The sequence below is a fragment of the Paramagnetospirillum kuznetsovii genome (assembly GCF_003284725.1).
GTDB classification, from domain to species: Bacteria; Pseudomonadota; Alphaproteobacteria; order Rhodospirillales; family Magnetospirillaceae; genus Phaeospirillum; species Phaeospirillum kuznetsovii.
Genome location: NZ_PGTO01000001.1, coordinates 455,373 through 546,444 on the forward strand (window position 1 = coordinate 455,373; position 91,072 = coordinate 546,444).

Below are 91,072 nucleotides of genomic sequence, written 5' to 3' on the forward strand. Positions count from 1 at the left end.
CGATCCCCTTCACCCCCATACCCTGGCCATGGCCAATTACATGCTGTCCAACGGCCCCGCCCTGGTGGCCTCCACCGAGGAACTGGCCCGGGCGTTCCAGGCCATGATGGAGGGCAAGCTGCTGCTGGTCCGGCTTTCGATCGTCGGCATGCTGGCGGGCGGCGCCATGGTCACCGTGTTTGTCCTGCTGCTGCTCGGTCGCACCATCTTGAAGCCGCTGGACCGGACGGTGGCGGGCTTTGCCCGGGTCTCCGCGGGTGATCTTGGCTTTCAGGTGGCAGAGGCCGAGACCGTTGAGTTTGGCCGCATGACCCGGTCCTTCAACGACCTGTCGCAGCGGCTGCATTCCATGTTCGGGCTGATCGACCATATCGGTCGGGGCTGCGACCTGCGCGAGACCATGGAGTTCATCGTCACCGCCTTTCGCCGCTTCGTCTCGGTGGATGGATTGGTGCTGCTGGTGGCAGCGCCCGAGGGCGGCCGGTTCCGGGTGGAAAGCCGCCACGGTGCCCCGGTGGCCGCTTGGCCCGACCTGGCCGATCCTCTGCTGGAGCGCGCGGTGCACGGCAACACCCCGATCATCGCCGGGTCCGAGGCGGGCGAACTGGCCGTGGCCATGGCGAAGAGTGGTCTTAAGACGGCGCTTCTCCTGCCCATGGGCAGCATCCGCGACGGCGGGGCGGTGCTGGCGGTGACATCCCGGCTGGCCGACGCCTATTCCCCCGAGCACCGCCAGTTCCTGGGCAGCATGGCCACCCAGGTGGATGCGGTGCTGTCGCGGACGCTGGCCATGGACGCCCTGGTGGTGGCGGCGGTGCAGGGGCTGGCCAAGCTGGCGGAAAGCCGTGATCCCGAAACCGGCGACCATCTCGTCCGCATGAGCCTCTATTCCTCCTTCATCGCCGAGGAACTGGGCAAGCGACCCGAGCACCGCGACCTGATCGACCCCGGCTATGTCCGTTCCGTTCATCGCTTCGCCCCCATGCACGACATCGGCAAGGTGGGCATCGCCGACCGGGTGCTGCTCAAGCCCGGACGGCTGGACGACGAGGAACGGGTGGAAATGAACCGGCATCCGCTGATCGGCGCCGAGGTGCTGCGCCTGTGCGAGCAGCGCATGAACGAACTGGGGCGCAGCGTCTTTCAAATCGGCATCGAGATCGCCGAAAGCCATCACGAGAAATGGGACGGCACCGGCTATCCCCACGGTCTTAGGGGAAGCGCCATTCCGCTGTCGGCCCGTATCGTCGCGGTCGCCGACGTCTTCGACGCCCTCACGTCCAAGCGCCCCTACAAGGATGCCTTCAGCGTGGAAAAAGCCATGGCGATCATCCACCAGGATTCCGGCCGCCATTTCGACCCGGAAGTGGTTGAGGTGCTCGATCTCGTCATGCCCGCCGTGCTTGACGTTTATGACCGGCTGAAGCACGTATGATTCGCCTTATCCTCCTGCTGTTCGCCTTCCTCCTTTCCGGCGCCGTCGGCGCCGAGGAATACTGGACGCGGCCGCTGAAGCCCCAGGGCAAGGCCCCGGCGGCATGGTCGGATCTGGAAGCCTCGCTGGACCCGCGATCCTGCGGGGCCTGCCACCCCGACAAGCTGGCGGAATGGAGCGGATCGCTGCACGCCAAGGCCTTCTCGCCCGGTCTGGTCGGGCAGTTGCTGACCTTCTCGAAGGAGGAGACCCAGGACTGTCTCGACTGCCACGCGCCCCTGGCCGAGCAGGCGGCGGCCTTCGAGGCGGCCCGGAAGACGGGCAAGGCCCACCTGTCCGAGGCCCAGGGCTTGGCGGCGGCGGGCAATTCCTGCGGCGGCTGTCACCTGCGCGGCCATCAGCGTTTCGGGCCGCCGCAACGGAGCACCGGCGCTCTCGGCCCGATCAAGGGCGACCTGCCCCATGGCGGCTTTACCGGCGACGCCGATTTCGAGCGTTCGGAGTTCTGCGCTGCCTGCCACCAGTTTGCCGCCGATCAGGCCATCAACGGTAAACCGCTGGAGAACACCGTGGCGGAATGGCGGGCCAGCCCCCAGGCCGCCGCCGGGCAGAATTGCCAGTCCTGCCATATGCCCGATCGCCAGCATCTGTGGCGGGGCATCCATGATCCCGTCACCACCGCCGCCGGTCTGACCCCCAAAGTTTCCGCCGACCACGACAAGGCCCGCTTCGCCGTGACCTCGACGGGCGTGGGGCACGCCTTCCCCACCTATGTCACCCCTAAGGTCATCCTGCACGCCGTACTGCTCGACGGGGCAAACAAGCCGAAGCAAGGCACCGAGGCAACTTACGTCATCCAGCGCCGGGTCGAGTTCGACGGCAGCGACTGGCACGAAATTTCCGATACTAGGCTGCTGCCGGGACAGAGCGCGGCGGTGGAGATCAACTGGCGGGACGCGACGCGGGCAAAGGTCTGGCTGGAGGTGCAGCCCGACGACTTCTACCACTCGGTCACCTATGCCCAATTGCGCCGCGACCTGCCCAAGGCGGGCGCGGCGGCCCGGCTGATCGCCGAGGCCGATTCCCGTACCCGGTCCACCATCTATACCCTGTTCGCCGCCGAGATCGCGCGGCCCAGCGCTTCGGGAGATCGCCCATGAACATCGCCCGCTCCCCCGACGAACAGCCCGCCACATCCGAGCGCAAGCAATGGTTCGGCACCATGGGCGATATCCGCGCCGGAATTTCGGTCAGCGTGGCCAATGTGGAGGGCTTCCTGTCGGCCATGCGCCAGGCTTAACGCAGCGGAATGGTCGCCGCGCCCAGCATCCGCCCCTGGCCGGCCCCCTGGACCAGCACGGCGACCATGGTGGCGCTGTCGGGCACCGACGACAGGTCGAGGCTGACGGTCTTGGCCGAACCATCCCAAAGTCCCAGGGGATAGACGACCCGGACAATGGAATAATCCTTCAGAATCCGCCCGGCGTTTTCGCCCCGCGCCACCCTGGTCTCGCTCTCGCCGCCATAGGCGACCACGGTAATCTCGGCCGGAACTCCGGCCCCCAGTTCGACCGCCAGCTTGCCGTCAGCCCGCGACAGATGAATGGGCAGGCCGTCGCGCTTGCTTTCCAAGGCCGCCAGGACGGCGGGACGGTCGAAGCCCACCACGTCGGTGGCGCCCTGGATCACCATCTGGGGGGTATAGATGGTCGGGAGATTCAGACTGTGGGCATAGGCATTCTGCCGCGACGTGGCGGCCTTCAGGCTGAACGGATCCTTCCAGCCGAGGCGGTCCCAATAGTCGATGTGATAGGCCAGGGTGATGAGGCTCGGCCGCTTGGCCAGTTCACCCAGCAGGCGGTCGGCGGGTGGACAGGAGCTGCACCCTTGCGAGGTGAACAGCTCGACCACAACCGGCATGGGCTCGGCGCGGACGGCCGGGCCCAGCAGCAGAGGACCGGCCAAGCTAAACGCCACGCCCATGATCCGCGCCGTCCGTCCCATGGAATCCTCCCAATCGAACCATCCTGGTCCCTATTCGCCACGGGAAAGGGAAAGGTTTCCCGCTCCTTCGGACAATCGCTGACAAAGGCGCGGCCGGGCGAAATCGAGAAAGGCCCGCAGCTTCAGCGGCAGCGGCCCCTGGGCGCCATGGATCAGGTTGACCGGCCAAGGCGGCGGCTCGAAATTCGCCAAGACGACCTGAAGTTCGCCCTCTCGCACGGATTTGGCGGCCTGATAGGACAGCACACGGGTCAGCCCGACACCCGCCCGCGCGGCATCAATGGCCGCCTCGGCGGTATTGACCGTCAGCCGGAAGTGAACGGGGACCGCGATTTCCGACCTTCCCGCCCCGAAGGTCCAGGATTTGCCGACGGCCAGCGCCTGGAAGGAAATGCAGTCGTGGCCGCCAAGCTCGGACGGCGTGGCGGGAACACCCCGTTCAGCCAGATAGGCGGGGCTGGCGCAAACCATCTGGCGGACCGTGCCCAGGCCCATGGCGATCAGGCTGCTATCGGGAAGGTCGCCGATCCGGATCGCCACGTCGACATGATCGTCCAGCAGATGGACCCAGCGGTCCGACAGCACCAAACGGGCGTCGATGTCGGGGTGCAGCCGCAGAAACGCAACCACCACCGGCAAGACATGCAGGCGGCCGAAGACGATGGGGGCGGTGATGACCAGATCGCCCTTCGGCGTGGCGTATTCGCCCGCCGCGGCGCGTTCTGCCTCGCCCACCTGTTCCAGAATGCGGCGGCAGGCCGCCAGATAGGATTGACCGGCCTCGGTCAGGGCCAGCTTTCGCGTCGAGCGATGCAGCAGCCGGGCACCCAAATGGGCCTCAAGCTCGCCGACCTTGCGGCTGACGGTGGCGAGCGGCACTCCCAATTGGCGGGCGGCGGCGGAAAAGCTGCCGCCATCCACCACCGCCACCAGGATCGACATAGCCTCAAGACGGTCGGTCATAGTCTCAAATTTCAAGATAGTGATTCTTAATCATCGCTCATTATGGCCAATTATGGAAGGTGATAGCGTCTGGTCACTCCGTAGCAACCACGACCACGAGGTTTCCCAATGTCCCTGATCGCCACGCCCGCCACCATCGAAGACGCGCCCGCCGCCTCCCAGCCGCTGCTTCGCGCCGTCAAAGCCCAATTGGGTGTCGTGCCCAACCTGTTCCGGCTGGTTTCCAACAGCCCCGCCGCGCTGGAAGGCTATCTCGGCCTGTCGGGCGCCCTGGGCAAGGGGACGCTGTCGGCCCAGACCCGCGAGCGCATCGCCTTGGCGGTGGCCGAGATCAACGGCTGCGACTACTGCCTCGCCGCCCATTCCTATCTGGGCAAGACTCTGGCGAAGTTGGACGACGCCGAGATCGCCGCCAACCGGCACGGCGTTTCCACCGACGCCAAGGCCGACGCGGCGGTACGCTTTGCCGCCAAGATCGTCCATCAACGCGGCCGCACCGACGAGGCCGATCTGAAACTGGTCCGGGCGGCTGGCTATGACGACGCCCAGATCGTCGAGATCGTGCTGCATGTCGCGCTCAACACCTGGACCAATTACATCAATCTGGTGGGCGCCACCGACCTTGATTTCCCCGCCGCCCAGACCCTGAACGCCGCCTGACGCGCCAAGCCGCCGCCCGACACGGCCGGGTGGCGGCTCATCCGTCTTCAGCGAGGACAATCGCCATGAGCCTCCCGCACAAACCGGCCAGCGACATCGCCTTCTCCCCGGCGGTCAAGGCGGTGCAAAGCCGCATGGGATCGCGCGCCGCCTATGCCCGCATGGAAACCGGCGACGGCTGGGAAAGCCGCGTCACGCCGGACCTGGCCCGCTTCATCGCCTTGCAGACCAGCATCTTCATGGCCACCGTCAATGCCGAGGGCCAGCCCTATATTCAGCACCGCGGCGGCCCACCGGGCTTTCTCCATGTGCTCGACGACCGGACCATCGGCTTCGCCGATTTTGCCGGTAACCGGCAATACATCACGCTGGGCAATCTGGCGGACAATCCCAGGGCCCATCTGTTCCTCATGGATTATGCCCAGCGGCAACGCGTCAAGCTGTGGGGGGAGGCGAGGGTGGTCGAGGATGACAAGGACTTGATCACGAGGCTGATGCCGCCGGACTACAAGGCGCGCCCCGAGCGGGCCATCCTGTTTTCCGTCGCCGCCTGGGACGCCAATTGTCCGCAGCATATTCCCCAACGGTTCGAAGCCGCCGAAGTGGCGGCCCTGCTGGACGAGCGCGACCGGCGCATCGCGGCGTTGGAGGCCGCGTTGGCGGCAGCGCGACACTCCCCTGGCGGCGAAAAATAATGCCGTCCGCCATGGGAACGAGGGAACTGGCTGTAACCAATCCGCCAATACCGGCGAATACACTTCAGATTCCCGCTGAAACAAAGGCCATTCCAGCCATGGATATTGCGGCCGAGACCCCGTTCGAGGCATTGTCGGGCTTGATTGGAATAAAGGGTAGCGCTGCCGTGACCAGCGGCGAGCAAAGGGAACCCGGCGCCGTTTGGGGCGCCCTGATGGCGGCCGCCCAGGATGGCGACGGCGCCGCCTATGGCCGTTTGCTGGCGGAAATAACCCCGATGCTGCGCCGTGCCATCGGACGCCGGTGGGGCGGCGCCGATTGCGAGGACATCGTCCAGGAGGTACTGATCTCGCTGCATCGCGTCCGCCACACCTATGATCCCGGTCGGCCGTTCATGCCCTGGCTGATGGCCATCGCGCAGTTCCGCGTCGCCGATGCCGCCCGCAAATCGGCCCGGCGCACCGTGCACGAGCGGCCGGAATGGAGTTTCGAATTCGGCCTGCCCGATGTCGCCGCCGACGAACCCGATGAGCCCCAGGGCGATCCGCAACTCCTGCGTCGCGCCATCGCCAACCTGCCCGAAGGCCAGCGCCGCGCCGTCCAGCTGTTGAAACTGGAGGAATGCTCACTGAAGGAGGCTGCGGCCGAAACCGGCATGAGTGTTGGCGCATTGAAGGTGGCGGTCCATCGCGGATTGAAGGCTCTGCGGGCCGCCATGAAGAAAACGGAGCGATGATGCGGACAGACGACCTGATCCTCTCCCTGAGCGAAGATGCGCGACCGGTCCGGCGCTTGCCGCCGCCCGGCCGCCGCGCGCTGGGCTGGTTCGCCCTGGCGGTTCCGGCGGTGGCCGTCATCGCCCTGGCCATGGGTTTGCGCGCCGATCTGGGTTTGCGCATGGCCGAACCCGCCTTCGTGATCCAATTGACCGCCTGCGGCGTGACCGCGTTCTGCGCCGCCGTCGCGGGCCTCGCGTTGACCATTCCGGGAACGTCCAAGCTGTGGGCATTGCTGCCGGTGCCGACCATGCTGGTATGGCTGGGGGGATTCGGCCGTCAATGTGTCCTGGAATGGCTGGCCCCGGACTCCGGTGAACTGTTGAGCGGTCCCCACCTCCACTGCCTGCCGGACATCGCGGTGATCACCGCCATCCCCACGGCCGTCCTGCTGTTGATGCTGCGGCGTGGCGCCTGTTTCGAGCCCCGGCTGCCGGTGATGCTGGGCGGGCTGGCGGCGGCGGCCCTGGCCCATGGCGGGCTTTCGCTGGCCCATCCCGAGGATGCCGGATTGCTGGTCCTGATCTTTCAATTCATTGCCATTGGAGCCTTGGCGCTCGTCGTCGGAAGCCGCCTGAATACCGTACCGAAGTTACGGTAATAAAATCCCACCAGATTTCCCGGACATCGCCGCTTCCGCCGATCCGAGCAACTGATCGTTCGTCCACAGGGTGCGGCCGAGCACATGGGGGCGGCGGTCGGGCGGGTCGAGATCGCTAGCCAGGACCATGAGGTCCAGCGTCCCACCCCGCAATCCGTCCAGCACCGGACCATGTGAGGTGTCGCGAGCGGGGCAGTCGGGCGTAGTTGACTAGGAAACCTTTGTGGTGTCATTATCTGTCAGCCATTGGAGTAGCGGATGCCTGCTGTTTCCGACCTCACCAGCCACATCGGCTATCTGCTGCGCATGGTGTCGAATGCCGTATCGCAAGAGTTCGCGCGCAAAGTCGCGGATGAAGGTGTGACCGTGGCGGAATGGGCCATGCTGCGCTCGCTCTATGGCGGTGACGGCATCGCCCCTTCGGCTCTGGCCGGGAAGATGGGCATGACCAAAGGGGCGATCAGCAAGTTGGCCGAGCGTCTGTTGGACAAGGGTCTGATCGAACGCACCGGCAACCCAGGGGATATGCGCGGTCATAGCCTGTCGCTTTCGCCCATGGGCGCGAAGAAGGTTCCGGTCCTTGCCGGGCTTGCCGATGAAAATGACGCAACGTTCTTTTCCGTCCTGAGCGGTGAAGAGCAGGATCGATTGCGGGGCTTGCTACACATGCTGATCGACAAGAGCGGGCTGTCGACCATGCCCGTCGACTGACCTTCCGCCCCTCGAAATCATGGTTGAAGGAAGGAACTGCGCATGGACGCGGACCGGATTGCCACTGCCAAGGCCTGCCTCGATGCCGCCCATGACGGGAGCCGGAGCTTCCCCGAAATCATCGGCATGCTCGTCCATGCGGGCTTCGAAGGCTATATGGTCGACTATCGGCGCAACACCCAGACCTTCTATCTGCCGGACGGCGACGCTGTCGAACTCCCTATGCCGCATACCGTCGGCTCGGTCGCGGCGGCGTTCGACATCGCCGGTGTGAAAGCGCTGATACGCTGGGCGCAAGCCAACAGCCCCGACTACAGCTATGCCGCCTTCTGCGCGGAGGTAAAGGCCGCGGGCTGCGCGGGCTATCTCGTCTCGTTCCTGGGCCGCCGCGTGGTCTATTTTGGCCGCACCGCCGAAACCCATGTCGCGATGTTTCCGCGATGAAACGCACGGGCATAGGGAATTCCCGCCGCCCGCCAGGATCTGGGCCGCCGCTGATGGCTTTGGGGACGCGCCAAAGCCATCGTCGATTGGCGGGAAATGGGGCGGCGGATTTGCGCGAAATCCGCCGCCCGACAAATGCCCGTGCATCACGTCGGACGCACGGCGAATCTAGGCCGCTTTCTTGCCCAGCAACGCCACGATATCGCCCATGATGGCGGTGATGTCGTAGTCCTTGGGGGTGTAGATGCGGGCGCAGCCGGCCGCCAGCAGGGTCTTCTCGTCCTCGGGCGGAATGATGCCCCCGGCGATGACGGGAATGTCGCCGAGACCGGCCGCCTTCATGCGTTCCAGCACCTCGGTCACCAGCGGGACATGGCTGCCCGACAAGATGGACAGGCCGACCACGTGGACGCCTTCTTCCAGCGCCGCGTTGACGATCTGGGCGGGGGTGAGGCGGATGCCCTCGTAGACCACTTCCATGCCCGCATCGCGCGCCCTGACGGCGATCTGTTCGGCGCCGTTGGAATGGCCATCGAGGCCGGGCTTGCCCACCAGCATCTTGACCCGACGGCCCAGCTTGGCCGAGACCGCCGCGACGGCATCGCGCACCGTGCTCATCTTCTCGCCCTTGACTTGCGCGGCGGCGCGGGCCACCCCGGTGGGGGCGCGGTATTCGCCGAACACCTCGCGTAGCGTATGGGCCCATTCGCCACCGGTCACCCCGGCATGGGCGGCGGTGATGGAGGGTTCCATGATGTTGCGGCCTTCGCTCGCCGCCGACTTCAGATCGGCGATGGCCTTGGTTACGGCGGCCTGATCGCGCGACGCCCGGAAGGCTTTCAGCCGCTCGATCTGCTCGGCCTCGGACTTGGGATCGACGGTCATGATCGACCCGTCGCCGGTGGTCAGCGGGCTGGGCTCGGTCTCGGTCCATTTGTTGACGCCGACCACGATCTGGTCGCCGGATTCGATGGAGCCGATGCGGCGCGCATTGGATTCCACCAGCTTCTGCTTCATATAGCTGGATTCCACGGCGGCGACGGCGCCGCCCATGTCGTCGATGCGCTTCAACTCCTCGCGGGCCTGGGTCTTCAGGGCCTCGACCTTGGCGGCGATTTCGGTGGAGCCGTCGAAGATGTCGCCGAATTCCAGCAGGTCGGTCTCGTAGGCGACGATCTGCTGCAGGCGCAGCGACCATTGCTGATCCCACGGGCGCGGCAGGCCCAGCGCCTCGTTCCAGGCGGGCAGCTGCACGGCGCGGGCCCGCGCGTTCTTGGACAGCACCACGGCCAGCATTTCCAGGATGATGCGGTAGACGTTGTTTTCCGGCTGCTGCTCGGTCAGGCCCAGGCTGTTCACCTGGACACCGTAGCGGAAGCGCCGCGCCTTCTCGTCCGTGATGCCGTAACGCTCGCGGCAGATTTCGTCCCACAGCTCGGTGAAGGCGCGCATCTTGCACAATTCGGTCACGAAGCGGATGCCCGCGTTGACGAAGAAGCTGATGCGCGAGACCACCTGTTCGAAATCGGCCGTGGGCACCACCGGGCGCACGGTGTCGAGCACGGCGATGGAGGTGGCCAGGGCGAAGGCCAGTTCCTGCTCCGGCGTCGCGCCCGCTTCCTGCAGATGGTAGGAGCAGACATTCATGGGGTTCCACTTGGGAACTTCGCGATAGGTGAAGGCGATGACGTCGCTGGTCAGGCGCAGGCTCGGCTGCGGCGCGAAGATATAGGTGCCGCGCGACAGGTATTCCTTGATGATGTCGTTCTGGGTGGTGCCGTTGAGGCTGGACCGCGCCGCGCCCTGCTTCTCGGCGGCCGCGATATAGAGCGACAGCAGCCAGGCCGCAGGCGCGTTGATGGTCATGGAGGTGTTCATCTTCTCCAGCGGAATGCCGTCGAACAGCGTCATCATGTCGCCGATATGGCAGACGGGAACGCCCACCTTGCCCACTTCGCCCTTGGCCAGCGGATGGTCGCTGTCATAGCCGGTCTGGGTCGGCAGATCGAAGGCGATGGACAACCCGGTCTGACCCTTGGTCAGGTTGGTGCGGTAAAGCTTATTGGATTCCGCCGCCGAGCTGTGCCCGGAATAAGTGCGGATCAGCCAGGGCTTTTCGCGGGCGGTCTTCTCGGTCATCGTCTGCTCCAAATTTGATCGCATTCAAAAAAGTGTCGCGAATCCGAGGGCTTGAGACGTTCGGCGACCTAAAATTTCTCGAAACCCTGACTTCGCGAAACAAACTATCATTTTGTGCATTGCGAAGAAAGCGACAAAACGCTAAAAGGCGGTGTGCCGAGCGCCGCCCTCCGGTCGCGTCGGTGATTTGTCGTCCTAGGGGTCTTAAGGAGTTCTCAGATGAGCGAACAGGTGGTGAAGGATCTCTACGAGCTGGGTGAGATTCCTCCGCTCGGGCATGTGCCGCAGAAGATGTACGCCTGGGCGATCCGGCGCGAGCGTCACGGCAACCCCGATACCGCCATGCAGGTGGAAGTGGTGGAGACCCCCGAGATCGACCCCCATGAAGTCCTGATCATGGTGATGGCGGCGGGCGTCAACTACAATGGCGTCTGGGCCTGCCTGGGCAAGCCGATCTCGCCGTTCGACTATCACAAGGCCGAATACCACATCGCCGGTTCCGACGCCTCGGGCATCATCTATAAGGTGGGTGCCAAGGTGAAGCGCTGGAAGGTCGGCGACGAGGTGGTGGTTCACTGCAACCAGACCGACGGCGACGACGAAGAGTGCAATGGCGGCGATCCCATGAACTCGGCCACCCAGCGCATCTGGGGCTATGAGACCGCCGACGGCTCCTTCGCCCAGTTCTGCCGCGTCCAGGCCCAGCAGGTCATGGCGCGTCCCAAGCATCTGACCTGGGAAGAGAGCGCCTGCTACACCCTCACCCTGGCGACCGCCTACCGCATGCTGTTCGGCCATCGTCCGCATGTGCTGCGTCCCGGTCATAACGTCCTGGTGTGGGGCGCCGCCGGCGGCCTCGGCTCCATGGCCATCCAGCTGATCGCGGTGTCGGGCGGCAACGCCATCGGCGTCGTCTCGGAAGAGGACAAGCGCGAATTCGTCCTCGGCCTCGGCGCCAAGGGCGTCATCAACCGCAAGGACTTCGACTGCTGGGGCCAACTGCCCGACGTGGACGGCGACCCCAAGGTGTTCTCCGACTACATGAAGAAGACCCGCGAGTTCGGCAAGGCCATCTGGGACATCACCGGCAAGGGCAACGACGTCGACTTCGTGTTCGAGCATCCCGGCGAAGCCACCTTCCCGGTGTCGTGCAACGTGGTCAAGCGCGGCGGCATGGTCGTGTTCTGCGCGGGCACCACCGGCTATAACCTGACCTTCGACGCCCGCTTCGTGTGGATGCGCCAGAAGCGTATCCAGGGCAGCCACTTCGCCAACCTGCTGCAGGCCTCCCAGGCCAACCAGCTGGTGATCGAACGCCGCATCGACCCCTGCATGTCCGAGGTCTATTCCTGGGACGACATCCCGCTGGCCCATATGCAGATGCTGAAGAACCTGCACAAGCCCGGCAACATGGCGGTGCTGGTCCAGGCCCACAAGCCCGGTCGCTACACCGTCGAGGACTGCATTGAGGGCTGAAGCCTTCGTTGGACTGATCTGGCCCGCCGATGAGGATACTCTTGTCGGTGGGCTTCGATTTAAGATAATGTCTATTATCTTATTTTTGGCGCGGTCTATCCATGGGCAAAAGCTGGGGTTTCTACGGGCGGGCTCACGAGATCGCCGAAATCAGGGGAGTCCTGGATCGCGGCGCATGGTTCTTTTGCGCGATCACAGGCCGCCGCCGAATTGGCAAGACAGCTCTGATCAACCAAGCCCTCGCCACTGATCAATTGCGCGAATATCTCTACGTTCAAATCCCGGACAGCGACGAGCACGGCGTTCTCCAGGCTTTCAGGGAGGCGATGACCAGCTACGGTTGGCCGGAGGAAGCCGCGACCGAGGTGCGTTCCTTCGTCCATATGGCCCGGGCCATTCGCCAACTGTGCGAGCGTGGATGGATTGTGGTCATCGATGAGTTCCAGTACTTCCATCGACGGCAACTCGCCCCATTCCAGTCATTCCTTCAAGCGGAAGTGGACAAGCTCCGCGATACCAATCGCGGCGGAATATTCGTTCTTGGATCAATCCAGACCGAGATGACCGCTATCCTGGAGAATCGCAACGCCCCTCTCTACAGTCGCGTCAGTGCAAATGTAAGAGTAAACCATTGGGATTTCGAGACACTGTTTGAGGTGTTCTCATCATATGGCATTGACAATGCTTCACAGCAGCTTTTTATGTGGTCTTTGCTTGAAGGTGTTCCTAAGTTTTATCGCGATGCTTTCGATGCGAATGTGCTGATGCCGATGGATGATTATCGCAGAGAGACGCTGCGCCGGTTGTTTTTCGACGGCGTAAGCCCTTTGCGTGATGAAGCGGATACGTGGTTCCTGAGGGAACTCCAGGGCCGAAACGAAACGGTGCTCAAGACCATCGCTCTTCTGGGGCCTTGCTCCAACGCTCAGCTAGCCGAGGCTTTTCAGCGTTCCGGCGGCGACTTGGCGCCAAAGCTCGGCCAGTATCTGAAAGTCTTGTCGGAAAGGTATGGTCTGATTGAACGGCAATTGCCGATCTTCGGCAAAAAGGAAGACCGCAAAGGCCGCTATGTCATGACCGACAATTTTCTGACGTCCTGGCTGGGGGGGCTCAGTCGACAGGTCGCCGCGTCACGGATGATGCCGGTGGATCGCCCGTTGGCTGCTGCCTCGGACGCCCTTGCCACGGTCGAGGGCTTTGCGTTTGAAAAGATGATTCGCCTACTTACCGAAGAATCCTCGCGTAAGGGCTTAGGAGACTTCGCGCTGACCGATTTTGTCCGCGGCTACTGGAACAGCGCCGATATCGAAATCGACCTCGTTGCCGTCAATGAAATCGACCGCGTCATCCGCTTCGGCTCGTGCAAACGCTCGGAAGCGAAGCACGACACGGACTCTTTCGACGGCCATGTGGCGCGTTTCCTCGCGACCAAGGACGGCCGCCGCTTCACCGGTTGGGTTGTGGAAAAGGCGCTGTATTCGCCTGCGTTTTCCAGCGACAATCGCCGCTGCCTTGAATCCGTCGGCTATGTCTGCCGCGACCTGCACGACTTCCGCAATCTTCTTTTTCCCAAGAAGGGTTAGACCATGACCGCCATCCTGCTCCCCGATCTGATCCCCACCTGCGAAAAGGCCCTGGTCGTGGTCGACAAGCTCCGGCTTGCCGCCAAGGACAAAGTCACCGCCATGGTGAGCAAGGATGGCAAGATCAACGCCGCCCTGTTCGACGCCAATCAGACCGCCGCCCATGGCTATGCCTGGCTGGCCGTCTATGTGTCGGCGCTGGAACAGATGCTGGGCTGGGCCAAGCGCATTCAGGCGGCGGGCAAACTGGGCGAGCTGGAAACCCTGATGCTGCAGGCGGCCTTCGGCGAATACACCGCCCAGATCTATGGCGGCATCCCCATGAGCCAGGGCGAGATCATCCGCCCGGCCGATCTGGGGCTCGATTCCAAAGCGGTGCACGGCCTGTCCTCGCCGGAAACCAACCTGCTGCGCCGCGAGGGCTGCACCGCCGCCCTGCGCACCCGCATCGCCGAGCTGATCCGCGACGGCCACCATTTCGGCGAAGCCGGTCTCGACGACGAGACCCTGATCCTGATCCGCGACCAGTTCCGCAGCTTCGCCGACAACGAGGTCATCCCCCATGCCCATGAATGGCACCTGAAGGACGAGCTGATCCCCATCGAGGTGGTTAACCATGTCGCCGAAATGGGCGTGTTCGGCCTGACCCTGCCCGAGGAATACGGCGGGCTCGGCCTCGGCAAGACCGCCATGTGCGTGGTGACCGAAGAGCTGTCGCGGGGCTATATCGGCGTCGGCTCGCTGGGCACCCGCTCCGAGATCGCGGGCGAGCTGATCCGCCTGGGCGGCACCGAGGAGCAGAAGCAGGAATGGCTGCCCAAGATCGCGTCCGGCGAGATTCTGCCCACCGCCGTCTTCACCGAGCCCAATACCGGCTCCGACCTTGGCAGCTTGCGCACCCGCGCCGTCAAGGAGGGTGATTCCTATGTGGTGACCGGCAACAAGACCTGGATCACCCATGCGTCGCGCACCGACGTCATGACGCTCCTGGTGCGCACCGATCCCAACACCAAGGATTGGAAGGGCCTGTCCATGATGCTGGCGCCCAAGCAGCGCGGCACCGAGGACAATCCCTTCCCCACCGAGGGCATGACCGGCGGCGAGATCAAGGTGCTGGGCTATCGCGGCATGAAGGAATACGAGCTGGGCTTCGACGGCTTCAAGGTGCCGGCCGCCAATCTGTTGGGCGGCGTCGAGGGCCAGGGCTTCAAGCAGCTGATGGAAACCTTCGAATCGGCCCGCATCCAGACGGCGGCGCGCGCCGTCGGCGTGGCGCAATGCGCCATGGAAACCGGCTTGAAATACGCCAATGACCGCGTCCAGTTCGGCAAGCCCATCTACGAATTCCCCCGCGTCGGCGGCAAGATCGCCTGGATGGCGGTGGAAACCATGATCGCCCGCCAGCTGACCTATTTCTCGGCGCGCGAGAAGGACGAGGGCCATCGCTGCGACATCGAGGCGGGCATGGCCAAGCTGCTGGCGGCCCGCGTCGCCTGGGCCAATGCCGACAACGCGCTGCAGGTCCATGGCGGCAACGGCTATGCCGAGGAATATCCCATCTCGCGCATCCTGTGCGACGCCCGCATCCTCAATATTTTCGAGGGCGCGGCGGAAATCCAGGCCCAGGTCATCGCCCGCGGTCTGCTGAGCGGGGCGCGGAACTAGGCCGCCCCCGGTGGTGAAGCCCTTCCGCCATCGTCTGCTGACGCTGCGCGAGGCCGAGCACGCGCTCAGGGCCGAACTGGCCCAGTCGGGCGAGGCTCCGGGGGGCTATCACCCTCGCCTGCGCCAGTTGCACGAGGCCAATGCCCGCGAGCTGGAGCTGATCATCGACGATGACGGCTGGCCGACGCCCGAGGTGGCGGGCGAGGACGGCGCCGAGGCGGCCTGGCTGATCGCCATGCATGCGGTCTCGCGCCCCACCTTCATGCGGCGCTGTCTTGTCCAGTTGAAAGGCGAGGCCAACCGGGGCGACGCGCCGCCTCGCCACGCCGCCATGCTGGACGACCGCATCCGGGCGCTGGAAGGCCGCCCCCAGCGCTACGGCACTCAGTTGGATTGGCAAGGCGGCCGCCTGACTCCGTTGCCCATCGAAGACCGTGATGGTGTCGATGCCCGGCGCGCCGCCGTCGGACTCGCCCCCCTGGCCGAGACCATCGCCACCGCCCGCGATGCCGCCAAGTCGGACGGCGCCCCGCCGCCGGAGGAATGGGAAGCGTCCTCCGACGTGCTGGACGCCCTGGCGAAAGAGGTCGGCTGGCGCTAGGGATATGGCCCGCAGGCGGGCGAGACGCCCGCGCTCCACCGTCTTGCAACTCTTGGAGCGCGGCCGTCCCGGCCGCTTACTTCCGCGCCTTGCGGGCGGCGTAGCGGGCGTCGCGGGCGGCCTTGGCTTCGGCCAGTTTGGCAATTCTCGCCGCCTCGGCCTCGACCTTCGCGGCTTCCTGGGCGATCCGGTCGGCCTCGGCCTGGGCCTCGGCGGCCGCCTGGGCCGCCTTGCGATCGGCGATGGCCTGCTGCTTGGCGGCATCCTTCTCGGCTTTGCGGGCGGCGTCGCGTTCGGCGCGGGCGGCGGCGGCGGCCTGGCGGATCGCCTGCTGTTCCAGATAGGCCGGACTGGTGACGTCCGGCTTGTTGGCCAGCCATTGGGCCACTTGCGCCTTCTTGGCGGCAGCGGCGGTGTTCATGCGTTCGCCAAAGCCGGCAACGGCCTTGGATCGGTTCGTCCTGTCGGTTTTTTGCATAAAGTCTCCGAGGTCAGTGAGGCCTGACCGCCATTAAAAAATCGTGCGTGGCGCAAGGTAGCACGCTTGGGGCCGATTCCGTATACTGTGTCGCTCCCTCTCACCCCTTGACGGGCTGTCCGATCATGTCTTCCGCCTCCACCTCGCGTCCGCGTCCCGTTGTCTTGTGCATCCTCGATGGCTGGGGCTGGCGGGAAGACAGCGCCGATAACGCCATCGCCCAGGCCGACACCCCCAACTGGGACCGCTTCCTGGCCGCTTATCCCCATGCGCTTCTGGCCAGTTCAGGCCTGCAGGTGGGACTGCCCGACGGTCAGATGGGCAATTCCGAGGTGGGCCACATGAATCTGGGCGCCGGGCGGGTGGTGATGCAGGATCTTCCGCGCATCGACACCGCCGTGGCCGACGGCTCGCTGGCCCGCAATCCGGCGCTGACCGAGATGATCGCCAAGGTCAAGGCCAAGGGCGGCACCTGCCATCTGATGGGGCTGCTCAGCCCCGGCGGCGTTCATTCCCATCAGGACCATCTGGCCGCCCTGGCGCGCACCATCGCCGATGCCGGGGTGCGGGTGGCGGTGCACGCCTTCCTCGACGGCCGCGACGTGCCGCCGTCCTCGGCCAAGGGCTTCCTCGAACGCTTCGAGGCCGATATCAAGGGCCATGACGCCTTCGTCGCCACCGTGTCGGGCCGCTATTACGCCATGGACCGCGACAAGCGCTGGGACCGGGTGAGTCTGGCCTGGAACGCCCTGGTCCAGGGCCAGGGCGAGACGGCGCCCGATGCCATCGCGGCGGTGACCCGGTCCTACGCGGCGGGCAAGACCGATGAATTCGTGCTGCCCACCGTCATTGCCGGTTATGGCGGCATGAAGGACGGCGATGGGCTGCTGATGGGCAATTTTCGCGCCGACCGGGCGCGTGAGATCCTGGCCTGTCTGGTGGATCCCGCTTTCGACGGCTTTGCCCGCGCCCGCCAGGTGGACTTCGCCGCCCGTCTGGGCCTGACCGAGTATTCCAAGGATCTGAACGCCTTTCTCGGCGCCCTGTTCCCGGCGGAATCCCTGTCCAACATCCTGGGCGAGGTGCTGAGCCGCGCGAATTTGAAGCAGTTGCGCATCGCCGAGACCGAGAAATACGCCCACGTCACCTTCTTCTTCAACGGCGGCCGCGAGATGGTGTTTCCCGGCGAGGAGCGCATCCTGGTGCCCAGCCCCAAGGTCGCCACCTACGATCTTCAGCCGGAGATGTCGGCGGGCGAGGTCACCGACAAGCTGGTGGCCGCCATCGCGGACGGCACGTTCGATGTCGTCGTGGTCAACTACGCCAATGGCGACATGGTCGGCCATACCGGTTTTCTCGACGCCGCCATCACGGCGGCCCAGACGGTGGATGCCTGCCTCGGGCGGTTGGAAGCGGCGGTGAAGGCGGCCGGCGGCACCATGCTGGTCACCGCCGATCACGGCAATGCCGAGCAGATGAAAGACCCCGTCACCGGCGAGCCCCACACCGCCCATACCACCGGCCCGGTCCCGGCGGTGCTGGTCTTGCCGCCGACCGGGATTGCCGCCATCCGCGACGGCCGTCTGGCCGATGTGGCGCCGACCCTACTGGCCTTGCTGGGGCTGGGGCAACCGGCCGAGATGACCGGCAGATCCTTGCTGGTGCCGGATGCCGAGGGAATTCGAGCGGCGGAATGACTCCGATCGGCCGTTTCCAAAAGACCAGGGGCCTGGCCCTGATTCTGGTCCTGCTGCTGGCGGGTGGTGGCACCGCATGGGCCACCTGGGATCAACCGGTGGATGCCGGGCAGCGTCTGAAGGAGCTGGAAAGCCAGCTGGAACGTTCGCGGGCCGAACATGACGAGATCAAGTCCAAGGCCGCCGCCCTGGCCGACGAGACCAGCCGACTGCGGACCGACATGGTCAAGGCCGCCCGCGCCGCCCAGGAAAACGAGGAACTGCTGTCCGAGTTGGAGGTCCAACTGGAGGATCTGCGGGCGCGCGAGATCGATAAATCCAAGGCGCTGAGGCGACGCTCGCAGCAGATGGTCGGCGTGTTGACCGCGCTGCAACGTCTGGCCTGGCGGCCCACCGAGGCGCTGATCGCCCAGCCGCAGAGCCCCGCCGACACCGTGCGCTCCGCCATCTTGCTGCGGGCCGCCGTTCCCCAGATCGAGCAATCGGCCAGGGATCTTAAAGTTGAAATCGATCAGGTCACCCGGCTGCGTTCGGATATCGGCGACCAGCGCCAACGCATCTCCTCGGCGGCCGGGCGGCTGGAAGACGATCATCTGCGCCTGAAGGACATGTTCGAGCGCAAGAGCATGGTCCAGCGCGAGACCGAACAGGAACGTCGCGCCGCCGAACTGCGATTGCAGGAATTGGCGGGACAGGCCGAGGATCTGCGCGATCTGCTGACCCGGCTGGAACAGGAGCGCGAGCGCCGTCTGGCCGAGGCCGCCGCCAAGGCCGCCGCCGAACGGGTGGCCCGCGAGGCCGAGGCCCAGGCGCGCCGCATCGCCCGCGAGGCGGAACTGGCCGCCGAAAAGGCCGCCCGCGAGGCCGAGGCGGCCGCCCAGAAGGCGCAGCAGCAGGCCGCCGCCGCCGCCCGCGAACGGGAACTGGCCCAGGCCCGCGCCGCCCACGAGGCGGAATTGCGGGCCCAGGCCGACGCCAAGGAAAAGCAGATCGCCGCCCAGCAGGCCGCCCAGGACGCCGACCGGGCATCGCGCGAAGCCGCGGCCACAAGGCCGGTACGCGGCGACAAGCCGTTCAGCCAGGCCCACGGCAAGCTGCCCTATCCGGCGCGCGGCCGGGTGGTGGAGGCCTTCGGCCACACCAACGATGTGGGCCACATCGCCAAGGGCATCACCATCCAGACCCGCAAGGGGGCGCAGGTCATCGCGCCGTTCGACGGGCAAGTGGTTTTCGCCGGTCCGTTCCGGGGCTATGGGCTGCTCTTGATCATCGAACACAGCGAAGGCTATCATACGCTTCTCGCGGGGATGGCGCAGGTTGACTGTGCCGTCGGCCAGAGACTCGCAGCGGGAGAGCCCGTGGGCGTGATGGGGCAGGACGATGACGCCAGGCCCGCCCTCTATGTCGAGCTGCGCCACGGTGGCCAGCCGGTCAACCCGTTGCCTTGGCTCACGGCACAAAAAAGTAAGGCTAGTGGATGATTCGCAAGATTTTGATCGCGGCGGGAACCTTCGCCCTGCTGTCGACCTCCGCTTTGATCCCCGCGTCGGCGGTGGCGGCGGAGCGCAAGGAAACCTACAAGCTTCTCGACCTGTTCGCCGAAGTCTTCGACAAGGTGCGCTCGGAATACGTGGAGCCGGTCAATGACGAGGAACTGATCGAGGCGGCGCTCAGCGGCATGCTGACCTCGCTGGATCCCCATTCCAGCTACCTCAATCCGAAGAATTCCAAGGACATGGACATCCAGACCCGCGGCGAATTCGGCGGTCTCGGACTCGAAGTCACCATGGAGAGCGGCTGGGTCAAGGTGGTCTCGCCCATCGACGACACCCCGGCCTATCGCGCCGGAATGCAGCCGGGCGATTTCATCACCCATCTGGACGGCGAGCAGGTCCAGGGCCTGTCCCTGTCCGAGGCGGTGGACCGCATGCGCGGACTGGTCAATACCGACATCAAGCTGACGGTGCGCCGCCAGGGGGTCGAGAACCCCTTCGAGGTCAAGCTGACCCGGGCCATCATCAAGGTGCAGACCGTCAAGGGCCAGACCCAGGGCGATATCGGCTATATCCGCATCTCCCAGTTCAGCGCCACCACCAACGACGATTTGAAGCGGATCATGGCGCAGTTGAAGAAGGATATCGGCAAGGCGCCGACCGGCTTCGTGCTTGATCTGCGCAACAATCCCGGCGGTCTGCTGGATCAGGCGGTGGCGGTATCCGACGCCTTCCTGGACAAGGGCGAGATCGTCTCGACCCGTTCGCGGCGCCCGGAAGACACCCAGCGCTTCAACGCGCGGCCCGGCGACATCGCCGAAGGCCTGCCGCTGGTGGTGCTGATCAACGACGGCTCGGCCTCGGCCTCGGAAATCGTCGCCGGTGCCCTGCAAGATCACAAGCGCGCCGTCATCATGGGCACCCGCTCGTTCGGCAAGGGCTCGGTCCAGACCCTGATCCCGCTGCCGGGCCACGGCTCCATGCGGCTGACCACGGCGCGCTACTACACGCCGTCGGGACGCTCCATCCAGGCGGTGGGCATCGAGCCCGACATCAAGGTGCAGCAGTCCAAGGTCGAGCCCATCGGCGGGCCCGAGCGCGAACGCCGCTCCGAGGCGTCCTTGCGCAAGGCCCTGCCCAATCCCAACGGCACCGCCAAGCCCCAGGACAAGGACTCCGACAAGGACAAGGCGGAGCCCGCCAAGCCAGCGGTCGCCCCCGCGACGCCCGCTCCCACTGGGGCCAAGCCGGAAGCTCCGACTCCCGTCAAGCTGGGCGACCCGGCGCAGGATTACCAGTTGGCCCGTGCCCTGGACCTCTTGCGCGGTCTGTCGGTCTATCGCCCGGCGACCAAGTAGGAACGGCCAGCAATGGCATCGGATAGTCACGACGATCTCGACGAACTGGACGAAGAGCCCTCGTTCGAGATCGTCGTCGACGATCCGGTCCCCAAGAAAGGGTTCAATCTGAACCTCAGGCCGATCCTGATCGGCCTGTTGGTTCTGGTATTGGGCGGCGGCCTTGGTTCCGCAATCTACCTTGCCATGAATTATGAAGCCCGCGACCTGATCGGGCTGCTCGATATTGGCGAATCGCCGCCGCGCCTGTCCCTGGCCCTGCCGGGTTTGGGCGACGTCGGCAAGCTCGCCGACATGGCCAAGCCCACGGATACCGGTCGGGGTGGCGGACTACTGACGCCGCCGGGGGGCGCGGGCGGCGCCTCGCCGGAAATGCTGAAGGCGATTCCCGACGATACGCCGCCGCCGGATGCGCCGCCCATGGCGTCTCCCACCGCCGCGCCCGCTGCTGCTCCAGCAGCCGCGCCCGCCGCCGCGCCGCCGCCCTCGGGCGATGCCGCCGCCGACGAGTTGGCCCGGCTGGAGGCCGGTTCCGCTCCCGCGCCCAAGGCGGCCAAGGTGGCGGCGGTGGATGCCACCGGCATGCCGACCCAGCCGAGCCCGCGCAGCGCCGACAAACAGCCGCCCAGTTTCGAGTCCATGGCCGCGCCAAAGGGCGAGATGAAGCCGCTGCTGGCCGCGCCGGTCCGGGAATTGCAGCGCAAGACCCAGGCGGGCGATCTGCCCTATCCCGGACCCGATGGCCGCCAGCCCTGGCAGGTCTATTCCCGGCCGTGGTCGGGGCCCGCCGACAAGGGCAAGGTGGCGGTGGTGGTGGTGGATCTCGGCCTGGACAAGACCGCCACCGAGGCGGCCATCGCCAAGCTGCCGCCGGAGGTCACCCTGGCCTTCAGCCCTTATGCTCCCAGCCTGGACAAGTGGATCAAGAAGGCCCGCGACTTCGGTCACGAAGTGCTGATGATCCTGCCGGCCGAAGGCCCCGGCTATCCGAGCCGCGATCCCGGCCCCTATGGACTGCTCAGCTCGCTGTCGCCGGAAGCCAATCTGAACCGGCTGGAAACCGTCATGGCCAAGGGCGCCGGTTATGCCGGTCTGGTCTCGCTGGGCTCCACCTACGGGGCCTCGCCGCTGATGGCCGCGACCCTGGCCGCCGTCAAGGAGCACGGCATCTATTTCCTGGGCGACGGCGCCGCTGGCGCCGGGAAGGGACCGCCCCTGGCCCCGGTCACCGCGATCGTGGATTCCGATCCGTTCAAGGAAGCCATCGACATGCGGCTCAATCAGGTCAGCATCCAGGCGCGCACCAAGGGTCAGGCGGTGGCGGTGATCAATGCCCGGCCCTTGTCCTTCATCCGGCTGATGGCGTGGCTGACCGATCTGGACGGCCAGAATCTGGTCCTGACCCCGGCCTCCACCGTCGTCCAGCAATCCTCCGGCCCCGGTAAATCATGAGCAAGAAGCACAAGCTCCCCAAGCTTCCCTACGAGCAACGGCCCTATCGCCCCGGCATCGGGCTGGTGCTGGTCAACGCCCAGGGCAAGGTCTTCGTCGCCCAGCGGGTGGATACCCCCGGCGACGCATGGCAATTCCCTCAGGGCGGCATCGACGAGGGCGAGGATCCGCGCCGCACCGTGCTGCGCGAGATGGAAGAGGAAATCGGCACGCCCAAGGCCGAGATCATCGCCGAATCCAAGGACTGGATCGCCTACGACCTACCCGCCGACATCGCCGACAAGGTGTGGAAGGGCCGCTTTCGCGGCCAGAAGCAGAAATGGTTCCTCGCCCGGTTCACCGGGAAGGATTCCGATATCGACCTCGAGACCGAGCACCCGGAATTCTGCCGCTGGCAATGGATGGATCTGGCCGAAACCCCCGCCATGATCGTCGGCTTCAAGCGCGCCCTCTACGAGCAGGTGGTGGCGGAATTCCTGCCCCTGGTCCGGGCGATGGACAAGGGCTGACCCATATGGAGCGCGGGCGTCCCGCCCGCTGAACGCCCTACGGGTGGGGACGCCCGCGCTCCATCTCCCAGAGTCGGTCAGGGGTTGGTGGAATCGGTTTTCCTTTTCGTCACCCTGGGGCTTGACCCGAGGGTCCATGGACGGCCAGCCCTGGCCCATGGCCGCCGCCGATTCACCACCAAGGCACCAAGGACACCAAGAGAGGGGAGCAAGCGGCCAACCCTTCCTCTTTCGTCATGGCCGGGCATATCCCGGCCGCCCTCGCGGTTCCGCTTCAACGTCTTATGAAGCAAGACGGCGTGGGCAAGACGGAGAGCAAAAAACCGCGTCGGCCTCTAGATGCTCAGCGGCGCGAAGAAGCGGCTGGGCAGGGCGATTTCGTCCTGGGCGGCGATCAACGCCAGTTCGCGGCGGCCTTGCTCGCGGGTCTTGGCCAGGATGCCGTAGAGGCTGGACACCGCCATGGACAGGGCTTCGGGCAAGTCCTCGCCGCGCAGCAGATGTCCCAGCAGCAAGGCCGACAGCACGTCGCCCGCGCCATTGGGCGGGGTGGGGAAGGCGATGGTGGGGGTGCGAACCGCCCAGGCGCCGTCCTTGGTCACCGCCGCGCAGGCCACCATGTTTTCCCCCGTCGGCAGGCTGGTGACCACCACCATGGCGGGGCCGGACTCCATTAAATGGCGCGCCGCCGTCACCGCCTCGGGCAGGTTGCCGACCGGAAGGCCGGTCAAATGGGCCAGTTCGAAGCGATTGGGCGTCACCACGTCGGCGGCGGGCACCAACCGTTCCGCCAGGATTTCCGGAATGCCCGGCTTGACATAAAGACCCGGCCCATCATCGCCCATCACCGGGTCGCACAGGAACAGAGCCTTGGGGTTGGCCATGCGGATTTCCGAGGCGGCGCGCAGCACCGCGTCCCCCGTCTTCGGGCGGCCCAGATAGCCGGACAGGATGCCGTCGCAGGATTTCAGCAGGCCCAGATCTTCCAGGCCGCCGACCACGTCGTTGAGATGGTCGGCGCCCATGACGCCGCCGCTCCACCGTCCGTGGCCGGGGTGGTTGGAAAACTGCACCGTATCCACCGGCCAAACGTCGAAACCCAACCGCTGCAACGGAAACACCGCCGCGGAATTACCCACATGGCCATAAGCGACGGCCGACTGGAAAGAAAGAATCTGCATGTCCAGACCTGTATAAACGACGGATTGTTGCGCTGCAACCTTGCCATCGGCGAGAGGTGTTGTTAGTGTGCCCCGCTTTTTCATATCAGGGAGTTCTCCCCATGGCGACCATCGCGCGGCCGCGCCGCTCCGTCCTTTACATGCCGGGCTCCAATCCCCGCGCCCTCGACAAGGCGCGGACGCTCGCCGCCGACGGCCTGATCCTGGATCTGGAGGACGCCGTCGCCCCCGACGCCAAGGACGCGGCCCGCGCCCAGGTGGTCGAGGCGGTCAAGGCCGGTGGCTATGGACGGCGCGAACTGCTGGTCCGCGTCAACGGCCTCGCCACCCCCTGGTTCCATGCCGACGTGGCCGCCGCCGCCGCCTCGGGCGCCGACGCCATCCTGATCCCCAAGGTGGAAAGCGCCGACGCGGTGCGGCTGACCGAGGCCATCATGGTGGCCAGCGGCGCCCCGGACACCATGGCCATCTGGTGCATGATGGAGACGCCGCGCGGTATCCTGCGCGCCGAGGAGATCGCGACGTCCAGCCCGCGCATGGCCGGTTTCGTCATGGGAACTTCCGATCTGGCCAAGGATCTGCACTGCGCCCATACCCGCGACCGCCTGCCCATGATCACCTCGCTGGGCCTGTGCCTGCTGGCGGCGCGCGCCCATGGCCTGGCGGCGTTGGACGGGGTCTATCTGGATCTGAACGACGACGAGGGTTTCGAATATTCCTGCCGCCAGGGCCTGGAACTGGGCTTCGATGGCAAGACCCTGATCCATCCCAAGACCATCGACATGGCCAATGCCGTCTTCGCCCCGTCGGAGAAGGAGATCGAGTGGTCCAAGAAGATCATCGCCGCCCATGCCGAGGCCGCCAGCGCAGGCAAGGGCGTCGTCGTGGTCGACGGCAAGCTGATCGAGAACCTGCATGTGGAAAATGCCCGGCGCGTGGTCGCCCTGGCCGAACAGATCGCCGCCACGGCCTAACGGAGTCCCCCTCATGACCAAGACCAATTCCGGCAACTTCTTCGAGGATTTCCGCCTCGGCCAGGTGATCAATCACGCCACGCCGCGCACCGTCACCTCGGGCGACGTGGCGCTGTACACCGCGCTCTACGGCTCGCGCTTCGCCGTCAATTCCTCGGCCGAATTCGCCAGGAAGATTGGTCTTCAGTCCGCTCCGGTGGACGATCTGCTGGCCTTCCACGTGGTGTTCGGCAAGACGGTCCCCGATGTCAGCCTCAACGCGGTGGCCAATCTGGGCTATGCCGCCGGGCGCTTCGGCGCGCCGGTCTATCCCGGCGACACCCTGACCACGGTGTCCACCGTCATCGGCCTGAAGGAGAATTCCAACAAGCAGACCGGCGTGGTCTATGTCCGCTCCAGCGGCACCAACCAGCGCGGCGAGATGGTGGTGGAATACGTGCGCTGGGTGATGGTGCGCAAGCGCGACGTCAACGCCGTCGTCGCCGAGGAGAAAGTCCCAGACCTGCCCGCCGCCGTCGCCGCCGCCGATCTGATCATCCCGGAAGGTCTCGGCCTCGGGGGCTATGACGATACCCTGGCCGGCAGCCCCCATCGCTGGGGCGACTACGCGGTGGGCGAGAAGATCGACCATGTGGACGGCATGACCATCGAGGAAGCCGAGCACATGATGGCGACAAGGCTGTGGCAGAACACCGCCAAGGTCCATTTCAACCAGTATACCGAGGGCCAGGGCCGCTTCGGCCGCCGCCTGATCTATGGCGGCCATATCATCAGCCTGGCGCGCGCCCTGTCCTTCAACGGGCTGGGCAACGCCTTCAAGCTGGTGGCCATCAACGGCGGCCGCCACGCCAATCCCACCTTCGCGGGCGATACCATCCACGCCTGGTCGGAAGTGCTGGAAAAGATCGAGGTGCCCGGCCGCTCCAACCTCGGCGCGCTCCGCCTGCGCCTCGTCGCCACCAAGAACCAACCCTGCGCCGCCTTCCCCTTCAAGGCGGAAAACGGCAAGGACTTCGACGCCTCGGTGGTGCTCGATCTCGACTACACGGTGCTGATGCCGCGCTGACCCGGTAGGGCGCCCAACCCCTTCGGGTGGGGTGTCCCGCCGAAAAGTGTGGTTCCTATCGTTGACTCCGAGGCCGCGAGCGGCTAAACACTTGCCGCATCGCCGCATAAGGGCCGCACTTCGGCTCACGTCGTCCGCACTTCAGGGGCTCTCGCCATGACAACGCGCAACCGGCCGCTTTCCCCGCATGTTCAGATCTACAAGATGCCCTTCACGGCCATCTTGTCCATCTCCCACCGCATCACCGGCATCGCGCTGGCTCTCGGCACCGTGGTGCTGGGCTATTGGCTGGCTTCGGCCGCCTACGGCCCCGCCGCCTATGGCCACGCCCAGGCGATCCTCGGTTCCTTGGTGGGAAAACTGGTGTTGTTCGGCTGGACCGGCGCGCTGTTCTATCACCTTTGCAACGGCATCCGTCACCTGTTCTGGGACGTGGGCCACGGCTATGAAAAGGCCGAAGCAGACAAGTCGGGCCGCATGGTCGTCGCGGCAGCCGCCGCGTTGACGCTGCTGGCCTGGATCATCGGTTAAGGGAGGGGCAGGCACATGAGCCTCAAATCCGCAGTCGGCCGCGCGCGCGGCCTCGGTTCCGCCAAGGAAGGCGCCGGCCATTTCTGGGCCCAGCGCGTTTCCGCCATCTTCCTGATCCCGCTGTCGCTGTGGTTCGCGGTTTCGGTGATGGGCCTGTCCCATGCCGATTACGCCACCTTCAAGGGCTGGATGGGTAAGCCGGGCAATGCCACGCTGATGGTCATGACGGTGATCACCGTTCTGTACCACGCCCATCTGGGACTTCAGATCGTGATCGAGGACTATGTCCATTGCGAGGCCAAGAAGCTTGTCTCGCTGATCGCGATGAAGTTCGCTGCTGTCTTCCTCGCCGTCTTCATGACGGTGTCGATCCTCAAAGTCGCGATTGGAGCCTGACGCCATGGCTGCCTACAAGATCATCGACCATACCTACGACGTGGTCGTCGTCGGCGCCGGTGGCGCCGGGCTGCGCGCCACCATGGGCATGGGCCAGGCCGGGTTCAAGACCGCCTGCATCACCAAGGTGTTCCCCACCCGCTCCCACACCGTGGCCGCCCAGGGCGGCATCGGCGCCTCGCTCGGCAACATGGCCGAGGACAATTGGAAGTGGCACATGTACGACACCGTCAAGGGGTCGGACTGGCTGGGCGACCAAGACGCCATCGAATATATGTGCCGCGAGGCGGTGCCCGCCGTGCACGAGCTGGAGCATTTCGGCGTGCCGTTCTCGCGCACCCCGGAAGGCAAGATCTATCAGCGCCCGTTCGGCGGCCACATGTCCAATTTCGGCGAGAAGCCGGTGCAGCGCGCCTGCGCCGCCGCCGACCGCACCGGGCATGCCATCCTGCACACGCTGTACTCCCAGTGCCTGAAGCACCAGTGCGAGTTCTTCATCGAGTATTTCGCCATCGACCTGATCATGGAGAACGGCGTCTGTCGCGGTGTCGTCGCCTGGAACCTGGACGACGGCACCTTGCATCGCTTCCGTGCCCATAAGGTGGTCCTGGCCACCGGCGGTTACGGCCGCGCCTTCTTCTCCTGCACCTCGGCCCATACCTGCACCGGCGACGGTCATGGTCTGGTGGCCCGCGCCGGTCTGCCGTTGCAGGACATGGAATTCGTGCAGTTCCATCCCACCGGCATCTATGGTTCGGGTTGCCTGATCACCGAGGGTGCCCGCGGCGAGGGTGGCTACGTCACCAATTCCGCCGGCGAGCGCTTCATGGAGCGTTATGCCCCGACCGCCAAGGATCTGGCGTCCCGCGACGTGGTGAGCCGCGCCATGACCATGGAAATCCGCGAGGGTCGTGGCGTCGGCAAGGAAAACGACCACATCTACCTGCATCTGGAGCATCTGGGAGCCGAGACCCTGGAACTGCGCCTGCCGGGCATTTCCGAGACGGCGAAGATCTTCGCTGGCGTGGACGTGACCAAGGAGCCGATCCCGGTGCTGCCGACCGTGCACTACAACATGGGCGGTATCCCCACCAATCTGCACGGCGAAGTGCTGTGTCCGACCAAGGACAACAGCGAGGCCACCGTCGAGGGCCTGATGGCCATCGGCGAAGCCGCCTGCGTGTCGGTGCACGGCGCCAACCGCCTGGGCACCAACTCGCTGCTGGACATCGTGGTGTTCGGCCGCGCCGCCGCGCTCCGCGCCGCCGAGACCCTGAAGCCCGGCACCCAGCACAAGCCGCTGCCCAAGGATGCCGGTGATCTGGCGGTGTCGCGCTTCGACCGTCTGCGCAACGCCTCGGGTTCCATGCATACCAGCGAGATCCGTCTGGCCATGCAGAAGACCATGCAGATGGACGCCGCCGTGTTCCGCACCTCCAAGTCGCTGGCCGAAGGTTGCGCCAAGATGGATCAGGTCGCCTCCACCCTGGGGCAGATCAAGATCAACGACCGGTCCACCGTGTGGAACTCGGATCTGGCGGAAGCTCTCGAGCTGGAAAACCTCATGGATTGCGCCCTGGCCACCATCGTGTCGGCGGAAGCCCGTCACGAAAGCCGTGGCGCCCATGCCCACGAGGATTATCCCGATCGCGACGATGTCAATTGGCAGAAGCACTCCCTGGCCGTGGTCGAGAATGGCAAGGTGAAGCTGGACTATCGTCCGGTCCACACCTACACGCTCACCGACGAAGTCGAGTACATCAAGCCGCAAAAGCGCGTGTACTAAGGCAAGGGTAAGGAGATACGCAAAATGGTCGATTTCGCCCTGCCCCCCAATTCCCGCGTTCAGCCCGGCAAGGTCTACAAGGCCGCCGGCGCCAAGCGGGTCAAGGTGTTCAAGATCTATCGCTACGATCCGGATTCGGGGGCCAATCCCCGGCTGGACAGCTACGAGATCGATCTCGACAACTGCGGCCCCATGGTCCTGGACGCCCTTTTGAAGATCAAGAACGAGATCGACTCGACCTTGACCTTCCGCCGGTCCTGCCGCGAGGGCATCTGCGGTTCCTGCGCCATGAACATCGACGGCACCAACACCCTGTCCTGCCTGAAGCCCATCGAGGACATCGCGGGCGAGGCCGCCATCTATCCGCTGCCGCACATGCCGGTGGTCAAGGATCTGATCCCCGACCTGACCATGCCCTATGCCCAGTTGGCCTCGGTCAAGCCGTGGATGCAGACCCAGACCGCTCCGCCGCCGGACGGCGAGCGTCTGCAGTCGCCGGAAGAGCGCGAGAAGCTGGACGGTTTGTGGGAATGCATCCTGTGCTTCTGCTGCCAGACCAGCTGCCCCAGCTACTGGTGGAACGGTGACCGTTATCTCGGCCCGGCCGTGCTGTTGCAGGCCGCCCGCTGGATCCTGGACTCCCGCGACGAGATGACCGGCGAGCGTCTGGATGCGCTTGAAGATCCCTTCAAGCTGTATCGCTGCCACACCATCATGAACTGCACCAAGACCTGCCCCAAGGGCCTTAACCCGGCCAAGGCCATCGGTGCCATCAAGGAAAAGCTGATCGAACGCCGCCTCTGATCGGCACGACCCGGCAAGCGAAAGCGGGGCGGCTCAGGCGAGCCGCCCCGCTTTTCATTTTACTGGTCCTGGTCCCCGTCGTCGGCCTTTTCGGTCTTTTGGCCGCGCACCCATCGATCCACCTGACCCGGCATGAACGGATTAATGTAAGAGCCATTCGCCAACCGCATATTGGGATCGACGCAGGAATAGACGGCGAGGTGGGGCACCGTCAGACGGCACTGCCATTTGTATTCCTGGATCAGGATCGCTTGCAGTCCATAGACCTCGCAGGCCTCCGAGGCCAAGTGGTCGCGTTTCTCGGTCGGCGCGTCGCCGTCATAGCAAACCGTCAGCGTTCCGTTATAGCCGGGCAGCTTCTGCTTCTTGACGGAGCGCACCGTATAGCTCCGATCGACGAAGGCTTCGCCACTGGCGCAGCCGGTCACCGCCGCCGCCACCAGCACTAAAACGGTCATGCGAAGCAAACCCATGAAATTCGACCTCGAAAGCGGCGAAACCCCCAATGTTTAGCGCAAGCCGACGAATTTGGAAACAGGCGCCAATCAGACGGGTGCCATGATCGTGGGAGTCTGCTAAAGGATTTAAAGAGTTGGGGGGCTGTAGGGCGTTGTCTCTGCGCGCGCGGGGGGCTATTCTCGGAACGGTTCGAAGTTCCCCGGGGCGGGAAGGAGGAGAATCTCGATGGCTGATGGTAAGAAATTTCGTCTGGTGACGCGCAGTGATTTCGACGGCTTGGTCTGTGCCGTGCTGCTGAAGCAGTTGGACCTGATCGACGACATCAAGTTCGTGCATCCCAAGGATATGCAAGACGGTGTGATCGAGATCGGCCCCAACGACATCACCACCAACCTGCCCTATGTGGAAGGCGTCCATATCGCCTTCGACCACCATTTGTCCGAGACCATCCGCGTCGGTCGCAAGGATAACCACATCATCGAGTCCGAGGCGCCCTCGGCCGCTCGCGTGGTCTATAACTATTACGGCGGCGCCGCCAAATTCCCCGCCTCGTGGGACAAGATGATGGCGGCGGTGGACCAGGGCGATTCGGCGCAGTACTCGCTGGAAGAAATCCTCAACCCCGACGGTTGGACCCTGCTGAACTACATCATGGACGCCCGCACCGGGCTGGGCCGTTTCCGCGAGTTCCGCATCTCCAATTACCAGTTGATGATGAACCTCATCGACTATTGCCGCGATCACACCATCGAGGACATCCTGAAGCTCCCCGACGTCAAGGAGCGCACCGACCTCTATTTCGAGCACGCGGTGAAGTTCAAGGATCAGATTACCCGCTGTTCCACCCTGCACAAGAATCTGGTGGTGCTGGACCTGCGCGGCGAGGAAACCATCTTCGCGGGCAATCGCTTCATGATCTACGCCATGTTCCCCGAGACCAATGTCTCGATCCATGTGCTGTGGGGCGTGAAGAAGCAGAACACCGTCTTCGCCATCGGCAAGTCCATCGTCAACCGGTCCAGCAAGACCAATGTGGGCGAGCTGTGCCTGAAATACGGCGGCGGCGGCCATATGGCGGCGGGCACCTGTCAGGTGGACAACGCCGTATGCGACAAGGTGCTGGGCGATCTGGTCGCCAAGATCAACGCCGACGGCTGAGGTTCAAGTCCGGGGCGCGGGGCGGCCGATCCGTCCCGCGCCTCGGTTCTTTTCACCGCAAGAGTAGAGTTCCCTATGGGCGAAGGCCCCCTGTTCGCCTACCGCGCCAAGCTTGAAGCGGGCGAGGTCAAGCCCGACCCCGCCCAGGAATTGGCGGTGGAAAAGCTGCAAAGCCTGCATCATGCCCTGGCCAAGTATCGTCCATCCCTGGGCGAGGCCGGCTGGCTGGCCCGCTTTGGCCTGAAGAAGGCCGCGCCTGGGTCCACCTGGACCTGGCATGGCGGCGACGGCGAGCAGGAAACCCCAAAGCACGGCCTCTACATCTTCGGCGAGGTGGGGCGCGGCAAGTCCATGCTCATGGACCTGTTCTTCCACGCCACCACCATCACCGGCAAGAAGCGCGTCCACTTCCACGAGTTCATGCGTGACCTGCACGCCAATATCCACAAGTGGCGGCAAAATCCGACGCCGGGCGAATCCGACCCCATCCCCAAACTGGCCCGCGCCATCTCGTCCCAGGCCTGGCTGCTGTGTCTGGACGAATTGCAGATTACCGATATCGCCGATGCCATGATCGTCGGCCGCCTGTTCCAGTGCCTGCTGGACGACGGCGTGGTGGTGGTGATCACCTCGAACCGGCCGCCAGGCGACCTTTACAAAGACGGATTGCAGCGCGACCGCTTCATCCCCTTCATCCGCCTGATCGAGGCCAAGCTGGACGTGCTGGAACTGAATTCCGAGCGCGATTACCGGCTGGGCCGCAAGCGCGGCCTGCAGGTCTATCACGCGCCGCTCAGCGACGCCGCCGAATCCGCCCTTGAACTGGCCTTCGCCCGCCTGACCGAGGGGGCGCATGCCATGCCCCACAGCTTCGAGGTCAACGGCCGCCAGTTCAAGGTGCCGCTTGCCGCCGTCGGCGTCGCCCGCTTCTCGTTCCAGCAGCTGTGCGGCGCGGCGCTGGGGCCCAGCGACTACCTCGCATTGGCCGAGCGCTACCACACCCTGGTCCTGTCCGACATCCCGCTGCTGTCGCCCGCCAACAAGGACGAAGCGCGGCGCTTCGTCACCCTGATCGACGCGCTGTATGAACGCAAGGTCACCCTGGTCTGCTCGGCCGCCGCCCCGGCGGAAGTCCTCTACCCCGAAGGCGTCGGCGCCTTCGAGTTCCAACGCACCGTCTCCCGCCTGATGGAAATGCAGGCCGAGGATTATGTGCTCAGGGAGCATGTGGAGTAGGGGGGGGGCGGTGCGCGCCCCTGCGAGGGCAAAGCCAAGGCGGAAGCATGAAGAATGAGCAAGGGGGCGAGCCCCCTCGCGCCCCCCCCCCTTTTGTTTAGGCACACAATTCTCATTCCATAGGGGAGTTTTCCGCAGATTGCGGCCACGGCCAAGCCGCCAGAGGCGGCGCCCGGCGAGGGGCATAAAGATAAGCGAGACCATCGTGCGTCACATTTGACGCTCGATGGTCTAATAGTTCCACTCCTTGACACCACCCCTACCGCGAGCATATATTAGTCGCATGCATCCGGCGAGGCGAGCATGGGAAATGTATACAATCAATCAATCGGCAAGAACTCACTGTTTGAGCACCTTTTCATAGAAATAACGAATGACGACATATTTGGCGTCAACTCAAAGCATAGTTTTATAATTACAGACGACCAGGTTCGAGAGTCTGGGTATTGCGGCAGGCCGGCAATCGAAAGTCAGGTGATAAAATATTTTACTAAGGCTTCTGAGTTCTCCGGACTTATTCTTCTTGGATCTGAGGGGTGTGGCAAGTCAACGCTATTTAATTATGTTATAGGTAATCTTGCCAAGTTTAATAAGAAAGCGGATTGCAAAAATCCACGGCTCATCCGAATTAATTGTGGGGAGTGGGTGTCGGCGGAGTCTGTCTCTGGGCGATTTCATTCCGAGATAAAGGACTGCATTAATACGCCGGAATTTCTTGATCTGCGTGAGGGGTATGAGGATTTTAGAATTGCTGCTGAAAAAATAAAATTAATTGTTCCAAGAATGAGCGAGATCTCTAAAAATAAAGATTTTGTTGATAGGTTGCTGGCATTTTCTATGTGCTCCTGCAAAGCTGCAGGAGACTATGGCGCCATATGTCTGATCTTGGATAATCTCGATACGCTTGATTTCGCGCGTCAGCTTTCGGTGTTTCTGGAGGTTCATGATACGATCAACAGCATGCGCCGCCTTCACGAGATATATAAGCAGGCATCGCTGCCGGTAATGTGCAAGTACTTCTCACTTGTAGTTCCCATGCGGCCAGAGACAAGGCAGATCATATCAAATGCAATGGGGCAGACATGGCCATTTGTTGGGCGAACATATCATCTGGTGGATATGAGTGAGGCTCCGCACCCTAATTCTTTTGATTTATCCCTCAAAAGAATCAAGAATCATCGACTTTTTTCTGATGCAAATATTGATGAAATCAAGATTCTTATAAAGGGCATCTATGAAAGTGGTGGGAAATATCAGCCTGAAAGAACATTCCAGCTCACGATAAATGAGCCGAGTGATTTTATTGAAAATTTCATTATTTGGCTCAGGCACAAAACCACTGGTAGTGATCGTGTCGCAAGTTTTACGGGAAGATCTATTAGGAGGCAGCTTCAGTTCACTTTCAAGGTCATTGGTCATCCAACTCCTTTACAGGCTTACGTGGATGCAGAATACATGGGAATGGAAGACCGCGAGGTTGATGCCAAGATATGGGATGCCATGTGGGATTTCTGCCAACCCATAGGGCATGGTAGCCCCGTTGAATTCACGTCATTCATGCTGAACCCGTACAGGCTTATTACGGATCAGATAGTTCGGCATCGCTCTCCGTTGATTGGTTTATTTGCAATCATGCATATGACGGCGGCCTCGAAGGCTGACGGAAACCATGCGCAATATTTTGTCATTGAAGCTGAGAACATTATTAATCACTTGCGGGAGATGTCGTACTCAGACGATGCAATTATACTTGCAATAAAAGGATTTACGCATGCTGGTATATTGATACCTAGAAAGGATCAGATGTATATCGATGGTAGCGGGTGTAACATGCAGTTATACTCAAACTATTTCATTGATGCAAAGTTATTGTCAGAATACCATAAAATCATATTCTTTATCGGGAAGAGTCATTGGAAAAGTGGTATATACTATACGCATTGCTACAGGCATGCGACAAAGGCTGCGTCGTTTCTTCCGTACTACGCCCAAGTTGATCGCCTCGACCTGCAGGAAAAATTTCTGCGAGACATTATTAACGCGGAAAAAAGATTGAAATCCAACATGCTTTCTCTGATGGACATGAAGCGGTGTATCTCGCTCAAGCGTAAATCTGTCGTGGGGCAAATTGGGAAAACTTGGGTTTTGCAGATGCAGACGCTTGCCAACGAATTGAGCGGAAGGGTTTCGGGTGATGCTGAGTATCGTCTGGGCGAGGTGCGTGCGAAATTGCACACTTTGAACAAGGATGTTTCCTCCTTCTCTGATCTCCTTTTTATATAGAAGCCCGCCCTCGACCGCCCCACCCCCTAGGGTAGGCCTAATCCCCCTCCGGGTAGGTAAACTTACAACGACTCCAAAGCTTTAAGTCCTTGGTCATACCGGCCTGGGGCCAGTGTTCGGAAATCACAGGATTTACGGGCAGGGCGGCTTTGCGTGTGCGGCATGCCAATCCGCTTGCCCTTGGGCGCGAATCGGGTTACCAAAGCCGCCCAGGCCTTTTTCGCGCGCATCGCGCGCCCCACCCGTTTGTCTAGAACCATCTCCACGTTCGAGGGAACCCCATCCATGGCACGCAAGAAGATCGCTCTCGTAGGGTCCGGCAATATCGGCGGCACTCTCGCCCACCTGATTGGCCTCAAGGAATTGGGCGATGTCGTTATGTTCGACATCGCCGAGGGTATCCCTCAGGGCAAGAGTCTCGACATTCTCGAATCCACCCCGGTCGAGGGCTGTGATGCCCGCTATTCCGGCGCCAACGACTATTCGGCCATCAAGGATGCCGACGTGGTCATCGTCACCGCCGGTGTCCCGCGCAAGCCGGGCATGAGCCGCGACGATCTGGTCGGCATCAACCTGAAGGTCATGGCCGCCGTTGGCGAAGGCATCAAGAAGAACTGCCCCGGCGCCTTCGTGATCTGCATCACCAACCCGCTGGACGTCATGGTCTGGGCGTTGCAGCATTATTCGGGCGTGCCCGCCAACATGATCGTCGGCATGGCCGGCGTGCTGGATTCGGCTCGTTTCCGCACCTTCCTCTGTGAAGAGTTCAACGTCTCGGTCGAAGACGTCACCGCCTTCGTGCTGGGCGGCCATGGCGACACCATGGTCCCGCTGCCCCGCTACTCCACCGTCGCCGGCATTCCGCTGCCCGATCTGGTGAAGATGGGCTGGACCACCCAGGAGAAGCTGGACAAGATCGTGCAGCGCACCCGTGACGGCGGCGCCGAGATTGTCAATCTGCTGAAGACCGGCTCGGCCTATTACGCTCCGGCCGCCTCGGGCGTCCAGATGGCCGAAGCCTTCCTGAAGGACAAGAAGCGCGTCCTGCCCGTCGCCACCCTGGTCAAGGGCGGCACCTATGGCCAGCCCGACGACGTCTTCGTCGGCGTGCCGGTGGTGATCGGCGAAAAGGGCGTCGAGCGCATTGTCGAGATCGAGCTGAACGCCGCCGAACAGGCCGAGTTCAACAAGTCTGCCGATGCCGTCCGTGGCCTGGTGAAGGTCGCCAAGGGCCTGATGGGCTAAGTCAACGCGAAAGGGGACGTAATCCCATGAATATCCATGAGTATCAGGGCAAGCAGGTGCTGGCCAAGTACGGCGTCGCCGTGCTGAAGGGCGGCGTCGCCTACACCGCCGCCGAAGCCATCCAGGTGGCCAAGGAACTGGGCGGCCCGGTGTGGGTCGTCAAGTCGCAGATCCATGCGGGCGGTCGCGGCAAGGGCAAGTTCAAGGACGACACCTCGGGCAAGGGCGGCGTTCGCGTCGTGAAGTCCGTCGAGGATGTCGGCGCCAATGTGGAACAGATGATCGGCAAGGTTCTCGTCACCGCCCAGACCGGCCCGGCCGGCAAGGAAGTGAAGCGGGTCTATATCGAGCAGGGCTGCGACATCCGTCGCGAACTGTATCTGTCCATGCTGATCGACCGGGCCACCTGCCGCGTCACCATCGTCGCCTCCACCGAGGGCGGCATGGAGATCGAGGAAGTCGCCCACAAGCACCCGGAAAAGATCCTGAAGGCCGCCATCGACCCGGTGGAAGGCTTCCAGCAGTATCACGGCCGCCAGATCGCTTTCGGTCTCGGCCTCGAGGGCAAGCAGGTCAACACCGCCGTCAAGTTCATGGGCGCGCTGTATAAGGCGTTCATGGAGCTGGATTGCTCGGTGGTCGAAATCAACCCGCTGGTGGTCACCGGCGACGATCAGCTGATCGCGCTGGACGCCAAGGTGAACTTCGACGACAACGCCCTGTTCCGTCACAAGGACATCGAAGAGCTGCGCGACGAGTCGGAAGAAGACCCGGCCGAGCTCGAAGCCGCCCGTCATGCCCTGAACTACATCAAGCTGGACGGTCAGATCGGCTGCATGGTCAATGGCGCCGGTCTCGCCATGGCCACCATGGACATCATCAAGCTGTACGGCGCCGAGCCGGCCAACTTCCTCGATGTCGGCGGCGGCGCCACCAAGGAGCGCGTCACCACCGCCTTCAAGCTGATCCTGTCCGACCCGAATGTCGAAGGCATCCTGGTCAACATCTTCGGCGGCATCATGCGCTGCGACGTCATCGCCGAAGGCGTTGTCGCCGCCGCCCGTGAAGTCAGCCTGAACGTCCCGCTGGTCGTTCGTCTGGAAGGTACCAACGTCGAGTTGGGCAAGAAGATCATGGCCCAGAGCGGTCTGCCGATCATTGCCGCCGACAATCTTGCCGATGCCGCCGAGAAGGTGGTGAAGGCCGTGAAGGAGGCTGCATAAAAATGGCCGTTCTCGTTAACAAGGAAACGAAGGTTATCTGCCAGGGCTTTACTGGCGCCCAGGGCACCTTCCACTCCGAACAGGCGATCGCCTACGGCACCAAGATGGTGGGCGGCGTCACCCCCGGTAAGGGCGGCACCACCCATCTCGACCTGCCGGTGTTCAACACCGTCGCCGAGGCCAAGGCCAAGACCGGCTGCAATGCCAGCGTGATCTATGTCCCGCCGCCCTTCGCCGCCGACGCCATCTTGGAAGCCATCGACGCCGAGATCGAACTGGCCGTCTGCATCACCGAAGGTATTCCGGTGGCCGACATGCTGGCGGTCAAGCGCGCCTTGGCCGGCTCCAAGACCCGCCTGATCGGGCCGAATTGCCCCGGCGTCATCACGCCCGGCGAGTGCAAGATCGGCATCATGCCCGGTCACATCCACATGCGTGGCAAGATCGGCATCGTGTCCCGTTCGGGCACCCTGACCTATGAGGCGGTCGCTCAGACCACCGCGACCGGTCTGGGCCAGACCACCTGCATCGGCATCGGCGGCGATCCCATCAACGGCACCAACTTCGTCGACTCGTTGGAGCTGTTCCTGGCCGACCCCGAGACCCAGGCGATCATTATGATCGGCGAAATCGGCGGCGACGCCGAGGTCCAGGGCGCCGAGCTGCTGAAGCGCTCCAAGGTGAAGAAGCCGACCGTCGGCTTCATCGCCGGGCGGACCGCTCCTCCCGGCCGTCGCATGGGTCATGCCGGCGCCGTGATCTCGGGCGGCAACGACACGGCCGATTTCAAGGTCGAGGCTCTGCTGTCGGCCGGTATCGCCGTCGCCGATTCGCCTGCTTCGCTGGGATCGACCATGGTGAAGCTGCTCAGCGGCAAATAAGAAGAAAAGTCGGTCCGACGCACCGCCGGGGCGTCGGACCGATCCCCTTCCAGGGGGGGACGCCAGGAAATCAGGGTTTTGCGCCGTCGGCAAGTCGCGGCGCCCGGCGGCGCCGCTCCGGCCCGAATAGAAAGGGACGCGGGCTAGAACTCGCGTCGACCGACAATGACACAGCAGTTCGAAGAGCCGTCATTCCTGTCCGGCGGCAACGCCGTCTTCATCGCGGAGCTTTATGCCCGCTATCTCGATGACCCCGCCTCGGTCGATCCGTCCTGGGTCGCGTTCTTTCAGGATCTGAAGGACGACGGCGGCGCCGTCGCCCAGGACTTCAAGGGCACCGAAGGCGCCCGGCGCGATCTCAAGATCATCGGCGCCGTCGATCCCGAGGCCGCCGCCGCCGCCGCCGCTGCCGCCAAGAAGGGCGGCAAGCCCGGCGCCGCCGCCGGCCCGACTCCGGCCGAGATCAGGCAGGCGCAGCTGGATTCCATCCGCGCCCTGATGCTGATCCGCTCCTACCGCGTGCGCGGCCATCTTCAGGCCACTCTCGACCCGCTGGGTCTGTCCAAGATCGAGCCGCATCCCGAGCTGGACTACCGCACCTATGGCTTCACAGATGCCGATCTCGACCGCGAGATCTTCATCGACTATGTCCTGGGGCTGGAAACCGCCAAGCTGCGCGACATCATCCGCATCGTTCAGGAGACCTATTGCGGCTCCATCGGCGTGGAATTCATGCACATCCAGTATCCCGACCAGAAGGCCTGGATCCAAAAGCGCATCGAATCCATCCACAACCGCACTGACTTCACCCCCCGGGGTAAGCAGGCCATCCTGGAACGCCTGACCGAGGCCGAGGGCTTCGAGCGCTTCCTGCAACTGAAATACACCGGCACCAAGCGGTTCGGCCTGGAAGGCGGCGAGACCGTGGTTCCCGCGCTGGAACAGATCCTGAAGCGCGGCAGCCAACTGGGCATGGAGGAAGTGGTCCTGGGCATGGCCCATCGCGGGCGACTCAACATCCTGGCCAATTTCATGAAGAAGCCCTATCAGGCCATCTTCTCGGAATTTCAGGGCAACGCCGCCAATCCGGAAGACGTCCAGGGTTCGGGCGACGTGAAGTACCATCTGGGCACCTCCGCCGACCGCGACTTCGACGGCAAGATCGTCCATCTGTCGCTGATGCCCAACCCGTCCCATCTGGAAGTGGTCGGCCCGGTGGTGGTCGGCAAGGTCCGCGCCAAGCAGACCCAGAAGCATGACGAGGACCGCTCCAAGGTCATGGGCATCATCTTGCACGGCGATGCCGCCTTCGCAGGCCAAGGCGTGGTTCCCGAGACGCTACTGCTGTCGCAGTTGAAGGGCTATGCCACCGGCGGCACCATGCATATCATCATCAACAACCAGATCGGCTTCACCACCGCGCCGCAGTATTCGCGCTCGGGGCCGTATTCCTCGGACGTGGCCAAGGGTCATCAGGCTCCGGTGTTCCACGTCAACGCCGACGATCCGGAAGCCGTGGTCCATATCGCGCGCATCGCCACCGAATTCCGCCAGGAGTTCAAGAGCGACGTGGTGATCGACATGGTCTGCTACCGTCGCCACGGCCACAACGAATCCGACGAACCGGCCTTCACCCAGCCGCTGATGTATCGCAAGATCGCCAGCCATCCGACCACGCGGGCCATCTATGCCGAGAAGCTGGTGGCCGAGGGCACGCTGACCCGCGAGCAGGCCGACGCCATCTTCGCCGACTTCCAGTCCCAGCTCGAGGCCGAGTATCAGGCGGCCAAGAGCTTCAAGGTCAACAAGGCCGACTGGCTGGAAGGCAAGTGGCAGGGCTTGGTGCAGTTGGCGGGCGAAGAGGAGTTCCGCGAGGACAAGACCGGCGTTTCCGCCAAGGTGCTTAAGGAAGTGGGCTACGCCCTGGCCAAGACTCCGGCCGATTTCAACGTCAACAAGAAGGTCCAGCGCCAGTTGCTGGCCAAGAAGGAGATGGTGGATTCGGGGGAAGGCATCGATTGGGCCACCGCCGAGGCGCTGGCTTTCGGCACCTTGCTGGTGGAAGGCAACTATGTCCGCCTGTCCGGCCAGGATTGCGGCCGCGGCACCTTCTCGCAGCGCCATTGCCGCCTGACCGACCAGGAAAACGAAAGCCGCATCGAGCCGCTGAACCACATCCGTGATCAGCAGGCCCATTTCGAGGTGATCGACAGCCCGCTGTCGGAAGAGGCGGTGCTCGGCTTCGAATACGGCTATTCCCAGGCCGAGCCCAACGCCCTGGTGATCTGGGAAGGCCAGTTCGGCGATTTCGCCAACGGCGCCCAGGTGATCATCGACCAGTTCATCAACTCGGGCGAGTCCAAGTGGCTGCGCATGTCGGGTCTGGTGATGCTGCTGCCCCACGGCTATGAAGGCCAGGGGCCGGAACACTCCTCGGCGCGATGGGAACGCTATCTGCAGCTGTGCGGCGAGGACAACTGGCTGGTCTGCAACATCTCGACCCCGGCCAATTATTACCATGCGCTCCGCCGTCAGCTGCGCCGCAACTACCGCAAGCCGCTGATCATCATGAGCCCGAAGTCGCTGCTGCGTCACAAGCTCTGCGTCTCCAAGCTGGACCAGTTCACCACCGGCACCCGTTTCATGCGCGTTCTGGCGGAAACCGAACGGCTGGTGGCCGATGCCAAGGTCCGCCGCGTCCTGCTGTGCTCGGGCAAGGTCTATTACGACCTGCTGGAAGAGCGCACCAAGCGGGGCATCAAGGACGTGGCCATCATCCGGGTGGAACAGCTCTATCCCTGGCCCAAGGATGCGGTGAAGGCCCAGATGGCCCGCTATCCCAATGCCGAGGTGCTGTGGGTTCAGGAGGAACCGGCCAATATGGGGGCCTGGACCTTCGTGGATCGCCGCATCGAATTCATCTGCGAGGAGCTGGAGATCAAGGCCAAGCGGGCTGCCTATTGTGGCCGCCGCGCCGCCGCGTCGCCCGCCACCGGACTTTACAAGACCCACGTCGCCGAGCAGGAATGGATCGTCGATATGTCGCTGGCAGGAAACGTGTTGGATCTGCCGCAGCCGTTCCGCCGCGCCACCAAGCTTTCCAGCCTGCACGCCTAAGGCCCAGAATCGAAGGGAACCGTCACTATGTCTACCGAAGTCAAGGTGCCCACCCTGGGCGAATCCGTGTCCGAAGCGACCATCGCCAAGTGGTTCAAGAATGTGGGCGACGCCGTCCGCGCCGACGAGCCGCTGGTGGAGCTGGAAACCGATAAGGTCACCGTCGAGGTCAACGCGCCGTCCGCCGGTACGCTGTCCGAGATCGTCGCCGCCGTCGGCGCCACCGTCGAGGTCGGCGCCGTGCTGTGCCTGATCGGCGCCGCCGGTGCCGCCGCCGCCAAGCCCGCCGCCACCGCCGCTCCGGCTCCGGCCCCGGCTCCGGCCAAGGCTGCTCCGGCCGCCGCCGCCGCGCCCGCCGTCATGCCCTCGGCCAAGAAGATCGCCGCCGATACCGGCGTTGATACCGCTGCCATCGCTGGCACCGGCAAGGATGGCCGCGTGACCAAGGGCGACGTGCTCGCCGCCGGGTCCGCTCCCGCTGCCGCCGCGCCCAAGCCCGCCGCCCCCTCGGGTCCGCGCGCCAAGGCCGATCTGGAAGAGCGGGTCAAGATGACCCGCCTGCGCAAGACCATCGCCGGGCGTCTGAAGGAAGCCCAGAACACCGCCGCCATGCTGACCACCTTCAACGAGGTGGACATGACCGCGCTGTTCGATCTGCGCAACCAGTACAAGGACCAGTTCGAGAAGCGCCACGGCACCAAGCTGGGCTTCATGTCCTTCTTCGTGAAGGCCTCGGTCGCCGCGCTCAAGGATTGGCCGGCCGTCAATGCCGAGATCGACGGCGAAGACCTCGTCTACAAGAAGTACTACGACATCGGCGTCGCCGTGGGCACCCCCCAAGGCCTCGTCGTGCCGGTGCTGCGCGGCGCCGACGCCCTGTCCTTCGCGGGCGTCGAGCAGGGCATCGCCAATCTGGGCAAGAAGGCCCGCGACGGCAAGCTGTCCATGGAAGACCTGATGGGCGGCACCTTCACCATCTCCAATGGCGGCGTCTACGGCTCGCTGATGAGCACCCCCATCCTCAACACGCCGCAATCCGGTATCCTGGGGATGCACAAGGTGCAGCAGCGCCCCATGGTCATGCCCGACGGCTCCATCAAGGCGCGTCCCATGATGTATCTGGCGCTGTCCTACGACCACCGCATCATCGACGGTCGCGAGGCGGTCTCGTTCCTGGTGCGCGTCAAGGAATGCATCGAGGATCCGCAGCGCATCCTGCTCGAGATGTAGGGTCATTTAACCACGAAGGCACGAAGACACGAAGGTTAAGAGAAGAAGAGTAGATTCTTTTCCCTTCGTGTTCCTTCGTGCCTTCGCGTCTTCGTGGTGAAATTTTCTTCCTAGGGGGCATCCATGTCCGAGAACAATTTCGATGTCGTCATCATCGGCGGTGGCCCCGGCGGCTATGTGGCCGCCATCCGCGCCGCCCAGCTGGGCCTGAAGACCGCCTGCGTCGAAAAGCGCGGCGCGTTGGGCGGCACCTGCCTCAATGTGGGCTGCATCCCGTCCAAGGCGCTGCTGTCGGCGTCGCACCACTACCACGCCGCCGGTCACGAACTGGCCGCTTTCGGCGTCAAGGTGGGCAAGGTCGAAATCGACCTCGCCGGTATGATGGGCCACAAGGACAAGGTGGTGTCCGACAACACCAAGGGCATCGAGTTCCTGTTCAAGAAGAACAAGGTGACCTACATCATCGGCGCGGGCGAGATCACCGCGCCCGGTCAGGTCAAGGTCACCGGCAAGGATGCCAAGACCCTGACCGCCAAGCATATCGTCATCGCCACCGGCTCCGACGTCACCCCGCTGCCCGGCGTCGCCATCGACGAGGACGTCATCGTGTCGTCCACCGGCGCCCTGGCGCTGCCCAAGGTGCCCAAGCACATGGTGGTGATCGGCGGCGGCGTCATCGGGTTGGAACTGGCCACCGTCTGGGGCCGCCTGGGCACCAAGATCACCGTCGTGGAATTCCTCGACCGCATCCTGCCGTTCAACGACGGCGAGGTGTCCAAGCAGATGCAACGCATCCTGGGCAAGCAGGGCATGGAGTTCAAGCTGGGCACCAAGGTCACCAAGGTCGAGAAGAAGGGCAAGAAGGCCACCGTCACGGTGGAACCCGCCGCCGGTGGCAAGGCCGAGGCCATCGAGGCCGATTGCGTCCTCGTCGCCATCGGCCGCAAGCCCTATACCGACGGCCTTGGCCTGGACAAGGTGGGCGTCGCCCTGGACAAGCGCGGCTTCGTCCAGATCGACGGCCATTTCCAGACCAATGTGAAGGGCGTCTATGCCATCGGCGACGTGGTCGGCGGTGCCATGCTGGCCCACAAGGCCGAGGAAGAGGGCGTCGCCCTGGCCGAGATCCTGGCCGGTCAGCACGGTCATGTGAATTACGACGTCATTCCGGCGGTGGTCTACACCTGGCCGGAAGTGGCCTCGGTGGGCAAGACCGAGGAGCAGTTGAAGGCCGATGGAATCGCCTATAAGGCGGGCAAGTTTCCCTTCACCGCCAACGGCCGCGCCCGGTCCATGAACGAGGTCGAAGGCTTCGTCAAGATCCTGGCCTGCCCCACCACCGACAAGATATTGGGCGCCCATATCGTCGGCCCCAATGCCGGTGACCTGCTGGCCGAGGTGGTGCTTGCCATGGAATTCGGCGCCGCCTCCGAAGACATCGCGCGGACCTGCCACTCCCATCCCGGCCTCGGCGAAGCCGTCAAGGAGGCCGCCCTGGCGGTGCTCGGCCGCCCGCTGCACACTTAAGCCTGTCCGTGTCCCCTCCTCCACGCTTGCGTGGGGGAGGGGGCTCAGGCCCCAAATTTCTTGCGAAGCCAGTCGAACACCGCCCGCTGCTCGTCGATCCCGGCGCGCCGAATTTGCGTCAAGAGCCAAAGGCCGGTGGGCTTCTCCCCGGTAATATTCTTCGCGCCCTGATTACAGGTCGAGCAGAGCGCCCTCAGGTTCGAGGGCTCATCCTTCCCACCCAGGCTTTTGTCCTTGATATGTCCGAGGTGAAGCCGGACTTTTCTGCCCGTCGCGGGATCGATGTCGCCGGGGGTCAGTCCACACATCTGGCAGGTGAAGCCGTTGCGGTCCAACACCTCGGCACGGGTTTTCGCCGAAATGCCCCGCTGGAACTCGATGCCGCGCTTTTCGGGGGGCGGAGATTCCAACAAATATTGGCCCGGCTTCAAATCGGCCCGGTCATTGTGGGTCAGAATCGGCCATCCATCCTGATCCCTCAATTCTCGGGTGCGCCGCCCGAATTCGGCTTTTCCGCCGGAGGCTGCCTGAAGCTCGGAAGATTCAATCACCCGACCGATATTGGCCAGCAGGAATTCCCGGATAAGGGCCTTGGAACCGACTTTCGCCATCAGGCCACCCGATAAATACGTTTCGACGAAAGCGCGGCATGAATCTGTTGCCCGACCGCCCTGGCGACCGGGGGCGGGAACGCATTCCCCACTTGGCGGTAAGCGGCAGTCTTGCGTCCGACGAAATTCCAATCATCCGGGAATCCTTGGAGCCGAGCGGCCATACGCACGGTCAGGCGGGGCATGCCGACAAAATCGCTGTCAGGGGCTTGGTCCGCGAGTCCCATCCCATCGACGCCAAGGGCAGCCCAGGCGCGCTTCGCCCGTGTTGGACCAAGATCGGGACCGCCGTGTTTCTTACTGCCTCCAACCAAGGTCGGGGCGATGTCACAAGCAATCCGCTTCCAATTATCGGCCCCACACCATCCACGTGATGCCATGAGGTCATGGAGAATTTCGCCCACGGTACTCGGAGTGGCTTGGGATGGAATTGGCCAGGAGAAGCGGTCTGCCATATCGCTTTGCAGGGCGACAAATGCGACGCGTGGTCGAAGTTGCGGCACGCCATAATCGCTCGCGTTCAACAGACGCCATTCCGCTTGGTAGCCCAGCGTCCTGAGGACACGAACAAGCTCGGTCCGGTAGGAATCGAAACACGTGTCCAGAAAGCCGCGAACATTTTCCAGCATGACCGCCCTTGGTCGGATTTCGTCCACCAATCGAATCGCTTCCGGGAACAGGTCGCGGGAATCATTGCCGCCAAGTTGCTTTCCGGCTTTTGAAAAAGGCGGACATGGCACGCCTCCGGCAAGGAGGTCGATACCACGATAGGGGATGCCGGAGAATTGGCACACGTCGCCATTCTCAACGACGTTCCAAGACGGGCGGTTTGCGCGAAGCGTGTCTTGGGCGGGCTTTTCAATCTCGACCAGGGCGACGTGATCAAAACCGGCCATTTCCAAGCCGAGCGCCTGCCCCCCAGCGCCAGCGCAGATTTCCACCGAGTCCATCATTCGCCCTCGTTTTGGTGCTTCGCCGATTTTGGACCTCGACTTCCGTCGAAGCAATTCAATAACGGCTCTCCCGATCCTACAGCGGACCCTCCCCAAGACCGCCCCTTGAAACCGTGGCCCGTCCTTCTCGTTCCCCCTGGTGACAGCGCCGGAGTTCCGGTCTAGTATCCCGCCATCATGGTGACCAGTCTTCCCAATCTCCTGACCTTATCGCGCATCGCGGTGATACCCATCGTGGTCGGCCTGTTCTATGTGGATGGCGACGGGGCGCGCTGGGCCGCCTGGGCGCTGTTTTCCCTGGCCGCCATCACCGACTGGTTCGACGGCTATGTGGCGCGGTCCATGAACCTGGTTTCCACCTTCGGCCGCTTTCTCGATCCCATCGCCGACAAGCTGCTGGTGGTGGCGGTGCTGTTCATGCTGGCCGCCTTCGACCGCATTTCCCAGGTCTCCTTCCTGCCCGCTTTGGTGATCGTGCTGCGCGAGATCCTGGTCTCCGGCCTGCGCGAATTCCTGGCCGAGGTGCGGGTCGGCATGCCGGTCTCGCGGCTGGCCAAGTGGAAGACCGGCATCCAGATGGTGGCCATTCCGGTGCTGCTGGTGGGTGACGCCGCCACCTTCATGCCCACCCGTCAGATCGGCGAGGTCGGTCTGTGGGTCGCCGCCATCCTGACCCTGATCACCGGCTGGGATTATCTGCAGTCGGGCATGCGCCATATCCGCGCCAACCCGGTGCCGAAATGAAGGTCTTCGGCGTCTGCGGCCGCTCGGGCAGCGGCAAGACGAGTCTGCTGACCCGCCTGATCCCCTGGTTGAACGCGCGCGGGCTCACCATCTCCACCGTCAAGCAGGCGCAGGAGGCCTTCGACGTGGACAAGCCGGGCAAGGATTCGTATCAGCACCGCGAGGCGGGCGCCCGCGAGGTGATGATCGCCTCGGCCAAGCGCTGGGCCTTGATGCACGAATATCGCGAGCAGGCGGAATTCCCCATGGACGAGCTGTTGGCCCGCCTCAGCCCGGTGGATCTGGTGCTGGTGGAAGGTTTCCGCCGCTGGCCGCACGAGCGCATCGAGGTATGGCGCCGCTCGGTGGGCAAGGCGCCCTTCTACCCGGAAGACCCGTTGGTGCGGGCCGTGGCCAGCGACGACGAAGTGCCCGACTGCACCCTGCCGCTGCTGCGGCTGGACGATACCGATGCCATCGGCTCCTTCATCCTGGGGCGGACCGGGCGATGACTGGCCGCTTCGGGGTCGAGGAAGGGCTGATGAGCATCGATCAGGCCTTGGCGCGCCTGCACCAACGTCTCGCCCCGGCGGTGGAGACCGAGACGGTTCCCCTGCGTCAGGCCCTGTTCCGCATCCTGGCCGAGGATGTGGTGGCGGGCGTCAATGTGCCGCCCCACGACAATTCCGCCATGGACGGCTGGGCCTTCCGCCATGCCGATCTGCCCCCCGCCAATCTTGCCGACACGGGCCGGTTGCCGGTGGTGGGCCGCGTCGCCGCCGGTCATCCCTTCGAGGGTGAACTGCCCAAGGGCGGCGCTGTGCGAATCTTTACCGGCGCTCCCATGCCGAGCGGCGCCGATACCGTCGCCATGCAGGAGGAATGCAGGGAGGACGGCGGTGCCGTCATCCTGCCGACTCGCTTGAAGCGCGGCGACAATGCCCGCGAGGCCGGCGAGGATATCGCCCGGGGCAGCGTGGCGCTGCATGCCGGCTGTCGACTGCGGCCGCAGGAACTGGGCGTCGCCGCCGCCATGGGTCGCGCGGAGATCGAGGTCTACCGGCCGCTGCGCGCCGCGATCTTTTCCACCGGCGACGAGATCCGCGAACCGGGCACGGTCCTGGCGCCCGGCTGCATCTTCGACACCAACCGCTTCACCGCCGGGGCCTTGCTGCGAAGCCTGGGCGCCGAGGTCACCGATCTCGGCATCCTGCCCGACAAGCTGGATATCATCCGCGACGCCCTCGGGGACGCGGCGGCCGGACACGACCTGATCCTGACCTCGGGCGGTGTCTCGGTGGGCGACGAGGACCATGTGAAGCCCGCCGTGCTGGCGCAGGGCTCGCTGGATTTCTGGCGCCTCGCCATCAAGCCCGGCCGCCCCGTCGCCTTGGGAGAGGTGGCGGGAACCCCGTTCATCGGCCTGCCCGGCAATCCGGTGGCGGTGATGGTGACCTTCATGCTGATCGCCCGGCCCATGGTGCTGCGGCTGATGGGGGCCACCGAGACCGGCCTGACCCGTTTCCCGGTGGAAGCCGGTTTCGCCTTCCGGCACAAGCAGGGCCGCCGCGAATATCTGCGCGCCCGCCTCGCCCATGCCGACGGGCGGCTGGTGGCGGCCAAATTCCCCTCCGACGGGTCCGGGGTGCTGACCTCCATGACCTGGTCCGACGGGCTGGTGGACATTCCCGAGGACAAGGGCGACATCGCCCCCGGCGACATGGTCGACTTCGTGTCCTACGCGGAGATGATGCGATGAAGGTGCTCTACTTCGCCTGGCTGAAAGCCAAGACCGGCATCGGCGAGGAAGAGATCGCGCCGCCGCCGGGGGTCGCCACCGTGGGCCAACTGGTCGAGCATCTGAAGACCCGCTCGCCGGGCCATGCGGCCGCGTTCGAAACGCTCTCGGTGGTGCGCGTGGCGGTCAATCAGGATTACGGCGGCCTCGACACCCCGGTCAAGGCGGGCGACGAGATTGCCTTCTTCCCCCCCGTGACCGGAGGCTGACATGGCGATCCGGGTCCAGCGCGCGGATTTCGATCCCGGCGTCGAGCTGGACCGGTTCTGCACCGGCAAGACCAATGTGGGCGGCGTCTGCCTGTTCGTCGGGCTGGTGCGCGACTATATGGGCCACGACCCGCAAGCCGGGGCCGAGGTGCGCGCCATGACCCTGGAACACTATCCCGGCATGACCGAGCGGCAGTTGGAGGCCATCGAGGCGGAGGCGCGGAGTCGCTGGCCGCTGGACGATGCCCTGGTGATTCACCGTTTCGGCCGGTTGGAGCCGGGCGAGCGCATCGTGCTGGTGGCGGCCAGCTCCGCCCATCGCGACGCCGCCTTCGAGGCTTGCCGCTTTCTGATCGACTGGCTGAAGACCAAGGCGCCGTTCTGGAAGGTGGAGCACACGCCCGACGGCGACGCCTGGGTGGACGCCAAGGAGTCCGACGACAAGGCGGCGGAACGCTGGCTTAAATAGACGGCTTGGCGTCGAAATCGATCAGCTTGAAGACGCGGATCTCGATTTCGGCCAATTCCCTGATATCGCTGACGATCTCGGCCAGGAAGCGGTCGTCGAGGCCGAGATCCTCGGTGGCGCCCATGGCGGTCAGCATATTGACCACCTCGTCATAGGACCGTTCCAGCTTGGCCGACAGGCCCAGGCGATAGACGGGATCCTTCAGGGCCTTTTCCACCTGTCCGCGAATGGCCACCAGCCGCTTTTGCAACTGGTCCATATTCATCTGCAACAGTCGGCCGCGCACCTCATCCAGCAGCAGGTCGAAGTGCTGGCGGAAGTGTTCGTTGGCGGATTCGTTGATATTGGCGATGGCGAGGCCGATCAGGTTGCACAGGCGCGACAGCGCCTCGTCCATGTCGGCGGCGATTCGCCTGGCCTCGGTCGGCGCCATGTGGGGATCGCCCAGGCGACGGCGGAAGTTCTCGACCTCCTCTGCCACCCGCTTGGCCGACAGCAGGATATGGATCGCCTTCGTCTCGGCGGGACCGGCGGAGTCCAGACCCTTATCCGATCGTGCCATCACCACCCCCAAAACCCGATGAGCGTCGCCGACACTATAATCGATCAACCGGCCAGATGCTATTTCACCCCCGGAACCCCGGAGGTGGTGGAGTGCTCGAAATGCAACGCCTCGCCGGGATGGACGATGTCATGGGCGGAATGGGCGACGCGGGCGGCCTCGGCGAAGCCCGACAGGATCAGCTTCAGCTTACCGGGATAGGCGCAGATATCGCCCGCGGCGAACACGCCCGGCGCGCTGGTGGCGCCGGTCGCGGGATCGACGGCGATGACGTGGCGGTCCATGGTCAAACCCCATTCGGCGATGGGGCCGAGATTGGACGACAGACCGTAGAAGGGGAGCAGGATATCGGCCTCAAGCCGCTTGGTCTGGCCGTCCAGATCGGCCACCACCACGGCGGACAGGCGGCCGTCTTCACCTTCAAGCGCGTGTAGCTGATAGGGCACCACCAGTTCGACGGCGCCGGATGCCGCCAATTGCTTCAGGCGCTCCTCGCTTTCCGGGGCGGCGCGGAACTTGGCGCGGCGATGGACCACCATGACCTTGGCGGCCACCTCGGACAGCGAGATGGCCCAGTCCACCGCGGAATCGCCGCCGCCCGCGATCACCACCCGCTTGTCACGGAAATCCTCGCGACGGCGGACCAGATAGAACACGGAGGTACCCTCATAACGCTCCAACCCGTCCAGCGGCGGCCGGTTGGGACCGAAGGCGCCCGCTCCGGCGGCGATGATCACCACCGGGGCCAGGATGGTCTCGCCATTGGACAATCCACAGCGCCAGCGCCCGTCGGCCTCGCGCGCCAGGGATTCCACCTGGACGCCGAAGTGATGAACCGGCGCGAAGGGGGCGGCCTGTTCCGCCAGCCGGTCCACCAGATCCGCGGCCAGGATGCTGGGATGGCCGGGAATGTCGTAGATGGGCTTTTCCGGGTAAAGCGCGCTCAACTGCCCGCCCACCGCTTCCAGGGCGTCCACCACATGGCAGCGGATCTTGACCATGCCGCATTGGAAGACGGCGAACAGCCCCACCGGGCCTGCTCCCACCACGAGGGCATCGGTTTCGTGTACGGTCATATGGAGACTCCCTACCACGCGAACTTGACCATGGCCGCCGCCGGAGTCTCGCCGTGGTGGCGGATCAGTTCGGCCAGGCGCACCGGATCGGGGGACTCGCCCCATTTGATGCCCAATTCATCGGCATGAATGCCGCCGGTGACCAGCACCGCGTCGATGCCCGCGGTCCGGGCACCGCGAATATCGGTGTGCAATGCGTCGCCCACGGCGCAGACCCGCCCGCGTTCCGCGATGCCCAGCATTTCAAGCGCCAAGTCGTAGATGGCGGGGTCGGGCTTGCCCCGATCGGCGACCAGTCCACCCATGTCGGAATAGCGGCTGGCGATGGCGCCGGCGCAGGTGATGCGCTTGCCCTGGCGGATGACCACATGGTCGGGATTGGCGCAGATCATGGGCAGACGGCGCGCCAGCGCCCGCTCGAGGATGGGCTGATAATCTGCGACGGTCTCGGACAGTTCCACCGGACCGGTATTGACGATGAAATCGGCGCTGTCCAGATCCGTCACCGCATAGGCCAGGGTGTCGAAGACGTTGCGGTCGCGCTCGGGGCCCAGGTGATAGAGCTTGGAGCCCAGGGCGGCGAAGAACGGATCCTGGCGGCGCGCCAATTCCAGATGCACCGCTTCGCCCGATGACAGAACCTCGTCATAAAGCTCGCGCGGGATGCCGAGGCGGGTCAACTGCTCGATCAGGGCGCTTGATCGCCGGGGCGCGTTGGACAGCATGATGGTGCGCTTGCCCGCCCGCCGCAGATCGGCCAGGGTCTCGGCGACGCCGGGATAGGCCTCGACGCCGTCATGAATGACGCCCCACAGATCGAGGACGAAGCCGTCGTAACGCTCCGCCAGCCGCTCCAGCCCGGAGATCAGCGGGATCACGGCTTGACCTCGCGATGATCCACTCCCACCGCCTCGGCGACGGAGGCAAAGCCGTCGCGGGTCAGCAGGTCCAAAAGCTCGTGCTTGATGCGGGTGACGAGGCCGGGGCCGTGATAGACCATGGCGGAATAGAGCTGCACCAGCGAGGCGCCCGCGCGGATCTTCACATAGGCCTCGGAGCCGGAGGCGACGCCGCCGACGCCGATGATGGGCAGCTTGCCCTGGGTCAGCTCGTACATGCGGCGCAATACGGCGGTGGAGGCCTCGAACAGCGGTGCGCCGGACAGGCCGCCGGTCTCCTTGGCATTGGCCGAACGCAGGCTTTCCGGGCGTGCCACCGTGGTGTTGGAGATGATCAAGCCGTCCAGGGCGCCTGCCAGGGCGACGGCGGCGATATCGGCCAGATCCTCCCAGGCGAGATCGGGGGCGATCTTCAGCAGCAGGGGCGGCGCGCCACTGGGCATGGCCTTGACCAGGGCGGCACGGGTGCGGCCCACCAGGGATTCCAGCTGATCACGGCCCTGCAGCGCGCGCAGGCCGGGCGTGTTGGGCGACGACACGTTGATGACCAGATAATCGGACAGGGACGCCAGCCGGGCGGCGCCGATCTCGTAATCGGCGGCGGCGTCCTCGGTGTCCTTGTTCTTGCCCAGATTGGCGCCGACGATGCCGACCCGGCGACGGGCGGCCAGCCGGGCGGCGGCGGCCTCGACACCTTCGTTGTTGAAGCCCATGCGGTTGATCACCGCTTCGTCCTCGGGCAGGCGGAACATGCGCGGCTTGGGATTTCCCGGCTGCGGCCGGGGCGTCACCGAACCGATCTCCACGAAGCCGAAGCCCTGGTTCAGCATGGTGTCGGGCACTTCGGCGTTCTTGTCGAACCCGGCGGCCAGGCCGATGGGATTGGCGAAGTCGCGTCCCCACAGCCGCATGGCCAGGGCGGGGGGATCGAAGCGTGGCTGGGCGGGCACCAGCCCGGTCTTCAGCAGCCGAACGGTCAGGCCGTGGGCGGTCTCGGCATCGAGCATGCGGACCAGGGGGCCGACTAAGCTATAATAGTCCACGTCTCAGTCCTCGATCTCGGGAAACACATGGCATCCGACGTCGGCGTCCAGCGGCAGATCCTTGACCCATTTCACCGCCTCCAGGGACAGTGGCCCATGGAGATGGGGGAACAGTGCTCCGCCACGGGATGTCTCCCATTTCAGACTCGGCCCCAGGCGGCCGGGATCGACCGCCACCAGAACCAGTCCGTCCTGGCCTGCGCGATGCTTGGCGACGCTTTCCACCACTTGGGCGGGGCCGGAAAAATGAATGAATCCGTCGGCCTTGTCCTGCGACGAGCCGTCGTAGCGCCCGGATTCCCGGGCGGTCTTCCATTCGGCATGGCGGCAAACGTGATAGATGGTCTTGCAGTCGGTCATGGCGGCGGACCATACAAGATGATTGCCTCAAAGGCCAGTCGCCGCCGTGGCTGCGCGCCTTTTCATTATGAGAATGACGAAGAGTAACATAAACTTGCATAGGAAAGACCGTCGCATCGAGCGCGCTTGCCTGGCGCCGATCGGGGAGAGGCATTCATGGGTTGCCGTGATGCCTCGCGACGGTGTAGGTATAACTACGACCGGCTATACCCGGTGGGGGAGCAATGAAGATCCTGATTGCCGATGACCATGAATTGTTCCGGGATGGGCTTAGGCATGTCCTCGACCAGTTCGAAGGTCCACCGACCATCGTCGAGGCCGCCGATTTTCCCGAGGCCTTGGCCATTGTCCAGGCCGACAAGGATATTGGCATCGTCTTGCTGGATCTTTCCATGCCGGGCATGGCCTGGACCGAGGGTCTTGGCAAGCTGAAGGAAATGCTTCCCGCCACGGTGCCGGTGATCGTGCTGTCCGCGTCCGATGACCGCCGCCACGTGCTGCAGGCCGTCAATATGGGAGCCTCGGGCTTCATCCCCAAGACCTCGTCGTCGCGCGTCATGCTGTCGGCGCTGAAGCTGGTGATGTCGGGCGGCGTCTATCTGCCGACGGCCTTGCTGGAGACCGACAGTTCTGATTCCGACGGCACGCCAGTGGCAGGCGATGCCGCTGTCGCCGCGCTGACGCCGCGCCAGAAGGAAGTGCTGGCGCTGCTGGGCCAGGGTAAATCCAACAAGGAAATCGCCCGTGTCCTGGAATTGGCCGAGGGTACGGTGAAGCTGCACGTCACCGCCATCTTGAAGGCGCTGAACGTCAACAACCGCACCCGTGCCGTGGTGGCGGCGTCCCATTTGGGGCTGACCGCCCCGGAGTCACGTCGCTAGCTAGCGCTTGACGCCGCAGGCCTTGTCGGCCGCGGCCAGCGCATCGGAAAAGCCTGCCAGCGAGAAGGTGGCGGTGATGTCGCTCCCCTTGGCCGGGGTGGCGTGCATGATGGCGTCCTTGCCCTTGCGCAGGGAATCCACGATGGACTTGTCGGCCTTGGCATCCTCGGCCCAGGCACGGTCACCCTTGGTGAACATGGCGTGCGGCTTGGTGCCGACCCGCAATTCCACCTTGGAGTCCTTCTTGAAGCCGTAGGCGCCGCTGATGCTGACTTCGTCCATGCTCTTGCCGCCCGAACGATGGGTGACGGTGAGGTGGGTCGTGGTCTTCGCACCCTTTTCGCCGCCCTGAACCTTGCCGGCCGCCACCGCCAGATAGCAGGTCTTGGCCGAACCGTCGGTAAACATGAGCGCGTCCCAATCCCCGAAGGTGCCGAGACGCTTGGTGGCATCGGCGGCCGGAGCGGCCCAGGCGGACGCGGATGGGGCGCAAATGGAGACGACGGCGGCGACGGCTGCGGCGAAAAGGGCCTGTTTCATAACGTCCTCTAGGTTAAGGAATCGGCGAGACACCAAGGATGTGCTCGGTCTTGTGAACCACATGGGCGCCCTTGCCGACGATCAGCGGATCGGGCAAATGCACCACCGACTTGTCCTTGCCGGGATAATCCAGCGAGTTCAGGAAATGGAGCATGCAATTGAGGCGGGCGCGTTTTTTATCATCGGATTTGACGATGGTCCAGGGCGCGTCGGCGGTGTCGGTATAAAAGAACATGGCTTCCTTGGCCTCGGTATATTCCGGCCATTTGCCCAGCGACGCCTTGTCGATGGGTGACAGCTTCCACTGCTTGAGCGGATCGTTCTCACGCGCCTTGAAGCGACGGCGCTGCTCGTCCTGAGTCACCGAGAACCAGTATTTGTAAAGCTTGATGCCGGAACGGACCAGCATGCGTTCGACCTCGGGGGTCTGGCGCATGAATTCCAGGTATTCCGCCGGGGTGCAGAATCCCATGACCCGTTCGACGCCCGCCCTGTTGTACCAGGAGCGGTCGAAGAACACCATTTCACCCGAGGTGGGCAGGTGTTGGACATAGCGCTGGAAGAACCACTGGCCCCGTTCGAGATCGCTGGGCTTTTCCAGCGCGACCACGCGGGCGGCCCGCGGGTTGAGATGTTCCATGAAGCGCTTGATGGTGCCGCCCTTGCCTGCGGCGTCGCGGCCTTCGAACAGCACCACGAATTTCTGGCCGGTCTCCTTGACCCACAGTTGGACCTTGAGCAACTCGGCCTGAAGCGAGGCCTTCTTCGCCTCGTACTCGGCCCGGCCCATCCGGCTCTTATAAGGATATTCACCGGTCTCGAAGGCATGACGCACCGCTTCGGGGTCGTGCTTCATCTCCGCCAGGTCATGGCGGGCCTGGGCGGCGGGCGTGGCGGGCTTGGGAGCAGGCTTGGACTTCTTGGCGACGGATTTGGCGACCGGCTGGGCGGCAACCACCGCCGCCGGATTGGCGTCGTCTTCGGGAATGGTCATGCGTCGTTCCCCCCAATTGTCTTTATTGGGCGAAAGTCTAGACACTTTTCAGGTCGGCTGTCCATCGGTCGGCGGCTTCGGCGGGGCTGTCGGTGGATTGCGGACGGGCCGTCCCCTACTTGGCGAGCTTTTGTGCGATGACGGTTTCGCAGCCCATCAGCCAGGCCACCTTTTTCAGCCGGGCGCTTTGCAGGGCGGCTTCGTGGCGTTCTTTCTCGATGCGGTCGTCGATGCGTCCCTGTTCTCGCGACAGCCGCATCATCTTTTCCTCCAGGGCGGGATTCTCGCGGGCCTCGCGCTCGATCTCGGCTTCATTGCGGGCGCGCCGGGCCGGCTGGGTCAGCAGGTTGTTGCGCTCCACGATGACGGCGTCCAATTGGGTCTGCCAAAAGCCGGATCGATAGATCGCGGCGCTGAAGGCGGCGGGGCCGCCCGCGGGTTCGCAGGACTCGTTGAGCGCTACTTTGTCGGGCGGCAGAGTGGCCCAAAAGAACAGCGCAAATCCTCCGGCGAGGATCAGCGCGTCGCGGGCTTTAATTCTGGCCATGACCTTGAACTCCCGGCCTGTCCGTATCCGTTAAGGGTACGACCATCCGAGGATGCTGGCAATCGGTCCCACCGAACTGCAAGGAATGCGAAAAAAGCCGGTCGCGAAGCGGTCTCGAGCCGGACGGTCAGATGGCGGAGGGCAGCCCGGACTGGCTGGCATGACGCTCCGCATCGCGTTCGGCGCGGACGGCGTGCCGCCATGCGCTGATGGAAATGACGGCGCCAAGCAGGGCGAGAATGCCGACGGCGGCCATCACGATATCCATGGTGGTAAAGTGCATCTTACTCTCCTAAGCCCGCTCCACGGGGATTCGGGCTGCCACGCGGTTAAGCGTCGAGGAAGCTCTACACTTCTTTTCGCATCTGCGAAAGGGGGCGAAAACCGGCTATGCGCAAACCACATAGCTCCTTGGGCGAAGATGGTGGATGAAGCGCCCCGACAGACGATCAGGCGGAATGAACCACAGGGGACGCCGCCGGGGCGGGGGCCGGAGTGGGCGCCGGAGCCGGTGCCGGAGCGGAAACCGGCGCGGCAGGGGGCGCGGCACCGATGGCGGCGGTGACGGCGGGGTCGGTGCCGGTGGCCTGGGGGGCCGGACCTGGGTCGGGGGGCGAGGTCGAGGCGGAGGATTCCTGGGACGAGGCGCCGTGGCGAATATATTCCTCAACCGCCTTCTTCGACGGGTACTGGTCGCGCACTTCGCCGGTCTGGCCGTCGCGGAACTCCACCACCGCCAAACCGGCCTGGTAGTTGAAGTTCACCACGGGGCTGATGAAGGGCGCGGCCTCGGCGGAAACCACGTTGCCAGCCGGTTCCTTGGACGCGGAAACAGCCGCCCCGCCCTTCCCAGTGGAAGAGGAGTGAAGCTGGGCGTGTTCCGGTGCGGAGCCGACATACATGGCTTTCTGCCTAAAACGAGTTTTCTCGCTACTATGTTATATACTCTCATTGCCTCGAATTGGCAAGGATTTTTGACTCTCCGGCGCCGGTCGGCTTGGGGCTAGGAATCTGAAATACAATGAAAATGTGGGCTTAGACGGTCCAGCCGGGCTTGCGCTTTTCCGCGAAGGCGGCCAGTCCTTCCCGGCCTTCCTCCGAACCGCGCAGGTCGGAAAAATGGGTGGCGGTATAGCGCAGTAGATCGGGCCCCATGGGGCTGTCGTCGATCACCCGGATCAGTTCCTTGGCGGCGGCCTGGGCCTTGGGGCCGCCTTTCAGGCAGGCCTCGACGATATGGTCGCGGGCGGCGTCCAGCTTGTCGGCGGCGACGATTCCGTGCACCAGGCCAAGGCGCAGCGCCTCGCGGGCATCGAAGCGCTCGCCGGTCACCATGTAGCGGCGACAGGCGCGCGAGCCGATGGCGGCCGCGACATAAGGGGCATGCAGCGACGGCGCCAGGCCGAGGCGAACCTCGGACAGGGCAAAGCTGGCCTCCTCGGCGGCGATGGCGATGTCGGCGGCGGCGACAAGACCGGCGCCGCCGCCCAGGGTGGCGCCCTGGACCATGGCCACCACCGGCTTGGGGCAGCGGTCGATGGCGTCGAACATCATGGCCAATTGGGCGGCGTCGCGTTGGATCTCGGCGGCGTCCCGGTCGGTGGTGCTTTGCAGCCAGGACAGGTCGATGCCCGCGCAGAAACTGGGCCCCCTTGCCTGGATCACCACCACGCGGACGGCCTCGGCGACACCGATCTTCTGAAAGGCTTGGGTCAGATTGCCCGCCAATTGGGCGTCGATGGCGTTGTGAACCTCGGGGCGGCCAAGGGTCAGCGTGGCGATGGCGCCGGAAATCTTCACATGGAGGGCTTCGGTCATGGGCGGCTTCCTCGCTGCAAGATGGGATCAGTAAACCATCTTGTCATGCCGATGTCGACAGAGGCACCCCACAGGCGATATGGTCCCGGCCTCCCCATCAAGGCGGCGAGGATGCGCCATGGAAAACCGTGAAATGTTCGACGAGATCAACGCCCTGATCGGCTCGGTGGCCAAGGCGTTGGAGCTGAGCGAGATGGATGTGATCGGCGCCATCGAACAGGGCGATCTGGGCATGAGCATGATCACCGACGAACAGGGCCGCAACTGCGTCGAGGTCAGCCATGACGGCCGCACGGCGCGCATCTACCAAGGCGCCATCTTCCGCCCCGACGACGCGCCCGAGGCGGAAGCGGACGAGGATTGCGGCGGCGGCTGTTCCTGCGGCCACTAATTCCGCTCGGCCGATGAAAAACTCTTGTGGAATGCGGCCGGGACGGCCGCGCTCCGAGGATAGCGGGCCGTTTGGAGCGCGGGCGTCTCGCCCGCCTGACGCCCGAGGGACAATATTATAGCTTCCGCGCCACCCAGCCGCCGAAGCACAGGGCGCGGAAATAGGGCGCGGGCGGGCTGAAGCCGGTGGCGGTCAGCAACTCGGCAAGACGGGCCTCGGTCACCGGGTGGATGTCGCGGTCGATGTGGCGGAATCCCTTTTCCACCTCGCCTTCCGGGATGTCGGCGGCCAGTTGCAGATGCCGCCACCAGCCGCGCAATTGCTGCTGCCACGGGTCTTCCCAACTGCCGAACAGATCGGCCAGCACCAGCGGAGCGCCCGGCTTGAGGTGGGAGGAAATCTCGTCCAGCAGCGCCTGCTTGGCGCCGTCGTCGGCCAGGAAATGCATGACCAGCAAGAGGGTGGCGGCGTCGAACGGCTCGAATTTGGGCAGATCGCCCACCTTGGACGGATAAAGCCGCACCCGCTTGGTCAAGCCATGCTCGGCGACCTTGGCTTCGGCGTGATGCAGCATGTCCTTGGAGGGGTCGACTCCGACCACCGCCAGATTGGGGCAGCTTTCGGCCAGGGCGACGCATTCCACCCCGGTACCGGCACCGACCACCAAGGCGCGGCCCTTGCCCGAGGTGGTCTCGGCGACGATCTGGCACGACAGGACGTGCAGTGCCTCGTAACCGGGGATGGCTTCGCGCACCCGCCGGTCATAGGCCTCGGCGCGATCCTTGTCCCAGTGATCCTTGGTCATGACCTTAACTCCCCCTCTTCCTCGTCGCACGGAAAGCCGTCCAGGCGGCGCAGCGCTTCCCCCGTGGCGATGGCCGCCGCCAGGGCCACGTTGAGCGAACGCGGGCCGGTCCTCATGGGAATGCGGATGCGCGCATGGGCGGCCCGGGCGACCTCCGGCGGCACGCCGGCGCTTTCGCGTCCCACCATGATGGTGTCGCCGGGAGCGAAAGGGAAGCGGTCATGACGATGCTCGCCTTGCGTGGTCAGTAGAATCAGCCGACGCCCCTGCGCGGCCAGCGAACGGGCGAAGGCCTCCCAGCTTGAGTGCCGGACATAGCTGGCATGCTCGATATAATCCATGCCTGCGCGGCGAACCTTACGTTCATCAAGGACAAAGCCGCAGGGTTCGATTATATCCACCGCGACGCCCAGGCAGGCCGATAGCCGCAGCAACGTCCCGGCGTTCTGCGGAATATCCGGCTGATAGAGGGCGAGCCGAAGCTTCTCCATATATTAACAAACCCGCATACATGACGAGACGGCAGTTGAAACCAAGATGCCGATGTGTTTAATAGTCGCGCTTCCGCGGGCCAACAAGAGGATTAGACATGGCTGATCAGGCACATAATGCCCAGCCCTCGTCGGTGGACGGGCAGACGCGGCGGGATTTCCTGCTGTATGCTACCTCCACCGTCGGAGCGGTCGGGACGGGCTTGGCGTTGTGGCCGTTCGTGCAAAGCATGAACCCTGCCGCCGACACCCTGGCGCTTTCAACCACTGACGTCGATATTTCGGCGATCAAGCCGGGTCAGTCCGTGACCGTGGTTTGGCGCGGCAAGCCGGTGTTCGTCCGGCATCGCCTCCCCGAGGAGATCACTGCCGCCGAGCAGGCCGTCATGGCTGATCTGCGCGAGGCGCAGAAGGACTCGGACCGCGTGAAGAAGCCGGAATGGCTGATCCTGGTCGGCGTGTGCACCCATCTGGGCTGCGTGCCGCTGGGTCAGAAGCCCGCCGATCCCAGGGGGGATTTCGGCGGCTGGTTCTGCCCGTGCCACGGCTCGCACTACGACACCTCCGGTCGTATCCGCAAGGGTCCGGCTCCGGCCAATCTGCCGGTGCCGCCCTATCAGTTCACCAGCGACACCACCGTCCGGATCGGCTGAGGGGGCCCGCAATGAGCGACTTCAAGAGCAACAACAAGGTGGTCAACTGGGTCGAAGAGCGCCTGCCCATCTTCTCGATGATGCAGCATTCCGCCATCGACTATCCGACCCCGCGCAATTTGAACTACTGGTGGAACTTCGGTTCGCTGGCCGCGGTGATGCTGATCATCATGATCCTCACCGGCCTGTTCCTGGCCATGAACTATTCCTCCCACACCTCGCTGGCCTTCGACTCGGTCGAACGCATCATGCGCGACGTGAATTACGGCTGGCTGCTGCGCTATCTGCACGCCAACGGCGCGTCCATGTTCTTCATCCTGGTCTACATCCACATCTTCCGCGGTCTGTACTACGGTTCGTACAAGTCCCCGCGCGAGATTCTGTGGTTCGTCGGCATCGCCATCTATCTGGCCATGATGGCCACCGGCTTCCTGGGCTATGTGCTGCCCTGGGGTCAGATGTCGTTCTGGGGCGCCACGGTGATCACCAACCTGTTCTCCGCCTTCCCGGTGGTGGGCGAATTCATCGTCACCTTGCTGTGGGGCGGCTTCTCGGTGGACAACCCCACCCTGAACCGGTTCTTCGCCCTGCACTTCCTGGTGCCGTTCGTCATCCTGGGTCTGGTTGTGGTGCATGTCTGGGCGCTGCACACCGTGAAGTCCAACAATCCGCTGGGTATCGAGATGAAGGGGCCGCAGGATTCCATCCCGTTCCACCCCTTCTACACCATCAAGGATCTGTTCGGCGTTGCCCTGTTCATGATGGTCTATCTGGCCTTCGTGTTCTGGGCGCCCAACTTCTTCGGCGAGCCGGACAACTACATCCCCGCCAATCCCATGGTGACCCCGCCGCACATCGTGCCCGAATGGTACTATCTGCCGTTCTACGCGATCTTGCGCGCCTTCACCTTCGACCTGCCGTTCCTGCCGGCCAAGTTGCAGGGCGTGCTGGCCATGTTCTCGGCCATCCTGATCCTGTTCGCTCTGCCCTGGCTGGACACCTCCAAGGTGCGTTCCGCCAAGTTCCGGCCGCTGTACCGCCAGTTCTTCTGGCTGTTCCTGGTCAACGCCCTGGTTCTGGGCTATGTGGGCGGCAAGCCGGCGGAAGGCATCCTGGTCAAGATCGGCCAGTTCTGCACCGCCTACTACTTCGCCCATTTCCTGATACTGCTGCCGCTGCTGGGCAAGATCGAGAAGCCCAAGGCCCTGCCCGCATCCATCGCTTCGCCGGTGGTGAAGGCGGCCGCTCTCGGCGTCATGATCCTGGTCGGTCTCGCCGGGTTCTCCGGCTCGGCCTCCGCCAATGCCGGCGGCGGTCCCGAGCTGAAGAAGCCCGCGACGGCGTTCTCGTGGGAGGGCGTGTTCGGTCACTACGACAAGGCCGCGCTCAAGCGGGGTTGGCAGGTCTATCACGACGTCTGCTCCGCCTGCCATTCCATGCGGCTGGTGTCGTATCGCAACTTGGCCGATATCGGTTTCACCGCCGATGAGATCAAGACCATCGCCGCCGAGAAGGAAGTCCCGGCCGAGCCCAACGACGAAGGCGTGGTGCTCAACCGTCCCGCCCGCGCGTCGGACCGCTTCGTCTCGCCGTTCCCCAACGAGAAGGCCGCCCAGGCCGCCAATGGCGGCGCGCTGCCGCCGGATCTCTCGCTGATGAACAAGGCGCGGGTCAGCGGTCCCTACTACGTCTACTCGCTGATGCTGGGCTACGAAGACGCCGCCCCGGAAGGTCATCCCATTCCGGAAGGCAAGTTCTTCAACCACTACTTCCCCGGCAATGCCATCAGCATGCCCCAGGTGGTCAACGACGACATCGTGTCCTACACCGATGGCACCAAGGCCACCAAGGAGCAGATCGCTTCCGACATCGTGACCTTCCTGAACTGGGCCGCCGAGCCCGAGCTCGACGCCCGCAAGGGCATGGGCGTGAAGGTCATGGTCTTCCTGGCCGTGCTGACGGCTCTGCTCTTCGCGCTGAAGCGGCAGATCTGGAAGGATATCCACTGATCCCTCCCGCCTGACGCGGAAACAACGACGGCCGCCCCGGCGACAGGGCGGCCGTTTTGTTTCTATTTCCAGATCGGCTTGCCCGAGCCCGGCAGGCCCAGTTCGGCCCAGCGATCGGTGACGCGGTTCACCACGTCCGTGTCCATGCGGATTTTCTCGCCCCATTCGCGGTGGGTCTCGGGCGGCCATTTGTTGGTGGCGTCCATGCCCAGCTTGCCGCCTAGGCCTGATTCCGGACTGGCGAAATCCAGATAGTCGATGGGGGTGCCCTCGATCACCGTGATGTCGCGGGCGGGGTCCATGCGGGTGGAGATGGCCCACATGACGTCCTTCCAGTTCCGCGCGTCGATGTCGTCATCCACCACGATGACGAATTTGGTGTACATGAACTGCTTGAGGAAGCTCCACACCCCGAACATCACCCGCTTGGCGTGGCCGGGATAGGCCTTCTTGATGGAGACAACGGCGATGCGGTACGAGCAGCCCTCGGGCGGCAGCCAGAAATCGACGATCTCGGGGAATTGCTGGCTCAGCAGCGGAATGAACACTTCGTTCAGCGCTTCGCCCAGCACGCTGGGCTCATCCGGTGGGCGGCCGGTGAAGGTGGAGAGGTAAATGGGGGCCTTGCGCATGGTGATGGCGGAAACGCGAAAGACCGGGAAATCCTCCACCGAGTTGTAATAGCCGGTGTGGTCGCCATAAGGGCCTTCCGGCCCGTGCTCGTCCAGCATGACATGGCCTTCCAGCACGATCTCGGCCTCGGCCGGCACCTTCAGCGGCACCGTCTTGCAGTCCACCAGCTCCACCTTCTTGCCGCGCAGCAATCCGGCGAACTGATATTCCGACAAAGTCTCGGGGACCGGCGTGACGGCGGCGATGATGGTGCCGGGATCGGCGCCGATGACCACGGCGGCGGGCATGGGTTCCTTCTTGGCGGCGGCCCAACGCTGGAAATGCTGGGCGCCGCCGCGATGCTTCAGCCAGCGCATCAAGGTGGTGTTTCGCCCCGTCACCTGCATGCGGTAGATGCCCAGGTTGAAGCCGTCGCGCTTGTCGTCCTTGTCGGGGCCTTGGGTGACCACCAGCGGCCAGGTGATCAGCGGCGCCGGTTCGCCCGGCCAACAGCCCTGGATGGGCAGGGCCGACAGATCCACCTGATCGCCGGTCAGCACCACCTGCTGGCAGGGCGCGTTGCTCACCGTCTTGGGGCGCATGGCCATGACCGTCTTGGCCAAGGGCAGCATCTCGAGTGCTTCGCGCCAGCCGCCGGGCGGCTCCGGCTGCTTGAGGAAGGCGAGAGTCTCGCCCACCTCCCGCAGTTGATGCGGTTCGCGGTCCATGCCCCAGGCGACCCGTTCCACCGTGCCGAACAGATTGACCAGCACTGGCATGGGATAGCGCGATCCGTCGGGGCGCACCACATTCTCGAACAGGACGGCGGGGCCGCCCTCGGCCAGCAGGCGGGTCTGGATCTCGGTCATTTCCAGATGGGGCGAAACCGGCGCGGTCACGCGCTTCAGCCGACCGGCGTCTTCCAGGCGGGCGATGAAATCGCGCAAGCTGTCATAGGGCATATCCGGCTCTCCAAGGTCAGGCGGACAGGGGACGACGAACGCGCTTTGTCGTCAAGACCGGGATCGACTTGTGCTAAAATATACGGTGCACCCCTGACTTCCCGTCTCCGGTGAATCGCTGTAGGCTTTTCGTTCGGGTTGCTGATAGCCCGAAAGATATAGAGAGCCCGTCATGGCCGTGCTTCAGAAGGAAGAGCGCTATCGCACCCTGATCGAGTTGGGCATCGCCCTCTCGGCCGAGCGCAACCATGACCGGCTGATGGAAAAGATTCTCCACGGCGCCAAGAGCATGTGCAACGCCGACGGCGGCACGCTCTATCTGGTCACCGAGGCCAAGGACGGCCTGCGCTTCGAGATCATGCTGAACGATACCCTGAACATCGCCATGGGCGGCACCACGGATAAGCCGATTCCGTTCCCGCCCCTGCGGCTCCGCGACGATCAGGGCGAGCCCAATCACAAGAACGTGTCCAGCCATTGCGCCCTGACCGGCACGACCATCAACATCGTCGATGCCTATGACGTGGATAAGTTCGACTTTTCCGGCACCAAGGCCTTCGACGCCAAGACGGGATACCGCTCCAAGTCGTTCCTGACGGTGCCGCTGAAGAATTACGAGGGCGAGGTGATCGGCGTTCTCCAACTGATCAACGCCCGCGACCGCCGCAACCGCATCGTGACCTTCGGGCCCGACATCACGCCACTGATCGAGGCCCTGGCCAGCCAGGCGGCGGTGGCGCTGGACAATCAGCGCCTGATCGAAGCCCAGAAAAATCTGTTCAAGAGCTTCATTCAGGTGATCGCGGGCTCCATCGACGCCAAGAGCCCCTATACCGGCGGCCACTGCCACCGGGTTCCCGCCGTCACCTTCATGATGGCCCAGGCGGCCTGCGACCAGACCACCGGCGTCTTCGCCGATTTCAACCTGACCGAGGACGAATGGTACGAGCTGGAGGTCTCGGCCGGTCTGCACGATTGCGGCAAGGTCACCACGCCGGAATATATCGTCGACAAGGCCACCAAGCTGGAGACCATCTACAACCGCATTCATGAAATCCGCATGCGGTTCGAGGTCAGGAAGCGCGACGCCGTCATCTTGTATCTGGAAGGCCTGCTGGCCGGGGAAGAGGATGCCGAGCTCCTGAAGACCCGGCTGGACGAGACGCTGGCCGCGCTGGACGACGATTTCGCCTTCATCGCCGAATGCAATGTGGGCGGCGAATTCATGGCGCCGGAAAAGATCGATCGCATGAAGGCCATCGCCGCCCAGACCTGGACGCGCACCATCGACGACACCTTGGGCCTGTCCATCGACGAAATGCGCCGCCGCACCGGGGATGAACCCAAGCCGCCGGTGGCCGAGCCCATGCTGGCCGACAAGGACTGGCACGTCATTCCCCATGAAGTGGCGGTGGATATCGCCCATTACGAATCCGAGGGCTTCAAGATGAAGCCGCTGGAGAACCGCTACAATCTGGGCGAGATCTACAATCTGGCCATCGGGCGCGGCACCTTGACCGCCGAGGATCGCTTCAAGATCAACGATCACATCGTCCAGACCATCTTCATGCTCAAGGCGCTGCCCTTCCCCAAGAATTTGTCGCGGGTGGCGGAATGGGCGGGCGGCCATCACGAAAAGATGGACGGCACCGGCTATCCCAAGGGGCTGAAGCGCGACGACATGTCGTGGCCGGCCCGCATGATGGCCATCGCCGACATCTTCGAGGCGCTGACCGCCGCCGACCGCCCCTACAAGAAGCCCAAGACCCTGTCGGAATCGCTGAAGATCATGTCCTTCATGGTCAAGGACCAGCATATCGATCCCGATCTGTGGGAACTGTTCCTGACCTCGGGCATCTGGAAGACCTACGCCGAGAAATATCTGCGGCCTGAACAGGTGGACGAGGTGGACATCGCCAGGTTCATGCCGCCCAAGGCGGCGGAATAGACCCTTGGCGGGCTTCCGCGCCTATATGGCGGCCAGTCTGGATGGCCGCATAACCACCGCCGACGGCTCCATCGCCTGGATGGAGCCTTTCAATTCCATGGATTACGGCTTCGACGATTTCGTCGGCCATATGGGAACCATGGTCATGGGGCGAACCACCTATGACCACCTCCACGCCATGGGCCATTGGCCCCACGGTGACAAACGCTGCATCGTGGTGACGTCGCGCGGCATGGAAACGGCGCCGGACAATGTGGAGCCCTGGCTGGGCGATCTCGGTCAACTGGTCGAGGAATTGCGCCGCCAGAAGACCGGCGACGTCTGGGTGGCGGGCGGCGCCAAGGCCATCCGCGCCTTTCTCGAGCTCGGAGTGATCGATCATTTCGATCTGCTGGTCATGCCGGTGCTGCTGGGTGACGGCCGCCCGCTGTTCGAGCGCTCCGAGCGCCCCTCGCGCCTGACCCTGCTGGGCGCCAGGACATTCGCCAACGGAGTGGTCCGGCTCAGCTACGTGGTGGGATGAAGATTATATATTGCGCCTCAAGCACTTCACCATCGGCTTTGCCGATGCGAGATCTGGGCTGTATCGACATTCAGGGAATTCGGCTGAGTTCTGGCCGGAACGTCTGTCCGGCAGGAATTTTAGCCACACATGAACACAGATACGCACAGATGAAGTGAGAGATTTCCTTATCTGTGTCCCGCGCAGCGGGAATCTGTGTACATCTGTGGCCCATGTCTTGGCCTATCGGCCTGAATGTCGATTGGCCCTAAGGACCGGGCGGGCGCGTCGATTTTATTCCAGCGCCTGCCTTAGGGCCGCTGAACTGGCCCAGGGCGCCAAAGCCAGGGCGGCCACCAGGATACCCGCCAGGATCATGAGATGGGGCTTGGCCGACATGCCCTGGACGGCGGCGTCGATGGCCCCGACTCCGAAGATCAGCACCGGCACGTAAAGCGGCAGGATCAGCAGCGACAGCAAGACGCCGCCGCGCCGCGCCCCCAGCACCAGGGCGGCGCCGATGCCGCCGATCAGCGACAAGGTGGGCGTTCCCAGCGCCATGGCGGCGAGCAGGATGGCGAAGCCCTCTGCCTGCATGTGCAGTAGCACGGCGAGAACCGGTGCGGCCACCATCAGCGGCAGGCCGGTGGTCAGCCAGTGGGCCAGCATCTTGGCGGCCACCACCACCCCCAGGGGGGCGGGCGTCAGCACCAGCAGTTCCAGCGAGCCGTCCTCGTAATCGGCCTGGAACAACCGGTCCAACGACAGCATGGAGGCCAGCAGGGCGGTGACCATCAGCACGCCCGCCGAGACCCGTTCCAGCACATTGACCTCGGGGCCGATGCCGAAGGGGAACAGCACCACCGTGAGGACGAAGAAAGTCACCACCATGACGCTGTCCGAGCCCTGGCGCAGTGCCAGGCGCAGGTCGCGGCGCACCACTTCCAGGAAGCGGTTCATGATAGGATTCCTTCCAGGCCCTCAAGCGCCGGGCGCCCACATCCGTGGGCTTGGCTTTCGCGCCATGGGGCGCGCGCGCTCAATGCGCCAACTCCTCGCCCAGGGGCTCGTCGAACCTCTCGGCCACCGCGAAATCATCCAGTTGCATCAGGGTCGCGCCGGGCAGGTCGATCTCGGCATGGGTGGACAGCACCACCATGCCGCCGGTGGCGCGGTGTTCGGCCAGCACCGCTTCCAGCGCCTTGATGGAGGCCTTGTCCAGCGCCGTGGTCGGTTCGTCCAGCAGCCACAGCGGACTGGGCGCCGCCAGCAGGCGGGCGAGATTGGTGCGGCGCTTCTGCCCGGCCGACAGCATCTTGCCGGGAATCGCGGCCAGATGGGACAGGCCGAAGCGGTCCAGCGCATTGTCCACCGCGCGGCCCGCCCGTCCCATATGGGGGTCGTGCAGCCTGGCCCAGAAGCCGAGATTCTCGGCGACGCTGAGCACCGGCTTCACCGCGTCGTGATGCCCCAGGTAATGGGTGCGCGCCGCCTGGGCCTCGGGGTCGTCTCCCACCGGTTGGCCGTTCCAGGCCAGCACCCCGTGGGCGGGACGCAGCAGACCGGCCATGACCCGCAGCAGCGACGACTTGCCCGAACCGTTTGGCCCCAGCAGCACCAGGGCGCCGCCCGAAGCCAGCGTGAAATCCAGCCCGGCGAACACCACCCGTCCGCCGCGCAGGCAGGCCAGATGGGTTCCGGAAAATGTGGCGGGCTCGGGCGTTGTCATGGACGGCACCATGGCAAAAAACAGCCGCCTTGACGAGGGGTTTCACTTTTGGGCGGGCGAAGGCGCCCGCGCTCCCGGGAATATATGTTGGAGATTTCGGAGCGCAGCGACTGGCGCATTGAGCGCCCGCGCCTCGTGGCGCGAAAGCCAAGCGAACGGAGTGAGAGCCGGCGATTGAGGCAGATTTCAACAAAGGTCGGGGCGGTCGGCGCCAGGGGGGGCAAACGCCGACCGCCACCTTCATTGGCCCGGCGCCGCCGAAGGAGGGGGGCGGGACGGCGGTGCCTTGGGGCCATGTGGGAAGAGTGCTCTCCAATTAAGGCGATTTCATGGCCGACATGCGGAGCATGATGCGGAAACACTCTTTCCACAAACCGGGGATAGGGGTAGTTTTCTTCCGCGTTAGCCCCCACTTAAGGGTGGTATCATTGCGCGATGCGGGTCGGGAACGCGGCGGGGGCCGAGTTTCGCGGCTCTGTCGTGCGTCCGGCCGAACGACCCAGGGACCATTGGGATGCTGGGTCTCAACTTTGATCGAGAGGATTTCGCCGTGCTTGAAGCCTATCGCCAGCATGTCGCCGAGCGCGCCGCGCTCGGGATTCCGCCCCTGCCGCTGTCCGCCGAGCAGACCCAGGCCCTGGTCGGCCTGCTCGTCAATCCGCCCAAGGGCGAGGAACAGACCCTCGTCGAGCTGATCACCTACCGCGTTCCGGCCGGTGTGGACGATGCCGCCAAGATCAAGGCGGAATTCCTCGACACGGTGGCCAAGGGCACCCAGGCCTGTTCGCTGATCTCGCGCGAGAAGGCGGCCGAACTGCTGGGCACCATGCTGGGCGGCTTCAACGTCAAGCCGCTGATCGAATTGCTGGGCGACGCCAAGGTGGGCGCGGTGGCCGCCGAGGGCCTGAAGAAGACCCTGCTGGTGTTCGACTTCTTCCACGACGTCAAGGAACTGGCCGACAAGGGCAATGCCAACGCCAAGGGCGTGTTGCAGTCCTGGGCCGACGCCGAGTGGTTCACCTCGCGCCCGGAAGTGCCGAAGTCGCTGACCGTCACCATCTTCAAGGTGACCGGCGAGACCAATACCGACGATCTGTCGCCCGCCCCCGACGCCTGGAGCCGCCCCGACATCCCGCTGCACGCCCTGGCCATGCTGAAGAATCCGCGTCCCGGCATCGAGGCCGACGAGCCCGGCGCCCGCGGCCCGCTGAAGCAGCTGGACGGCCTCGCCAAGAAGGGCAACCTGGTCGCCTATGTGGGCGACGTGGTCGGCACCGGATCAAGCCGCAAGTCGGCGACCAATTCGGTGCTGTGGTTCACCGGCGAGGACATCCCCTTCGTGCCGAACAAGCGGTTCGGCGGCGTCTGCCTGGGCACCAAGATCGCCCCCATCTTCTACAACACCATGGAAGATGCCGGTGCTCTGCCCATCGAGCTGGACGTCAACCAGATGAATATGGGCGACGTGGTCGAACTGCGTCCCTATGAAGGCAAGGCGCTGAAGGACGGCAAGGTGATCGCCGAATTCACCGTCAAGTCCGAGGTGATCTTCGACGAAGTGCGCGCCGGTGGCCGTATTCCGCTGATCATCGGCCGTGGCCTGACCTCCAAGGCCCGCGAGGCGCTGAAGCTGCCCGCCTCGACCCTGTTCCGCCTGCCCGGCGTGCCCAAGGATACCGGCAAGGGCTTCTCGCTCGCCCAGAAGATGGTCGGTCGCGCCTGCGGCCTGCCCGAGGGCAAGGGCATGCGTCCGGGCACCTATTGCGAGCCCAAGATGACCACCGTGGGCTCCCAGGACACCACCGGCCCCATGACCCGCGACGAGTTGAAGGATCTGGCCTGTCTCGGCTTCTCCGCCGACATGGTGATGCAGTCCTTCTGCCACACCGCCGCTTACCCCAAGCTGGTGGACGTCAAGACCCATCGCGACCTGCCGGGCTTCATCTCCACCCGTGGCGGCGTGGCGCTGCGTCCCGGCGACGGCGTCATCCACTCCTGGCTGAACCGTCTGCTGCTGCCCGACACCGTGGGCACCGGCGGCGATTCCCACACCCGCTTCCCCATCGGCATCTCCTTCCCGGCCGGTTCCGGTCTGGTGGCCTTCGCCGCCGCCACCGGCGTCATGCCGCTGGACATGCCGGAATCGGTGCTGGTGCGCTTCAAGGGCAACAAGATGCAGCCCGGCGTCACCCTGCGCGATCTGGTCAACGCCATTCCGCTCTACGCCATCCGCGCCGGTCTGCTGACGGTGGAGAAGAAGGGCAAGAAGAACGTCTTCTCCGGTCGCATCCTGGAAATCGAGGGTCTGCCCGACCTGAAGGTGGAACAGGCCTTCGAGCTGTCCGACGCCGCCGCCGAGCGTTCGGCCGCCGCCTGCTCGGTCCGGCTGGATAAGGCTCCGATCATCGAATACATGACGTCCAATATCACGCTCATGAAGTGGATGATCGCCAACGGCTATCAGGATCCGCGCACCCTGGGCCGCCGCATCAAGGCCATGGAAGCCTGGATCAAGAAGCCCGACCTGCTGGCGCCCGATGCCGACGCCGAATACGCCGCCGTCATCGAGATCGATCTGGCCGACATCAAGGAACCCATCGTCGCCTGCCCCAACGATCCCGACGACGTCAAGCTGCTGTCGGAGGTCGCCGGTGCCGGGATCGACGAAGTGTTCATCGGCTCGTGCATGACCAATATCGGTCACTTCCGCGCGGCGGCCAAGGTGCTGGACGGCAAGTCCGACATCCCCACCCGCCTGTGGATCGCGCCGCCCACCAAGATGGACGCCATGATCCTCAACGAGGAAGGCTATTACAGCACGCTGGGCAAGTCGGGCGCCCGCATGGAAATGCCCGGCTGCAGCTTGTGCATGGGCAATCAGGCGCAGATCCGCAAGGGGTCCACCGCCATGTCCACCTCGACCCGTAACTTCCCCAACCGTCTGGGCATCGACACCAACGTCTATCTCGGTTCCGCCGAGCTGGCCGCCGTCTGCGCCCTGATGGGCAAGATCCCGACCCCGGCCGAATACCTGGCCCAGGTGAGCGGTCTTGCCGCCAAGTCGGGGGATATCTATCGCTACATGAACTTCGACCAGATCGCCGAATTCCGCGATCAGGCCGCCACCGTCACGGTCTGAAGGCCGAGGTGAACCAAAGCCCCCGCCGGGTGACCGGCGGGGGCTTTATGTTGTCATCAACATTGTAATCCATCTAATACGCATGTGATAATGCCCTTTCGAGACCGGGGGATTAACCAATGTCCAATTCCCGAACGGCACCCACCAGCGGCAATCACCTCATCGATGGTCAGCACGGCCATCTGACCGAGCTGATCAACCATGCCGCCGCCGCCCTTCGTGATGGCCGCGGCGACTTCAACGCGGCGATTCTGGCGTTTCATCGGGCCCTGGAGCATCATTTCGCGGTGGAAGGGGTCATCTTTCGCGGTGCCGGTTTCGGCGCGTCGCAAGAGCATGACGATGCCCACGCCGTCATCCTCGATCGCATCCGCACCATCGCCGATTCCCTGGCCGATCTGGGGGGCGCCAGCGATCGCCACGGCGTTATCGATGAGATGGAACGGATCCTGTTCGATCACGAATTGCTGGAAGATTCAGGCTATTGGGAGTCCGTGCGCGACGATGCATCACGCTTGACGGCGACCTGGGATTCCTCGTTGGAAACCGGAATCGATTGGATCGATGACCAGCACCGCCATCTGATGGTTCTGATCAATCAGATGGTTGCCCTCGGCCCGTCGGGAGACAAGGCGGCGGTGACGGAGGCGATGGATCACTTCCGCCGTCATGTCAGCCAGCATTTCGCGGCGGAGGAACGTTATCTCCAAACGCAGGGTCTCGGCGTTTCGACCCATCGGTCCGACCATATCCGCCTGATGGAGGAATTGGAGGATCTGACCACCGGCATCAATTCCGCGACGCTGGCGGTGAACTATCTGCGGTTCTGGATTCTCGACCATATCCGCACCACCGACTTGCCCGATTTCGGCAAGCGGTAGCTATTCTTCGTTTTCCAACGAAGCCACATAGCGCAGCCCGTCGAGGGCGGTGGCGAACCACTCCTCGCGGTTATCGTCCTCGGCATGGACCAGATAGGCGGGGCGGCGGAACTCGGGCGCCCCGGTCACCAGGGACAGCCGCCCGGCCGCCAGATAGCCGCGCGCCACCCGCATGGGCAAATAGCCGGTGCCGCCATAGGCCAGAATATGTTGCAGGCCGAGCGCGCCCAGACCCACCGAGACCGCCGGGGTCTTGAGGTCGGGAAAGGCCTGGCTGTGGGCGGCGCGGAATTCCGGCCCCCAATCCACCAGCACATAGTCGTCGTCCCATTCGTCGACGGCGCGCCGCCGGGTCGAGACCATGACCAGACGCTCTTCCAGCAGCTTCTCGATATGCAGGCCCGGGCGCGAGGTGGGAGAATACATGACCCCCACGTCCAACAGGCCTTCGATCAACTGGCGCATGATGCCGTCGGACAGCCCGACCTCGGCCTTCAGCGCCACATCGGGCATGGCGGTGCGCATCCAGGGAATCCACTGCACCAGCAACCGATCCCACAAAGAGAACTGGCCACCGATATTGAGCACGGTGCGATAGCCGGGCGGCAGTGCCAGTTCCTGGCGCGCCTGCTCCCACACCCGGACCATGGTGGTGGCGTAGCGGCGGAATTGCAGCCCGGCGGCGGTCAGTTGGGTGCCCGACTTGGAGCGCACGAACAGCGGGCGGCCCAATTCGTCTTCCAGCGCCTTGATACGCATGCTGACGGTGGACTGGGTCACCGAAAGCCGGTCGGCGGCACGGTTGAAATTGCCGGTATCGACGATTTCAAGAAAGGTTCTGGCGAGGTCGATGTTCATGGTCGGTCCGGTGGGCGCGGATCATGCTGCGCTGCAATATCAGACCATGTTGTAGCGCAGTCATGCGCCAACATCAACCATGCGGAGGGTTCAGATCAAAATATTTGATGCATGGGTGGGATTGCTCCCACCCATGTGGGTCATCATAAACGGCCCCTCAGGCGCCGGGCGGGTCACCTCCGTGACCCTTGGCTTCCGTGCCACGAGGCACGGCGGCCTTCGGCCTTGCCTCCACGCCGATGACCAAGGTCATCGGCGTATGGGAGAATCAAGCGCGGGCGCGGGCCTTGACGTCGCCGCGCATGCGGGCGACGTATTCCTTCAGCTGACGCTCCATGCTGGCGAAGGTTTCGCGCAGCGCCACGTAGATGTCTTCGTTGACGTGGCTGTCCTTGGGGTCGCGCTTCACCACCAGCTCGGAGCCGGGCACGGTGATGTCGAGACGGATATGGAAGGGTTCACCCTTGTGATGAAGGTTGGAGGTATTGCGATGGTGCGACTCGATCACCACGCGACAGCTGGTGATTCGGTCGAACAGTTGCTCCAGCTTGGCCACCTTCTCGCGGATGCGGGTTTCGACGGCGTCGGAATGATCAATGCCGTGAAAGGTGATCTGGAGGGGAATCTGCATCAACGTCTCCATCAAAATCGGTCGCGTCTTGGCCCCAGTCCTAGGGGCGGCAGCGACTTGGTTCTTTTTCGCGCCCGCCAGCGGTCGCGGCGTGCGAATTCCGGGCGGCATACATAGCCGCTTGCGGGCGCTCAGGCAATGCCCGGAACGAACTTTCATTGTCTCGGAGAATCGTCGGACTTGCAACCGTCCGAAGCCTCCCTCATATCAGGGCGCTTTCCATTTCATAGCTTGTGTGGAGTCCCAAAGGCCATGGCCGAAGAAAAGCGTCAATTCCAGGCGGAAGTCGGCAAGCTGCTCGACATCGTCGTTCACTCGCTCTACTCCAATAAGGAGATCTTTCTGCGTGAACTGATCTCCAATGCCTCGGATTCCTGCGACCGGCTGCGATATGCCGCGCTGACCGAGACGGATCTGCTGTCCGGCGACCCGGACTTCGTCATCCGCCTGATCCCCGACGAGAAGGCGGGAACCCTGACCATCGCCGACAACGGCATCGGCATGACCCATGACGAGCTGGTGGCCAATCTGGGCACCATCGCCAAGTCGGGCACCTCGGAATTCCTGTCGCGCCTGACCGGCGACGCCAAGAAGGACGTCAATCTGATCGGCCAGTTCGGCGTCGGCTTCTATTCCGCCTTCATGGTGGCCGAGGAGGTCAGCGTCGTCACCCGCAAGGCCGGTGACGCGTCGGGCTGGCGCTGGGTATCGGACGGCAAGGGCGAGTTCACCGTCACCGAAGCCCCCGAGGCCGCCCGTGGCGCCGCCATCACCTTGAAACTGCGCGAGGCCGAAAAGGAGTTCACCGAGGCCTTCCGGCTGAAATCCATCGTCAAGAAGTACTCCGACCATATCGCCATTCCGGTCAAGCTGAAGGACGGCGATAAAGAGGAGGAAACCGTCAACTCCGCCTCCGCCCTGTGGACGCGGTCTAAGTCCGAGGTGACGGCCGAGCAGTACAAGGAGTTCTACCACCACGTCGCCCATGCCTTCGACGAGCCGTGGTCGACCCTGCATTTCAAGGCCGAGGGCGCCATCGAATATACCGGCCTGCTGTTCGTGCCCAGCTCGAAGCCGTTCGACCTGTTCCAGCCCGACCGCAAGCAGCATGTGAAGCTCTATGTGCGTCGCGTCTTCATCACCGATGATTGCGAGGAGCTGCTGCCGCCCTATCTGCGCTTCGTGCGCGGCGTGGTGGACAGCCAGGATCTGCCGCTCAATGTCAGCCGCGAGATGCTGCAGCATAACCCGATCCTGGCCAAGATCCGCTCGGGCCTGATCAAGCGCGTGCTGGGCGAGCTGAAGAAGAAGGCCGAGGATGCCGAGGGCAATTACGACGCCTTCTGGGACGCCTTCGGCGCCGTGCTGAAGGAAGGCATCTACGAGGATTTCGAGCGCCGCGACGAGATCCTGGAACTGTGCCGCTTCCGCTCCACCCATGGCGACGGCTGGACCACCCTGGCCGATTACGTGGGCCGCATGAAGGACGGCCAGGAGGCCATCTACACCATCACCGGCGACGATCTGGCCAAGCTGAAGCAGAGCCCGCAGTTGGAAGGCTTCAAGGCCAAGGGCGTCGAGGTGCTGCTGCTGACCGATCCCATCGACGAGTTCTGGGTCTCGGCCATTCCGCGCTACCAGGAAAAGGATCTGCGCTCGGTGACCGCCGCAGGCGCCGATCTCGGCAAGGTCAAATCGGCCGAAGCCGACGACAAGAAGGCCGACGAGGCCCCCGCCGACGAAGTGGCGACCCTGATCGAGGCGCTGAAGCTGGCCCTGGGCGACAAGGTCAAGGATGTGCGTCCCTCGGAACGCCTGACCGAATCCGCCGTCTGTCTGGTGGCCGATGCGGGCGATATGAGCATGCATCTGGAAAAGATGCTGCGCGCCCATGGCCAGGCCCCCGGCGATAAGCCGCGAATCCTGGAGATCAATCCCCGCCACGGGCTGATCAAGGGCCTGGCGGCCAAGGTCAAGGCCAGCGGCACCGGCCCATTGGTGGAAGACATGGCCGCCCTGCTGCTGGATCAGGCCCGCATCGTCGAGGGCGAACCCCCCGCCGACGCCAGCGCCTTCGCCCGGCGTCTGGTCTCGGTGATGGAACTGGGGCTGTAAGCCGCGATCAAAATCCGTTCTCCTCCGTCATTCCCGCGAAAGCGGGAATCCATGGACCCCCGCTTTCGCGGGGGTGACGGGAATAGGGAAGGCGCGGATAAGAGATGACACTCTTTTCCGCGCCTCCCGGTCGCGACGGCGGTCAGGCCGCCTTGGATTCGATCAGCTTGGCGTCGGGGGCCGCGTCGATTTTGATGGTCCGGGGCTTCATGGCCTCGGGGATCTCGCGCACCAGATCCACCGACAGCAGACCGTTCACCAACGACGCGCCGCCGACCTTGATATGGTCGGCCAATTGGAAGCGGCGTTCGAACGAGCGCCCGGCGATGCCGCGATGGAGGAATTCCACCTTGGCCTCATCCCGGGTCAGCTTGCCCGAAATGGTGAGGGTCGAGCCCTCGGCGGTCAGGGTCAGATCGGATTCAGCGAAACCGGCCACCGCCATGGTGATGCGGTAGTGGTCGTCGCTATGCTTCTCGATGTTATAGGGGGGATAGGATACCGACGCCTCGTCGGCGCGGGCGGCCGTCTCAAGCAGATGGTTGAGATGGTCGAAGCCGACGGTGGAGCGGAACAGGGGGGAAAGATCAAAGCTGCGCATTTCCAGTTCTCCTTTGCGAAGCAACCAGCTTGGCGGCCCATGGCCACCGCGAGGCCCCGTCATGGCGGCCCCGCGCAAACGAGATAATGCGATGTTTCGAGTCGTCAAGAGGGGGGCGGCTCAATGCAGCCCCCTCTCGATCAGCAGCTTAGCTGGCGGTGACGTAGGCCCGCATGGCCTCGGCCTCGAACTCGGCGCGTTCCAGGCTGTTGGACACCATGTCGCGGATGCTGACGATGCCCGCCAGCTTGCCGTCGGAGAACACCGGCATATGGCGGAAATGGTGGTTGGACATCATGCTCATGACCGAGGCGACGCTGTCGCTGGCCTGGCAGACCAGCGGGTCGCGGGTCATGTGCTCGCCCACCGGGGCTTCGGTGACGCCAGAGCCATGGGCGGCCAGACAGCGGGTGACGTCGCGTTCGGTGAAGATGCCCACGGTCTTGTCGTTCTCGTCGACCACCAGCACGGCGCCGACCTTGAACGACGCCATCCCCTTGATCGCATCCATCATGGTCTTGGTGGGCAGGATCTTGAAAACCTTGTTGCCCTTCTTGGCGAGAATTTCCGAGACAAGCATTGATGCACTCCGTGTCTGGATCCAGGGGGACCGGATCGATTGGCGCAGGCGGTGCGGCTTCCGCCTGACTGCGCGGGTAGGATAACCAAATCCCTTCGGGTGAGAAACCTTAAACCAGCAGCACCCGATTGGCCGCCGCCGCCGCCGCGCCTTGGGGCAGCTTGACGCCCTGGGCGAGCAGGGCGGCTTCCAGCGCCGCAAGGCAGGTGGTGACGTGATGGGGGGTGGCGCTTTGGCCCATCAGGCCGATGCGCCAGACCTTACCCGCCAGGGTGCCCAGCCCGGCCCCGATCTCCAATCCGTGCTGGTTCAGCAGGGTGGTCCGCACCAGGGCCTCGTCGACGCCGTCGGGCACCAGCACGGCGTTGAGCTGCGGCAAGCGCGCCCCTTCCGCCACCAGCAGGCCGAGTCCCATGGCCTCCAACCCGGCGCGGAGCGCCTGATGCATCATGGAATGCCGCGTCCAGGAATGTTCGATGCCTTCCTCGTGCAGCATGACCAGGGATTCGTGCAATCCGTAGAGCGCATTGATGGGGGCCGTGTGGTGATAGGCCCGCTTGGCGCCGCCGCCCCAATAGGCGGTCAGCAGGCTGAAATCCAGGAACCAGCTCTGCACCTTGGTCTTGCGGGCCTTCAGGGTCTCGACGGCACGGTCGGAGAAGGTGACCGGCGACAGGCCGGGCGTGCAGGACAGGCATTTCTGGCTGCCGGAATAGGTCGCGTCGGCGCCCCAATTGTCCACCAGCACCGGAATGCCGCCCAGCGAGGTCACCGCATCGACGATGGAAAGCGCGCCATGCTCGCGGGCCAGTTCGCACAGGGTGCGGGCGTCGGATTCCACCCCGGTTGAGGTCTCGGCATGGACGAAGGCCAGCGCCTTGACGCCGGGATTGGCCTTCAAGGCGGCTTCCACCTTGCCCGGGTCCACCGGCGTGCCCCATTCATCCTCAACTACGATGGCGGTAGCACCGCAGCGCTCCACATTTTCCTTCATGCGGCCGCCGAATACGCCGTTGACGCAGACCACCACCTTGTCGCCCGGCTCGATCAGATTGACGAAACAGGCCTCCATGCCCGCCGAGCCCGGTCCCGACACCGGCAGGGTCAGGGCATTGGCGGTGAAGAACGCCTCCTGCAACATGGACTTGACCTGATCCATCATGACGATGAATTGCGGGTCGAGATGACCGATGGTGGGCCGCGCCATGGCGGACAGCACCCGGTGGTGCACATCGGACGGCCCCGGACCCATCAGGATACGCTGGGGCGGCTGGAAGGGCTTGGGAGTCATGGTGGCGCTCCTGGTGTGGGGGCGGGGACGGGAAGGGGCGGAACCTGGGCGATGCGGACCTGACCGGCGGTCAGGACTCCGTCTTGCAGGGTTAAAGGCACGGTCAGGGTCGGACGGCCCTGGGAATCGGGCCGGGCCAGGATCGCCATCATGATCTTGGCGGCCTCGGCCATGCCGGGATCGATCAGTCGGACCTGAACAAGCCGCGTCACCAGCTCGCCCCAGCCGCGAATCCGGGCGGTGGTGGCGATCAAGGGCTGCAGCGCCGAATCCAACGCCAGGGTGCCGTTGGCCTCAAGGGTCAGCGGCGCCCACTCGACGGTGATGCGGTCCAGCTCCACCGTGCCGCCATCGGCGCTCCACGCCGCCAGGGCGGCCAGCGGCGCCGCATCGGGCGGGGCTCCCAGCAGGCGCGCCTCCACCTGCACGGTCTCCAGCCGCCGGGCCAGCGGCAGGTTGGTGAGCTCGGGCAGGTCGAGTCCGCGCAGGGACAGGGTGGCGGCTAGGCTGGGCTTGTCGTGGCCGGATTCCGGCGGGGTCAGCCGCTCCGCCGTCAGGGCAAGGCTCGCGGCGCTCAGCGGATCGACGCCGGGCTGTTCCAGCACCAGGGTGGCCGCATCCACGGTCACGGCGGACAGCTTGCCCTCGGTGGTCAGGCGCAGGCGGGCGGTGGCGGTTTGGGCCGAGATGATGCCCGACCAGTCGAACCCGGAAAGCCGATGGAACCCCGGCGCCTCCACCGTCACATGGAGTGGGTCGGCCAGGGGAAGGGTGATGGTCACCCCATCGGCCTTCCATGACAGCCCGGCGGGCGAGCGCAGCGACAGGCTGTCCAGCCGGGCGGTGACGGCGCGGGGAAAGCCGCCCAGGACGGGTTCGTCCATCTGGACGGTCCAGCCTTCGGCGCGACGTTGCGCGGCGAAGGACTCGATCCCCTTGCGCATCTGCCCCGCCACGTGGAACCAATAGGCGGTGACGGACACGGCGACGAGGCCGATCAGGGCGAGGATGATGACGCGGAACCGGATGGACATGGACCCTGCCGACAGGAAAGCGGACTCAACCTCTACTCCGGCCGCCGCCGCTGGACAACCCTTCTGGGTGTTCGCCTATGGCTCGTTGATGTGGCGGCCCGACTTTCCCCATGTGGAGGAACGTCCGGCCCGGCTCAAGGGCTATCGCCGCGCCATGTGCATTCTGTCCAACCATTATCGCGGCACCCATGAACGGCCCGGGCTGGTGCTGGGTTTGGATCGCGGCGGTTCCTGCCTGGGCCGCGCCTTCCGGGTGGAGGACGCCCTGGCCGATGCGGTGCGGCAAACCCTGCATGACCGCGAGATGATCACCGGCGTCTACGCGCCCCGCTTCCTGCCGGTGACCCTGGATGACGGGCGCCGGGTGGCGGCCTGGGCTTTCCTGGCGCGGCGCGACCACGACCAGTATGTCGCAGATGACCTGGATCGCGCCGTGGCCCTGATCCGCCAGGGCGTCGGTCAGGCGGGCACCAGCCGCGACTACCTGGCCTGTACCCTGGATGCCCTGGCCGCCATGGGGGTGGAGGACAAGGCATTGCGGCGGCTGCTGGCACGGGTGGATGATGCGGGTGGGCCGCCAGCCGACAGCTAATTCAGCCGGTCGCTAATTCAAATAGACCATGCGGCCGCCCTCGGCGAAGCCGCCCGAGGCGGCAAGATCCTTGAAGAAATTACGGATGCCGCCCATTGACCCCAACAGGCTGTTGATGGGGCCGGGGCGCAGCGACAGGCCATGCGCCCCCAGCAATTGCTGCTCGGTCGCCTTGGTCGGCGCGAACAGGATCAGGTCGTTATGGTCCAGCTTGGCCAGAACCGCGACCCGGGTCGCGTCCATGTACTGCACCAGAAAGATGCCCGGCGCGATGCGCGCCGCGCGCGCCGTGCCGCCCCGGCCCTTTTCGGCGCCGTCGGCGATGACGTCGTACAGCTTCTCCGCCTCGTTCCAGCGAACCGCCACCTCGACCCCGTCGGGTCGGCGATAGCGGCCGTCCTTGACGCCGTCGACCCGGATGGAGGACGACATGGGCACGGCCTCGCCGTCCACCTGATAGCAGGCGGACAGGACGAGAAGAGTCAGAAGGGCGAAGACGCGGCGCATGGCATACCCGATGTCTGAAGGCGGAACCGACCCGGACCCTAGCACGGCTTGTGCGTATCGCTAATTGACCTCGGCCAAGTGCTTGTTCCGGCCCGACCGAATCGCTACAGTCCGCCTGCCTATTCCCCGGAGGAACCATGTCTGAGCGCGTCCTGATCGTCGATTTCGGCTCGCAGGTGACCCAGTTGATCGCGCGGCGCGTCCGCGAGGCCGGGGTCTATTGCGAAATCCACCCGTTCAACCGGGTCACGGTGGAGAGCATCCGCGCCTTCGATCCCAAGGGTGTGATCCTGTCGGGTGGCCCCGCCTCGGTGACCGAAGCGGGCTCGCCCCGGGCTCCCCAAGGCCTGTTCGACATGGGCCTGCCCATACTCGGCATCTGCTACGGCCAGCAGACCATGTGCGAGCAGTTGGGCGGCAAGGTGGAGCCAGGCCATCACCGCGAATTCGGCCGGGCGCGACTTAGACTTAAAGAGCAGATCTATGCGACTGGCGACTGTGACCTATTTGCTGGGATTTACGAACCGGGCTCCGAACCCGAGATTGATGTTTGGATGAGCCACGGGGATCGGGTGACTGAGCTTCCGCCCGGATTTCGGACGATTGCCACCTCTGTCGGCGCGCCCTTCGCTGCCATTGCCAACGATGACAGGCGGCTCTACGGCGTCCAATTTCATCCAGAAGTTGTGCATACTCCTGGAGGAAAGCAGCTGCTGTCCAACTTCGTCCACAAGATCGCGGGCTGCGCCGGCGACTGGACCATGAAGGCGTTCAAGGCCCAGGAGATCGCCAAGGTGCGCGCCCAGGTCGGCAAGGGCCGGGTGATCTGCGGCCTGTCGGGCGGCGTCGATTCCTCGGTGGTGGCGGCGCTGCTGCACGAGGCCATCGGCGATCAACTCACCTGCGTCTTCGTCGATACCGGCTTCATGCGGACCGGCGAGTCGGAACAGGTGGTCAGCGTCTTTCGCGACCGCTTCAACATCAAGCTGGTACACAAGGACGCTTCCGCGCTGTTCCTGTCCAAGCTGGCGGGCCTCACCGACCCGGAAAAGAAGCGCAAGATCATCGGCGCCACCTTCATCGACGTCTTCGAGGAAGAGGCCCGCGCCGTGGGCGGCGCCGATTTCCTGGCCCAGGGAACCCTGTACCCCGACGTGATCGAATCGGTCAGCTTCACCGGCGGGCCGTCGGTCACCATCAAGAGCCACCACAATGTGGGCGGCCTGCCCGAACGCATGAACATGAAGCTGGTGGAGCCGCTGCGCGAATTGTTCAAGGACGAGGTCCGGGTGCTGGGCCGCGAGCTGGGCCTGCCCGACGATATGGTGGGCCGCCACCCCTTCCCCGGCCCAGGCTTGGCCATCCGGGTGCCCGGCCAGCCGTTGACCCAGGAAAATCTGGATATCTTGCGCAAGGCGGACGCCATCTATCTGGACGAGATCCGCAAGGCCGGTCTCTACGATCAGATCTGGCAAGCCTTCGCGGTGTTGCTTCCCGTGCGCACCGTCGGCGTCATGGGCGATTCGCGCTCATACGACTATGCCTGCGCGCTACGCGCCGTCACCTCCACCGACGGCATGACCGCCGATTTCTTCCCCTTCGACATGGCCTTCATCGGCCGGGTGGCCAATCGCATCATCAACGAGGTCAAAGGCATCAACCGGGTGACCTACGACATCACCTCGAAGCCGCCGGGCACGATTGAATGGGAATAATCCTCGAAACAAATACATAGTAAAATCAGTCAGATAGACGTGACCTGCTAAAGCGGGTCACGGCATCGGTCTTCGTATCGTTGACGGTAAATCGGTTGCCGCCGTGGCTTCAATCGTGAGCAATAGATAGTCTTGATACTGACATCTCAATTTCTTCAATAAGCTTTCGTCTGGTAACGGGCTTGACGATATAGCCATCAACATGATGCGCTTTTGCGAGCATTACATCATCTTGGTGATCCAAAACCGTGACCATAATAAAAATACAATGTGATCCGGCGCATCTAATATATTCTAGTAGTTGTAGCCCATCAATTTCCGGCATTAGCCAGTCCGCTAAAATGACGTCAGGTAATTTTACAGTAGACTCAATATAACTAATGGCATCCTTGCCGCTATTTACGGCGTGTATGTTCTTGAATCCGTCGGCCAGTAGAAGTTTATTAATGATTTTGTTTGTTGCCGCGCAGTCCTCGACGACCAATATGGAAAAATCTAAAAGATGCTCGGGAAATGGCTGATTTCTAGGGTGCAACATGTCTGCGGTTCCCTGTCAGAGCGTTTCAGAATTAAGGCGGCCTGAATATGGAACATATTGTATCAATTTTGGAGCGCGCAGACCATAAATTTGATTTGGTTGCTCGGATGCAAAGCTTTCAACTGAAATACGGAGGTGCCAGCTTCGGCTGACGCCTCCCGTTCAATCCATTGAATGTTAAGTGACATCGACCGCCCTGTTGCTTGTAGTAAAAATATTTATCAAATATAAAATATGAATGTCGTCGATTTTGTCTGAGTGGCAAATCTGTCTAATATGCCGAAAATATACTGAACTATGAAATATTGAGTGGAATTAAATCTCTGAAAATCAGAATTGATATTTTGTATATTGTTAATGATGTTGAGCCTAGTGCGGAGTTGGCCATTATAATAATGATCATAGACTTCTATCGAACCTACTGGTTGAAAAGATAGCAAGCTATATCAATGCACTGGCAAAGTGGAGATTATTGAGCGGGAGAGATGCCGCCCGGCGCTTGCGGGCTTCGGTGACCGGCTCCGCTCATCGAGATTTGGTATTATTTGTCTTTTCAAGCATGCCCACAGCAAATATTCTTTTGATTGGCGCCTCGTCTAGCCAAGACATCTCGCAGTGTGGACATCGATGGCGATTTCGGCAGATGATTTCACATCGTCGCGTCATGGCGGCACTCGGAAGTTGGTGGTGGCCCTGGCAGTCGCCGCCATCATGACCACTTGGACCGTGGCGGCGGCGTGGCTGTGGTTCGACCGCACGGAAACCATGGCCGCGGCCAAGGAAAGTCTGTGGAGCCGCGCCGTCGTTACCGCGGAACAGACCGAACGGCTGTTCTCGGTGGTGGACATGACATTCGCCGGGATCTCCGAATATCTGGCCGCCAATCCCGCCGTCGATCCCATCACCAGCCCCACCGTCAACCGTCTGGTCGAGGATTGCGTCGGACTGCTGGATTCCACTCTCAGCATCCGCATGATCGATACCGGCGGGGCCATGTATCTGATGCCAAAGCAAAGTCGGCATCCGGCGGCCATGGTGCCGGACCGCGACTATTTCCGCGAGGCGCAGGCAGGCAAGATGTTGGTGTTTCATCCGGTGTTCAGCCGCATCACCAGCGAGTGGACGATTCCGGCGGCGCGTCGGCTGGATCGCCCGGCGTCGGGAATCGGCATCGTCGCCGCCGCCATCCACACCAAGCGTCTTGGGCAAATCTATGATGCGGTCCGGGTGGGCGGATCAGGCACCGTCGGCCTGTATCGTGACGACGGTACTCTGCTGGCAAGAGCGCCATTGGGCGAAGGGCTGCTGGGGCGGAAATTCGCCAATCTGACATTTCAGCGGCTTGGCGAGACGGCAACCCCCGAATCGGTCGCCGTGATCGAAAGTTCGCCCGTGGACGGGATCCCGCGTTTGGTGGCGTCGCGGGCCATCAAACGCTACGACATGATCCTGGTGCTGACGTCTTCGCTCGCCGAGGTGCTGGAGCCGTGGCGGCACAGACTGACGCTCGCCCTGGTCGGCGCCGCGTTCATCACGGGAATGATCATCGTCGGGACCGGCATGCTGTGGCGGTTGCTGCGACAGCTCCAGACGGTGGCTCAGGATCAGAACTCGCGCATCCGTGAGCTGTCTGATTTCAATTCCCTGGTGGTCGATCACTCCCCCCTGGCGCTGCTGGCCTATGCCGAGGACGGTGGCTGTGTCCTGGCCAATCAGGCGGCGGCCGATCTGGTGGGGGCCAGCAGGGACCAGATGCTGACCCAGAATTTCCGCAACGTCCGCAGTTGGCGGGAATCCGGCCTTCTTGACGTGGCGGATGACGTGCTTGCCCATGGCGGCCATCGCCACATTGAACTTCAAGTGACGTCCAGTTTCGGCAAGCTTCTGGACATGGAAGGCGATCTGGTGGCGTTCGTCGCCCGGGGCAAGCCGCATTTGCTGCTGGTGGCCAGCGATATCAGCAACCGGGTGCGGGGCGAGCGCGAGGTTCTGAAGGCCAAGGAAGAGGCGGAGCAGGCCAATAGTGCCAAAAGCAAGTTCCTGGCCAATTTCAGCCACGAATTGCGTACGCCCCTGAATGCTATTCTTGGCTTTTCCGATGCGCTGTTGTCCGGTGTGTTCGGCGAAGCCTATCCGCCGCGCTGCACCGAATATATCGGCCATATCAATGATGCGGGGCAACACCTGCTGTCCTTGATCGACGACATCTTGGATATTTCCATCATCGAGGCGGGGCGGCTGGAACTGCATACGGACACGGTGGATCTGTCGCAGCTCTATGCGGAAGCGGTGGAGATGGTGCGCGCCCGCGCCGCCAGCAAAAATCTGACGCTCCAGACGAACCTGCCGCCGGTCTCGCCGAAGCTGCGGCTGGATGGCCGCCGCATGCGTCAGGTTCTCGTCAATCTCCTGGTCAACGCCATCAAGTTCACCCCGGTCGGCGGCGCCGTCACGCTGGGCGCCGTGCAGCGCGATGACGGTGGGGTCCATATGGTCGTCGCCGATAACGGCGTCGGCATGGACGCCGACGGAATCGCCAAGGCCATGAAGCCGTTCGGCCAGTTGGGAGATCCCGCGATCCGTCGTGAACAGGGCGGAGTCGGACTGGGATTGCCGCTCAGTCGACAACTGGTGGAACTTCACGGCGGCACGCTCGCCATCGACAGCGTGCCGGGCGTCGGAACCGTGGTGACCATCACCCTGCCCGCCGACGCGGTGGTGTAGAGCGCCGTGAGAGCGGTCAAGCGGCCGGAGGGCCGCGCCCGGTGAGGGGCAGACATAATGCTAGATCATCGTGCGTCATATTTGGCGCACGATGATCTAGCCGCCCATATAGGGTTTGAATTCCATATCGCTGTTGGTGATGTGGCTGATCAGCCAAGTGGCCAGCGAATCGCCCAGGGTGCGGATGATGCCGGAGCGGATTTCCGCGTCGCCGTCGTCATAATGGCTTATCACCGCGTCCAGGCGCTTCAACAGCATTTCATGGGCGGTGCGATGGGCTTCCCTGTCCGGAAAGCCGATGCGGGCCTGGAGCGCTTCCTCGCGGATGAAATGGTCGCGGCATAACTGGGCCAGTTCCGCCAGGACCTGCCTGATTCCAGCGGCTTCGCCCCCGCCGGCCGCCGTTTCCAGCAGGGCGATCAGCTCCATCATGCGGCGGTGATCGGCGTCGATCACCGCGTCGCCGAGCGCGAGAGTCTCATCCCAGGCGATTGACATGCGTCTGCCTCCGCGAGGGACTCTAGCCGAGGAATGGCGTAAGGGAAATAACGGATGAGGTCGGACGCCCCTATAAGTGAATGAGGGTCGGCGCCAGCCAGCCCAACAGGCCGAAGGCGATGCCTACCGCCCCCAAGCCACCGGCCACGAAGGACAGAACCAACATCCCGGTCACCACCGAGGCCGAGGCCAGCACGATGGCGATCTGCAAGGCGGCGGCGCCATATTCGAACAGGTGATAGGCCGACAGGGCATAGTCGCGGTGGGCTTCCTCCGCCTTGGCCTTGGCCGCCAGCTCCTTGCGGCCCTCGCCGGATTCCGGCTCGGAATCATAGCGCTGGGCGGTGGCGCGCCAGTCGGCGACCTTCTTGGTTACCGCCTCCGAGGCGGGCGCCGAGAGTTCAAGCGCGTCGGCCGAGGTGCGCAGCATGGTCGAACGGATATGCTTGGCCTGATAGAAGGCCCACAGGTCATTGGCGTGGATATTGGCCGCCAGCGAGGTGTTCTGCGCACTCTTGCCACCCGCCTCGATGATGGCCAACAGCATGGCCAGCACGCTGATCAGAACGGCGATCTTCTTGTTTCGGCTGGTCTTGCCTTCGTCATGGTCGTTTCCGTGGCCGTGACCATGATGGGCGGTGTGGTGAATGGTCTCGTGCGTTTCGTGCGCTTCCATCTGTGGCCCTCTATCCGCTACCCTGTGACGGTTCAATTTGAAAAGGAGAGCCAGAGTATGTTCGCCGTCCACTGCAAGGACAAGCCCGGTCATCTTCAGACCCGTCTGGATAATCGCGCCGCCCATCTCGAATTCCTCAAGGCCAATATGGACAAGGTGGTGCTGGCGGGGCCGCTGCAGACCGATGATCGCCATGGCATGGTCGGCAGCCTGCTGGTGTTCGATATCGCCGATCGCGCCGCGCTGGATACCTTCCTGGCCCAGGACCCCTACGCCAAGGCCGGCCTGTTCGAGAGCGTCACGGTGACGCCGTTCAAGAAGGTTTTTCCCTGATGGCCTATTGGCTGGTCAAGTCCGAGCCGACCGCGTGGTCCTGGGACGACCATGTCAGGAAGGGAGTCCAGTATTGGGACGGGGTGCGCAATCATCAGGCGGCCGGAAATCTCCGGGCCATGAGGCTTGGCGACCGCGCCTTCTTCTACCACTCGGTGGAGGAAAAGCGCATCGTCGGCGTGGTCGAGGTGGTCCGCGAATCCTATCCCGACCCCACCGATCCCGAGGGCAAATGGGTGGTGGTGGACTTCAAGGCGCTGACGCCGGTCAAGACCCCGGTCACCTTGGCCCAGGTCAAGGGCGACCCCCGCCTGGAGCATCTCGCCCTGGTGCGCCAGTCCCGCCTGTCGGTCACCCCGGTGGACGACGCCTCGTGGCGGCTGATCTGCGATCTGGCGGGGGTGGAGGCTTAACCTCCACCTTTATTTGCAGTCTTGCGTCGTTCGGCTTGAAGGCGCATGGCCCCATACGTCACTTGATCGAATATGTGGGCGAGGTGGTGGGGACCGAAAGTTCGATAACGCTGATTGTGAATCAGATTGTCGTAAGTGCTTCCAGGCATGGCGCTCTTTCGATGGGGGAAGTACATGTACTCGCGAAGATAGTCTTGCAGCAGATCGGGATCGATAGCGGTGGATCCTTCCGCGATCTCCGCGTCGGTTGAGGGGTATAGACCCTTTTCAGCGAACCGCATCATGTACCGAATGGCGACCAATATAGACAGGCGTTCGTTGATATCCACAATCTCTTTGGCGGGAGAGACTTGGCTGTCCCTGGCCTCTGCCTCCTCAAGGTCTTTTATGCGATAAGCGTTACTGGTGGGTTTAAGCTTGCGAATCCAGAACGCCTGATAGGCGATATGCTTAATCGCGTGAACGCCGTGGGGGTGATCCCGCTCCATCTTGTTGATGTCGCGCTTCCATCGGTGGATGATATCGACGAGGCGGAACATCGAGACTTGCGCGTCTATGTTGAGGCGTGTCAAGCATTCCTGAATCTCGCGATTCAAGTGCTCCGCCAAACGCCACAACAGGGTCATTTCGTTTTCGTCTACTTCGTTCAGCGCCATTTAGACGATCCAGCCATGAAAAAAACCTCGATAGATTGTGGCGCCGACCAAAAAAAAGCGCCTACCCGGAAACTTCGGGTACAATGGTGACGATATCGATGGCCTTTTTGGGTTCTGCGACAAAAACCTCACATGCCTCTTCGAAGCTGTAGCCCTTGTTCGGAGGGGTTGACCGGACCAAGCCGGACTCGATGGTATCCTTGATCAGCTGCTGGAGGGCTTCGCCATCCACCGGCGCCCATGTGCTGCCATCGGGTAAATTGCGTGCCATGAAGTTTCCCTTTTTCGAATCGGACTTGCCGCCGGAATCCATAAAAATCCCATAAGCGGCGAAGCCAGGGGTTAAATCATCAGAAAATGTGCTGTGTCAAGGTGAGTATGAATCTGATTTTAGATTTTGCAACACCTAGTTCATGAAGGCTTCGATGTCCACGATATATGGGAGTTCGCTTAAACCGCTCTGCCGTCTCGACGCCATCGCCGACCCCGGCGCCAAGGAGTTCAAGCGCCATGGCAAGCGGGTCTTCGTGGTGCGTCGGGGGGACGAGGTGTTCGGCTATGTCAATTCCTGTCCCCATGTGGGCGCGCCGCTGAACATGGAGGACGACGCCTTTCTCGACATCTTCAAGACCGGCATCCTGTGCGCCAATCATTTCGCCCTGTTCGAGATCGACACCGGACGGTGCGTGCGCGGCCCCTGTAGCGGCCGCGCCCTGGAATCCTACCCGGTTTCCGTCGTCGACGGATGGGTGGTGGAGGGATGACGACGCAGGGTTGATTATCATTATGTTACGGCATGCCTCCTACCCTTTCGAGCGGGCTTGTCTCCATGGCCCGAGTCGAACATAATCAGTGCCCGCAGTAATGGGGAAACACCCCGCGCCGACGAAAAGTCGAGCACGGGTTAATCAGAAAAGGGAGACACCCCCGAAATGTCCGAGGTCTATCCGATTCCCGCTGAAACCGCTAAGAATGCCCTTATTGACGAGAAGACCTACAAGGAATGGTATGATCGTTCGGTCAAGGATCCCGAGGGCTTTTGGGGCGAACACGGCAAGCGCGTCGACTGGATTAAGCCCTTCACCAAGGTGAAGGACGTTTCCTACAACGACGATGTCCATATCAAATGGTTTTATGACGGCACCTTGAATGTCGCCGCCAATTGCCTGGACCGGCATTTGGCCAAGCGCGGCGACCAGACCGCCATCATCTGGGAAGGCGACGATCCTTCCGAATCCGCCCATATCACCTATCGCGACCTGCACGAGCGCGTCTGCCGTCTGTCCAACGCCATGACGGAAAAGGGCATCAAGCCGGGCGACCGTGTCACCATCTATCTGCCCATGATTCCGGAGGCGGCGGTCGCCATGCTGGCTTGCGCCCGCGTCGGCGCCATCCACTCCATCGTGTTCGGCGGCTTCTCGCCCGACGCCCTGGCCGGTCGCATCCAAGATTGCGATTCCTCCATGGTCATCACCGCCGACGAAGGCCTGCGCGGTGGCCGCAAGGTTCCGCTGAAGGCCAATGTGGACAAGGCGCTGGAGACCTGCTGGTCGGTCAAGAACGTCATCGTGGTCAAGCGCACCGGTGGCGCCATTCACATGGTGGCCGGTCGCGACGCTTGGTACGAAGAGCTGGTGGCCAAGGCGTCGCCGACCCATGCGCCGGTCGAGATGGATGCCGAGGCTCCGCTGTTCCTGCTCTATACGTCGGGTTCCACCGGCAAGCCGAAGGGCGTGGTTCACACCACCGGCGGCTATCTGGTCTATGCCTCCATGACCCACCAATACGTCTTCGACTATCACGACGGCGACATCTACTGGTGCACCGCCGACGTGGGTTGGGTCACCGGTCACTCCTACATCGTCTATGGTCCGCTGGCCAACGGCGCCACCACCCTGATGTTCGAGGGCATTCCCAACTACCCGACCGTGTCGCGGTTCTGGGACGTGGTGGACAAGCACAAGGTCAACATCTTCTACACCGCGCCCACTGCCATCCGTTCGCTCATGCGCGAAGGCGAGGAGCCGGTCGCGAAGACCAGCCGCAAGACCCTGCGTCTGCTGGGTTCGGTGGGCGAACCCATCAATCCCGAGGCGTGGAACTGGTACCATCGGGTGGTGGGCGAAGGCCGTTGCCCCATCGTCGATACCTGGTGGCAGACCGAGACCGGCGGCATCCTGATCTCTCCGTTGCCGGGCGCCACCGCGTTGAAGCCCGGTTCGGCCACCCTTCCGTTCTTCGGCGTCGTGCCGCTGATGGTGGATGCCGAAGGCAAGGAACTGCTGGGTGCCACCGAAGGCAATCTGTGCATCGCCGACGCTTGGCCGGGCCAGATGCGGACCCTGTGGGGCGATCACGAGCGCTTCAAGCAGTCCTACTTCACCACCTATCCGGGCCGCTACTTCACCGGCGACGGCGCCCGTCGCGACGAGGACGGCTATTACTGGATCACCGGCCGCGTCGATGACGTGATCAACGTGTCCGGTCACCGCATGGGCACCGCCGAGGTGGAATCCGCCCTGGTCGCCCATCCCAAGGTGGCCGAGGCCGCCGTGGTGGGTTACCCGCACGAGATCAAGGGCCAGGGCATCTATGCCTATGTCACCCTGATCCAGGGCGAGGAGCCGTCCGAGGAACTGCGCAAGGAGCTGGTCAACTGGGTCCGCAAGGAAATCGGCCCCATCGCCAGCCCCGACCTGATCCAGTGGTCGCCCGGTCTGCCCAAGACCCGTTCGGGCAAGATCATGCGCCGCATCCTGCGCAAGATCGCCGAGAACGATTACGGCGCGCTGGGCGACACCTCGACCCTGGCCGATCCGGGCGTGGTGGACGATCTGGTGGAAAACCGCATGAATCGCGTCTGATTCGGCGTATAAGGAACCTGGGGGCCCGTGGAGCGATCCGCGGGCCCTTGGCGTTTCAGGGGACCGCATGATCAAGATCGTCATCCAGGCCATTCTCGCGTTCGGCGGCCTCTATCTGCTGTTCATCGGCCTGCTGGCGTTGAACCAGCGCGGCATGATCTATCATCCCGATCCCACCCCGGCCGATCCGGCCGAGGCCGATGTGCCGGAAATGGTGCCGGTGCCGCTCAAGGCCGACGACGGCTGGCCGGTGGGCGGCTGGTACGCGCCGCCGCGCAATTCCGACAAGCCCACCGTGGTGTTCTTTCACGGCAATTCCGGCACCGTGGGGTCGCGGGCCTTCAAGGCGCGGGCCTTGCTGGACGCGGGCTTTGGCGTCTTCCTGGCGGAATATCGCGGCTATGGCGGCATGGCGGGCAAGCCCAGCGAGAAGGGGCTTTACGCCGATGCCCGGGCGGTTCTTTCGTGGCTGATTTCCCGTGGCGTTCCGGCCAGCCGCATCGCCCTCTACGGCGAGTCGTTGGGGGCTGGCGTCGCCCTGGAAATGACGCGGCTGATGGATCCGCTGCTGGTGGTGCTGGAATGCCCGTTCACCTCGCTGCCCGATCTGGCGCCGCCTTATGTCCTGCCGCCCTTCGCGGCGCTGGCCATGGTGGACCGCTTCGACAATCTGTCCAAGATCGGTGCTTTGAAGGTTCCGCTGCTGGTAGTCCACGGCGAGCAGGACGAGACGGTGCCGGTGGCCATGGCGCGTCGCCTGCTGGCCGCCGCCGATATGGATTATAAGGAAAGTCTGTTCCTCCCCAACGCCCACCACAACGATCTGTGGGACCACGGCGCCGGTGAAAAGGTCATCGATTTCATCCGGCGCGGCGGGAAGTAGCCCAGGGCCAATCGACCTTCAAGCGGATAGAAGGGAGATCGGCCACAGATGCACACAGAGTCCCGCTGCGCGGGACACAGATAAGGAAATCTCTCACTTCATCTGTGCTTATCTGTG

General features: G+C 63.7%; 90 protein-coding genes and 2 pseudogenes (1 of these 92 running past the window's edge). 56 read left to right on the forward strand and 36 right to left on the reverse strand.

Translation table 11 applies throughout. The features are described 5' to 3' along the window. The 3 genes in view from CU669_RS02190 to CU669_RS21275 are tightly spaced (each overlapping or abutting the next) and all read left to right on the forward strand, a layout consistent with a single transcriptional unit that may run on beyond the window. On the forward strand, positions 1–1,435 hold the 3' portion of the coding sequence (locus tag CU669_RS02190) for an HD-GYP domain-containing protein (protein ID WP_112142135.1). It extends 461 nt beyond the left edge of the window; 1,435 of the gene's 1,896 nt are visible here — the last part of the coding sequence; its start codon lies off the left edge, out of view; it ends in the stop codon at positions 1,433–1,435. Then, positions 1,432–2,595 carry a multiheme c-type cytochrome gene (locus CU669_RS02195; RefSeq protein ID WP_112142136.1) on the forward strand — a complete coding sequence of 388 codons (1,164 nt, stop codon included), beginning with the start codon at positions 1,432–1,434 and terminating at the stop codon, positions 2,593–2,595. The genes CU669_RS02190 and CU669_RS02195 overlap by 4 nt, the downstream gene beginning before the upstream one ends. Next, positions 2,592–2,735, forward strand: coding sequence for a hypothetical protein (locus tag CU669_RS21275; protein WP_161539561.1), 144 nt, complete (start codon positions 2,592–2,594; stop codon positions 2,733–2,735). Before CU669_RS02195 ends, CU669_RS21275 begins: the two co-directional genes overlap by 4 nt. Here the strand turns inward: CU669_RS21275 and CU669_RS02200 are convergent. Both CU669_RS02200 and CU669_RS02205 read right to left on the reverse strand, forming a co-directional pair. Then, on the reverse strand, positions 2,732–3,439 hold the full coding sequence (locus CU669_RS02200; protein ID WP_112142137.1) for a DUF1223 domain-containing protein: 708 nt from the start codon (positions 3,437–3,439) through the stop codon (positions 2,732–2,734). The two genes, CU669_RS21275 and CU669_RS02200, sit on opposite strands and share 4 nt — an antisense overlap. Before the next feature lie 30 nt (positions 3,440–3,469). Next, positions 3,470–4,402 carry a LysR family transcriptional regulator gene (locus CU669_RS02205; RefSeq protein WP_205119362.1) on the reverse strand — a complete coding sequence of 311 codons (933 nt, stop codon included), beginning with the start codon at positions 4,400–4,402 and terminating at the stop codon, positions 3,470–3,472. A 108-nt stretch (positions 4,403–4,510) separates the two neighbouring features. On the opposite strand from CU669_RS02205, the gene CU669_RS02210 reads away from it, so the two are divergent. From CU669_RS02210 to CU669_RS02235, 6 genes are all read left to right on the forward strand, one after another. Further along, entirely contained in the window at positions 4,511–5,062 is a 552-nt protein-coding gene (locus CU669_RS02210; protein ID WP_112142139.1) for a carboxymuconolactone decarboxylase family protein, read from the forward strand. 65 nt (positions 5,063–5,127) lie between these two features. After that, entirely contained in the window at positions 5,128–5,757 is a 630-nt protein-coding gene (locus CU669_RS02215; protein ID WP_112142140.1) for a pyridoxamine 5'-phosphate oxidase family protein, read from the forward strand. A gap of 98 nt (positions 5,758–5,855) precedes the next feature. Continuing rightward, positions 5,856–6,494, forward strand: a complete 639-nt coding sequence (locus tag CU669_RS02220; RefSeq protein ID WP_205119363.1) for a sigma-70 family RNA polymerase sigma factor — start codon at positions 5,856–5,858, stop codon at positions 6,492–6,494. After that, positions 6,491–7,135: an NrsF family protein gene (locus CU669_RS02225; RefSeq protein ID WP_161539562.1), complete on the forward strand. Its 645-nt coding sequence runs from the start codon at positions 6,491–6,493 to the stop codon at positions 7,133–7,135. The genes CU669_RS02220 and CU669_RS02225 overlap by 4 nt, the downstream gene beginning before the upstream one ends. A gap of 258 nt (positions 7,136–7,393) precedes the next feature. Next, on the forward strand, positions 7,394–7,846 hold the full coding sequence (locus tag CU669_RS02230) for a MarR family winged helix-turn-helix transcriptional regulator (RefSeq protein ID WP_112142142.1): 453 nt from the start codon (positions 7,394–7,396) through the stop codon (positions 7,844–7,846). A gap of 42 nt (positions 7,847–7,888) precedes the next feature. After that, the gene (locus tag CU669_RS02235; protein ID WP_112142143.1) at positions 7,889–8,290 is read left to right on the forward strand and encodes a DUF1398 domain-containing protein; all 402 of its coding nucleotides are present in this window, start codon (positions 7,889–7,891) and stop codon (positions 8,288–8,290) included. 168 nt (positions 8,291–8,458) lie between these two features. Here the strand turns inward: CU669_RS02235 and CU669_RS02240 are convergent, their stop codons facing one another. Next, positions 8,459–10,429, reverse strand: coding sequence for a methylmalonyl-CoA mutase family protein (locus tag CU669_RS02240; protein WP_192884564.1), 1,971 nt, complete (start codon positions 10,427–10,429; stop codon positions 8,459–8,461). A gap of 219 nt (positions 10,430–10,648) precedes the next feature. Here CU669_RS02240 and ccrA point away from each other — a divergent pair, with 219 nt between their 5' ends. The 4 genes from ccrA to CU669_RS02260 all read left to right on the forward strand — a co-directional run bounded on the left by ccrA (position 10,649) and on the right by CU669_RS02260 (position 15,754). Then, positions 10,649–11,905 (forward strand): crotonyl-CoA carboxylase/reductase, encoded by a 1,257-nt coding sequence (gene ccrA, locus CU669_RS02245; RefSeq protein WP_112142145.1) that lies wholly within the window; start codon positions 10,649–10,651, stop codon positions 11,903–11,905. A 101-nt stretch (positions 11,906–12,006) separates the two neighbouring features. After that, positions 12,007–13,488 carry an ATP-binding protein gene (locus CU669_RS02250; RefSeq protein ID WP_112142146.1) on the forward strand — a complete coding sequence of 494 codons (1,482 nt, stop codon included), beginning with the start codon at positions 12,007–12,009 and terminating at the stop codon, positions 13,486–13,488. A gap of 3 nt (positions 13,489–13,491) precedes the next feature. Then, positions 13,492–15,153, forward strand: coding sequence for an acyl-CoA dehydrogenase family protein (locus CU669_RS02255; protein WP_112142147.1), 1,662 nt, complete (start codon positions 13,492–13,494; stop codon positions 15,151–15,153). A gap of 10 nt (positions 15,154–15,163) precedes the next feature. Then, complete coding sequence (locus tag CU669_RS02260; protein WP_112142148.1) at positions 15,164–15,754, forward strand: DUF6624 domain-containing protein; 591 nt, start codon at positions 15,164–15,166, stop codon at positions 15,752–15,754. Positions 15,755–15,830: 76 nt separating this feature from the next. Here CU669_RS02260 and CU669_RS02265 read toward each other — a convergent pair whose 3' ends face one another. After that, positions 15,831–16,232 carry a DUF6481 family protein gene (locus tag CU669_RS02265; RefSeq protein ID WP_112142149.1) on the reverse strand — a complete coding sequence of 134 codons (402 nt, stop codon included), beginning with the start codon at positions 16,230–16,232 and terminating at the stop codon, positions 15,831–15,833. A gap of 125 nt (positions 16,233–16,357) precedes the next feature. On the opposite strand from CU669_RS02265, the gene gpmI reads away from it, so the two are divergent. The 5 genes from gpmI to CU669_RS02290 are packed head-to-tail and all read left to right on the forward strand — an operon-like array spanning position 16,358 to position 22,741. Next, positions 16,358–17,929 carry a 2,3-bisphosphoglycerate-independent phosphoglycerate mutase gene (gene gpmI, locus CU669_RS02270; RefSeq protein ID WP_112142150.1) on the forward strand — a complete coding sequence of 524 codons (1,572 nt, stop codon included), beginning with the start codon at positions 16,358–16,360 and terminating at the stop codon, positions 17,927–17,929. Continuing rightward, entirely contained in the window at positions 17,926–19,410 is a 1,485-nt protein-coding gene (locus CU669_RS02275; protein WP_112142151.1) for a murein hydrolase activator EnvC family protein, read from the forward strand. The genes gpmI and CU669_RS02275 overlap by 4 nt, the downstream gene beginning before the upstream one ends. After that, positions 19,407–20,780, forward strand: coding sequence for a S41 family peptidase (locus CU669_RS02280; RefSeq protein WP_112142152.1), 1,374 nt, complete (start codon positions 19,407–19,409; stop codon positions 20,778–20,780). The genes CU669_RS02275 and CU669_RS02280 overlap by 4 nt, the downstream gene beginning before the upstream one ends. Before the next feature lie 12 nt (positions 20,781–20,792). Next, entirely contained in the window at positions 20,793–22,232 is a 1,440-nt protein-coding gene (locus CU669_RS02285) for a divergent polysaccharide deacetylase family protein (RefSeq protein ID WP_112142153.1), read from the forward strand. Continuing rightward, on the forward strand, positions 22,229–22,741 hold the full coding sequence (locus CU669_RS02290; RefSeq protein ID WP_112142154.1) for an RNA pyrophosphohydrolase: 513 nt from the start codon (positions 22,229–22,231) through the stop codon (positions 22,739–22,741). Before CU669_RS02285 ends, CU669_RS02290 begins: the two co-directional genes overlap by 4 nt. Before the next feature lie 335 nt (positions 22,742–23,076). On the opposite strand, the gene pdxY is transcribed toward CU669_RS02290, so the two are convergent. Next, positions 23,077–23,922, reverse strand: coding sequence for a pyridoxal kinase PdxY (gene pdxY, locus CU669_RS02295; protein WP_112142155.1), 846 nt, complete (start codon positions 23,920–23,922; stop codon positions 23,077–23,079). 101 nt (positions 23,923–24,023) lie between these two features. Here pdxY and CU669_RS02300 point away from each other — a divergent pair, with 101 nt between their 5' ends. The 6 genes from CU669_RS02300 (at position 24,024) to CU669_RS02325 (ending at position 29,479) form a co-directional block, all read left to right on the forward strand. Then, positions 24,024–24,896 (forward strand): HpcH/HpaI aldolase/citrate lyase family protein, encoded by an 873-nt coding sequence (locus CU669_RS02300; protein WP_112142156.1) that lies wholly within the window; start codon positions 24,024–24,026, stop codon positions 24,894–24,896. Between the two features lie 13 nt (positions 24,897–24,909). After that, positions 24,910–25,962 (forward strand): MaoC family dehydratase, encoded by a 1,053-nt coding sequence (locus CU669_RS02305; protein WP_112142157.1) that lies wholly within the window; start codon positions 24,910–24,912, stop codon positions 25,960–25,962. A 156-nt stretch (positions 25,963–26,118) separates the two neighbouring features. Continuing rightward, a complete protein-coding gene (gene sdhC / locus CU669_RS02310; protein ID WP_112142158.1) occupies positions 26,119–26,493 on the forward strand; it encodes a succinate dehydrogenase, cytochrome b556 subunit in 375 nt (124 codons plus the stop codon). A gap of 15 nt (positions 26,494–26,508) precedes the next feature. Continuing rightward, positions 26,509–26,889, forward strand: coding sequence for a succinate dehydrogenase, hydrophobic membrane anchor protein (gene sdhD / locus CU669_RS02315; protein ID WP_112142159.1), 381 nt, complete (start codon positions 26,509–26,511; stop codon positions 26,887–26,889). A gap of 4 nt (positions 26,890–26,893) precedes the next feature. Next, positions 26,894–28,675 (forward strand): succinate dehydrogenase flavoprotein subunit, encoded by a 1,782-nt coding sequence (sdhA, locus tag CU669_RS02320; RefSeq protein ID WP_112142160.1) that lies wholly within the window; start codon positions 26,894–26,896, stop codon positions 28,673–28,675. A gap of 24 nt (positions 28,676–28,699) precedes the next feature. Then, positions 28,700–29,479, forward strand: coding sequence for a succinate dehydrogenase iron-sulfur subunit (locus CU669_RS02325; protein ID WP_112142161.1), 780 nt, complete (start codon positions 28,700–28,702; stop codon positions 29,477–29,479). Between the two features lie 59 nt (positions 29,480–29,538). Here CU669_RS02325 and CU669_RS02330 read toward each other — a convergent pair whose 3' ends face one another. Then, positions 29,539–29,937: a hypothetical protein gene (locus CU669_RS02330; RefSeq protein ID WP_239988486.1), complete on the reverse strand. Its 399-nt coding sequence runs from the start codon at positions 29,935–29,937 to the stop codon at positions 29,539–29,541. Positions 29,938–30,163: 226 nt separating this feature from the next. On the opposite strand from CU669_RS02330, the gene CU669_RS02335 reads away from it, so the two are divergent. From CU669_RS02335 to lpdA, 9 genes are all read left to right on the forward strand, one after another. Further along, positions 30,164–31,096: an exopolyphosphatase gene (locus CU669_RS02335; RefSeq protein WP_112142163.1), complete on the forward strand. Its 933-nt coding sequence runs from the start codon at positions 30,164–30,166 to the stop codon at positions 31,094–31,096. A 75-nt stretch (positions 31,097–31,171) separates the two neighbouring features. After that, positions 31,172–32,332, forward strand: a complete 1,161-nt coding sequence (zapE, locus tag CU669_RS02340; RefSeq protein ID WP_112142164.1) for a cell division protein ZapE — start codon at positions 31,172–31,174, stop codon at positions 32,330–32,332. Between the two features lie 303 nt (positions 32,333–32,635). Beyond that, complete coding sequence (locus CU669_RS02345) at positions 32,636–34,615, forward strand: hypothetical protein (RefSeq protein ID WP_146747646.1); 1,980 nt, start codon at positions 32,636–32,638, stop codon at positions 34,613–34,615. A gap of 285 nt (positions 34,616–34,900) precedes the next feature. Further along, entirely contained in the window at positions 34,901–35,860 is a 960-nt protein-coding gene (gene mdh, locus CU669_RS02350; RefSeq protein WP_112142268.1) for a malate dehydrogenase, read from the forward strand. A 26-nt stretch (positions 35,861–35,886) separates the two neighbouring features. After that, complete coding sequence (gene sucC, locus CU669_RS02355) at positions 35,887–37,083, forward strand: ADP-forming succinate--CoA ligase subunit beta (protein ID WP_112142166.1); 1,197 nt, start codon at positions 35,887–35,889, stop codon at positions 37,081–37,083. 2 nt (positions 37,084–37,085) lie between these two features. Beyond that, on the forward strand, positions 37,086–37,964 hold the full coding sequence (sucD, locus tag CU669_RS02360; RefSeq protein ID WP_112142167.1) for a succinate--CoA ligase subunit alpha: 879 nt from the start codon (positions 37,086–37,088) through the stop codon (positions 37,962–37,964). A gap of 165 nt (positions 37,965–38,129) precedes the next feature. Then, positions 38,130–41,081 (forward strand): 2-oxoglutarate dehydrogenase E1 component, encoded by a 2,952-nt coding sequence (locus CU669_RS02365; protein ID WP_112142168.1) that lies wholly within the window; start codon positions 38,130–38,132, stop codon positions 41,079–41,081. A gap of 27 nt (positions 41,082–41,108) precedes the next feature. Further along, positions 41,109–42,311: a 2-oxoglutarate dehydrogenase complex dihydrolipoyllysine-residue succinyltransferase gene (gene odhB / locus CU669_RS02370; RefSeq protein ID WP_112142169.1), complete on the forward strand. Its 1,203-nt coding sequence runs from the start codon at positions 41,109–41,111 to the stop codon at positions 42,309–42,311. Between the two features lie 123 nt (positions 42,312–42,434). Then, positions 42,435–43,838 carry a dihydrolipoyl dehydrogenase gene (gene lpdA, locus CU669_RS02375; protein WP_112142170.1) on the forward strand — a complete coding sequence of 468 codons (1,404 nt, stop codon included), beginning with the start codon at positions 42,435–42,437 and terminating at the stop codon, positions 43,836–43,838. A gap of 44 nt (positions 43,839–43,882) precedes the next feature. On the opposite strand, the gene CU669_RS02380 is transcribed toward lpdA, so the two are convergent. Further along, positions 43,883–44,449: an HNH endonuclease gene (locus CU669_RS02380; RefSeq protein ID WP_112142171.1), complete on the reverse strand. Its 567-nt coding sequence runs from the start codon at positions 44,447–44,449 to the stop codon at positions 43,883–43,885. Continuing rightward, entirely contained in the window at positions 44,449–45,402 is a 954-nt protein-coding gene (locus tag CU669_RS02385) for a DNA cytosine methyltransferase (protein ID WP_112142172.1), read from the reverse strand. The genes CU669_RS02380 and CU669_RS02385 overlap by 1 nt, the downstream gene beginning before the upstream one ends. Positions 45,403–45,579: 177 nt before the next feature. On the opposite strand from CU669_RS02385, the gene pgsA reads away from it, so the two are divergent. From pgsA to CU669_RS02410, 5 genes are read left to right on the forward strand one after another with little or no spacing between them, the layout of a single operon-like run. Next, the gene (pgsA, locus tag CU669_RS02390) at positions 45,580–46,146 is read left to right on the forward strand and encodes a CDP-diacylglycerol--glycerol-3-phosphate 3-phosphatidyltransferase (RefSeq protein WP_112142173.1); all 567 of its coding nucleotides are present in this window, start codon (positions 45,580–45,582) and stop codon (positions 46,144–46,146) included. Continuing rightward, positions 46,143–46,637: a molybdopterin-guanine dinucleotide biosynthesis protein B gene (gene mobB, locus CU669_RS02395; RefSeq protein WP_112142174.1), complete on the forward strand. Its 495-nt coding sequence runs from the start codon at positions 46,143–46,145 to the stop codon at positions 46,635–46,637. The genes pgsA and mobB overlap by 4 nt, the downstream gene beginning before the upstream one ends. Continuing rightward, entirely contained in the window at positions 46,634–47,884 is a 1,251-nt protein-coding gene (gene moeA / locus CU669_RS02400) for a molybdopterin molybdotransferase MoeA (protein WP_112142175.1), read from the forward strand. The genes mobB and moeA overlap by 4 nt, the downstream gene beginning before the upstream one ends. Further along, positions 47,881–48,132 (forward strand): molybdopterin converting factor subunit 1, encoded by a 252-nt coding sequence (gene moaD / locus CU669_RS02405; protein WP_112142176.1) that lies wholly within the window; start codon positions 47,881–47,883, stop codon positions 48,130–48,132. Before moeA ends, moaD begins: the two co-directional genes overlap by 4 nt. 1 nt (position 48,133) lies before the next feature. Then, positions 48,134–48,601 (forward strand): molybdenum cofactor biosynthesis protein MoaE, encoded by a 468-nt coding sequence (locus CU669_RS02410; protein ID WP_112142177.1) that lies wholly within the window; start codon positions 48,134–48,136, stop codon positions 48,599–48,601. Here CU669_RS02410 and CU669_RS02415 read toward each other — a convergent pair. From CU669_RS02415 to CU669_RS02435, 5 genes are read right to left on the reverse strand one after another with little or no spacing between them, the layout of a single operon-like run. Beyond that, on the reverse strand, positions 48,594–49,163 hold the full coding sequence (locus CU669_RS02415; RefSeq protein WP_146747647.1) for a hypothetical protein: 570 nt from the start codon (positions 49,161–49,163) through the stop codon (positions 48,594–48,596). The two genes, CU669_RS02410 and CU669_RS02415, sit on opposite strands and share 8 nt — an antisense overlap. Before the next feature lie 59 nt (positions 49,164–49,222). Beyond that, positions 49,223–50,239 (reverse strand): NAD(P)/FAD-dependent oxidoreductase, encoded by a 1,017-nt coding sequence (locus tag CU669_RS02420; protein WP_112142179.1) that lies wholly within the window; start codon positions 50,237–50,239, stop codon positions 49,223–49,225. Positions 50,240–50,250: 11 nt separating this feature from the next. Next, positions 50,251–51,117, reverse strand: coding sequence for a TIGR01459 family HAD-type hydrolase (locus CU669_RS02425; protein ID WP_112142180.1), 867 nt, complete (start codon positions 51,115–51,117; stop codon positions 50,251–50,253). Further along, positions 51,114–52,181, reverse strand: coding sequence for a quinone-dependent dihydroorotate dehydrogenase (locus CU669_RS02430; RefSeq protein WP_112142181.1), 1,068 nt, complete (start codon positions 52,179–52,181; stop codon positions 51,114–51,116). The genes CU669_RS02425 and CU669_RS02430 overlap by 4 nt, the downstream gene beginning before the upstream one ends. Positions 52,182–52,184: 3 nt before the next feature. Beyond that, a complete protein-coding gene (locus tag CU669_RS02435) occupies positions 52,185–52,541 on the reverse strand; it encodes a DUF952 domain-containing protein (protein WP_112142182.1) in 357 nt (118 codons plus the stop codon). Positions 52,542–52,765: 224 nt separating this feature from the next. On the opposite strand from CU669_RS02435, the gene CU669_RS02440 reads away from it, so the two are divergent. After that, positions 52,766–53,422 carry a response regulator gene (locus tag CU669_RS02440; RefSeq protein WP_112142183.1) on the forward strand — a complete coding sequence of 219 codons (657 nt, stop codon included), beginning with the start codon at positions 52,766–52,768 and terminating at the stop codon, positions 53,420–53,422. Here the strand turns inward: CU669_RS02440 and CU669_RS02445 are convergent, their stop codons facing one another. The 6 genes from CU669_RS02445 to CU669_RS02465 form a co-directional block, all read right to left on the reverse strand. Next, on the reverse strand, positions 53,423–53,962 hold the full coding sequence (locus tag CU669_RS02445; RefSeq protein ID WP_112142184.1) for an invasion associated locus B family protein: 540 nt from the start codon (positions 53,960–53,962) through the stop codon (positions 53,423–53,425). A 13-nt stretch (positions 53,963–53,975) separates the two neighbouring features. Further along, positions 53,976–54,956, reverse strand: a complete 981-nt coding sequence (gene ppk2, locus CU669_RS02450) for a polyphosphate kinase 2 (RefSeq protein WP_239988487.1) — start codon at positions 54,954–54,956, stop codon at positions 53,976–53,978. Positions 54,957–55,071: 115 nt separating this feature from the next. Next, complete coding sequence (locus tag CU669_RS02455) at positions 55,072–55,503, reverse strand: hypothetical protein (RefSeq protein WP_112142185.1); 432 nt, start codon at positions 55,501–55,503, stop codon at positions 55,072–55,074. A 127-nt stretch (positions 55,504–55,630) separates the two neighbouring features. After that, entirely contained in the window at positions 55,631–55,786 is a 156-nt protein-coding gene (locus CU669_RS21280) for a hypothetical protein (RefSeq protein ID WP_161539563.1), read from the reverse strand. 166 nt (positions 55,787–55,952) lie between these two features. Beyond that, positions 55,953–56,405, reverse strand: coding sequence for a hypothetical protein (locus CU669_RS21005; protein WP_146747648.1), 453 nt, complete (start codon positions 56,403–56,405; stop codon positions 55,953–55,955). A 133-nt stretch (positions 56,406–56,538) separates the two neighbouring features. Continuing rightward, positions 56,539–57,321: an enoyl-CoA hydratase-related protein gene (locus tag CU669_RS02465; RefSeq protein WP_112142187.1), complete on the reverse strand. Its 783-nt coding sequence runs from the start codon at positions 57,319–57,321 to the stop codon at positions 56,539–56,541. 118 nt (positions 57,322–57,439) lie between these two features. Here CU669_RS02465 and CU669_RS02470 point away from each other — a divergent pair, with 118 nt between their 5' ends. Next, positions 57,440–57,712 carry a hypothetical protein gene (locus CU669_RS02470; protein WP_112142188.1) on the forward strand — a complete coding sequence of 91 codons (273 nt, stop codon included), beginning with the start codon at positions 57,440–57,442 and terminating at the stop codon, positions 57,710–57,712. A 115-nt stretch (positions 57,713–57,827) separates the two neighbouring features. Here CU669_RS02470 and CU669_RS02475 read toward each other — a convergent pair whose 3' ends face one another. Both CU669_RS02475 and CU669_RS02480 read right to left on the reverse strand, forming a co-directional pair. After that, positions 57,828–58,517, reverse strand: a complete 690-nt coding sequence (locus CU669_RS02475; protein ID WP_112142189.1) for a class I SAM-dependent methyltransferase — start codon at positions 58,515–58,517, stop codon at positions 57,828–57,830. Next, positions 58,514–59,008, reverse strand: a complete 495-nt coding sequence (locus tag CU669_RS02480) for a tRNA (cytidine(34)-2'-O)-methyltransferase (RefSeq protein ID WP_112142190.1) — start codon at positions 59,006–59,008, stop codon at positions 58,514–58,516. The genes CU669_RS02475 and CU669_RS02480 overlap by 4 nt, the downstream gene beginning before the upstream one ends. Before the next feature lie 98 nt (positions 59,009–59,106). Between CU669_RS02480 and petA the strand changes: the two genes are divergently transcribed. The 3 genes and pseudogenes from petA to CU669_RS21725 all read left to right on the forward strand — a co-directional run. Beyond that, positions 59,107–59,661: a ubiquinol-cytochrome c reductase iron-sulfur subunit gene (gene petA, locus CU669_RS02485; RefSeq protein ID WP_112142191.1), complete on the forward strand. Its 555-nt coding sequence runs from the start codon at positions 59,107–59,109 to the stop codon at positions 59,659–59,661. An 11-nt stretch (positions 59,662–59,672) separates the two neighbouring features. After that, positions 59,673–60,905 (forward strand): annotated as a pseudogene (locus CU669_RS21720) (cytochrome b); the annotation flags it as partial. Positions 60,906–61,016: 111 nt separating this feature from the next. Then, a pseudogene (locus tag CU669_RS21725) lies at positions 61,017–61,670 on the forward strand (cytochrome c1); the annotation flags it as partial. Positions 61,671–61,732: 62 nt separating this feature from the next. Here the strand turns inward: CU669_RS21725 and CU669_RS02495 are convergent. Continuing rightward, positions 61,733–63,244, reverse strand: a complete 1,512-nt coding sequence (locus CU669_RS02495; RefSeq protein ID WP_112142192.1) for a UbiD family decarboxylase — start codon at positions 63,242–63,244, stop codon at positions 61,733–61,735. A 172-nt stretch (positions 63,245–63,416) separates the two neighbouring features. Here CU669_RS02495 and CU669_RS02500 point away from each other — a divergent pair, with 172 nt between their 5' ends. Next, complete coding sequence (locus tag CU669_RS02500) at positions 63,417–65,192, forward strand: HD family phosphohydrolase (protein WP_112142193.1); 1,776 nt, start codon at positions 63,417–63,419, stop codon at positions 65,190–65,192. A gap of 4 nt (positions 65,193–65,196) precedes the next feature. Continuing rightward, positions 65,197–65,715 (forward strand): dihydrofolate reductase family protein, encoded by a 519-nt coding sequence (locus tag CU669_RS02505; protein WP_239988488.1) that lies wholly within the window; start codon positions 65,197–65,199, stop codon positions 65,713–65,715. 273 nt (positions 65,716–65,988) lie between these two features. On the opposite strand, the gene ccmB is transcribed toward CU669_RS02505, so the two are convergent. Together ccmB and ccmA are read right to left on the reverse strand one after the other, a co-directional pair. Next, entirely contained in the window at positions 65,989–66,654 is a 666-nt protein-coding gene (ccmB, locus tag CU669_RS02510; protein WP_112142194.1) for a heme exporter protein CcmB, read from the reverse strand. 79 nt (positions 66,655–66,733) lie between these two features. Beyond that, positions 66,734–67,423 carry a heme ABC exporter ATP-binding protein CcmA gene (gene ccmA, locus CU669_RS02515; RefSeq protein WP_407671534.1) on the reverse strand — a complete coding sequence of 230 codons (690 nt, stop codon included), beginning with the start codon at positions 67,421–67,423 and terminating at the stop codon, positions 66,734–66,736. Positions 67,424–67,973: 550 nt separating this feature from the next. On the opposite strand from ccmA, the gene acnB reads away from it, so the two are divergent. Together acnB and CU669_RS02525 are read left to right on the forward strand one after the other, a co-directional pair. Then, positions 67,974–70,562: a bifunctional aconitate hydratase 2/2-methylisocitrate dehydratase gene (gene acnB / locus CU669_RS02520; RefSeq protein WP_112142272.1), complete on the forward strand. Its 2,589-nt coding sequence runs from the start codon at positions 67,974–67,976 to the stop codon at positions 70,560–70,562. A 119-nt stretch (positions 70,563–70,681) separates the two neighbouring features. Further along, the gene (locus tag CU669_RS02525; protein ID WP_112142196.1) at positions 70,682–71,443 is read left to right on the forward strand and encodes a hemerythrin domain-containing protein; all 762 of its coding nucleotides are present in this window, start codon (positions 70,682–70,684) and stop codon (positions 71,441–71,443) included. Here CU669_RS02525 and CU669_RS02530 read toward each other — a convergent pair whose 3' ends face one another. Together CU669_RS02530 and CU669_RS02535 are read right to left on the reverse strand one after the other, a co-directional pair. Further along, a complete protein-coding gene (locus CU669_RS02530; protein ID WP_112142197.1) occupies positions 71,444–72,301 on the reverse strand; it encodes a LysR family transcriptional regulator in 858 nt (285 codons plus the stop codon). 268 nt (positions 72,302–72,569) lie between these two features. Beyond that, positions 72,570–72,932, reverse strand: coding sequence for an HPF/RaiA family ribosome-associated protein (locus tag CU669_RS02535; RefSeq protein ID WP_112142273.1), 363 nt, complete (start codon positions 72,930–72,932; stop codon positions 72,570–72,572). A gap of 252 nt (positions 72,933–73,184) precedes the next feature. Here CU669_RS02535 and htpG point away from each other — a divergent pair, with 252 nt between their 5' ends. Beyond that, positions 73,185–75,047, forward strand: coding sequence for a molecular chaperone HtpG (gene htpG, locus CU669_RS02540; RefSeq protein ID WP_112142198.1), 1,863 nt, complete (start codon positions 73,185–73,187; stop codon positions 75,045–75,047). 142 nt (positions 75,048–75,189) lie between these two features. Here the strand turns inward: htpG and CU669_RS02545 are convergent, their stop codons facing one another. From CU669_RS02545 to CU669_RS02560, 4 genes are all read right to left on the reverse strand, one after another. Then, on the reverse strand, positions 75,190–75,648 hold the full coding sequence (locus CU669_RS02545; protein ID WP_112142274.1) for an Hsp20 family protein: 459 nt from the start codon (positions 75,646–75,648) through the stop codon (positions 75,190–75,192). A gap of 148 nt (positions 75,649–75,796) precedes the next feature. Continuing rightward, positions 75,797–76,228 carry a CBS domain-containing protein gene (locus CU669_RS02550; protein ID WP_112142199.1) on the reverse strand — a complete coding sequence of 144 codons (432 nt, stop codon included), beginning with the start codon at positions 76,226–76,228 and terminating at the stop codon, positions 75,797–75,799. A 109-nt stretch (positions 76,229–76,337) separates the two neighbouring features. Then, complete coding sequence (locus CU669_RS02555) at positions 76,338–77,519, reverse strand: pyridoxal-phosphate-dependent aminotransferase family protein (RefSeq protein ID WP_112142200.1); 1,182 nt, start codon at positions 77,517–77,519, stop codon at positions 76,338–76,340. Further along, positions 77,516–78,553: a DUF2125 domain-containing protein gene (locus CU669_RS02560; protein WP_112142201.1), complete on the reverse strand. Its 1,038-nt coding sequence runs from the start codon at positions 78,551–78,553 to the stop codon at positions 77,516–77,518. The genes CU669_RS02555 and CU669_RS02560 overlap by 4 nt, the downstream gene beginning before the upstream one ends. Between CU669_RS02560 and CU669_RS02565 the strand changes: the two genes are divergently transcribed. Beyond that, positions 78,546–79,145 carry a gamma-glutamylcyclotransferase gene (locus tag CU669_RS02565; RefSeq protein WP_239988489.1) on the forward strand — a complete coding sequence of 200 codons (600 nt, stop codon included), beginning with the start codon at positions 78,546–78,548 and terminating at the stop codon, positions 79,143–79,145. The two genes, CU669_RS02560 and CU669_RS02565, sit on opposite strands and share 8 nt — an antisense overlap. Before the next feature lie 12 nt (positions 79,146–79,157). Here CU669_RS02565 and CU669_RS02570 read toward each other — a convergent pair whose 3' ends face one another. Beyond that, positions 79,158–79,652: a hypothetical protein gene (locus CU669_RS02570; protein WP_112142202.1), complete on the reverse strand. Its 495-nt coding sequence runs from the start codon at positions 79,650–79,652 to the stop codon at positions 79,158–79,160. A 137-nt stretch (positions 79,653–79,789) separates the two neighbouring features. On the opposite strand from CU669_RS02570, the gene guaA reads away from it, so the two are divergent. After that, the gene (guaA, locus tag CU669_RS02575; RefSeq protein WP_112142203.1) at positions 79,790–81,367 is read left to right on the forward strand and encodes a glutamine-hydrolyzing GMP synthase; all 1,578 of its coding nucleotides are present in this window, start codon (positions 79,790–79,792) and stop codon (positions 81,365–81,367) included. Between the two features lie 109 nt (positions 81,368–81,476). On the opposite strand, the gene CU669_RS02580 is transcribed toward guaA, so the two are convergent. Then, entirely contained in the window at positions 81,477–81,905 is a 429-nt protein-coding gene (locus CU669_RS02580) for a response regulator (protein WP_112142204.1), read from the reverse strand. A 627-nt stretch (positions 81,906–82,532) separates the two neighbouring features. On the opposite strand from CU669_RS02580, the gene CU669_RS02585 reads away from it, so the two are divergent. Next, positions 82,533–84,629, forward strand: coding sequence for a sensor histidine kinase (locus CU669_RS02585; RefSeq protein ID WP_112142205.1), 2,097 nt, complete (start codon positions 82,533–82,535; stop codon positions 84,627–84,629). A 96-nt stretch (positions 84,630–84,725) separates the two neighbouring features. Here the strand turns inward: CU669_RS02585 and CU669_RS02590 are convergent, their stop codons facing one another. Continuing rightward, positions 84,726–85,127 (reverse strand): bacteriohemerythrin, encoded by a 402-nt coding sequence (locus CU669_RS02590; RefSeq protein ID WP_112142206.1) that lies wholly within the window; start codon positions 85,125–85,127, stop codon positions 84,726–84,728. 70 nt (positions 85,128–85,197) lie between these two features. Further along, on the reverse strand, positions 85,198–85,803 hold the full coding sequence (locus CU669_RS02595) for a DUF4337 domain-containing protein (protein WP_112142207.1): 606 nt from the start codon (positions 85,801–85,803) through the stop codon (positions 85,198–85,200). Positions 85,804–85,860: 57 nt separating this feature from the next. On the opposite strand from CU669_RS02595, the gene CU669_RS02600 reads away from it, so the two are divergent. Both CU669_RS02600 and CU669_RS02605 read left to right on the forward strand, forming a co-directional pair. After that, complete coding sequence (locus CU669_RS02600) at positions 85,861–86,136, forward strand: YciI family protein (protein ID WP_112142208.1); 276 nt, start codon at positions 85,861–85,863, stop codon at positions 86,134–86,136. Further along, positions 86,136–86,549: an EVE domain-containing protein gene (locus CU669_RS02605; protein WP_112142209.1), complete on the forward strand. Its 414-nt coding sequence runs from the start codon at positions 86,136–86,138 to the stop codon at positions 86,547–86,549. The genes CU669_RS02600 and CU669_RS02605 overlap by 1 nt, the downstream gene beginning before the upstream one ends. On the opposite strand, the gene CU669_RS02610 is transcribed toward CU669_RS02605, so the two are convergent. After that, positions 86,546–87,205, reverse strand: coding sequence for a hypothetical protein (locus tag CU669_RS02610; RefSeq protein ID WP_112142210.1), 660 nt, complete (start codon positions 87,203–87,205; stop codon positions 86,546–86,548). The two genes, CU669_RS02605 and CU669_RS02610, sit on opposite strands and share 4 nt — an antisense overlap. Positions 87,206–87,266: 61 nt before the next feature. Next, on the reverse strand, positions 87,267–87,518 hold the full coding sequence (locus CU669_RS02615) for a hypothetical protein (protein ID WP_112142211.1): 252 nt from the start codon (positions 87,516–87,518) through the stop codon (positions 87,267–87,269). A gap of 112 nt (positions 87,519–87,630) precedes the next feature. Here CU669_RS02615 and CU669_RS02620 point away from each other — a divergent pair, with 112 nt between their 5' ends. The 3 genes from CU669_RS02620 (at position 87,631) to CU669_RS02630 (ending at position 90,955) form a co-directional block, all read left to right on the forward strand. Then, positions 87,631–87,969 (forward strand): Rieske (2Fe-2S) protein, encoded by a 339-nt coding sequence (locus CU669_RS02620; RefSeq protein ID WP_112142276.1) that lies wholly within the window; start codon positions 87,631–87,633, stop codon positions 87,967–87,969. A gap of 168 nt (positions 87,970–88,137) precedes the next feature. Beyond that, entirely contained in the window at positions 88,138–90,072 is a 1,935-nt protein-coding gene (acs, locus tag CU669_RS02625; RefSeq protein ID WP_112142212.1) for an acetate--CoA ligase, read from the forward strand. A gap of 67 nt (positions 90,073–90,139) precedes the next feature. Beyond that, the gene (locus CU669_RS02630; protein WP_112142213.1) at positions 90,140–90,955 is read left to right on the forward strand and encodes an alpha/beta hydrolase; all 816 of its coding nucleotides are present in this window, start codon (positions 90,140–90,142) and stop codon (positions 90,953–90,955) included. Positions 90,956–91,072 lie beyond the last annotated feature (117 nt).

Excerpts from the sequence above, each read along its gene's own strand:
- CU669_RS02195 (WP_112142136.1), top strand. The coding sequence starts at position 1,432 with ATGATTCGCCTTATCCTCCTGCTGTTCGCCTTCCTCCTTTCCGGCGCC.
- CU669_RS21275 (WP_161539561.1), top strand. The coding sequence starts at position 2,592 with ATGAACATCGCCCGCTCCCCCGACGAACAGCCCGCCACATCCGAGCGC.
- CU669_RS02200 (WP_112142137.1), bottom strand. The coding sequence starts at position 3,439 with ATGGGACGGACGGCGCGGATCATGGGCGTGGCGTTTAGCTTGGCCGGT.
- CU669_RS02205 (WP_205119362.1), bottom strand. The coding sequence starts at position 4,402 with ATGACCGACCGTCTTGAGGCTATGTCGATCCTGGTGGCGGTGGTGGAT.
- CU669_RS02210 (WP_112142139.1), top strand. The coding sequence starts at position 4,511 with ATGTCCCTGATCGCCACGCCCGCCACCATCGAAGACGCGCCCGCCGCC.
- CU669_RS02215 (WP_112142140.1), top strand. The coding sequence starts at position 5,128 with ATGAGCCTCCCGCACAAACCGGCCAGCGACATCGCCTTCTCCCCGGCG.
- CU669_RS02220 (WP_205119363.1), top strand. The coding sequence starts at position 5,856 with ATGGATATTGCGGCCGAGACCCCGTTCGAGGCATTGTCGGGCTTGATT.
- CU669_RS02225 (WP_161539562.1), top strand. The coding sequence starts at position 6,491 with ATGATGCGGACAGACGACCTGATCCTCTCCCTGAGCGAAGATGCGCGA.
- CU669_RS02230 (WP_112142142.1), top strand. The coding sequence starts at position 7,394 with ATGCCTGCTGTTTCCGACCTCACCAGCCACATCGGCTATCTGCTGCGC.
- CU669_RS02235 (WP_112142143.1), top strand. The coding sequence starts at position 7,889 with ATGGACGCGGACCGGATTGCCACTGCCAAGGCCTGCCTCGATGCCGCC.
- CU669_RS02240 (WP_192884564.1), bottom strand. The coding sequence starts at position 10,429 with ATGACCGAGAAGACCGCCCGCGAAAAGCCCTGGCTGATCCGCACTTAT.
- ccrA (WP_112142145.1), top strand. The coding sequence starts at position 10,649 with ATGAGCGAACAGGTGGTGAAGGATCTCTACGAGCTGGGTGAGATTCCT.
- CU669_RS02250 (WP_112142146.1), top strand. The coding sequence starts at position 12,007 with ATGGGCAAAAGCTGGGGTTTCTACGGGCGGGCTCACGAGATCGCCGAA.
- CU669_RS02255 (WP_112142147.1), top strand. The coding sequence starts at position 13,492 with ATGACCGCCATCCTGCTCCCCGATCTGATCCCCACCTGCGAAAAGGCC.
- CU669_RS02265 (WP_112142149.1), bottom strand. The coding sequence starts at position 16,232 with ATGCAAAAAACCGACAGGACGAACCGATCCAAGGCCGTTGCCGGCTTT.
- gpmI (WP_112142150.1), top strand. The coding sequence starts at position 16,358 with ATGTCTTCCGCCTCCACCTCGCGTCCGCGTCCCGTTGTCTTGTGCATC.
- CU669_RS02275 (WP_112142151.1), top strand. The coding sequence starts at position 17,926 with ATGACTCCGATCGGCCGTTTCCAAAAGACCAGGGGCCTGGCCCTGATT.
- CU669_RS02280 (WP_112142152.1), top strand. The coding sequence starts at position 19,407 with ATGATTCGCAAGATTTTGATCGCGGCGGGAACCTTCGCCCTGCTGTCG.
- CU669_RS02285 (WP_112142153.1), top strand. The coding sequence starts at position 20,793 with ATGGCATCGGATAGTCACGACGATCTCGACGAACTGGACGAAGAGCCC.
- CU669_RS02290 (WP_112142154.1), top strand. The coding sequence starts at position 22,229 with ATGAGCAAGAAGCACAAGCTCCCCAAGCTTCCCTACGAGCAACGGCCC.
- pdxY (WP_112142155.1), bottom strand. The coding sequence starts at position 23,922 with ATGCAGATTCTTTCTTTCCAGTCGGCCGTCGCTTATGGCCATGTGGGT.
- CU669_RS02300 (WP_112142156.1), top strand. The coding sequence starts at position 24,024 with ATGGCGACCATCGCGCGGCCGCGCCGCTCCGTCCTTTACATGCCGGGC.
- CU669_RS02305 (WP_112142157.1), top strand. The coding sequence starts at position 24,910 with ATGACCAAGACCAATTCCGGCAACTTCTTCGAGGATTTCCGCCTCGGC.
- sdhC (WP_112142158.1), top strand. The coding sequence starts at position 26,119 with ATGACAACGCGCAACCGGCCGCTTTCCCCGCATGTTCAGATCTACAAG.
- sdhD (WP_112142159.1), top strand. The coding sequence starts at position 26,509 with ATGAGCCTCAAATCCGCAGTCGGCCGCGCGCGCGGCCTCGGTTCCGCC.
- sdhA (WP_112142160.1), top strand. The coding sequence starts at position 26,894 with ATGGCTGCCTACAAGATCATCGACCATACCTACGACGTGGTCGTCGTC.
- CU669_RS02325 (WP_112142161.1), top strand. The coding sequence starts at position 28,700 with ATGGTCGATTTCGCCCTGCCCCCCAATTCCCGCGTTCAGCCCGGCAAG.
- CU669_RS02330 (WP_239988486.1), bottom strand. The coding sequence starts at position 29,937 with ATGACCGTTTTAGTGCTGGTGGCGGCGGCGGTGACCGGCTGCGCCAGT.
- CU669_RS02335 (WP_112142163.1), top strand. The coding sequence starts at position 30,164 with ATGGCTGATGGTAAGAAATTTCGTCTGGTGACGCGCAGTGATTTCGAC.
- zapE (WP_112142164.1), top strand. The coding sequence starts at position 31,172 with ATGGGCGAAGGCCCCCTGTTCGCCTACCGCGCCAAGCTTGAAGCGGGC.
- CU669_RS02345 (WP_146747646.1), top strand. The coding sequence starts at position 32,636 with ATGGGAAATGTATACAATCAATCAATCGGCAAGAACTCACTGTTTGAG.
- mdh (WP_112142268.1), top strand. The coding sequence starts at position 34,901 with ATGGCACGCAAGAAGATCGCTCTCGTAGGGTCCGGCAATATCGGCGGC.
- sucC (WP_112142166.1), top strand. The coding sequence starts at position 35,887 with ATGAATATCCATGAGTATCAGGGCAAGCAGGTGCTGGCCAAGTACGGC.
- sucD (WP_112142167.1), top strand. The coding sequence starts at position 37,086 with ATGGCCGTTCTCGTTAACAAGGAAACGAAGGTTATCTGCCAGGGCTTT.
- CU669_RS02365 (WP_112142168.1), top strand. The coding sequence starts at position 38,130 with ATGACACAGCAGTTCGAAGAGCCGTCATTCCTGTCCGGCGGCAACGCC.
- odhB (WP_112142169.1), top strand. The coding sequence starts at position 41,109 with ATGTCTACCGAAGTCAAGGTGCCCACCCTGGGCGAATCCGTGTCCGAA.
- lpdA (WP_112142170.1), top strand. The coding sequence starts at position 42,435 with ATGTCCGAGAACAATTTCGATGTCGTCATCATCGGCGGTGGCCCCGGC.
- CU669_RS02380 (WP_112142171.1), bottom strand. The coding sequence starts at position 44,449 with ATGGCGAAAGTCGGTTCCAAGGCCCTTATCCGGGAATTCCTGCTGGCC.
- CU669_RS02385 (WP_112142172.1), bottom strand. The coding sequence starts at position 45,402 with ATGATGGACTCGGTGGAAATCTGCGCTGGCGCTGGGGGGCAGGCGCTC.
- pgsA (WP_112142173.1), top strand. The coding sequence starts at position 45,580 with ATGGTGACCAGTCTTCCCAATCTCCTGACCTTATCGCGCATCGCGGTG.
- mobB (WP_112142174.1), top strand. The coding sequence starts at position 46,143 with ATGAAGGTCTTCGGCGTCTGCGGCCGCTCGGGCAGCGGCAAGACGAGT.
- moeA (WP_112142175.1), top strand. The coding sequence starts at position 46,634 with ATGACTGGCCGCTTCGGGGTCGAGGAAGGGCTGATGAGCATCGATCAG.
- moaD (WP_112142176.1), top strand. The coding sequence starts at position 47,881 with ATGAAGGTGCTCTACTTCGCCTGGCTGAAAGCCAAGACCGGCATCGGC.
- CU669_RS02410 (WP_112142177.1), top strand. The coding sequence starts at position 48,134 with ATGGCGATCCGGGTCCAGCGCGCGGATTTCGATCCCGGCGTCGAGCTG.
- CU669_RS02415 (WP_146747647.1), bottom strand. The coding sequence starts at position 49,163 with ATGGCACGATCGGATAAGGGTCTGGACTCCGCCGGTCCCGCCGAGACG.
- CU669_RS02420 (WP_112142179.1), bottom strand. The coding sequence starts at position 50,239 with ATGACCGTACACGAAACCGATGCCCTCGTGGTGGGAGCAGGCCCGGTG.
- CU669_RS02435 (WP_112142182.1), bottom strand. The coding sequence starts at position 52,541 with ATGACCGACTGCAAGACCATCTATCACGTTTGCCGCCATGCCGAATGG.
- CU669_RS02440 (WP_112142183.1), top strand. The coding sequence starts at position 52,766 with ATGAAGATCCTGATTGCCGATGACCATGAATTGTTCCGGGATGGGCTT.
- CU669_RS02445 (WP_112142184.1), bottom strand. The coding sequence starts at position 53,962 with ATGAAACAGGCCCTTTTCGCCGCAGCCGTCGCCGCCGTCGTCTCCATT.
- ppk2 (WP_239988487.1), bottom strand. The coding sequence starts at position 54,956 with ATGACCATTCCCGAAGACGACGCCAATCCGGCGGCGGTGGTTGCCGCC.
- CU669_RS02455 (WP_112142185.1), bottom strand. The coding sequence starts at position 55,503 with ATGGCCAGAATTAAAGCCCGCGACGCGCTGATCCTCGCCGGAGGATTT.
- CU669_RS21280 (WP_161539563.1), bottom strand. The coding sequence starts at position 55,786 with ATGCACTTTACCACCATGGATATCGTGATGGCCGCCGTCGGCATTCTC.
- CU669_RS21005 (WP_146747648.1), bottom strand. The coding sequence starts at position 56,405 with ATGTATGTCGGCTCCGCACCGGAACACGCCCAGCTTCACTCCTCTTCC.
- CU669_RS02465 (WP_112142187.1), bottom strand. The coding sequence starts at position 57,321 with ATGACCGAAGCCCTCCATGTGAAGATTTCCGGCGCCATCGCCACGCTG.
- CU669_RS02470 (WP_112142188.1), top strand. The coding sequence starts at position 57,440 with ATGGAAAACCGTGAAATGTTCGACGAGATCAACGCCCTGATCGGCTCG.
- CU669_RS02475 (WP_112142189.1), bottom strand. The coding sequence starts at position 58,517 with ATGACCAAGGATCACTGGGACAAGGATCGCGCCGAGGCCTATGACCGG.
- CU669_RS02480 (WP_112142190.1), bottom strand. The coding sequence starts at position 59,008 with ATGGAGAAGCTTCGGCTCGCCCTCTATCAGCCGGATATTCCGCAGAAC.
- petA (WP_112142191.1), top strand. The coding sequence starts at position 59,107 with ATGGCTGATCAGGCACATAATGCCCAGCCCTCGTCGGTGGACGGGCAG.
- CU669_RS02495 (WP_112142192.1), bottom strand. The coding sequence starts at position 63,244 with ATGCCCTATGACAGCTTGCGCGATTTCATCGCCCGCCTGGAAGACGCC.
- CU669_RS02500 (WP_112142193.1), top strand. The coding sequence starts at position 63,417 with ATGGCCGTGCTTCAGAAGGAAGAGCGCTATCGCACCCTGATCGAGTTG.
- ccmB (WP_112142194.1), bottom strand. The coding sequence starts at position 66,654 with ATGAACCGCTTCCTGGAAGTGGTGCGCCGCGACCTGCGCCTGGCACTG.
- ccmA (WP_407671534.1), bottom strand. The coding sequence starts at position 67,423 with ATGACAACGCCCGAGCCCGCCACATTTTCCGGAACCCATCTGGCCTGC.
- CU669_RS02525 (WP_112142196.1), top strand. The coding sequence starts at position 70,682 with ATGTCCAATTCCCGAACGGCACCCACCAGCGGCAATCACCTCATCGAT.
- CU669_RS02530 (WP_112142197.1), bottom strand. The coding sequence starts at position 72,301 with ATGAACATCGACCTCGCCAGAACCTTTCTTGAAATCGTCGATACCGGC.
- CU669_RS02535 (WP_112142273.1), bottom strand. The coding sequence starts at position 72,932 with ATGCAGATTCCCCTCCAGATCACCTTTCACGGCATTGATCATTCCGAC.
- htpG (WP_112142198.1), top strand. The coding sequence starts at position 73,185 with ATGGCCGAAGAAAAGCGTCAATTCCAGGCGGAAGTCGGCAAGCTGCTC.
- CU669_RS02545 (WP_112142274.1), bottom strand. The coding sequence starts at position 75,648 with ATGCGCAGCTTTGATCTTTCCCCCCTGTTCCGCTCCACCGTCGGCTTC.
- CU669_RS02550 (WP_112142199.1), bottom strand. The coding sequence starts at position 76,228 with ATGCTTGTCTCGGAAATTCTCGCCAAGAAGGGCAACAAGGTTTTCAAG.
- CU669_RS02555 (WP_112142200.1), bottom strand. The coding sequence starts at position 77,519 with ATGACTCCCAAGCCCTTCCAGCCGCCCCAGCGTATCCTGATGGGTCCG.
- CU669_RS02565 (WP_239988489.1), top strand. The coding sequence starts at position 78,546 with ATGGACATGGACCCTGCCGACAGGAAAGCGGACTCAACCTCTACTCCG.
- CU669_RS02560 (WP_112142201.1), bottom strand. The coding sequence starts at position 78,553 with ATGTCCATCCGGTTCCGCGTCATCATCCTCGCCCTGATCGGCCTCGTC.
- CU669_RS02570 (WP_112142202.1), bottom strand. The coding sequence starts at position 79,652 with ATGCGCCGCGTCTTCGCCCTTCTGACTCTTCTCGTCCTGTCCGCCTGC.
- guaA (WP_112142203.1), top strand. The coding sequence starts at position 79,790 with ATGTCTGAGCGCGTCCTGATCGTCGATTTCGGCTCGCAGGTGACCCAG.
- CU669_RS02580 (WP_112142204.1), bottom strand. The coding sequence starts at position 81,905 with ATGTTGCACCCTAGAAATCAGCCATTTCCCGAGCATCTTTTAGATTTT.
- CU669_RS02585 (WP_112142205.1), top strand. The coding sequence starts at position 82,533 with ATGGCGATTTCGGCAGATGATTTCACATCGTCGCGTCATGGCGGCACT.
- CU669_RS02590 (WP_112142206.1), bottom strand. The coding sequence starts at position 85,127 with ATGTCAATCGCCTGGGATGAGACTCTCGCGCTCGGCGACGCGGTGATC.
- CU669_RS02595 (WP_112142207.1), bottom strand. The coding sequence starts at position 85,803 with ATGGAAGCGCACGAAACGCACGAGACCATTCACCACACCGCCCATCAT.
- CU669_RS02600 (WP_112142208.1), top strand. The coding sequence starts at position 85,861 with ATGTTCGCCGTCCACTGCAAGGACAAGCCCGGTCATCTTCAGACCCGT.
- CU669_RS02605 (WP_112142209.1), top strand. The coding sequence starts at position 86,136 with ATGGCCTATTGGCTGGTCAAGTCCGAGCCGACCGCGTGGTCCTGGGAC.
- CU669_RS02610 (WP_112142210.1), bottom strand. The coding sequence starts at position 87,205 with ATGGCGCTGAACGAAGTAGACGAAAACGAAATGACCCTGTTGTGGCGT.
- CU669_RS02615 (WP_112142211.1), bottom strand. The coding sequence starts at position 87,518 with ATGGATTCCGGCGGCAAGTCCGATTCGAAAAAGGGAAACTTCATGGCA.
- CU669_RS02620 (WP_112142276.1), top strand. The coding sequence starts at position 87,631 with ATGTCCACGATATATGGGAGTTCGCTTAAACCGCTCTGCCGTCTCGAC.
- acs (WP_112142212.1), top strand. The coding sequence starts at position 88,138 with ATGTCCGAGGTCTATCCGATTCCCGCTGAAACCGCTAAGAATGCCCTT.
- CU669_RS02630 (WP_112142213.1), top strand. The coding sequence starts at position 90,140 with ATGATCAAGATCGTCATCCAGGCCATTCTCGCGTTCGGCGGCCTCTAT.